Below are 115,343 nucleotides of genomic sequence, written 5' to 3'. Positions count from 1 at the left end.
GTAATCACCACCTTGCTCTACAATGGCTTTGGCTATACTAGTCTGACAAGCCATTGCATCAATGGTGACTAGGGCTCCCCTGATATCAAGCATCTTTATCAGCTCAGGAATGGCCGTTATTTCATTACTCTTTTGCTCAGTTTTTAACTGTCCCAACACAAGTTTGTTTGATGATGCATAAGCACTGATCATATGGATAGTGCTCGACCTATCTTCGCGATTGTATGAGCCTCGAAGTGTTTTGCCGTCGATCGCAACGACTTGACCTTGGGTAAGAGTATGTACTGACGACATCCAGTTGATGAAGCACTCATGAAACGACTCTGGTTCAATCGTCGATATTATGCGAGCAATAGTGTCATCAACAGGAATGCCGTTCACAAAGAGGCCATTACGCTTAAACCAATCATGATGACCGAGAATGTATTCACGAATATCAAACCAGCCTTTCGCGCCTGCAATCACCGCACATAGCGAGCCAAAAAGGACTTCAAACAGGCAATATGTGACCTTTGCACCTTGGCGTTGGTCGATAATCGTTTGAAAATGTTCTTTGAAGTGGTCAATGTGCATGGTGCTCTCCCTAAAAAGGGAGTATATGATCACAGCTAAATGTGATCGTCAAATCGATCATGAATTTGGTTGAAAAGTGTTCGCGATCTCACCCTGGGGTATTTGCCATCAAAAATAGGAGGTGGTGCTACTGGTGCAAATCCAGCCGAATTAGTTGAAGGAGGTGAGATACTACCCAATATGGTCTCTTTGACTCGTTTTTGACCAATAAATGCATCAGCATATTCACCATTTATATCGAATATAACGAGTCTAGAATTTTTGAACTTTTCACGTATTCTCTGTGATATCAAGGCATTGAAATTTGATTTGCCATACCCAGTGCTACCGAGAACAGCCAAATGCCTTGAAAGTAGAGAGTTAAGACCAGCATTGATCCTCGTCGTCTTAGTTCTTGAGTCACGCCCTAGCTCAATCGTAGAGTATTTTTCATCTTCATTTACGCCATAGATTGTTTCTAGATAGTTGCTCGAAAGGGGAATAGCTTTTGCACCTAATGTTGGTAATTTCCAGTTTTCAGAAATAAATTTTCGAGTGTCACCCTCCTGAAATACATAGCCAACAGAATATGCAATGAGTTGCCTTAGTGGGGTATCTGTTATATTCATTGTGCCGACATTAGAAGAATGAGCTTTATCTGGATCAACAAATGCCATGTCCGTGACTCGAGCAATAACAAGATTAGTACCGGCATCTAATCCAATTAAATCGCCAGGTTGGGAGACCGAACTTACCCCTCGACGGTGAGATGCTAATTGTCCTTTGTGGCCTTCAAGTAAGTTAATGCGAATTTTTGTGCCTTCAAGCGCAACAACATACCCAATTGAATCGACGCTTTCTATGCTCATATCTGATTACCACTTTGAACTAAATCATTAATAGCGGAGATAAGCTGTTGTGTGGAAGTATCTCTCGGAAATAACACTGGTTTTGGAATGTATTTAACAAATGAGTCGAAGTAAGCCTTAGAATTCCCGCCAACAATAGTAATTTGATTTAATGATAGCGATTTAAGTTTTTTTATGCATTTTTGTGCTTCGTTCAAATTAGATGCATTTGTCGATATTGTATCAAGTTCAGGGTAAAAAATAACAATATGTAAGGAAGGGTTGAGCAGAGCCCCAAGAATTATCCTATTGATGTGGTAATCGCCGAACCCATATCCGTTTACAAAAATAGCTGTTTGAGGCTTTGATAGGAACTCACTAAAACGACGAAACATCTCACCATATACAAAGCCGATTGTATGGTGATACTTATTAGCACCAGGATAAATTAAGAATTGCTTATCATATACAGGTTCACCATTTAGTAATGGCTCTATATAGCGGCTTTTTGCTAAAGCGGAAGGGATCTCCTTAATATCGCTGTTATGCTCTTGAATCCATGATAGTGAGCCATGTAATTTATGCAAATATGCATGATAGTGCCCAAATCTAGCCTCACCTCGAGCATTAACGTTTCTAAAGCTCAAATCAAAATTTTGGGGCTGAAAAGTTCTTGTATGAAGTCCTGAGAAACCGTTAACAAGTTGAATACCTATTTCTTCAGCAGCCCATTCTAATGAGAGATCATAGTTGGTGGTAAATAGCATCGGAGCGGCTTGACCTGGTTGGCGATTTGAAATTAATTTTTCAAGTAGTTCTCGATGATAATTGAATTTGTCCTGTGATCCTAGTAAGCGTAACGCCAACCACACCTTGCGGTGTGGCTGGTGATCAGTAAGGCAGGAGTTGCTGTAGTTTCTCTTGGGTGTTGGCTTTGGGTAGCTCGGTTAATAAGCGGCATAGGTAATCATACGGCTCCAGTCCGTTGATTTTTGAGGTCTCGACCAGGCTGTACAGTGCCGCACTGGCTTGTGCTCCCGTCTTGGTATTAGCGAACAACCACGCCTTGCGACCAATCACGAACGGTTTGATGGCGCGCTCCGCACGATTGTTGTCGATATTCAGACAGCCATCATCCAGATAGCGGACAAGCTTGGGCCACTGATTCAGGCTATACGTAATAGCCGCTCCCAGTAAACTTTCTTTCGTGACACTCTCGCTTGATTTATCCAACCAGCTTTTGAATTGCGCGAGCAACGGCTTGGCTAGCGTTTGCCTGGCTTCATATTTCTTATCAGGCGGCGCAGTTTTTAATTTACTCTCCAGCGCATAGAGTTTCTGGATATGGTTAAGGGCCACATCGGCCTTACCCGTTTTGCCTTTGCCCTGCGCTTTTTGGGCTTCGACGAACTTGCGTCTGGCATGCGCCCAGCAGCCGACTAAGGTTGCGTGGGTTTTCTCATATCCGGCATAACCGTCGACCTGCAGATAACCGTTAAACCCCGCCAGGAAGTCGGTGGGATGTTTACTGCTGCGACTATCCTGATAATCAAACAGCACGAGCTTGGGGCCGGTACTTTTTTCTAAGCCACAGCCATATACCCACATATAACAGGTGCTTTTCTCAACATCCAGCACATTAACCGTGGTTTCATCTGCCCACAGCACGGGCTGTTTCAGAAGCTCAGCTTTCATTAACGCCAGTAACGGTTTCAGTTTCTCTGCACAGCTTATCAGCCAGCGGCTCATCGTTTGACGGCTAAGCTCAATACCGGCCTGATTAAACAACTGCTCCTGACGATAAAGCGGTAAGCCATAGTGCATTTTGCTGCTGATGATTTGGGCAAGCAGACTCGGTGTGGTCATGCTCTTAGGGATAACCGCCGGTGGCACATCGGCAATTTTAATGTCGACCTTGGTGTCCGTGGTTTCACACTGCCGGCAGCTGTATTTCAGCCGCACGTTTCTGAGCACCCGGATTTGTGCCGGTACGAACTCGATTTGCTCACTGACTTCCTCACCCATTTGATGTAGCGCATGGCCACAGCAAGCACAGGTTTTATCGTCAATGTCATGGATAACATCAACGCGCGGCAGCTCAGGGGCAATCCGTGGGCGGCGTGGCTTAGCAGCTTTCTTAGCGCTCTCGGTCGTCTGAGTATCTGGCTCTGTCGCTACTGACTCGTCTTCAATAAGCTGTTCGGCCTCATTTAACACCTCGCCTTCACCTTCATAGGTTTCACTGCTGGGGCTAAATTTCTGGTACTTCTTCAGGTTGTAACGCTCCAGCAACTGCTGCAACTTGTCCGACAGTTGCTGGTTAACCCGCTCTAATTTGGCGATGCGTTTATCTTTTTGCGCCAGTTTGCGCTCAAGCTTTTGCGTCTGCTCAAGCAGCATTTTCTTGAGCAGTGCAACGTCATCAGGTAAGGATTGAGGTGTCTTTTTCATGGCCGCTATTGTAACGGCCAATTTAGCTAAGTGCTTGGTAAAATTTAGATTGTTTTGGATGCGATCATAAGGATTTATAGCCGATCGTCATATCAGCCCACACTCTGGTAATGCAGTGGCTGATGGGCGGTGATTTTTTGGATATCGACACCTTGCAACAGCCAATGCCATTGCTGCTCGCTAATAGACAGTATTTTGCCAGGCATCTGCCGTGGCCAGCGGAACTTGTCTTTTTCAAGCCGTTTGTACCACAGGCAAAACCCGGTGCTATCCCAGTACAGTACTTTTAACCGGGTACGCTGCTGATTACAAAACACAAACAGTGCGCCGCTAAATGGCGAGAGCTGCATCTCTTGCTCGACCAGCAACGATAAGCCATTAATGGATTTACGAAAGTCGACCGGCTGTTTATGCAAATAGACCTTAGGCACATCGAGGAACATTTTCATGGTCAGAGCGCTCTTAGCAAGGCTGCTAACCACTGTGCATCGGTGCCGGCTGGAAACTGCAATTCGATATCGCGCTTGCGTAGCAAAATGGATTGATTCAGCTGCAAACCCTGTGGCGTCAGCTCAACAAAGCCACCGTCATCATCCTGAAACGCCAACAACTGACGCTTGCGATAACTAAAATATGTAGGAATGATGCCCTGACGTTTTGCAAATTCAGTTTGGGTGAGACCACTTTGGGCTTGCTCGGCAAACAAGGCCAGCCATTGTTCTTTGGTACGGTGCATGATGATTACCCTGGCAGTTGATAATGGCAGACAGGGTAAAGTTGATCAGTTAGGATTGGAATGTGTGGTTGGCGTTACGCTTACTGATCCTAAATTCTCATCACCAAAAGCTTCTTGTTTTACCAGTAGTGCCGCTTTAGTTACTGATTGATATAAGTAAAGGAGGATTTTCTGAAGCCTGCCTACTGGTTGGGACTCAAAATCTGTATCGGTGTTTAATGGTGATGTTTTTTTGTATACCGATAAATATTGGGTTACTTGATCTAAAAGTTGCTCCACATTTACATCTTGATTATTGATATTTTCTTGAGTTATGAGTTTAAAAGCAAGTAATTCAGTGGGGAGACTAGGCGAACAGTCTATTGCATCAAGCCATACACCTTTCATTGTCATACCGCCACACCCTACCGATGCACCAGCACCAAGAAGGACACCAATGTTTTCTAATTGGCATAAAGACCCTATATGACTTTTAAAGTCATCCTCAGAAATCGCAGTACCACCTTGATAGATGAAATCATTCATTTTACATTCTTATGTCAAAATATTCCTACTGAGAGTGTGCAACTTTTTCGATTAAGATTCAATGGTATACAAGCCATATGTAATGCATTGCAACATGAGTATTACCATCGTACAGAGGTACTTTACTGTAGAGCTAATTGGTTAGGGTATTTTATATCCGAGATATTTCCGAGTTAGATTTTTAACTCTAACTCGCCAGTTTCGGGTTAATATTTGTATAGTATGCTCACCGTTAATTTTCACTTAAAACTGATACGCTATGCCAGTATCTAACACGCTGACTAATAGTCATAAATGTTACTACACTATGTTATGCCACTATTCAACAACAAAACCATATTTCGCTTAAGTTGAGCAACAACATCCTCGTCGGTAACTTTCCACAACAAAGACAACTCATTTACTGCAAGTCTGGCTTGTGAGGGTAACAGTGGGGAATTATCCACTTTTGCAAATGGACCATCAGTTTCGAGTAACACACGATCTGGCGGTAACCACGACGCAACTTTCATTCCCCGATTTGAATTCAACATTGCCGGGCCGACAGAGAAAAAACAGCCGTGTTCGGTTGCTTCCTGTACTTGCTTTTTGGTTCCTAAAAACCAATGAAGTATTGGGGTTCCTGATAGAGGGTGTTTTTGCAAACAATCGATGACTTGTTCTGTAGCGTTTAGGCTATGAATAGATAGAATTTTGTCATTGAACTGAGAGCACTTTTCAAGAATATGGTTGAATACGTGGAGTTGATCCTCGATGTAGGGGAGGTAACCCTTTGAACCATCTAGACCAATCTCTCCTATGTATCTAGTTTCACCTATTAACTCATCGAAGATTGCTAGCTCATGCTTTCTCAAGTGGGCAAGCTGTGGGTGTAATCCTAAAGCAGTCTTACAACGGGCAATACCTTCCGTAAGTTTAACTGTGCCTCTCCAAGCGGATGGCACAGTTGTAACAGACAGCACATAGTAATTGCATTCTCTCAAGTCATTAAGTACCTCGCGGTGATCTGGGTACAAATCGACATGGCAATGCAGATCCATCATGCTAGTTTGACCGATTTCAAAAATGCTTCAACTTCTGCCAAACCTCTTTTCACTGTAGACTCCAGTTCTTCGCGTGTCTCTTTATTCTGTGGTAAAGGTCCAGACTGGCGTAACCAAGCCATGTAGTCAGGGCTCTTCTTTAATCGAATTATTGCAGTCTGTACTGCATGAACGTCATCTCTTTTCTCCGATTCGTTCAATATACTTGTAAGTCGTGGAACCGCATAGTCAGCATCTTTTGTAAAGCCTGCATGAAATATGGAAGCTCGCCTGACTAGACATGGAAGGCAATAACCACATTGTATATGTTCTCTATGCCAGTGGCTGCAAGATACACTTAATGGTATCGCTTTTTTAACAGCGTCTTGATCAACGCACTCAGCTAGCATTTCGCCTTTGGTTTTAAACTGGTACGGATTTGTAAATTGAATGTTAAACCCAACATCGTTAAGCAATAACTCTAACTGAGATAGAAAGTTTGGGTGAGTTGTTCGAGTGCTATGGCTCCCAATGCGCCTGCGAGTTAACGGCGGATTAATTGATATATATCCATTTTCAGGCACAATAATCTGAGAGATAGTATCATCGTTATTTGCTTTCCTAAGTGCCGTAATCCCTAATACAGCCATTGCTAAAAAATTAAAGCTTCTCCCCCTCATGCTGGTATCGTTAGCATGCTTAGCCTGACCTGATAATTGAGGGGCTATTGAATATGAAAACTCTCCAAATGGCTTTTTGAGCAGTTTTTTTATATCTTGCTGTTTCGCTCCATCAGCTCGATATGCGTGGCTTACAAGCATCGGACGGATTTCAGAGTCACCATTGAGAATATCAATCGCTCCAATTGCGCTATCCAACCCTCCAGAAAAAAGACAGACCGTATTCAATCCTTTCAATGATTCCGCCACAAGCTTGGACTGCTTGCTATTTATTGGCTTAGGTAGCTCTAACTCAGATTTGATAAAAGATAACTTCCATTGATCGCCAGTTAAAAAACCTATCAGTGATTCAAGTCTCTTTGCTACAGCTTCCCACTTATCTGGAGCAAATACAGGTATGTGGAGATTTAAGATTCGTGACCAAGAATTTGGCGCATTCTCTCTTGGCTCAAATGTCTCTGCCGAAGTTACTGCTGTTGCGATAGTTACCAAATCAAGTGCATCGGGATTAATCGCAACCCCAAGCTTTCTAATCTTGGTGAGTAGCTCTTTCGATGCGTGACTGCATTTATACTTATTTAGCGGATGGCTATCAAAAATTTGTACCGGGTGGCTTTCGCCAGAGTAGTCAGGAAGCTTATCGGGGTCGTGATGGAAGTAAAAATCAGTCATTGAATTTCTCCCAATGGTCTACAGTTTTTGATATTGCCTCGATTTGAATTTTCTTAATGTTGTTCTTGGTGATATTGCTGGGATTGCCGTTTGTCGCTTTGTCCATTTCTTGCTGTGTTATCACTTTAATCAGCTCCCTTAACTCGCTTTCCATTTTGTGATGCTTAGTTGCTACCTCTGCTTTGAACCAAGCTTCTCCCATTCCTGTGACTACATCTTGAAAAATTAAGTCAGTTAAATAACAGGAGATTGCTTCTTGGATTACCTCGTCAGTGAAACTTGCAGGATCGAAGTCTTGAGTATCAGGAAGTGCTTCTTCCAAAGCGTAATTGAGAGCAATGCGCACTGCGTCAGAATCTGAGTTATCTGGCGCTAAATGAGAGGCAATGCGATCAATCGCTTGATCAGTCGTTAGGCCTCGAAGGTCATTAAGAGATAAGGACTGGTCACCAACAGTAACGCTGTCCCCGCGCATCATTCCTACGAATCCAGCGCCTGCTGTTATACCACTGGCAAGTCTTCGACTTGTCCCTTTCCCGCCACCGGATGAGTTTTTAGCGTAATGTTTTAGGGAGCGCCTAAGATCTGAACTTGAGCCACCTGTACCAGCATATTTGCCGAATGCTTGTCTCGCACTTTTGTATCTGCTCGCTGGCGGTTGTGCTTGGCCCGACGAACCAATTTCTTGCTGTACCTTATTGTTATCAACTTCTTGGCTATTGTCAGCACCATCTTTATCTTGGCCGCCACCACCACCGATGCCCACGTTTCCATCAGTGTCAGTAGCTGGACCAATTGTTAATCCATTTCCGCCTTCTGCCCATGGCGGTACGAGTGGGTTTTTATCTTTAGGTCCCCTAGATGAGGCTGATGTACCCATTATTTAGCTCCTTCTAATTCTTCTATTATTGGTTTCATCCAACGCTCCTTCGGTAGGTTTTTCATAAAATCCAAAAAAGTGGCTTTGCACCGAATATCTTTTTCAGCGAGCAATCGCGCACCAAAAATACCGTCAGGACATTTACTCCAATCTGCAATTGACCTCAGCTTTTCTAGCACCGCATCCATTGCTGGCATATAGTCTTCTGGTGGAGTTTCATCTATTGCTTTAGTACTTGCTTGGCTGATTCGCTGGGTCTGTTTCAATAGTGCCACGACAAGTTTTTGAGCTGCTCCCGACATAACTGTTCCAAAAGCTCCCATAGGAATATTTTCTTTACTCAGGTAGAGAGCTGGGGTCAGATCAATATCAGAAAATTTAGGCGGCAGTTTTGCCCATTTAGCCAGAAACTTTTTCTCTGACTGCCACTCTTCAGGCAGTTTTATGCCCTCGATGTTGGCTCCGGCAGCTTCAAGTTCTGCTAAAACCTTTGGTTTGCCGTTTTCGCTATCAATCATTTGGTAAAGCTTGTTACCGGCTCTTGTTCCAAGGCAACGTTCAAAGATAACCAGTTTGGTTATCGTTTTCTCATCTAATTGCATACCACGCCGGAGCGCCGTCTTTCTTCTGATTCTAACTTGATTAAGAAGACGCTTAACTATTCGCGGGTTACCATTTATGTTGGATGATTCCGCTAATAGAGGTGCGAGTTGTTCTGCGACAACAAGCTTATTCCTCAACTCAGTAGTCCCTAAAATATTTTTCCCATCAAGCAAATCATCTATGGTTATTGCTGCCTCTTTCCAAGACATTTTCAGATTTTTTTCAAGGGCATGTCGTAGAGTCTCTAATTCATCGCCTTTGACACCGTGATCAAGTGCAACCAGCATGAACAGATAGGCTCTAATTTCTAAAGCGCCGGGGCGTGGGACATGTATAGGTATTTGAATCAGTTTGTCCAAGTAGTCAGTTTGATGCCGTTGAGATGAACCCTTGTGGTATTCACTGACTGCCAGACGGATCATGTCTTCATCGGCGGCAATTACAAATGCTGTGTTGGGCAGAAACAAGAAAAGGCGAATGGCTTCAAGCGTTGAAATCGCGTTGTAAGGCGAGCAACGGTCCAAGTTATCAACATAGACAATCAATGGCTTACCAAACTCGGCAAGAAGATCTGAGTATGCTTGTCTGAACTCTTTGATTTCTTTTGGTGGAGAGAAATCCTTTTTCTTGCTCAGAAGGTCTTTGTTTCTGTTAGCAATCTCTTTAGCACCTTCGACTCCATCCTTAAAATCACCGAAATCATATTCACCGTCTTCTCCGCCACTGAACATTCCGAACAGCTTTTGGAATCCACCAAACGTGGGGACACCCGCTGCGAGACTGCCTGCATCCATCAGGAGCCCCATAAGTCTGATCTTGTTTACGCGCCCAGCAAAATCTTTGGCCTTTTCGCTCAAGCTTTCATCTGCCTTGGCTTGTTTGACGAGTGTTTCCGCGATTGTCTCTAATAATGCAGCTTTGGCATCGTCGTAACCTTGGAACATCCAAGCATCGAAACTAACTTGGATATAATCGTCCTTGTCGCTTACAAGTGCAGACTTTGTGAGTTCTAAAATTGTGGACTTTCCTGCCCCCCAATCCCCAAACACACCAACACTTATTGGCATAAGATTTTTTTCAGTAATTAGGTCTTTGATGGATTCGGCAGTTTCATTGAAATTCAGAAAGTCAATATTTGATTCTTTATCAGACCACATCTTTATATCCCTATTTAGCACTGAAGAATCCCCTGATGATTTACAAATAAATCATCAAATTAGGGTGGAAGCGCATCTTGTTGCATGATCAAATGGTTTCGCTAAAAACTACACTTGGACAACAAGATGCGCGAAGCCAATATCCTACAACATTCTTTACACCAATACTGCCCAGAACTTCACCTAAAACGATTAAACAGCTTGATGCTGGCCTCTAAGGCACTGATTGAATGTAAGACACTGACCTTGACTGAGTTAGGTCGAAATTTACCAACCACGGCCCGAACCAAGCACAACATCAAGCGCATTGATCGTTTGCTCGGCAACACGCATCTGCATCAAGAACGGTTAGCTGTCTACCAATGGCATGCCAGCCTCATCTGTTCTGGTAACCCTATGCCGATTGTGCTCGTCGATTGGTCAGACATCCGAGAGCATAAACGCATCATGGCTCTGCGCGCCTCAATAGCCTTCAATGGCCGCTCTATTACCCTGTATGAGAAGTCCTATCCCCTATCAGAACAATGCTCTAAGGCCTCCCACAACGGTTTTTTAGCGGACTTAGCCAAGATTTTACCTTTGCATGTTACCCCTCTCATCGTGACTGACGCGGGGTTCAAAGTGCCTTGGTACAAAGAGGTTGAGGCGCATGGTTGGTTTTGGCTAAGCCGTATTCGCGGTACAGTTCAATTTGCAGATATTGGCGCTGAAAATTGGCGTGCAGTTCGCAGTACACATGACTTGGCCAACGGTCAAGCGAAGAGCCTGGGTTGTAAGACTTTGACCAAAACTAACCCTATCAATTGCCATCTCACGCTTTATCGTAGCAAACCTAAGGGGCGTACAAATCAGCGTTCAACGAGGACTAATTGCCACCATCCATCGGCAAAAACGTACTCAACATCGGCGAAAGAGCCTTGGGTGTTAGCCAGCAATTTACCACCAGAATCTCGGAGCCCAAAGCAGCTGGTAAACCTGTACGCCAAACGTATGCAAATAGAGGAAACCTTTCGTGACCTCAAAAGCCCGGCATACGGCTTTGGCTTACGCCAAAGTCGTACCAACAGTCCAGAGCGATTCGACATCATCCTACTGATAGCGTTGATGGTTCAATGCCTGTTGTGGCTAGTTGGTTTACACGCACAGCAACAGGGCTGGGATAAGCATTTTCAGGCCAATACCATTGGGCATCGAACGGTACTCTCAACGATTCGCTTGGGATTGGAGGTACTCAGGCGGCCTGATTATCAAATCACTGAGAAAGAATTGCTGGCGGCCTGGGTATTATTCGCCAATCAGTTGCTCAAATATGGCTATGCTATGGCTGATTTATGAGGGGATCCTTCAGTATTTAGCATCCCTTAGCGGTTCTCAATCACCACTATTTATGTAGTCACTTTGTAGCATTACTAAAATTTGGTCAACTAAGTCGATCACACATTTTGCAAGGAGCTCCGAAATGGAACAATAAATCTGGTCACTCACTTAGAGATGGTAAATACGTTTTGGGGCATAATAAATTGGTGAGTTCGAAGCCCGTGAAAAATGTCTGTAGTTTCGCGTGTGCACCATACTCAGTAAGTCTGACTCATTGTAATGGCTGTAGAAATCCCTTATGGCCTTTAGTATCCATTACTTTATTTATATCAAATGTTCAGACGACAAAGAGCTACTAGCCACTGCAGTTAGCTCAATGTTGAGCATCTCCATGTTAGGGTTTTAACTCCAATTTGATTAAATATTCTATGGATAAGTTTTGGTTAAGAGCAGATTCTAGCCTACCCCGAGCGAGTAATGCGAACTACTTGAACAAAATGTTGCTTTTCAAAGTGACTTATTAGTTATACCAGCCCCAGTAGAAAATACTTGCAGATAAAAATACCATAGATAAATAATATGCAGGAACATGCATAATAACTCTTGATTTACATAAATTCTTTTTTTTGAGATTTACAATATCAAAATTTAGTGCCTTTTTTGACTTTTCATCTAACTCAGAGTTTTCAATTTTGGATATTTGTTCTTTTAAAATAGTTGAAAAGAATTTAAACTCATTAAAACCTTTTATTAGCTTGTGACTAAAGATGATGAAAGTAAATATCACAGCAATTACCTGTAGATACTCTTGCGTTACACCCCAACATCCCAAAGTCGCCAAAAATAACCAAATTCCAGAATCATTCATATTTTTATTATATTTTTGAATATCTATTTCAATTAATTGTAATTTTTCTTCAAAAGATTGATATGTCGACATGGTACCTCGTATGCCTAACAGTGTTTCACTCGAATTTTTAAGCCCAAACTGTATTAAATTAAATGCCTGGAAATAGGAGTAAATAATTGTAAAATGTTTAAAACTTAGCACCTATCATGATGTTTTTGCAACACATCCCATGCAATATTTATGTATTTTGCCGTTATTAGCAGGGTGTGAGTTGCACTTCTTAAAAAGCTGATTAAATCGAAAGCTATACTTAAACAACATTTCATTGCGTTACATGGGCAAGTAGCTCACTTTGGGATAGAAGTGAGTTAAAGCAACTTGCCGTATTTGATTGTTTCGTGATGTGAAGATTGACAGGTTAAGTCCAGACTCGTCCACCTCTTTTAGGAAGTGTTTATCGCGTATTTGGCCACAAATCGCAAAGAACCTAGGCTTTGTTTCCTAAAAGCACAAATAACTACAGAGTGCTTCCTGAGCGGCCTGCATGGCGCTTAAAACCCTTGTTTCATCGTCAGTCGTTTATCTGTAATCAGAATATTATTTTGATTTAAACCCCAAAAACATTGGATTTCACTATTAGGAAACAAAGCCAAGAACCTATCACAATTTTTCTAATATAGAATTTTTGGTGTTTCTAATGCTGGAGTCGTGCTGAAAAGTTACCCAAGTCCGCGATCTGTGTCTTTCTATGATTACGACTTCAGTGCTGGTTATCATGTTTTTGTTTTTTAAGGATTTTCTATTTTATTCTCTTTTTGAGGAATTTGGTAGGAAATTGAATTTACGTACCAAGTATGCTCACCTAATGGTGTACTGACCACAACTTCGTCATCTACTTCTTTTTTCAGCAAAGCACGAGCCATTGGCGCATCGATCGAAATATAGTCATTTCTACCATAGATCTCGTCAGGGCCAACTATACGGAAGTTCTTTGTATCACCCGCATCATTTTCGATTTGTACCCAGGCACCGAAGAATACTTTTCCATCTTGTTGGGGGGAATATTCGACAACCTTCACAGCTTCAATGCGTTTTCTCAGATAACGCACACGCGAATCAATTTGTCTAAGTAATCTCTTGTTTTCCTTGTAATCAGCATTCTCTGAGCGATCACCAAGACTCGCTGCCCAAGTCACTTTCTTCGTTATTTCAGGTCTGTACTCACGCCAAAGATGGTTCAGTTCTGCATTTAGCTTGTCGAAGCCCTCGCGGGTGATCAAGTTAGTTTTCAAGGTTCTTCCTACAGATTTATCTAGAGGTACTGTAAAGCCTTTTTTATAGCATCTATCGTTGCAACGGGTAAAAAGGGCTCGTTATTATTGCCAGATACTATACTGCCATGCTGCCCCACCTCCAATTGATTCCGCCGTCTAAATTCATCAGACAACAGGTACTCAAGAGCTTCTCGCTCAAGGCCTGTTAGCCTTTTTGTGAGAAGATCAGATGATCTTCCATCAAAGATCTCTATTACCTGGTTGATTGGAGCAATCTCATTGACGGCCCGTTCGGCAGCAATTTTTTGTGAGTACAAGATCCTTGCCTGTAGTTTAACAACAGGATCTTTAAGTTCATCTATCCAAGCATAACTTTTGCCATAGCTTAGTTTGTTACTCTTTGGGGTGTTTGAGGATTGCTTGGCAAAGCTTGAAATTAAAGTGCGATAGGTTTCACCTGTTTTGTTTCGAATGCTTTGTGCAGCAGGGACCCCTCGTCCTTTGCCAAGTCGAGCAATGGTCGCATAGCTGAATTCATTCAGGCCCCTTTGTTGCTGCTCTATGCAAATTTGATATATAGCTTGCAGTGAGTGTTGTACTCGCTCTGAAACCTCAGATTTTAGCTGTTTCAAGACGATTTCAGGAGATATTTCAGTCATATTATTCGACCAGTTTAAGAGGGGTTGCCCCCATAAAAAGTTGTTTCAATTCGTTCTTAGAAATTCGTTCTCCATCTTCAAAATCATTTAAAGCCAAATCACCATCGATAAGCCTGTCGATTTTTTCCCAGCTTTTTAGCCTTGAGAGCATCAATTGAGTCATTTGGTTACCCACTACAAGTTGTTCTGGTTCGTTTAAATACAGAAAATGAGGGGTAATACCGTTCTTCACCAACATCTTATCGAGAGCTTGACTTCTTCTTGTCACAGCTTGTTCATCTGTGCAACAGTGGTAAAGCTCTGCGTTTTCACAGACTTCAGATAGTTGTTGAAAACAGCTTACTTCGCTGATTTCAAAACTAAAAGAAAAGTCATTAGGTACAATGAGTTGTAGCTTTGTATCTTCAGATAGTGAGTCTTGATTAATGATAGATTGACAGTTAAATAAGTGTTTATGAAGGGCATTCATATCACTCATGTATAAATCCATTTTTTTGGCTTTGACTTCAATTTCTGAGTTCAGTTTTCGTCGTTCAGATTGAAGTTTAAGCTTTTCACCTTCTAAAATAGACGTTTGAGTACTTTGTGATTTCTGCTGATATATTTGATGTGAGAGTATGTCTATCTTAGTTACAATATCGTCGAGCTCTTTCTCTAAAAGACTGTAACGTTGAGATTGTGTATTAATCGCCAAACACAATTCGTTAAATACAGCAGCCAGTCCCATCATAAATGCAGGGCCAGTGACAAAAAACCTACACTGAATACAGTTTTGCTCCCCGAGATAGCCGGCAGTAACAGGATGATAAATATTGGCTTTCATCGCGACGGCAGCTCCCCCCTCATTACAAAATCCCCCACCAACAGGACATATGCCAAAGTCTCTGAAAAGATAACTCGATGCAGGTCTAGCATTATCGATGGTTGATAGAAACTCAGTATTGTTAGCGATTAGTTGGCTCTTACATTGTTCAATTCGTTGGGATTCAATAAAACTTTTTAGTGTATCTGCTGCTTTATTTAATGCCTGCTTTTCTCCAAGAGTGATTTTCTCTCGAATATTTGCTCCTGTCTTATCGCTCTTCATGTAGTAAATAGACATGATGATTGAAGAATGACCGACCAGTTTCATTATGACTTCAATAGGCATGCCGAATTCATAAGCGTAGGCATTAATCAGGCTAACGCGCATAGAGTGTGGTGTGTAGGTGGATTTAAATGGTGCAAGGGCAATTGATTGCTGTTGTTTTAGTTCAGACGCACACTCGTGAAAGTTTTGCCCTGCGTAGGAAGCAGAAACGAGCTGGTCGTCAGATGAAAAAAATATCGCTGCCGCAAGTCTAGAAGCCAATCTTCCACCAAATGTGCCTGGTTCATTTTCTTGAAAGTCTCGGAATAAGAAGCAGTTGTGCCCCTTTTGTTTCCTTTGGAGTTCGTTCAAATTAGTTCTAGTGCATTCTAGCCACTCAGTCGGCTTCTCAATGGGGTTGTATTTCTCTTGCCATTTTCTTAATTTGATTAGCCAACACGCTAACTCAATGGGCATAAATGGAATGGCATAGCCTTTGCCGTCGAAACTTGTTTTGTTAGAGGTATAGTAAACACCGAAATCGCCATCTCGAGTTTTGTTTATCATGCCTTGTCTGTTGGTTAAACAAGCCAATTTGTTTCTATTTGGCGACCAGGTTATTTTACCAATCTGAAAATCTGGCACTTCGGGGTCTGCTTCCCCAGAGTCGCAATAAACAATTTGCCTTCCTCTTGCAGGTAATTGCATTAATGCATAGGTCTGAAGAATCCCCTGATGATTTACAAATAAATCATCAAATTAGAGTGGAAGCGCATCTTGTTGCATGATCAAATGGTTTCGCTAAAAACTACACTTGGACAACAAGATGCGCGAAGCCAATATCCTACAACATTCTTTACACCAATACTGCCCAGAACTTCACCTAAAACGATTAAACAGCTTGATGCTGGCCTCTAAGGCACTGATTGAATGTAAGACACTGACCTTGACTGAGTTAGGTCGAAATTTACCAACCACGGCCCGAACCAAGCACAACATCAAGCGCATTGATCGTTTGCTCGGCAACACGCATCTGCATCAAGAACGGTTAGCTGTCTACCAATGGCATGCCAGCCTCATCTGTTCTGGTAACCCTATGCCGATTGTGCTCGTCGATTGGTCAGACATCCGAGAGCATAAACGCATCATGGCTCTGCGCGCCTCAATAGCCTTCAATGGCCGCTCTATTACCCTGTATGAGAAGTCCTATCCCCTATCAGAACAATGCTCTAAGGCCTCCCACAACGGTTTTTTAGCGGACTTAGCCAAGATTTTACCTTTGCATGTTACCCCTCTCATCGTGACTGACGCGGGGTTCAAAGTGCCTTGGTACAAAGAGGTTGAGGCGCATGGTTGGTTTTGGCTAAGCCGTATTCGCGGTACAGTTCAATTTGCAGATATTGGCGCTGAAAATTGGCGTGCAGTTCGCAGTACACATGACTTGGCCAACGGTCAAGCGAAGAGCCTGGGTTGTAAGACCTTGACCAAAACTAACCCTATCAATTGCCATCTCACGCTTTATCGTAGCAAACCTAAGGGGCGTACAAATCAGCGTTCAACGAGGACTAATTGCCACCATCCATCGGCAAAAACGTACTCAACATCGGCGAAAGAGCCTTGGGTGTTAGCCAGCAATTTACCACCAGAATCTCGGAGCCCAAAGCAGCTGGTAAACCTGTACGCCAAACGTATGCAAATAGAGGAAACCTTTCGTGACCTCAAAAGCCCGGCATACGGCTTTGGCTTACGCCAAAGTCGTACCAACAGTCCAGAGCGATTCGACATCATCCTACTGATAGCGTTGATGGTTCAATGCCTGTTGTGGCTAGTTGGTTTACACGCACAGCAACAGGGCTGGGATAAGCATTTTCAGGCCAATACCATTGGGCATCGAACGGTACTCTCAACGATTCGCTTGGGATTGGAGGTGCTCAGGCGGCCTGATTATCAAATCACGGAGAAAGAATTGCTGGCGGCCTGGGTATTATTCGCCAATCAGTTGCTCAAATATGGCTATGCTATGGCTGATTTATGAGGGGATCCTTCAGTGCATAGGTATAGGTCCAATAGATAGGGAGCCAAAGATACGTTTTCCCCCCTTCAACTTTGGTAACGCAGTCAGGATCTGATGGGTCAATTTCAATAGATTCATCTATTTGGACCCAATCTGCTGAGAATTTATGTAGATGAAGAAGTTCTGAATAGCTGACTTTTTCAAATTGCGTTTGGGGAAAAATCCACTCGCGTGCGCTTTTTACAAATTGATAAGGCAATGCCAATTTGTTGGTTTCATTAAGTGAAACTGGTATTTGTTCACCATCAAAATTGATGTGAGAAAATGGGTTTTTTGCTCCCTTTATACGAGATACTTCACCAGTATCTTCATCTTCGATGGTCAAGAATTTTACGATGAGCCAATCTAAAAATTCATTGATGGAAAACAGCCATTTTTTCTTTCGAGTAATAGGTACTAATTCAAATACTTCGAGCATGGGTTGAATATTTGTTTTGCCGCGAGTGAGGTAATCAAGTGGAGATATTTCGAAATTGTTGGGTTCAATGTATTCTCGTACAAATTCACATAGGTCTTTGACTTTTGTATCTCCTCCTTTTGCCGTTTTCAAAAACTCGGTTATCAAATCACCCCATTGCTTCCACTCTGGTTCAAAATATCGTACTTGATACGGTCTTTTGACTCCAAAAAAATCAAAAGTATTGGTCCAGCCGTCACCTTCATAATACTCAATCGGAGATGCCGGCATTTTTGGGTCGTTCAGTTTGCTGCGTAATTTTTTATAATTAGCCAGAGATGTACATTTATGAGAACGGACTATTTTTTCTAGCTCATGAAGCTCATATGGCTTGGGAATATCTAGTAAATCATACCAATCAATCCAGTCTTTGAATTTTTTATCAGGTTTCGAGGGGAGTTGCGCATAGTCTTTTTGGATTTGACGGTACTGAAGAGAGTCTCTGATTCCTAGCACTTTGCATGCATTCTTTAACTCCCTAAGTGTATTTATCCTATTTGACAGTAAAAATTCAGTCCAGGATTGCCAGTCGGCGGAATAGGTTACATTAGGGTTGCTGGGTAAGCGTGGGTCTTCACGGTAACGCTGTTGGTATTCTGGGTAAGAGGTGATGCTGAGTGCTTGGGTGGCCTGCTGAGCGGCGGCTAAAGTGGGATAGAACTTATCTGCAGTCCCTAAAAACTGGGGCCAGGATTGCCAGTCGGCGGAATAGGTTACATTAGGGCAGCTGGGTAAGCGTGGGTCTTCACGGTAGCGCTGTTGGTAATTTGCCTGAGAGGTGATGTCGAGGGCTTGGACGGCCTGTTGAGCGGCGGCTAAAGTGGGATAGAACTTATCTGCAGTCCCTAAAAACTGGGGCCAGGATTGCCAGTCGGCAGAATAGACCGCATGCGGGGCGCTGGGTAGGTGCGGGTCTTCACGGTATCGTTGTTGGTAATCTGACTGAGAGGTGATGCCGCGATCTTGGACGGCTTGTTGGGCTTCGGCGAGGGAGGTATAGAATTTATGTTCTGTACCTAAAAATGCAGGCCAGGATTGCCAGTCGGCGGAATAGGTTGCATTGGGGTTGCTGGGTAAGCGAGGGTCTTCACGGTAGCGCTGTTGGTATTCTGGGTAAGAGGTGATGCTGAGTGCTTGGGTGGCCTGCTGAGCGGCAGCTAAAGTGGGATAGAACTTATCTGCCGTCCCTAAAAACTGAGGCCAAGATTGCCAGTCGGCGGAATAGGTTGCATTAGGGCAGCTGGGTAAGCGCGGGTCTTCACGGTAACGTTGTTGGTACACTGGCTGTGAAGTTATACCAAGGGCTTGGATGGCCAGTTGGGCTTCGGCGAGGGAGGTATAGAATATTTTTTCTTCTTTACCTAAAAATGTGGGCCAGGATTGCCAGTCGGCGGAATAGGTTCCATTAGGGTTGCTGGGTAAGCGTGGGTCTTCACGGTAGCGCTGTTGGTAATTTGCCTGAGAGGTGATGTTGAGGGCTTGGACGGCCTGTTGAGCGGCGGCTAAAGTGGGATAGAACTTATCTGCAGTCCCTAAAAACTGGGGCCAGGATTGCCAATCGGCGGCATAGAATTTATCAGGGCTAGCGGGCAAGCGTGGGTCTTCACGACGGCGTTGTAGGTATTCTTCCCGCAATGTGATGCCAAGGGCTTGGATGGCCTGCAGGGCTTCGGCGTAAGTGGGATAAAACTTATCTGCGGTTCCTAAAAATTGGGGCCAGGATTGCCAATAGGCGGAATAGGTTGCATTGGGGTTGCTGGGCAAGCGCGGGTCTTCACGGTAGCGCAGTTTGTATTCTGGCTGAGAGGTGATGCTGAGGGCTTGAGTGGCCAGTTGGGCTTCGGCGAGGGAGGCATAGAATGTTTTTTCTTCTTTACCTAAAAATGTGGACCAGAATTGCCAGTCGGCGGCATAGGTTACATTAGGGTTGCTGGGTAAGCGTGGGTCTTCACGGTAGCGCAGTTTGTATTCTGGCTGAGAGGTGATGCTGAGGGCTTGGGCTGCCAGTTGGGCTTCGGCAAGGGAGGCATAGAATTTATTTTCTGTACCTAAGAATGTCGGCCAAGATTGCCAGTCGGAGGCATAGGTGGCATTAGGGTTGCTGGGCAAGCGTGGGTCTTCACTGTAGCGCTGTTGGTAATCTGGCTGAGAGGTGATGCTGAGGGCTTGGGCAGCCAGTTGGGCTTCGGCAAGGGAGGCATAGAATTTATTTTCTGTACCTAAAAATGTCGGCCAGGATTGCCAGTCGGCGGCATAGGTCACATTCGGGGCGCTGGGCAAGCGTGGGTCTTCACGGTAGCGCTGTCGGTACTCTGGCAGTGAAGTGATGCTGAGGGCTTGGGCTGCCAGTTGGGCTTCGGCGAGGGAGGCATAGAATTTATTTTCTGTACCTAAAAATGTCGGCCAAGATTGCCAGTCGGCGGCATAGGTGGCATTAGGGTTGCTGGGTAAGCGTGGGTCTTCACGGTAGCGCTGTTGGTAATCTGGCTGAGAGGTGATACTGAGGGCTTGGGCTGCCAGTTGGGCTTCGGCGAGGGAGGCATAGAATGTTTTTTCTTCTTTACCTAAAAATGTGGGCCAGGATTGCCAGTCGGCGGCATAGGTCACATACGGGGCGCTGGGCAAGCGTGGGTCTTCACGATATCGCTGTTGATAATCTGACTGAGAGGTGATATTGAGGGTCAGGGCAGCCAGTTGGGCTTCTGTTAACGAAGCATAAAAACATTTCTTCATTGGCCTAACTCCCTAACTTTTTCTCTAATTTCATCGTCTTGAGGTTTGATATACACCAAGCAACTTTCTGGGTTTTTATTGTTCCTAAGTTTATTCGACATTTATTCCTGGGCTTTTGGGTAGACGCAGGTCTTCGTGGTAACGCTTTTGATATTCAGGTACTGCAGTGATGCCTAGGGTTTGGGCGACCAGCTGAGCTTCTGTGAAGGAGGGATAGGCATTTTTCTCGTCTTTGCCTAAAAAATGATCCCAAGATTGCCAGTCTGCGGAATACATCTTATTCGGGGTACTAGGCAGCCTCGGGTTTTCAAGGTGTCGCTGCTGGTATTCTACCTGTGAGGTGATGCCAAGGGCTTTGGCAGCCAGTTGGGCTTCTGTTAACGAAGCATAAAAACATTTTTTCATAGGCCTAACTCCCTAGCTTTTTCTCTAATTTCATCGTCTTGAGGTTTGATATACACCAAGCAACTTTCTGGGTTTTTATGGTGCATGGCTTTTTGGATTTCTAGCTGATTGAAACCCGAGGTTGCGAGTCTATACCCATAGGAATGCCTGTGAGAGTGCGGACTGGTTCCCTGATGCTTATTCGAACTTAGTCCTATACGTTCTATTGCTTTTTGATACTTTTTTATAAAGTTTTTTTTGGATTCGGGTTGCCCTTTGCCGTTAGTAAATAGAAACGGGTGATCACCATCAATTCTTGATGTCAGATAGTCTCTAAGCAGTTCAGTAAATTCGACGGCTTTAATGTGAGGAAAAATCATGACATTGAAAGAAAGGTTGCGGGCAGTAAGCAGTGATCCTTTCCAACCCGAAAAAAGTCTGTGTGAGCGTTGATACTCATTTCGGGGCTTAAGATGAAACTGTAGATTTAGAAAATCGCGCCGATTAGTAAAATTAGGCAATGGACTGGCCCCGTCGCTTGGATGAAACACTGAAATGATCGTAGCGCCAGTTTTATTATCAATCGCAACATCATGAGTATAGATATGGAAACATTCGGATAGTCTTAGGCCACCATAGTGCATAAGCATCACGATGAGTATGCTGCCTAAATCGAATTTTCCAGCTTGATTGGTAAACCCATATTGTAAAAAACGTTCAAAATGTTCATCTGGAAATCGGGATACTGATTCAACCGAAAGTACATGTGCGGTTGGGGCTTGTACCCTACGACTCATTGCAAATTTGTTTGGAGATGGGTGATTTAGGTGGTTTAAAAAGCAGTTCGATTGACGTTTGTAGTAGGCACACCATCTGATTCTTTCTTCTGCCTTAGTTGCTCGTCTTAGGGGATTTAAGTTGGGTAATTCGTGCCCATAAATTCCATCAATGTAATCGCAATACAAGTTGATATGACTTAGCAGAGTATTCACATCTGCAATCCTTCGAGGGAACCAGTAGAGGTTCAATTCATCAATCTGTTGGCTGTCTAAAGTTCCAAAGTTTAGGGCATCAACGAAAGATTGGAGCAACTCAGTTGCAGACATGTCTGAATGTTGATGCGCATCTATGAACTTCAAAAGTAGCTGAATTGCAAACGTATTCCGCTCAATCCAAGATTGGGATTTATTTAGTTTTGAGAAGAGAAATCTTAAATGAGAAATGAGCAATCCATTTTCAGTGAAAAGGGCAGGAAGTTTTATCGCTGTAGTTGCATGAGAGGCGGTAAATGCAACATTGAGCTTTAGAACTGAAGGCATTTTTATACCAACAAATTAATAGTATAAAGTATATAGTTGGGGATTCTTATTTTGTCAAAGTGATAGAGATTAGTAAGAAAAATGATCTCATTGAGAAGATAACGATGTATTTAGTATGATGTTGTTAGGGGAGCTAATACACTTATAATAAAAGGCTTTTGCGTCAAATAGATAGTCGTGTTCGCTATTTGGTTAAGCGCCTCGAAGAACTCAAGATTGTCGACTATTCTCCGCAGCAGGAAGGCAAAATTTACTTTGGCGCTTGGTTTGAGCTTGAAAACGACGCGGGTGAGCGCGTGCGTTATCGGATTGTCGGTAAAGATGAGCTCGATACTAAACTGGGTTATATCACTATTGATTCCCCCATGGCGCGGGCGCTTATTGGCAAACAAGTTGATGATGAAGTGGTGGTGCAAACGCCCTCTGGCCCAAAGACATGGTATATCAACGAAATCCGTTATACGCCGTTCGACACCTTGCTTGACTCGGCGCTCGCGGACGAGGGGGAATAAACCTCGCGAGATCAAACTCTCGGCGATTTTCAGCGGCAAATCGCTCGCATCATATGAAACAACGACTGCGCCTGTGGTATCTTGGGCGTAATTAGGATTAATCAAACCGTTAGGCACGATACTTTATTTATGCAGACTATTGCCCAAATTATTGCTCAGGAACTCAATGTTCGTGAGCATCAAGTCACTGCCACCATAGATTTGCTCGACAATGGTGCCACTGTTCCCTTCGTCGCCCGTTATCGTAAAGAGGCGACTGGTGGTTTAGACGACACCCAGTTACGTACGCTGTTCAGCCGTTTAGGTTATTTGCGTGAGTTAAATGACAGACGGCAGGTGATTTTATCCAGCATTCAAGCACAGGGTAAATTAACGCCTGAGCTGCAACGGGAAATCGAAGGCGCCGATAGTAAAACGCGTCTCGAGGATCTGTATCTTCCCTTCAAACCTAAGCGCCGCACTAAGGGCCAAATTGCCATTGAAGCGGGATTAGAGCCGCTGGTCGAAACCTTGTTAGCGGATCGCAATGCCGATATTGAAGCATTGGCTGCGGGTTATCTGAATCTAGAAGCGGGTTTTGCCGACACCAAAGCGGTATTGGAAGGTGCCCGTTATATCCTAATGGAGCGCTACGCCGAAGATGCGGAATTACTGCGTAAAGTTCGCGAACATTTAAGCCAAAACAGTGTGTTAGAGAGCCGCGTTATCGCTGGCAAAGAGAAGGAAGGTGCGAAGTTTCGCGATTATTTCGAGCACAACGAACCTTTGGCAAAAGTGCCATCTCACCGCGCTTTAGCGATGCTCCGTGGCCGTAATGAGGGCTTTCTGTCGTTATCGATGAATGCCGATCCCGGTGCAGAGGCCGGTCAAGGCAGTTATTGCGAAGTCATCATTAGTGACCATTTAGGTTTAAAGCTGGGCGATAGCAGTGTGGATCAGTGGCTCAAAACGGTCGTTACTGCCACATGGCGAATTAAAATTGCCCTGCAAATGGAAACCGAGTTTATCTCGCAAATGCGTGAGCGCGCCGAAGCGGAAGCCATTAACGTATTTGCCCGTAACTTGGGTGATTTGCTGATGGCCGCGCCAGCGGGCGCCAAGGCAACCATGGGCTTAGACCCAGGTCTACGTACTGGCGTTAAAGTCGCCGTGGTGGATAACACGGGTAAGTTGGTGGCACACACCACGATTTTCCCCCATGCACCACAGAATTTATGGGACAAGTCGATTCGTACCCTGGCCAACTTAGTGCAAATGCATAAGGTAGAGTTAATTGCGATTGGTAACGGCACCGCCTCCCGTGAAACCGATAAATTAGCGGCTGAGTTGATCGCCAGCCTCAAGGATAGCCAACCACAGCTGACCAAAGTGATGGTGAGCGAAGCGGGCGCCTCGGTGTATTCCGCATCAGAGCTGGCGGCGCTGGAATTCCCTGAGCTAGACGTTTCGATTCGCGGTGCGGTCTCAATTGCCCGTCGTTTACAGGACCCATTAGCGGAACTGGTGAAGATTGAGCCTAAGTCTATTGGCGTTGGTCAATATCAACACGATGTGAGTCAAAGCCAGCTTTCTAGCTCGCTCGAGGCCGTGGTCGAGGATTGCGTAAACGGTGTGGGCGTGGACTTAAACATGGCGTCTGTGCCTTTGCTATCGCAAGTTGCAGGTTTAAATAAAACCTTGGCCAAAAACGTGGTGGATTACCGCGATGCCAACGGCGCCTTCAAAAATCGTAAAGAGCTGTTAAAAGTACCGCGTTTAGGCCCTAAAGCCTTTGAGCAAGCTGCAGGCTTTTTACGTATTCGTGACGGCGATAATCCATTAGATATGTCAGCGGTTCACCCCGAAGCCTATTCGCTGGTCGAAACGATTGCCAAGACCAAACAAGTCGATGTGGCCAGCCTTATCGGCAATTCAGAATTATTACGCAACATCAAACCGCAGGAGTTTACGACTCCTGAGTTTGGTCTGCCGACAGTGACCGACATCCTTAGCGAGCTAGATAAACCTGGCCGCGACCCCCGTGGCGAGTTTAAAACCGCTAAGTTTAAAGATGGGGTTGAAGAGCTTAAGGATCTGAAACCTGAGATGATCCTTGAAGGCGTTGTCACCAACGTGACTAACTTTGGTGCCTTTGTGGATATCGGCGTGCACCAAGATGGTTTAGTGCATATCTCGTCATTAACCGACAAATTTATTACCGATCCCCATACCGTGGTCAAAGCGGGTGATGTGGTAAAAGTGAAGGTGATGGAAGTGGATGTGGAGCGCCGCCGAATTGGCCTGAGTATGCGTCTGGATGAGGCGATTGATCAGAGTAAGTCGCAAACTCGCGCGCCAGTGCAGGGTAAGCATCAGGGTAGCAAGCCGAATCAGCACAAGGCGTCACAACATAAATCATCACAACCTCAGTCTGGGCGGTCAGCACCCAAGCCAGCCCCTGTCAATGCGGCGATGGGCAATGCCTTTGCTGATGCTTTCGCTAAGCTGAAAAAGTAAGTCATCTCGATGCGACTCGGGCGTTAGCATGTGCCCGAGTCGACATTTTTTACCCCTCAATCACAAAATTGTTGCATGTTTGCTACGACAGGTAATATAAAGGCGGCAATTTAATGCAACCTTAAGCCAGATCGGTTGTCATATAGCAACTTCTGGTAATTTTTCAAATTGACACTCCAAAGCTGAGTGTGCGTTTAATGTTTTTGGGGTAATACATGCAGTCAGGTTTATCTGCTGGTGGACGCAAGGGCGCCCACGGGCCCTTTCGCGTCATTCTTATTTTCAGTCTGTTAGTTCTAGCTATAGCTACCGCTAGCCGAATCGGTTTAGGCCTGTGGCAGGGCGAACGTGTAGCCGCTGTTGACGGTTGGTCGCATTTGTTGCTGCAAGGTATTCGTGTCGATATTGCAACCCTATGTTGGTTATGGGGTGTGGCTGCTTTAGGTACGGCGATATTTTCGGGCGATCATTTGATTGGCCGAGCATGGCAATGGATTCTGCGTTTATGGCTAACCATAGGCCTCTGGACTATATTATTCCTCGAAGTGTCGACGCCCGCCTTTATTGAGGAATATGGCATTCGCCCTAATCGTTTGTATGTGGAGTATTTGATTTATCCCAAAGAAGTGCTGTCGATGCTGTGGGCGGGACGCAAGCTTGAGCTGATTTTTTCTGTGGTGCTGAGTATCGCAACCCTATGGGGTGGCTGGGTATTGAGCGGTAAGTTGTGTAAAAACCTGCGTTTCCCCCGTTGGTATTGGCGCCCGGTGTTAGTCGTGCTGGTTATCGTTTTGACCCTATTGGGAGCGCGTTCAACCTTAGGTCATAGACCGATTAACCCTGCGATGGTGGCATTTGCCGATGATCCATTAGTAAACTCCTTAGTGATCAACTCCGCTTATTCTTTAGTATTTGCGATCAAACAAATGGGCAGTGAGGAAGATGCTTCTAAGGTGTATGGCTCCTTGGACAAAGATGAGATTATCAAGGTCATTAGGCAGGAAAGCGGTCGCCCTGAGAGTGCGTTTACCTCAAATGAACTTCCCTCTCTGAGTTTTAACCAAGCCAGTTATACCGGAAAGCCTAAAAATTTAGTGATCTTGCTGCAAGAAAGTCTGGGAGCCCGTTTTGTGGGGAGTTTAGGTGGTTTGCCGTTAACGCCAAATATCGATGCCCTCTCACAGGAAGGCTGGTATTTCGATAATCTCTACGCCACTGGCACACGCTCTGTGCGCGGAATTGAAGCTGTTACGACTGGTTTTACCCCTACGCCAGCCCGTGCGGTGGTGAAATTAGGCAAGAGCCAGACGGGTTTCTTCAGTATCGCTGAATTGTTAAAAAATCACGGCTATACCACCCAATTTATCTATGGTGGTGAGAGCCATTTTGACAATATGCGTAGCTTCTTCCTCGGGAATGGTTTTAGCGACATTATTGATCAGAAGGATTATAAATCTCCTGCGTTTGTCGGCTCTTGGGGTGCTTCTGATGAAGATTTAATGCGTAAGGCAAATAGTGAGTTTGAGCGTCTGCATAGCGAAGGTAAACCGTTCTTTAGTTTAGTGTTTAGCTCGAGTAACCACGATCCATTCGAATTCCCCGATGGCCGTATTGAGCTGTATGAGCAACCTAAACAAACCCGTAATAACGCGGCAAAATATGCTGATTATGCGATTGGTGAGTTCTTTAAGCTGGCCAAAAATGCCGACTACTGGAAGGACACCGTCTTTATTGTGGTAGCTGACCATGACAGTCGAGTCGGTGGTGCGGATCTGGTACCAGTATCGCGTTTCCGTATTCCTGGGTTAATCCTTGGGGATAATGTTGCACCAAAACGCGATCACCGTATCGTGAGTCAAATCGACTTACCGCCAACCTTGTTATCTTTGATTGGTATTTCGGACTCTTACCCTATGTTAGGGCGTGACTTAACTCAGGTCAGCGATGATTGGCCTGGGCGTGCACTGATGCAATACGACAAAAATTTTGCGTTGATGGAAGGCAAGGATGTGGTGATCCTGCAGCCAGAGAAAGCGGCGCAAGGTTTCCAATATGATGAAAAAACTGAGCACTTAACGCCTTATGCACCCGCGGCGCAGGCGCTAGAGAAAAAGGCCTTAAGTTGGGCCCTGTGGGGCAGCTTAGCCTACCAGCAAGAGCTGTATCGCTCGGGTAACTTGAGCAAATAACCGCATAAAAAATGCCGCTTAATCAGCGGCATTTTTATTTCTACACGCCATAACCCATCAAATCCATGACGACATGGCGGGCTCGGCCTCTGGTTGAGTCTGTTGCGCATAATATTGGCTAATACGTTGCCCAACTTGTTGATAAAACTGAGGTGACTCCCCTTGTATAGGTTGACGAGCGGCGCTGGTATTGGTTTTTGCATTAGTATTTGTTGGCGGAGTATTGTTTTGGCCAACCTTTAAGCGAATATCCTTGCGTTGCAAGGCCGCAGGACCTCGGACTGGCACCCTAAGCGTTTTAGGAAGTGCGCGATCAGCAGCCACAACTGGAGCTTGTTTTTCTTGCTGTTGTTGACTCTGTTGCTGCGAGGATTGCTGTTGCTGCTGCTTTTGTTGAACTTGTTGCTGATTTTGCTCAAGTAATCGAGCCTGTTGCTGAGCTTGGTCAGCAGTACGTTCATTTTGCGGGTTAAAGGCGCGTTCTTCATGGCCTTTAGTCGCAGCCTGAGGTGGGATTACCACTGGTTTTAGCTGATTGTCGACCCGAGCCGAGTCCGTCGCGACATTCGTGGTCGCTAGCGGAACTTGGGGGTAGTTACTGACAAGCAGCATGAAAAATTCCTTGTAGCCTTAATGGTTAAATACTAGCCACTAATTGCACAAAGATAAAGCATTAGTCCTTGAATTGTGCCAACCAAGGTAAGAGTGCTTGTAAGAATTCTTGCCTATGTGACACGAATGGCGCGTGGGATGCTTTGGCGAGCATCACATCGGTGATGTGGCTTGCTGTTGGCATTTTAGGTTGGACGCGTTTGGGCACGAGTCCATCAAGCCTGCCCCAAATCCGTAGCCAAGGTTGGCTGATGCTCGATAACTGCGGTCTCAGATCAACTTGATTCAGCATATCAAGGCCTTGAGTTAATGCCGCAGCATCGGGAAGTGGGCGAGCTAAGACTAAATCCCGTAGCTGTTTGATATCGTCTTTGGCAGTTTCACTGCCCATGGCCTGAATTGCTAAGAAGCGCTCAATGGTTTTTGGTAAATTTTGCCCAAGCTGTTCGCCAAACATACTGAGTACTTGTGGCGGGATACCGGGCCATGCTTCTTCTTCCCTTGCCATAAAACAGGGAGAAGAGGCGATAGTGACTAACCCTTTAATTTGCAATGGATAGCGAATGGCAGCTTGAGTTGCCACTAAACCGCCCAGCGACCAGCCAGCCCAAATTGCATTGGCGGGTAAGCGATTGATTAACGCATCGACCCAAGCAGATAAATCGCCCGCTATCGGTTGGCTTAAGCCAAAACCCGGCAGATCGACATAGTGCACTCTATACTCAGACAGTTGCTCATGCAGCGGCGTAAACACGGCGCTATTAACCCCCCAACCGTGGATCATCACCAGATCTGGCCCTTGGCCAATGGTTTCGATATGCAGTTGGGGATGATGAGTAGACGTTGTAGCGTTCACTAAAATACCTCAAATAGGATGTTGTATGTCGGGCGATAGCAAATGGATTTGGTCGCAACAGGGGGCGAAGCTATTACGCTTAGTCTCGCATTGGGGGCAGCGTTGCTTGGTGGGCAGTTTACCTAACCGCTGCTTACTGTGCCACCAATCCCTAAATTCAACGGAAGCAGGATTTTGCCAGGTATGCCTGCAAACTGGCTTGTATCACAGCCCCATTTGCTTAGGTTGCGGCAAATCCATGCAACTTGAGCTGGAATATTGTGGTCAATGCCAAAAGCATCAGCCGCGAAAAGTCATCGCTCCTTGTAGTTATCATCAAGGCTTTGGCCCTTGGATAGCCGCTATCAAATATCAGGGACAACTTGCCGCCTTACCCCTATTGTGCCAAGCCTTAGTAGCGCGCGTTGGTCAGCTTGAACAGCAAGGATTAATCACTCTACCGCAGGCCATAGTACCAGTACCTTTACACCCCAACCGATTAAGGCAACGCGGATTTAATCAAGCTTGGCTTATTGCACATGAGTTATCGAAGCAGCTCTCGCTCCCTCTGATCAGTGACGGATTGGTTCGGCTGCAAGATACCCGCCCACAAGCTGGACTCAATGGCGCGCAGCGGCGACGAAATCTACAGGATGCCTTTGAGTTAAATGCCGATTTTGCCTATCAACGGATTGCGTTAGTGGATGATGTGGTGACGACAGGCACGACGGTTGCGGAAATCGCCCGTTTATTTGAAGCGCGATATGTGCATGTTCAAATATGGTGTCTTGCACGAGCCGAAGCGCCAGGCTTGTTGGAGGCAATCGACTTATAGTTAGCAAAGATCGTTGCAGTTTAGCGTTACGAACGTCAAAACTATGTCAAAAAAACGGGATGTAAAAAATAACTTTTAGTTTTGAGATCAAATGTAAGTATATGTATCTATAAGTTTTGTTTGTTGCTTGTATTGAGATACCTTCTAATCATATTTTGTTTGGGGGTATTTATGGACGCTAAACGGGCGCTATCAAATGCCAATACGGCATCGACATTACAAGACGTTATTCAAGCGATAAGTACTGCTTTGAAACCGCACGGTTTTAGTGGATTCTGGTTTCAAGGGGTCGCACATTGTGCGTATGAAAACTATCACTTTCCAAAAGAAACCAACCTGTTCTCGCAAGCCTCGCTGCGTAAACCCACTGCCAGCGTAGCTTCATCCCCAAAAGTTGCCCAATTGCAGCGTTTTTATTTAAGTCAGATTGCCGCTAGTGACTTTAATTTTGGTTTTTCGTTAGATACATCAAAATCTTATATGTATCGTTTGTCGTGTGAGAAAAGTGACAAGGCCTGCCGACTTTTCAATAAACACCATATTCAGACCGTATTAAGTTGGCCCGTTGGATGCCATAGCAATCGACATTGGGTGGGGCGTTTTATCCTGCTGAGTCATCTGGATGATTCGGGTATCCAATTAACGGATTTGAGCGCGACCTTAAAGGATGCCCAAAACAAGCTATTTGAATGTAATAAGTCATTGTTTAATCCGTTTCTTCAAAGTTCTCTACTGAAAGATAATGCGAGAGATATCTTAGTTATGGTCGCAAACGGCCTGCAGAATGATGAAATTTCAATCCAGCTCCCGATAAGCATTAGGGGAGTTGAATATCATATGGAATCAATGCGTAGGAAGTTTGGGGCGACGAATAGAGCAAACTTAATTCATCTGGCCCATCAATATGAGTTGATCTAAATATGTTGGTATTACTGGTTGAAGACAATCGGCTTCTTTCTAACAACATCATCCAATATCTTGAATTGAGTGGCATAGAGTGTGATTACGCGTTCAACCTAGCGCAAGCCGAAATATTGATCAGCCAGCAGCAGTTTGACGCCATTATTCTCGATCTTAATTTACCGGATGGTGATGGCATTGAGGCGTGTGAACGCTGGAAAGCACAGTGCATTCCCTCACCAGTAATCATGTTAACTGCACGTAGTAGTCTGAATGATCGCTTGAGTGGTTTTGCTGTTGGCGCGGACGATTATTTAGTCAAACCCTTTGCGATGGAGGAGCTGGTCGCGCGGCTAAAGGTGGTTGCCCAGCGCCGTCCCGCGCCCCAAAGGTTGGCTATTGGTGACCTAGAAATCGATTTTGCAAACCACATGGTGTATCGGCAAGGGCAACTGCTGGTTTTGTCTAAAACCGGATGGCAGATCCTGGCTTTATTAGCGCGTCGTAGTCCAGAAACCGTGAGTAGAGAAGAGATTGAGCGAATGCTTTGGCCCGACTGTGCACCAGATAGTGACAGCTTGCGCAGCCATATTCATCTTTTGCGCCGAGTGATCGATCGCCCCTTTGAGCGGCAAATATTACATACAATTCGTGGCGTTGGCTTAAGCCTTAGGGATGACATCAATGCAAGCGCCTAAATTTAGCCTTAAGCGTAGCTATCAAGTGTGGGGAGTGATTTTTCTATTAATAACCTTAGGCGTGAATAGTTTTATCCCGCTTTGCATGATGTGTGCAGGTATGATTTCTATGCATGAAGTCACAATGCATAATGCAGGGCAAGCAGCCGAAGCATTACTGAAGGTGGCGCAGCCAACTCAGCAACCATTACAGCATCAGCCGATTCTAAAAACCGATAACTTAACCGTCTATTCTCATTGGCTAGATATTCCGCCACACATTCGTGAGTTAAGTCACAATGAAGTCTTAACAGATGCGAGCAAAATTCGCTATGAGCATGCAGAAGGCCCCATTGTTAACGCGCTGAGTGTGTACTACCCCCAAGCTGGCCAGCCGCTCTACGTTTGGCTGCAGTTTAGTGTTACCCATGACTTGCAATTTGCCCCTAAAAACATGACGGCCATTTTGCTGCTAGTGCTGATAACCTTCTGTGCCAGTGCAAGCTTAGCGTTTTATATGCAAAGCAAAGTGATTACGCCTGTGCATCAAATTAGCCATGCGATTAAGCAGCATGACTGGGAAGCCGGAGGCAAACTGAGTTTGCCGCAACAAGAATATGCTGAATTAAAAGCTATTGTTGATGCTTTAGATAACTCGATTTTACAGCTTCAAGAGGCTCAGCAACGCGAACTTAATTTTTTACGCTTTGCTAGCCATGAGTTAAGAACGCCAGTTGCCATATGCCAATCTTCATTCGAAATCCTCGCATTACAACAAGGTGAGCTTACAGGGCCAACGCTGTATGCTTCCCAAGCGACCAATCAAATGAAGTCACTCATTGAAACCTTACTGTGGTTGACTAATAAAGAGTGTTCCAGCTTAGAAAAGGAAAACGTCGCGTTATCGCCTTTACTTGCCAGTATTATCGAGGAGCAGCAACGGGTTCATGGTCATGAGCAAAAAATTCAATTATTTTCTGACGATACTTGTTTGCCCGTTCAACTTCATCCGCTAAAAATAATATTAAGCAATTTATTAAGGAATAGTATTGAGCATGGTGGGATGGATATTAGCATTACTCAAGATGGTTATTATGTAGAAATAACTAATTCCTATAATAGTAATGGTCACCATGGATTTGGTTTAGGGCTTTTACTGGTGAAGCGCCTCGCAAATCAACTGGGTTGGATTTTTACTAGCTCATCTAAAAATAATTTATTTACCGCTAGGTTAGAAATATCTAACAATTAAATAATTGGAGTTGTAATTTTACTGCATAAAACCACACACTTTTAAAATGCAAAAGCACTGTCGTGCTTAGATCACATAGTCATCATATTATTCGTAGTAACGTTATTATATAAAGTTTACTGGTTGGTAGGTATTTAAAAATACTTCCTAGAATACATGGTTGAGAGGGTTCTATGTGTAAAAAAAGTGTGGCATCTATTTTGGTTAGTACAATAGTATTTAGTGGTTCAGTATGTGCTGATGTGAATAAAACTAGCGTGGATTTAGGTTATAAGTTTTATACCAGTGACGCCAAACATGATAACCCAGGTGTTTTTAATCAGCCTTTTGTAAAATTGAATCATTTGGGAATTGCTGATTGGGGGACTTACTTTGCTAATCTTAAGCTCGAAAATCCTGCTGAAATCGCGGAAAATCAGAAGCACCTTGATGGCAAAACTACCATTAAGTCATTATTGATACTTGAAAATAAGCTCGGAGAATCGCAGTTCAACTTTTGGACTCAGAACTTTATCTCTGCGAGTGAAACGCTAGTGGAAGATAATATTTATTTAGGTGTTACCCATAATGCAAAAATTCAAAATCTATCACTCAACTATGGGGTCGGTTTAAATTATACCATTGGTAGCTTTTCCCCTACCTCTGAGAAGTTTAACGACCTGTCAGGTTATGCAGTAGTTTTAAATGCAAAGTATCCGTTTGAATTACTAGGGTTTAAACATAGCTTAAGTTTGAATTATGAGGCGCAAATTGATAGAGATAAAGCGCATCAAGCATTATTTTCATATGACAGCTATGGCCATCAGATAATCACAACATTACAAACAAGCCTCACTGATTCAATTTTTTCAAAAATATATGTCACTCATTATGATAGCTGGGGTTCACAATATAATGATGGGATTGAATACGGTGTATCTGTTGGTTATCAGTTTTAACGGTTTGTCAAATAGATTGAATTTTTAATAAGTAGAATCTCATTTAATTTGGTGTTGTTCTATTTTTCATCAAAAATAATAAGGGAATTGTAATGCAATATAAAAAATCCATTATTGGTATTGCTGTCACTGCAACAGTAATTATTGCTGGCTGTCAAGTGACCCATCAAATAGTAAAAAGCCAGGGAACCGCTCAAGGTAAGCATGGCGAAGTGCAGGTCGAAACCACATTTAAAGACGGACATATTGTTGCGATTGATGTACTCAAGCAAAAGGAAAATAAAGTCCTTGCTGGCGCCGTATTTAAAGATGTTAAACAGGCAATTATTGATAATAACTCTATCGAGGTTGACGGTATTGCTGGCGCCACCGTAACGTCTAAAGCGCTTAAAGAAGCTGTGGGGAAAAGTATTGAAGCCGCGGGAGTTACTCTTGTTGCAACGGCTTCTGCTAAGAAAAGTGAGGCGTTAACTCCTGCAGAATATACCTATGATGTGGTGATTATTGGCTCGGGTGGAGCAGGTTTTAGCGCGGGTTTAGAGGCGAAAGCTGCGGGTCGCTCCGCTGTTATTATTGAAAAAATGCCAATTATTGGCGGTAACTCATTGATCTCTGGTGCTGAGATGAATGTGGCCGGTAGTTGGGTGCAAAAAAATATGGGGATTACCGATAGCAAAGAGCTGTTTATAAGCGACACGCTAAAAGGTGGCGATTTCAAAGGTGATCCTGAAATGGTTAAAACCATGGTCGATAATGCCGTCGGTGCAGCAGAATGGCTAAGGGATTACGTCAAAGTAGAATTCTACCCAGATCAATTATTTCAGTTTGGTGGACACAGCGTTAAACGGGCATTAATCCCTAAAGGTCATACTGGGGCTGAGGTCATTAGTAAGTTTTCGATTAAAGCTGATGAAGTCGGTTTACCGATCCATACCAACACTAAGGCTGAAAAGTTAATCCAAGATCAAACGGGTCGCATTGTGGGTGTAGAAGCGACACATAATGGCAAAACCATCACTTACCATGCTAAGCGCGGTGTTGTGATTGCGACGGGTGGTTTCTCCTCTAATATGGAGATGCGTAAGAAATACAATCCAGAACTCGACGAGCGTTATGGTAGTACAGGCCATGCGGGCGGCACTGGTGATGGCATTGTAATGGCAGAGAAAATTCACGCAGCGGCTAAAAACATGGGATATATCCAGTCATATCCTATTTGTAGCCCAACCTCGGGCGCGATTGCCTTGATTGCAGACTCTCGTTTTTTTGGTGCGGTGTTAATCAACCAGAAGGGTGAGCGTTTTGTTGAGGAATTGGAGCGCCGAGATGTGATTTCGCATGCCATTCTAGCCCAGCCTGGCCGCTATACTTATGTGCTTTGGAATCAAGATATTGAAAACGTTGCCCATACAGTTGAAATGCATCAAGGTGAACTGAAGGAATTCACAAAAGACGGGTTAATGTATAAGGTCGATACCCTAGAAGAGGCTGCTAAAGTCTTTAATATTCCTGAAGATAAGCTGTTATCAACGATTAAAGACGTTAATCACTATGCCGCGACAGGAAAGGATGAAGCCTTTAATCATCGCTCAGGATTAGTCGATTTAAGTAAAGGACCTTATTGGATTTTAAAAGCGACACCTTCTGTGCACCATACGATGGGCGGCCTTGTAGTTGATACACGTACTCGTGTACTTGATGAACAAGGAAAGGTGATTCCGGGCTTGTTTGCTGCGGGTGAAGTGACGGGTTTAACCCACGGAACCAATCGTCTCGGTGGTAATGCTTATACAGATATCATTGTTTTTGGCCGTATCGCGGGACAAGAAGCTGCAAAATAATTTGTCTTTTATAGGATCTTTTTAGCGACTCAATTGAGTCGCTTTTCTTTTTATTAATGCTTGTTTACTCATGCATAATGCTGATGTTTAAGTGTTATTTATAAATTGCTAAATAAGGCTTGAATCGTGATCACTATGGCAAAAATCCATAAACTTGCGTCCAAGGGGACTACAAAGCGCGAGTGACTAGGAGTATCATACGGCTAATTCTTACTAAAACACTCAGGTATCCCCTGACGGAGCTGGTTTCCATGATTACGATTTCCGATGCGGCTCAAGCCCATTTTGTAAAGTTGTTAGCAGATCAACCTGAAGGCACTCATATTCGTGTATTTGTGATAAGCCCAGGTACCGCACAAGCTGAGTGTGGCGTGTCTTACTGTCCACCTGATGCCGTTGAAAGTGATGATATTGAATTAGCATTCAATGGCTTTAGCGCCATGGTAGACGAAAAGAGTGCACCTTTCTTAGAAGAAGCCTCAATTGACTTTGTGACCGATCAATTAGGTTCGCAATTAACCCTTAAAGCGCCAAACGCGAAAATGCGTAAAGTTGCGGGTGATGCGCCTTTAGTGGAGCGTATCGAATACGTGATCCAATCAGAAATCAACCCACAACTAGCAAGCCATGGCGGCAACATTATGTTGGTGGAGATCACCAAAGAAGGCGTTGCGGTATTGCAGTTTGGTGGCGGTTGTAACGGTTGTTCGCAAGTGGATATCACCTTAAAGGATGGTATCGAAAAACAACTGTTAGATATGTTCCCTGGTGAATTAACGGGTGTGCGTGACGTAACCGATCACCAACACGGTGAGCACTCTTACGCTTAATCTTTTGAGTTGAGCTAAATAAAAAAACGCGACCTTGAGTCGCGTTTTTTATATTTGGCTTTGATGCTACAACTGAGTTTTTAGGTTATCTGCTAAAAACTTATCCAGCGCCTTAAAGGTGGTTAATCTGTGGTCATTGTTACTCAAATAATGGTCACCATTTTCAAGCTCAATATATTCGACGTTTTTCTTACGAGATTTTAGCTCGTCAAACATTTCGCGGCTGTGTTGTACCTTGACCACTCGGTCCTTATCGCCATGCAGTAGTAATACTGGGATGGTGATCTTATCGGCTTTGCTGATGGGCGAGCGTTCATAGAGGACGTTAAAGTCATCGCCAATTTGTTCTTTGACGACTTCATAATTGGTAAAACGGCGACTGGATTTTACCAGGTAAGCCACGTCTGTCACCCCAGCAACACTGACTGCGCAGCGATACAGTTCGGGTGTCATTGCGGCGCCCATGAGTGCTGCATAACCACCATAACTCGCGCCGACAATACAGATACGTTGCGGATCGCTAATCCCTTGATTGATTAGGTAACGCGTGCCATCTTCCACATCGTTTTGCATTTCGAGCCCCCAGCTTTTTAGGCCGGCTTTCATAAACTCATAGCCATAGCCTGCTGAACCCCGAAAGTTCATTCTGAATACTGCGTAGCCACGGTTGGCAAAAAACTGTGCCCAATAATCGAAGTCATTACTGTCGTAACTAATGGGGCCGCCGTGGGGGAAGATAATGGTTGGCAGTTGCTTGGCTTCGAGGCCCTTTGGCACTGTCAGGTAAGCATCGATTTTGAGTTTATCCCGCGCTTCGTAGCTTAAGTATTGCGTGTCGGCGAGTTGCTCGCTGCTGAGCTTGCTATATCTCTCAGCAATCGGAAACAGCGCCTTCTCATCCCTATCGCCAAAGTAATAGGTGCCGGGCTGAGTTGAGCTGGTGGAGTAGACGATATAGCGGCGTTCATTGGCGCTAAATTGGGTGATGTAGTTGTGGGCATTGGGTAATACCGCTTTCAGCCCATTTTGTAGGCCCGCATATTCAGGATCCCAAAAGGTATACTCTTCGCCATCGCCTTCACTGATCCCAATAACTTTTTTCTTTAATTCTGAATAGATGAGATCGCCTTCGACATCGGTATTTTCGTTGGCGTACACCAGCTCCTTGGTGAGCTTAGGATCAGTTAAATTCACCTTAAAGATAGCTTCAAATCCTTGGTGATAGGCGCGTACGTACAGAATATTCGGGTCGGCATCAAACCCCAGTGGCCAGACACTCTCTTCAGAGAAAGCTTTAAAGCTCCAAAGCAAGCGAGACTCTGCTTTTTGTTCGGGCTGTTCGTAGATGCGGTATTCAGTATCATCGTTATAGATGGAAATTCGGACCTTGTGCTGCCTGTCGGTAACCCAGCCGATGATATTACGCTTAGCATTTTGAATGTAGGAAGACTTTCCCTGTGACAGATTGACTTTGAGTACGCTGTCTTCCCCTACATTTTGGCCCATGCCATCAAGGGATAGCAGAATATGTTCCGAGTCATCTGGCATCAGATCGATAATTTGCCCTTGATGTTGGGGTATCCAACTGAGTCGATCGATAACACTAGGAGCAAGTACACTCGAAGTCTTTCGTGTGGTTAAATCGTACTTAACTAGGCGGGTTTCGGTTGTTGGTGTTCCATAACGATTTGCTGGAAACTGAGCTTTTATTAACAATGTAGTATTGTTTGCCCACCTTAACGACAGCATTACAAATTTTTGGTTATCAGTATGAACTGCAACGTCTTTTTCACCCGTTTCTAAATCGAGAATGCTGACAACGGTTCCCTTGAGTTTAGGTTGTTCGACACGAACAATGGAGGCAATTTTTTTACCATCGGGTGACAATTGCACAGAGCTGACATCGGGAATACTAGCAAAAGCCTCGACGGGAAGTTGTGGTACCGTTTGGGCAAGCAGTGGCAGGCTTAGCCACAGGAGCAGTAGAGGTAAAATCCTTTTCATTTTATATCACATTTATATTACAAAAGTTGTGCGTATATTAATCGGTCAAACCTAAGTAAGCTACTGTCTTTACTGAGTTAACTAACAATAAATGTCTTACTAAAGCGATAATGTGCTGCAAGGGTCAGGCTACGCGTTAACATAAAGGCTGTCATGGCCGCCCACAGAGCATGGTTAGCCTGCTCAGAAGGCAATAGCGATTGTAGTAAATACCATGTCGGAAAGAAGGCGCCAAATGTCGCAATAATCATGCTATTACGCATCACTTTACCCTGCGCCGCACCGATATAAACACCATCAAATAGGTAAGAGCTAAAAGACCAAAGCGGTAGCAATACCAACCAAATCAGATAAGTCTGTGCTGTGGTTCTGACCTTATCAATACTGGTCAACAGTTCGATAATATGGCTTCCCCAAAGGCTAAAGATCAGTGTAAACCCAACTGCTGTGATGGCAGACCAACACCAGGCTAGCACCACGGCTTCATGCAATTGCTGCGCGCGCTTTTGACCATAGGCTTTGCCCACTTCCGCCTCGGCATAATAGGCGATGCCATCGAGGGCGTAGGAGATTAATAGCAGTAAATTTAATAACACTGCATTGGCTGCGACGGTATTGTCCCCAAGGCCTGCACCGTGAAAGGTCATAAAGGCGAAGGCAGCTTGCAGGCATAGGCTGCGGATAAAAATATCGCTATTGAGTTTGAGCAGTTTGCCGTAACCGGCAAACGTCAGATGGACATGCAATTGGTCAAATTTAAATTGAGACGACAGCTTAAGCTGTTGTAATACCATGTAGAGCGCAACGCTAAAGGCGGTGATATCGGCACATACTGAAGCGAGTGCTGCGCCTTTTACGCCCCAGCCGAATCCCATTACAAACAGTACATCGAGGATAATATTGGCTAAGTTGGCGAGGATAAGCTGCCACATCGCCGCCTTGGGTTGTTGCCGGCCAAGGAGCCAGCCGAGCATAACTAAATTGAGTAGGGCGAATGGCGTCGACCAAACGCGGACTTGAAAATATTCTCGGCAATAACGCTCCACTTCCGCACTCGCCTCGGAGAGGCCGAGCGCTAAATTCAATATCGGGAGCTGCAATAGGATCACCGCGATACCCAGTCCAGTCGCCAGCATCGCGCCTTGAACCAGCAATTTTAATTGGCTCGCGGTATCGTTTGCGCCATAGGCCTGTGCGACTAAGCCTGTGGTCGCCATTCGTAAAAAGCCTAATAACCAAATGATTAATGTGATAATCGTTGACCCGAGTGCAACGCCCCCTAAATAATAGGCGTCACTCAAATGCCCGATGACGGCCGTATCGACCAATCCCAACAGCGGAACCGTGATATTGGAGAGGATCATCGGCAGGGCAAGCGCGAGCAGCTGGCGATTCTTGGTGCCATTCAACAGGAGCGCGAGTGCGGTGGATTTTGTGGTAGTCATTGATTTCAGAGGTATTCACATTATGGTTAAACGTGCGTTATTGGCACTCTTCGGGTTGATGACTTTTTCGGCCCATGCTGTGGTCATTTTACAGTATCACCATGTGTCAGAAACCACGCCGGCGGCGACGAGCGTCACGCCTGCACAATTTCGTGAGCAAATGCAGTTTCTGGCGGACGATGGTTTTAAGGTTATTCCCTTATCCCAAGTGGTTGAGGCGATCAAAAACAAGCAAGATTTACCCGCCAAAACGGTGGCGATCACCTTCGATGATGGTTATCGCAGCATTGCGACCACAGCGCACCCTATCCTAAAGGAATTTGGTTTTCCCTACACCCTATTTGTGGCGATTGAGCCGATTAAACAAAAGTTTACCGAGATGATGACCTGGGATGAGCTGATTAAGCTTTCCAAGGAAGGGGCCGACATTGCTAACCACAGCTGGGCCCATGAGCATCTGATCCGCAGGCTAGACAATGAATCCCAAAGCCAATGGCTGGCACGAATTAAAGCCAATATTCAGGACACCGAAAATGCGATTCGCGAGGCAACGGGGCAGAATTTTAAAATGCTGGCCTATCCCTATGGCGAATACAATCAAGCGATTCAAGACATGTTGACCGAAAACGGCTTCGTTGCCTTTGGCCAGCAGTCAGGGGCGGCGGGGCCTTATTCGCCACTCACGGCGCTGCCGCGCTTCCCTGTGGCGGGGCAATATGCGGATTTAAAGAGCCTAAAAGCCAAGTTATACAGTCTCAATATGCCGGTGCTTGAGCAAACACCTAGCGATCCTGAGCTTAAGGGCGGAAATTGGCGCCCCGAGCTTAAGGTGAAGCTCGATATGAGCGATATTTCGGCCAAGCAAGTGATGTGTTATATCCAAGGGCAAGGCGCTAAAACACCTACTTGGTTAAGTGAAAACGAGTTTAGCATTCAAGCCGATTTAGCCTTGCCAGCTGGCCGCTCGCGCTACAACTGTACGGCACCAAGTAAGACGCGCAATGGTTTTTACTGGTTTTCTCAGCCTTGGGTGAGACCCAAAGACGACGGTTCTTGGGTCAAAGAATAGTCTCATCTGCGATGGCTATTTAGGTTTATAGCTGTTGACGATTTTATCGAAGTCGCTGATTAAGGCCTCGTTTAGAATCTGAGGCGCTTTACCTAAGGTGACTGCGGGTTTAAACACCGCTACCCGCGTGCCTTGAGGGGAAACCAGCACATAGCCCGCACTATGATCGACCTGATAATTTTCTCCTTCACCTACCATAGCGTAGGTGAGCCCTAGGCTGCGGGTGAGGGGGAAGATTTGGGTTTGCTCACCCGTCACCGCCTTAAACTCAGGATTAAAGAAATTTACATAGGTGAGGAGTTTATCTGGGGTATCCCGCTTCGGATCCACGGATAAAAACACGATTTGAATGGGCGCAATTTTTTTCAGCTCAGGATAGGCGGCGACGAGTTTGTTTAAGGTGGTCGGGCAGATATCGGGGCAGTAAGTAAAACCAATAAAAAATAGGCTCCATTGGTCTTTCAAATTCGCATTGGTAAAGGGTTGTTGCTGTTGATCGATAAGCTCAAAGGGCGCTAGCTCGAAGGCCTCTGGAAACAAAAAACCACTCTCTAACTCAACGGGCTTAGGTGGATTGAACTTCACTGCAAATAGCCCTCCCAATCCTATTAATAGAATCGCTATCACTAAGATCTTGTTGGAGATTCTTTGTTGCATATTTTGTCCTTTGACCACGCTCGTTGCACATTAAGCCCAAAGATAGTGGTCGAGCAGTAATGCCATAAATAACAACATTAAATGATAAATCGAAAAACGAAACACCTGCATCGCCAGCCCTTCGCTATCCTGATACTTTAACTGCCACGCTTTATAAATAAACCCGGTGCTGAGCAAGCTTGAGCACACAAAGTAGAGCGGTCCACTCATCCCGACTAACACAGGCAATAGACAAGCTATCGCCAGCAAAATCGTATAGAGCAAGATACAGGTCTTAGTAAATTCTACCCCATGGGTCACGGGCAGCATGGGAATATCCACTTTGGCATATTCTGCGCGTCTGTGAATTGCCAGTGCCCAAAAATGCGGCGGCGTCCACAGGAATATGATGATAACGAGCAATAGCGCATGACCATGGAATTGATTCGTCACCGCCGTCCAGCCCAAGAGTGGCGGCATTGCGCCCGCTAAACCGCCAATGACAATGTTTTGTGGTGTGGCCCGTTTTAAATAGGCGGTATAAATCAAGGCGTAACCAATCAAGCTGGCAAAGGTCAGCCAAGCGGTGAGCGGATTAGTAAAAACATAGAGGATCACAAAACCTAGGCTGCCTAAGAGTGCCGCGAACAACAACGCCCTCGTCGCCGAGACTCGGCCCTTGGGCAGCGGACGGTTATAAGTGCGTGCCATCATGCCGTCGATTCGCCTATCAATCAGATGGTTTAAAGCGGCGGCCGATCCCGCCATCATGGCGATACCTAAAAGTCCTGCGACCAAAGGTTGTACGGGTAATATCGTTGGCATGGCCAAGCACATGCCGACTAAGACGGTGAGCAGCATTAAAGCCACTACCTTAGGTTTGGTCATCTCGAAATAGGCACGCCAAGCCACATTAACACTAGGGTGACTACTGATTGAGAGCGGTTTTGCCATGGTTAAACCCTCGATGTTGAAGATGGCTTATGCCAAAGAAAATAGTTAATTGCGACTAGGGCGAGTAGCAATAATGCCGCGCCGCCATTGTGGGAAACGGCAATCCCTAGTGGTAAATGCATCACCACGTTTGAAATCCCTAAACTGACTTGCAGTATCACTAAGGCGACCAACAACAGGCTTAGGGCCTTGAGCTGAGTGCTGAAAAATAATTGATAGGCGAGCAACAACAATAGGCTGGCGGTAATGATGGCGCCAATGCGGTGGGCGATATGAATGGTCATGCGGGCATGGTAATCCAATACGCCAAATTCAAAGCTTGGGTGTTGCCCTTGGAAAGGGGAAAACGCATCGGCAATAGCGAGGTTGTCCATCCAATTACCTTCACAAATCGGTAAAGCTGTGCAGGCGAGGGCCGCATAGTTGGAGGAGGTCCAGGCGCCGAGCATGATTTGGCCGATAAGCACCAGCAGACTCAACAACGCCAGTTTCGGCAAGTGTTTACTCTGGCCAATGAATTTAAGGCTCGTGCCAATCCGAGAACCATGGGCGCCCTTAAATCCTGCATCCACAACATGCTGACTGTGAATATCAGCGGTTTCGAAAATTCGCTTGGGTCGTGTTCGCAGATACAGCAATAGCAAGAGTGAGAGCAAGCTAAAGCCGCCAATTAAATGGGACATCACGACAATCGGCATGAGTTTCATCGTCACAGTCCACATCCCCAACGCTGCCTGAAATATGATGAGTAACACTATGGCCAAAGGCAGTTTTTTGGGAGCTTCGGATGTTTTTAGGCAGAGAATAAAAACCAGTAAGACGAGGATGCCCAAGGCGCCCGCAATATACCTGTGGATCATCTCGAGCCAAGCTTTTTCGGGATGGATATCGTGGTCGGGAAATAGGGTTTGGGCATGGGAGATCTCATGGTCGTGGGTGGGCACTTTGATATGGCCGTAGCAACCGGGCCAATCTGGGCAGCCAAGTCCTGCGTCCGAGAGCCGAGTGTAAGCCCCCATTAAAATTACTAACAGGGTAAAGACTATGGTGACGCGGAGGAGCCAAGTCAGTTGCATTAGTCTACCCTCGATAGTTTCAATAACTTACGGAGATCCGCGACCAAGGCCTTACCCTGAGCTAAATGTGCCGCCTTGCCTTGCACTTGGGGGTAACGCAGCACGAGTGCGCCGAGTGGATCGACAATAATCAGCTGTTGTTGGTCAAGCCATTGACTGAGGCTTTGGCTGGCGGGCTGAGTGTTGAAGTTAAAGCTGGTTAATGCGTTTAAGTCACTGTCTGGATTCACCAGAATAAGCGGTTCGACACGAGCCTGATCTGGCCCTAAGGCGGTATGACTCTGATGCAGGATATACAAGCGCTCGCGGCAAGCTTCATCGCACTTTGCGGGCAATAAATACAGTAGTTGCCATTCCTTAGGCTGAGGATTGTTAAGGCCAAGACTGGTATAACTGGTTTCTGGGCTGATGAGCTCACCGTGGTTGGTGGAGCCGCCTTGATACCAATGCATGCTCAGCACTAACTTAGCGATGACCACAGGCGCGATAAAGGCCAGTAGCAATAACCCCAATGCGCGGTATTTGGCTGTTTGTTGGGAGTCCATATTTGCTCCTCTTATTGTCCCTAATGCTTTGTTTTATTGTTTTTTATTAACATCTTGCTGATATCTGTCACTCGGTCTTAGTCGCCTCCTTATCGGCTTGATGCCGTTGTCGTGATTTTTTGAGGTATTTCAATGCTTGCCAGCCCATCAACCCCGCAAACACTGTTGCCATGGCAAACCATTGCAACGCATAACCCCAATGTTTTTCGGCAGAGAGGGGAAAAGGCTGCCAAGGGTGGGGTAAGGCCTGCGCGGGTTGTAATTGGGGTAAGGCATCGGGTTGTAACACCGCGGGCAGGATAGGATGTCCTAACATTTGTGCCATTTCGGGTAGATTAAGATTTTGAAACCGAATCCGTTCGCCTTGTTCCGTGGTGAAGGGGTCTGCCAATAAGTGATGGCTTAAGGGATTAATCTGTTTTTGATAGAGGCGGCCTGTAAGAACCAGTTCACCGACTATGGGGCTGACTTCGGGCAGGGCATCTCGGTGGGATTTAGCGGCGATAAAGCCGAGTTCGAGTAACAGCCAAGGTTGCTCGCGATGATTTGTCTGATTTTCTGACGTTATTTGCAGTAATTGAAAGGCGAGATAGCCCACTTGCCCTTGATAGACCTGATTGTCGAGTAACCAGATTTGTGGATTAACGGGGCTGGCTTGAACCTCAAGGCGATAGCCAGTAACGCCACCTTTGGTCAATTCAGCTATGAGCTGTTCAGGATTGAGTGTGGCAGCGGATTGTCTTGCCTCCATTTGTGCGAGTAGTTCGGTTTTTTTAACTGCCCTATCCATTTGCCACAAACCTAGCTTGACCAAAACCACGAATACCACCACAGTCAATATCAGTAGTAACGACACTCCCCTATGCAACCAAATATATCTTGGTAACCAAATCAATTTGGTCAGCAAAACATAAGGATAGCGTATGAACATCCCGCTCATTTTTAAGTGTGTTTTAGTACTGCTGTTGCTGTTTATCATTTTTAACCTAGGCAGAGCCTTAATTATTATGGTTAAAGGTGACGACCAAACCGCTGAACACCCAGTGCCAATGAGCCGCTATTTGGGCCGTAGGGTGATATTTTCTGTACTGGTTATCCTGCTCTTGCTGGTGGCTTTAGAGACTGGACTGCTTGGTCTTAATCCCACGCCTTAAGTTTTCAACTTATTGTTTCAACGAATATTTAAAGCACATAAACAAAGATAAACAGGCAGAGCCAAACTACGTCGACAAAGTGCCAGTACCAACTGCCTGCTTGGAAGGCAAAATGCTTATCCGCACTAAAGTGGCCTTTTAACACTCTGAAAAACAAGACTAATAGAAAGATAGTGCCCAAGGTTACATGCATGCCGTGGAAACCCGTCAGCAGGAAAAAGGTGTTGCCATACACGCCCGAGGTGAGCGTTAGCCCCATCTCATGGTAGGCATGGCTATATTCCTCCGCCTGCAAAGCAAGGAAACTAATTCCCAGTAAAATCGTGAGCCCTAGCCAGAGGGTGATGGCCGAACGCTTACCCTTTTCTAAGCTGATATGGGCAAAATGCAGCGTGACTGAGGAAGTCAGCAGCACAATGGTGTTGATTAGCGGTAGCCCATTCCATGGCATGGCTTCGGTTTTGGTGCCATCTGGTGTGGTGACGAGTGGCCAAACGGCCTCGAAGTGTGGCCACAGGACTTCGTGGGTCATGGCATTGTTGGACGCGCCGCCGAGCCAGGGCACTGCGATCATGCGGGCGTAAAATAAGGCGCCGAAGAAGGCGGCAAAGAACATCACCTCGGAGAAAATAAACCAGCTCATGCCTTGGCGAAACGATCTATCCATCTGATGGGAATAGAGGCCCGTCATCGATTCTTTGATCACGGTTTTAAACCAGCCTACCAGCATAAACAGGATAACGGCGATGCCTGCCAGTAAAATATAGCCGCCACCCGAAGCGCCAGATTTGAGTTGATGTACAAAATGTCCCGCCCCAAAGGCGATTAAAAACAAGCCGATAGCACCAACAATCGGCCAAGCACTCTGGGCGGGGACGTAGTAAGTCTCATGTTTAGTGGTCATTTTGCAGCTCCTTGCTCTATGGCAGACGCTAACTGCTTGTCGGTAATGTCGTAGAGGGTGTAAGAGAGGGTTAAGGTGTGGATAGACTCGGGTAATTGAGGATCCACGAAGAAGATCAACGGCAGCTCGGCGCGACTCGCGGCGGCTAAGTGTTGTTGGTTAAAGCAAAAACATTCGGTTTTATTGAAATAAGCTGCGCCTTGGCCGGGCGAAATTGAAGGAATCGCCTGGCCCACAATTGCTCTATTCGAGACATTTTGCGCCAGAAATGCCGTGTGGATGAGTTCTCCCGGATGCACTTCGAGCCGTTTCGTTTGTGGCTCAAATTTCCACGGCATGCCCGTCTGCACCTGCGAGATAAACTCCACCGTTACCACCCGGTTCTTATCCACAGTGATCGCCTGATAACTGCTGGCAGTATTAGAGGTTTTTCCATTAATACCCAGTTTTTCGCACAGCACATCGTAGAGCGGCACTAAGGCGAACCCAAAGCCAAACATCGCAAGGCAGCCCAGCACCAACAGGCTAATGAGCTTACGGTTGGACTTGATGTTTTGCTGATGGGGTTGGCCTTGCATGTTATTTCACCTCGGGTGGCGTGGTGAAAGAGTGATAGGGCGCTGGGCTTGGTAGGGTCCACTCTAAGCCTTCGCTGCCTTCCCAAGGTTTGGCGGGCGCCTTTTCGCCGCCCCGAATGCACTTAATTACCAGCACGAGGAAAATCAGCTGAGATAGCCCAAACGCAAACCCCCCAATCGACACGATTTGATTTACATCGGCAAATTGAATCGAGTAATCGGGAATACGCCTTGGCATACCCGCAAGACCTAAGAAATGCATCGGGAAAAACAACACGTTGACCGAAATCACCGAACACCAAAAATGCCACTGGCCGAGCTTTTCGCTGTACATATGGCCGGTCCATTTTGGCAGCCAGTAATAGGCCGCTGCCATTATGGAGAAAATCGCACCAGTGACCAACACGTAGTGGAAGTGAGCCACCACAAAGTAAGTATCGTGGTATTGGAAGTCGGCTGGCGTGATGGCGAGCATCAGGCCAGAGAAGCCGCCAATAGTGAACAGAATAATAAAGGCCACCGCGAACAACATTGGGGTTTCAAAACTCAGTGAGCCGCGCCACATAGTGGCTACCCAGTTAAACACTTTTACCCCAGTCGGCACGGCAATCAGCATAGTGCAGTACATAAAAAATAACTCTGCAAACACAGGCATACCGGTGGTGAACATATGGTGCGCCCACACGAGGAAGGACAAAATCGCAATACTCGCCGTGGCATACACCATGGATGCATAGCCGAATAATGGTTTACGGCTGAAAGCCGGGACTATGGCGGAGATAATGCCGAAGGAAGGCAAAATCATGATGTAGACTTCGGGGTGACCGAAGAACCAGAAGATATGCTGGAACATCACAGGATCGCCGCCGCCTGCCGCCTCGAAGAAGCTAGTACCGAAAAACTTATCGGTTAACACCATAGTGACGGCCCCAGCGAGTACGGGCATAACGGCGATCAGCAAGAAGGCGGTAATCAGCCAAGTCCAGACGAACAGCGGTAACTTCATCCACGTCATCCCTGGCGCGCGCAGGTTGACTATGGTTACGATCACGTTGATGGCACCCATGATCGAACTTATCCCCATGATATGGATCGAGAATACAAATAATGCTGTGCTGTCGGGGCTATAAGTGGTCGAGAGTGGTGCGTAGAAGGTCCAACCAAAGTTAGGGCCGCCGCCTTCCATAAACAATGAACTCAACAATATTGCAAAGGCGAAGGGCAGGATCCAAAAACTCCAGTTGTTCATACGTGGAAGCGCCATATCTGGCGCACCAATCATCATCGGGATTAACCAGTTAGCTAGTCCGGTAAAGGCTGGCATCACTGCGCCGAATACCATGATTAGCCCATGCACTGTGGTCATTTGGTTGAAGAAGTTAGGTTCAACGAGTTGTAATCCGGGCTGAAAGAGTTCGGCGCGGATCACCATGGCCATCGCACCACCAGTTAAAAACATAATGAAACTAAACCATAGGTACAGGGTGCCAATGTCCTTGTGGTTGGTGGTGAGTAACCAGCGCATGATGCCTTTAGGTGCACCGTGATGGTGTTCATCATGGGCGGCAATTTGATCTTGAGTCAGTGTGCTCATCTTAATCCCCTACTGTCCATGGCGAGCAATATCAGCGGGTTGCACTGTATCGCCGGTATTGTTGCCCCACGCATTGCGCTCATAGGTAATGATGGCGGCAAGTTGTTGTGGCGTGAGTTGGTTGCCAAATGCCTGCATCGCCGTGCCCGGTTTACCGTGCATCACTATATCGATGTGATTGGCGACTGGGCCTGTTGCAATAACGCTACCAGCAAGGGCGGGGAAGGCGGGAGGCATACCTGCACCCGTTAGCTGGTGGCAGGCGGCGCAAACTGTGGCATAGGTCTTTTCTCCTTCGGCCATCAGTTCATCATGGCTAAGCGTGGGAAGACTCGCGGGGTCGACACTGGAGGCGGGTTCTTTCGCTGGCTTAGGCGCATCGGTGGTTGCTGGGGGCGGAGTCGTTGTTACTGGTTCGCTATTGGTGCCACCGGATTTATGGGCATCAACGTCTTTGGCTTGCACCGCATCCCCAGTGTTATTGCCCCACGCATTACGCTCATAGGTAATCACTGCGGCAATTTCTTGGGGCGTTAATTGTTTACTGAAGGCTTGCATGGCCGTACCCGTTTTACCATTGAGCACGATTTCAAGATGACCGCTCAGTGGCCCAGTAGCGATGGGGCTGCCTTTGAGATGTGGGAATACGCCTTTGAGACCTTCGCCATTAGGTTGATGGCAGGCTGCGCAGTGACCAAGGTAAACTTGCTCACCTTGAGTCATCAGCTCTTCTTTACTCAGTGTTTGTGATAAGGCGGCTTGTGCGGCTTGCGCTGCGGCATTGGCAGCTTGTTTTTGTTCTGCAACCCAAGCATCGAACTCGGCTTCGGGCAGTGCCTGAACCACTATCGGCATAAATCCATGATCTTTGCCGCAAAGTTCGGCACATTGACCACGGTAAATGCCGGGTTTATCGATACGGGTCCACGCCTCGTTGATAAACCCTGGGTTAGCATCTTTTTTCACTGCAAAATCTGGTACCCACCATGAATGGATAACATCTTCAGAAGTCATCAGAAAGCGGATTTTTCTATTTACAGGCAGGACAAGGGGCTTATCGACCTCGAGTAAGTAGTGCTCTCCCTTGGCCTCACTACCTTCGATTTGAGGTCTTGGTGTGGCGAGAATACTGTAAAACTCAATATCTTGATCGAAATAGCTGTAATGCCACTTCCATTGCGATCCTGTGACTTTTACCGTGAGATCGGCATTGCTGGGGTCTTCCATGGCAATCAGAGTTTTAGTTGCCGGAATCGCCATTAAGATCAGAATGATAAAGGGAATTATCGTCCAAGCGATCTCAACTTTTGTACTCTCATGGAAGTGTGACGCGACCGCGCCCTTGGATTTTCTGTGGTTGATCATGGCATAAATCATAACGCCAAAAACCACTAAGCCTATCGCGCAGCAGATATACAGAATCGTCATGTGCAGGTGGTATACCTTGCCACTGATTTCTGTTACGCCAGGCGTCATATTGAACCGCATGTCTGCTGCGGCCAACGGTGGGGCGAATAGCACCACGAGTAAACAATACAACCATTGCTTCACAAGACTTCTCCTCTGCTAATTGCAAATAGCAACTACAAAGAAGAGCAACACAGTAAGTCTCAACTCTATGCAAACTCTTCAGTTCCCAAAAAAGTGTTTCTGACTTCAACGTGCGTTGGCGGCTTACTTATGATCAAGTATTGTTACTGCTGGTATTAGCCACACTGGCACATACTGCTGAATAAACCCATTATTCTCAATTTTTGTGGGCGAGCGATATTCGAAAATAACGCGATATTTCTGCCTAAACAGGCGATATATCATGTGCGCCTAAATCAAACATACTTGCTGTTTAAAAATTGATCAAGATCACTTCTTTTTCTAATTGTCTGAAAAATTGCCAAAAAAAAGCCTCACATTCACAGGTGAGGCGGCTTTCAAGGCTAAATACGGTGTGAAAAATTTTTAATGAACAGAGCTGAAAAATGCGGGTTGAGTAAATTTAGCCGATTGTGTGAGATTGGTGCTAGAAGGTTGGTCATTCGTTGAACCTTCAAGCACGATACCCATTGCACGTGCGCTCTTTGCTACAATTTGTAGGCGACGATTATCGCGAGTATCTAGGGCGTTAATCCAAGTAATCACTGCGCTAGATGTGCCACTGGTTAAGGCTTTTTCCATCGCCCAAAGGGTTTCGACCTCATCTTTTGCGTGAACCAATAGTACGCGATCCATACGCACACCTGCGTTTGCTAATAGCTGCTTGTAGCCAATACTAGGTGGGTTGATGAGCACTATCCATCTTCCCTGTTGGCTCAGTTGGGCAAGTTGTTTGCTCAGCTGTGTCAGCTCTTGGCGCCCTTGGCTCTGAGTTGGCATAGTGACTATTGATGTATGCTGCCAGTCGGTCTCTGTATCTCGAACCGTATCGAGCCATAAACCGGGGTGACGCGGGGCATTACCTAATAGTTTGTTCATAGCCAATCTCCATTGCGGATCACCCCTACGGCGAGCCCTTCAATTGTTAGACTTTGGAAACTCAAATCGACTTTAATCGGTGAATAGTCTTCATTCTCGGCATGTAGGTAGACTAAATTACCTTTTTTTTCAAAGCGTTTTACGGTTACATCATCATCAACGCGAGCAACAACAACTTGTCCATTGCGCGCTTGTTGTACTTTATGAACGGCAAGCAGGTCACCCTCAAGGATGCCGATATTCTTCATACTGTCGCCTTTTACGCGCAGCAGGAAATCGGCAGCAGGGTGGAACATGCTGGGGTCGACTTGGTAATACTGTTCGACATGCTCTTGGGCGAGAATAGGTTCACCCGCTGCCACTTGGCCAATCAGTGGCAAGCCTGTTTCGCGGTTATCTTCTTCCTCTACAGGGAGACGGATCCCGCGGGAAGTACCAGGCATGATCTCGATGCAGCCTTTTTTCGCCAATGCCTTAAGGTGTTCTTCTGCGGCATTTGCACTTTTAAAACCCAAACGGGTGGCAATTTCGGCCCGAGTGGGTGGCATGCCAGTCTCGGCAATATTACGTTTAATCAGCTCTAAAATTTCGGCTTGGCGTGGCGTCAACGGTCTCATGGTCTTTCCTGTTTTTCTATACAGTTACTGTTAGTATATACAGTATTATTGGTAGTGCAAGTATTAACCACTTTTAACTTGGTCAGCTAGATCTGCAAATAACCGTAATCGTCATCTATGGGGTGAATGCCATTTGCACGGTATCAATAAATGGTGTCGCCTAAAGTGCGTTACTAAGTCATTAAAATCAGCAGCTGAATCCTGCATCTTTAGGTTGTTTGGGTATATTCTCTAGAATCTGGTATTCTATGGGGCTAATGAACGTACTTACATTGCATAAGAATAATGCCTAAACAAGACTCTCTTTGGTTGAAATCATTACGTTGGATCCAAAAGCACTTAGTGCACACTATTGTTGTGCCACAGGATCCCTTTGCCGATCTGAATCTGGATGCCTCCAGACCGCTTGCTTATGTAATGAAAACAGAATCCCTGAGTGATATTGCTGCGTTAAGCGAGATCACCACGAAACTTGGTTTGCCAAGCCCTTACGAGCCGCTGGTGGTGAATGGCGTTGTGGCGCCACGGGTGGTATGCCTTGAAGGTCGTAAGCCTTTATTTGGTGAACGCGCCAGTAATGAGCCATTCCTCGAATGTTTTATGCGTTTGTTGGCCGTCCATAAGGAAAAGCCAGAGTTAGATATACAGCTGGTGCCTGTGAGTCTGTATTGGGGTCGTACTCCGGGTAAAGAAGACGACACCATGAAGGCGGCAGTGCTTGAGCGCGAGAATCCTACTTGGTTACGTAAGTGCTTGATGATCCTATTTTTGGGCCGTCATAACTTTGTGCAATTTTCTAATGCGGTATCGCTGCGTTACATGGCCGACGAACATGGTACCGATATGGGCATTGCCCATAAATTGGCTCGAGTAGCGAGAGTGCATTTCCGCCGCCAACGTAAGGTGATGACGGGGCCTGTGTTGCCTAATCGTCAGGCGTTATTCCATTCCTTGCTGAAATCTGAATCCTTACGCAAGGCAATTCAGGAAGAAGCCGCGAGCAAGAAGATTTCTGAAACCCAAGCGCGTGAAACGGCAATTGAATATCTTGATGAAATTGCGGCGAATTATTCCGATAGTCTCGTACGTATTGCCGAGCGCTTTTTAACGTGGTTATGGAACAAGCTCTACAGCGGTATTAACATCAAAGGTGCCGAGCATATTCGGCAGTTACACCACGATGGTCATGAGATTGTGTATGTGCCCTGCCATCGCAGCCATATGGATTACCTGCTGTTATCTTACATTCTGTATTACCAAGGTATGGTGCCACCGCATATTGCTGCGGGTATCAACCTAAACTTCTGGCCTGCGGGGCCGCTGTTCCGCCGTGGCGGGGCTTTCTTTATTCGCCGTAGTTTTAACGGCAACAAACTCTATACGGCAGTGTTCCGTGAGTACCTCGATCAGCTGTTTGCTAAGGGATATTCGGTTGAGTATTTCTCTGAAGGTGGCCGTTCTCGTACCGGCCGTCTATTGGCGCCTAAAACGGGTATGATCGCTATGACGATCAACAGTGTGCTGCGAGGCATCGAACGCCCTGTCACCTTAGTGCCCGTGTATTTAGGCTACGATCACGTGATGGAAGTGGCGACCTATCACAAAGAGCTAAGCGGTAAGAAAAAACAGAAAGAATCTGTATGGCAAGTCTTTGGTGCTATTCGTAAATTAGGTAATTTTGGCCAAGGTTATGTCAACTTTGGTGAGCCGATTACATTGCAGAACTTCTTGAATGAAACGGCACCAAACTGGCGCAGTGAAGTGGCTGATGATCCTGAGCAAAAACCGACTTGGTTAACTCCTGCGGTGAACGTGTTAGCAAATCGGGTGATGACGCGGATTAACGACGCCGCTGCCGCCAGCTCTATTACCTTGACCAGTTTAGTGTTGTTGGCGTCGGAGCAAAATGCCTTAGAGCGTTGTTTGCTCGAACGTCAGTTAGATTTATACCTGACCCTGCTTAAGCGTGTGCCTTACACGTCGTTTACGTCGGTTGCCGAAGGTGATGGCAAGCACTTAGTACAACAAGGATTAGAGCTGAACAAGTTCTCCATCAATGCCGATCCTTTGGGTGAGATAGTGTCAATTGATGAAAAACAAGCGACGTCAATGACATACTATCGCAATAATATCATTCACTTGTTTATTATTCCGTCATTAATTGCCAGCTGTTTAATCAATAATAAACAGATTTCAAGAGCGCAAATCCTTGGGATAGTGAACGACTTTTATCCGTTATTGAAGGCGGAATTGTTTATGGGGATCAAAGATCTCCCAAGCTATGTGAATCAAGTGCTTGAGCTGTTTATTGAGCAAGGTCTAGTGCAGGAAAGCGATATGTTGTCGGTTGTGACCGAGCACACCAGCCAAATGTTATTGTTGGCTGGCAGCGTTAGTGAGACCTTGCAACGCTATGCCATTATCTTCAATCTGCTGGCCCATAGACCTAAGATGGAGCGTTCGGATCTCGAGTCTGAAAGCCATCTGCTTGCCCAACGTTTAGGGGCGCTGCATGGCATTACCGCACCAGAATTTTACGATAAGAAACTCTATAACACCTTGAGTGTTAAGCTAAAAGAGTTAGGTTATTTTTCTGGTAAGGAAGATAAATCTGATGTTGAGCGCATTCGCGATCAAGCTAATAGCTTACTCAGAGCCTCTGTAAGGCAGACGATTGTCGCCAGCGTGACCGCGGAGCATATCGCTTAATGGCTAACCATATGAATGCGGCGAAGAATAAGCCGGTGGGCAAGTCTTTGCTCGGTGGTGCCATGATTATTGCCGGTACCACAGTAGGGGCGGGGATGTTTTCTTTGCCTGTCGTGGGCGCTGGCATGTGGTTTGGTTACTCGGTACTGATGTTACTCGGTATTTGGTTTTGCATGTTGATGTCGGGACTGTTACTGCTCGAAACCAACCTGCATTTCGAGCCGGGAGCGAGTTTCGATACCCTGACCAAGGAAACCCTGGGCCAGTTTTGGCGCATCGTGAATGGGGTGTCCATTGCCTTCGTGCTCTACATCTTAACCTACGCCTACATCAGTGGCGGTGGCTCGATTGTTAACCATAGCCTCCAAGGTATGGGGATTGAGCTGCCTCAAAGTGTCGCCGGATTAGTATTTGCTGTCGTGCTCGCCTGTATCGTGTTGATCAGTACCAAGGCGGTGGATCGTATTACGACGATTATGCTCGGCGGGATGATTATTACTTTCTTCCTCGCGATTGGTAATTTGCTGATCGAAATCGATGTGACTAAGTTGCTCGAACCGGATGGAAAGCAAAGCTTTATGCCTTATCTGTGGGCGGCTTTGCCATTTGGTCTAGCCAGTTTTGGTTACCATGGAAATGTGCCGAGTCTGGTGAAGTATTATGGCAAAGATTCATCGACCATTTTCAAAGCCATTTTTGTCGGGACTTTTATCGCGCTGATCATTTATGCCTGCTGGTTGGTCGCCACTATGGGCAATATTCCCCGCAGCCGGTTTAGTGAGATTATTGCCCAGGGTGGCAATATGGGTGTGTTAGTCGGCGCCTTGTCGAAAGTAATGGAAAGCAGCTGGTTAAACAGCATGTTAACCCTATTTGCTAATTTAGCTGTGGCGTCTTCTTTCCTCGGTGTGACCTTAGGTTTATTCGATTATTTGGCCGATTTATTCGGATTCGACGATACGCGCTCTGGCCGGATGAAAACGGCGATTGTCACCTTTGTGCCGCCCACCATATTTGGTTTGCTGTTTCCCGATGGCTTTTTAATTGCCATTGGATTTGCAGCCTTAGCGGCAACCGTATGGGCTGTTATCGTGCCAGCGCTGATGGCCTACAAGTCGAGACAACTCTTCCCTAATCATCAAGGTTTTAGGGTCTTTGGTGGCACGCCGTTAATTATCCTTGTGGTGTTGTTTGGTGTCGTGACGGGTGCTTGTCATCTACTCGCGATGGCGAATTTATTACCACAGTTCTCCTAAGTATTTCGCTCGCAAATCAAGCCCTCAAATAGAGGGCTTTTTCTTTGTATTCATCTTTTTACCGCCAAAACTGGACAGTTGCATAAACTCCAGCTTAACTCGAACACATTATCTGTTTGATTGGAGTCTGCAATGAGGATTACTCAGTACGCACAGGGACAGGCCTGTTGGGTCGAATTGGCGAGCCATGACTGGCAGGGTGCACAGGGGTTTTACCATGCGCTGTTTGGTTGGAATGCGGTGGAAATGGCAATTCCTAATGGTCATTTCTCGCTGTTCAATCTGGAGGGGGACGATTTAGGGGCCATGTATCAAATCCCTGAGTCGGAACCACAGATCCCTAGCCATTGGCGGATCTATTTTGCGGTTAAGGATATCGAAGCGACGGTTGCCGCCATCCTGGCTGCGGGTGGGCAATTGCACATGGGACCGCATGTGGTGGGGGATGCGGGCGTGATGGCGCAGGTGAGCGATCCCGAAGGGGCACGCTTTGCCCTATGGCAAGCGAAAAACCACTCGGGCTCACGTCGCCAAGGCGAAGAAAATACCCTGTGTTGGGTGGAGCTGGCTTGCCGTGAACCTAGCGCCGAAGCCAGTTTTTACACTCAAGTGTTTCCTTGGACCGCGCTCCCCAGTCATGTGCCCGGCATCGATTACACCGAGTGGCAAATTGACGGCCAGTCTATGGGGGGCATGATGAAAATGATGCCGGAATGGGGCGAGATCCCCGCCCATTGGATGCCTTATTTTGTGGTGGCGGATTGTGATGCTTTTGCCGCTAAGGCGCAGGGGCTGGGCGCACAGCTATGCGTGCCGCCAAGCGATATCCCTGATGTGGGACGTTTTGCGGTGATTGCTGACGCCCAAGGTGCTACTTTCGCAGTAATACACCTATCCCAAAATGAAAACCAATAAGTTAACCTGAGCTAGGGATAAGTAGCGCCGCTGAATAGGCCTCTTTTCGGGCCTCTCTGCGTTGCTCTGTCTAACCATAGCTCGCTATGGTTAGACAGAGCGCCTTGATATGCACAAAAATCTGCGCATTCAGTCAGGAGGAATTGTATTTTAAAAACAATCGTTTATGACATTTGTTTGGTTTGTTAGATTTAGGTTTTTTCGACACACGTTACCCCAAGTTCAGGTTAAGTTAGTTTGGTTTGTCGATAGAGAGTGGGTCCGGACAGTTAGTCTTTTTCGCCTTGGGTGCTTTAGCAAGTAGGCTCGGAATTGAGTCTGATAGCTTGATCTCTTGTGGAAGATTAATCCGGATTTCGCTTAAGAGTCCCTTGGCGCAATCAAGCGTGATCTTAGTGTGTGCACCTTTACCGAAGCTAGTATCAAAGCTTTGATTCAACTCTTGTTGTGTGACTTTTTTACCAATTCTTTCATGGATAAATTGTTGTACCCATGTCGAGGCATTGACTTCCTGCGTCAGCTGAGTCGCCAGTAAAAAATAGTCATTGGGGTCTTGATTACGACAGGTACCGTGCTTCCACCATTCATGGCGTTCTAAACAGGTGCCGTAGCGAGCACTAGGCATCACTTCTTCCAGATTCTTTTGCACAGAGGCATTGAGTGGTACTTCAGGATAATCGCAAAAGTCACTCGGTTGTTGTTTTACGCTGCTGCAAAAGCCGTAACGAGTGCCACATTGCTGGCGATTAGGCCAGAGGCCATGCAGGCTAAAGTGTTGCCATTGAGGCGCATCACTGGTTTGGCTTAAGGCGCGGCATTCTGCTTTACGACTGCCATAGAGTTCACAAAAGGTGCTTTGCCAACTTAAGGCGAGCACATGGGAGTCATAATTATCTTCGATTTGACACACATGGCCTTGGCGTTTCTCCGGCGTACCTCGTTCTTTTAGGCTTTCACGATTGATGGCTTTGATATCAGAGGCTGTAGTGGTTTGCGTAGGCTCTTTGGTTGAGTTTGGCTGATAAGTCTCTGCCGCCGCTACATTGGTATTGTATTGTCCACAATCACCTTTAATCCAGCGTAACGGTGAACTGATGGCATTGGTGCGGACGCGAATCCAGTCAGGATTGACGCTGTTTCCTAAAATCTCCGTAACGGGATAACGTTCACCGATATTGCTCTGCCAATCATCGGGATTGGTTTGTTTATTTTTAGACTGAAACAATTCACAGCGTTTATTGGCAATAAACTCCCCTGTGGCGGGGATGGCATATGCGGGTGCTGCTGACATGATTAGTGCAGAGCATAAACTGAACGAAGCGAGTAAAACATGTAATCGTTTTTTAAGGAAAAGTCTTTGTGGCCATATTTGGCTGATGATTAAACAAGATGGCTTAGTCATGTGATGGCATCCTTTCTACAGCAGTGAGTCGAGTCAATTCTGTGGTGCGCTGCGTTAATGGTACATATAAGCGTTGTAAACTGAGAGGCTTATTTTATGGATCGTAAACATCAGTGTCATTAGGGCCCCCTGTGTCAGGATTGTTGTCACCCCTAAATAATCATTATTTTTAAAGACAGGGTGCGGCAAAAGAGAACAAAATGGCTCGGTATTCACCAGAACGTAAAGAGGCGATCCTTAAAAAATTATTACCGCCTCACAATTTAACGGTCGCAGAGGTTGCTCGGGAAGAAGGCATTGCGGTGCAAACCTTGTATCATTGGCGGGATATTGCCAGAAAAGAAGGTCGCCCCGTGCCAGGTAAAACATTAACAGCCGATGATTGGTCAGCTGAAGCCAAACTTGCCGTGATTATTGAAACTGCTCCGCTATCAGAAGCAGAAATAAGCCAGTATTGTCGTGAAAAAGGCTTGTACCGCGAACAAGTACAACAGTGGAAGTTGGAGTGCTTGTCTGGTTTTCAAACCTCAGAAGTACAAACTAAAACCATTAAACAGCAGGCCAAGGCTGACAAAGCCGAAATCAAATCGCTGCAACGGGAATTGCGCTACAAAGAGAAAGCGTTGGCAGAAGCTGCCGCATTACTGGTGCTCAGAAAAAAGCTCAATGCGCTCTGGGGGGACGACAGCGAGGAGAGCTAACCCCCTTGCCTGAGCGCATAGCATTGATTGCCTTAATTCAAGAGGCCTATACCAATGGTGCTCGCCTTTATAAGGCTTGTGCTGAAACGGGCCTCAGTAAGCGTACCTATCGACGTTGGTATCGAGAAGGTCAAGTACAAGCTGATTTAAGGCCGACAGCGGCTCGTCCAGAGCCCGCCAATAAACTCGAAGAACATGAGCGACAACAGATATTAAGTGTGTGTAATCAAGCGGAGTACGCCAGCTTACCCCCGTCGCAAATTGTGCCAACATTATTAGATAACGGGATTTATATCGCTTCGGAATCCAGCTTCTACAGAGTGTTAAATGCTCATGGTCAACTTAACCATCGTGGTCGCACTCAGGCTGCTGTTAATCGAAGCAAACCGTTAAGTTATCGGGCAGATGGGCCGAATCAAGTGTGGTCGTGGGACATCACTTATTTGGCTTCAACCGTCAAAGGCCAGTTTTATTATCTGTACATGTTTGAAGATATTTACAGTAGAAAAATAGTGGGTTACGAAGTTCACGAACAAGAATGCGGTGAGTACGCCGCCGCGCTAATCCAACGCTGCATGTTACGCGAACAATGTTTTAATACGCCATTAGTGCTGCACTCTGATAATGGGGCGCCGATGAAGTCATTGACCATGAAAGCCAAGCTAGAAGAACTCGGTATTACGGCATCATTAAGTCGGCCGCGGGTGAGTAACGACAACCCCTTTTCAGAGTCGTTATTTAAAACCTTAAAATACCGACCACAGTGGCCTGCATCAGGTTTTAGCAGCTTAGCAACAGCAAGAGAATGGGTGGAAAAGTTTGTAACCTGGTACAACGATGAACATAAACACAGCCAGCTCAATTTTGTCTCACCAGGACAACGTCATGCTCAGCTAGATAACGCTATTTTAGCCAAGCGTAAGGAAGTGCTTGAAGCGGCAAAGGCAAGAAGACCGACGCGCTGGTCTAAAGACGTGAGAAATTGTGAGGCAGTTGGGCCCGTGACCCTAAACCCAGATAAAGCACCAATAGAAGGGGTAATAAATGCAGCTTAATATTTAAGCAAAGAGTGACAACTACCTTGAAAAACACCGAGGGTGTCATGCATTCGACTTATATTCGGGTTTTATTGCTAAAACTTTTGAATATAAAGAGGTTATTCATGCATAAGGTCATAAATCTCAATGTTGTTTTATTATCGTCTCTAGTAGTGCTATCTGGTTGTAATTCTGACTCTGATAAGACTGATCCTACACCCATTGAGCCCAGTGGGCGTTGGCTAAAAGGTGACTTACACGTTCACACTGCGGTTTCGCAGGATGCTCGTGAAACCCAGTCTGATATTCTGAAATGGGCCTTTGGTGACTTCGGTTTAGACTATGTTTCATTATCAAATCATATGCGTAACAACAGTCAAGATAATGATGATAACGACGTCGGTGGGTTACTGTTTTACGATGCGTTAACTCAGTATGAAATTCCCGGTTTAAAGAAGAACATGCCTAACTATGAGGGCAAGATTGCTTATTCAAGTTTTGAGTGGGATATGCCAACCCATGAGCACTTTAACATTGGTATTTTAGGTGATGAAGCCAAAGTTCTTTCTGCGGTTAAGACCTTTGAGTACAGATTTAGTAGTAAAAATGATATTACGAACTTTGATCCAAAAGATGTTGCTGCATGGACTGCTGCGGGAGATACCCGTCAAAATAAGACTCACGAGGATGCTATTGCTGCTTTGAAGTGGTTAGAGACTCATTATCCAGATAGCAGCTACGGGATGCTAAATCATCCTCGTCGTTATTTATCCAGTTATACGATTCAAGATGTTAGAGAGCTGAACGATGTTGCTCCGAATGTTTTCTTTATGGTTGAAGGTCTTGTCGGTGGCCAGTTCAGTGGTAACCGTGGTGACTATGGTGAGCGTAGTAGTGGTGTGTACGGCGGCGTCGATCCGGTTGTTGCTGAGGTCGGTGGCTGGTGGGATGCATTATTGGGTGAAGGTCGTCGAATTTGGAACATGGGTAACTCGGATATCCACTTCAAAACACGTACTCCCTACGCTAGTAGTTATTATCCCGGTGAATATGCGAAAAGTTACACTTGGGTCGATGGCAAAGATACTACAGCGCTTTTGAAGGGATTACGCTCGGGCAATAGCTTTTCTGTGTTTGGTGATTTGATCGATGCTTTGGATTTTAAGCTTGAAAATGGCAATAAGAATAGTGTCACCATGGGACAAACTTTAGTGGCTAAACCTGGCGATAAGTTAACACTCACTATTCGCTTTAAAAGTCCGGCGTTGAATAATAAAGAGTCCGATATAGGTAATGAAATTTATGCTGGAATTAACCCTGGTGTAAACCACATAGACTTGATTGCGGGTAACGTGGGTCAGCGTGCTGAGCCTGGGACCGCGGCTTACAGAAAAGAAACAAACGATTCAACCTTAGTCGTTAAAACCTTTACTCGTGCCGACTGGCATAAAGATGCCGATGGCTACTACAGTATGAGTTACAGTTTTATCGCGGATCGGTATCAATATTTCCGTCTGCGTGGGACTAATTTAGATTATAACCAAGCTAATCTGACGGAAAGAGGTAATCCTTTGAAGTCAGCTGTGATTAATCAAGCTGAAGGTGAATCGGTACAGTCTTGGTATAACAAGATTAATGATCGTAACTATAACGACCTGTGGTTCTATTCTAACCCTGTGTTTGTTAACACGGTTCAATAACCCCTTTTAAATGCGGTTGAATAAAAATCCCCCAGACTATTATGGTTTGGGGGATTTTTTATGCCTGTACTATCAGTGAACTGCGTCTTGCTTTAATTTACGCGAGTAAATGAGAAGATACAGTGCCGGCAGTACAAACAACGACAGTATTGGTGCTGTCACCATTCCACCGACCATAGGGGCGGCGATTTTTTGCATCACATCGTTACCCGAACCTGCGCCCCACATAATGGGGAGTAGGCCGAAGAAGATGGTGGCAACTGTCATCGCTTTAGGACGTATCCGCATGACCGCACCTTCTATCAAGGCTTCTTTTAAGTCTTCAACGCTGTGGTAAAGGTTTTTCTCCAGTCGATGTTTGATGGCGTTATTTAAATAGACCAACATAATCACCCCAAATTCTGCTGCTACCCCAGCAAGGGCAATCATACCAACAGCGACGGCAACAGAGATGTTGTAATCCAGTAGATACAATAGCCAAGTGCTGCCGACTAAGGCAAAGGGTAGACTCAGCATGATCATGCTCGCTTGCATGGTAGAGCCAAAGGTCATCATCAGTAGGATAAAGATGACCCCTAATGCCATTGGGATGACTTGCTTTAGTTTGGCGTCGACCCGCTGCATATACTCGTACTGGCCCGCAAAGCTGTAGCTATAACGGGGCGGCATTTTGAGTTCGGCATTTAAAGCTTGCTTCGCGGTGTTAATGTATTCCCCAATAGAAGTGCCCTCAATATCGATAAATACCCAAGAGATTAAGCGCCCGTTTTCGCTGGTGAGCATTGGTGCACCATCGGTGATTTCGATATCGGCTAAATTGCGAAGTGGTAAGTAATTTCCCGATTTAGTGATCACAGGTAATTCACGCAGTTTCTCGATATTGTCACGCAGCTCTCTTGGATAGCGCAGGTTAATAGGGTAACGCTCAGCACCTTGTACGGACTCGCCAATATCCATACCACCGATGGCGTAACGCACTACATCCTGAATATCTTGTAATGACATACCATAACGAGCGGCAACATCCAGTTTTGGCGTAATGTCGATGTAGCGTCCACCACCACTCCGTTCTGCATAGGCCGATTTAGTGTGTGGGACCTTGCTTAAGATAGCCTCAATTTTGGTGCCTAGGGCTTGCAGCTCATTGACATCTGCACCGGTAATTTTAATGCCCACGGGGGTTTTAATGCCCGTTGATAGCATATCGATACGTGTCTTAATCGGTTGTACCCAAGCGTTTGTGAGGCCAGGCACTTTTACCGTCTGCTGTAACTGATTAATGATGCCATCTAAGGTCATGCCTTCACGCCATTCGTTGTGGGGTTTTAGCATGATTGTGGTTTCGAGCATGGTGAGTGGCGCAGGATCTGTCGCCGTTTCGGCCCGCCCCACCTTACCAAATACGCGAGCGACTTCAGGGACGGTTTTAATCAAACGATCCGTCTGTTGTAGCACTTCGGCGGCTTTGCTGGCGCTAATGCCTGGCAATGCCGTTGGCATATAGAGTAAATCGCCTTCTTCGAGCGCAGGCATAAACTCGCTGCCCATACGTGTCATGGGATACCAAGCACTGGCCAGTGCCATTAAAGCAATTAGTAGGGTTACTTTTGGAAACTTCAGCACCAGTTTCAACGACGGTTGATACAGAGCAATTAGCACTCGGCTGATGGGATTACTGCGCTCGCTAGGAATTTTTCCACGAATAAAGTAACCCATCAGAATTGGCACTAGCGTAATGGATAATAATGCCGCTGCCGCCATGGCAAAGGTTTTAGTGTAAGCCAGTGGCGCAAATAAGCGTCCTTCCTGCGCTTCTAGCGCAAATACGGGTACAAAACTTAAGGTGATAATAATCAGTGAGAAAAACAGTGCAGGACCCACTTCGATAGAAGCTGCGCTAACAATTTCCCAGTGTTCTTTAACCGACGGTTCGCGTTGATGTTCGGTTTTAAAGTGCTCTAAATGTTTGTGCAGGTTTTCGATCATGACGATCGCACCATCTACTACGGCACCGATGGCAATAGCGATGCCACCAAGACTCATAATATTGGCATTCACCCCCATTTTATTCATCACAATAAAGGCAATAAGAATCGACAGCGGTAAAGTAATCACCGCGACCAATGTTGAGCGTGCATGCAGTAAAAATAATAGGCAAACCAAGCCCACTACCAACATTTCTTCAATGACTTTGCTGAATAGGTTGTCGACAGACTTTTGAATTAATTGAGAGCGGTCATAGGTTGGAATGATTTCCACCCCTTCAGGCAGACCTGTTTTTAACTCTTCCAGTTTAGCTTTAACCGCATCGATAGTGGAAAGTGCGTTTTCACCGTACCGCATCACCACAATGCCGCCCACGACTTCGCCTTCGCCATCAAGCTCGGCAATACCGCGGCGAGCAGCGGGGCCTTTGCGCACGGTAGCGACATCTTTGAGTAGTAAAGCTGTTCCGGAAGGGCTAGTAATCCCTAATGGGATTTCACGAAAATCAGCTAATGTTTGACGATAACCCTTGGCGCGCACCATATATTCGGCTTCGGCCATTTCGACCACTGAACCACCAGCTTCGCTATTGGCTCTTTCTATCGCCTCTTTGACGGTAGCTATATCGAGTTTATAGATCGCCATATTGTCTGGCTCGAGCACGATCTGATAGGTCTGCTCCATACCGCCGACGGTTGCGACTTCGGAGACACCGGCAACACTTTGCAACTCGAGTTTGAGATACCAATCCTGTAGGCTTTTAAGTTGCGAGAGGTCTAAGTTGCCGGAGCGATCGACCAGCGCGTACTCAAACACCCAGCCCACACCTGAGGCATCAGGGCCGAGTGAGGGTTGTACCCCTTGAGGTAAGCGACTGCTGATCTGGCTTAAATACTCCAACACCCGCGAACGTGCCCAATAGATATCGGTGCCATCTTCGAAGATCACATACACATAAGAGTCACCAAACATCGAGAAACCCCGCACGGTTTTTGCACCGGGTACGGCTAACATGGCAGTCGATAATGGGTAAGTCACTTGTTCTTCAACCAGTTTTGGTGCTTGCCCTGGATAAGGGGTCTTAATGATCACCTGCACGTCGGATAAATCCGGCAGGGCATCGAGCGGCGTTTTACGCAACTCCTGCACGCCCCAGACAGTAACCATGATGGCGATAATTAACACCATAAGTCTTTGTCTGATCGAGGACTCGATAATATATTTCAACATAATGCGCTCCTAGTGCTGATGACCGCTGCTTAAACGCATTAGGCTGCCCTTGAGGCTGGCCTCGGAGTCGAGCAGGAATTGCCCTGAGGTGACGACACGTTCACCTTCGCTTAGGCCCGAGACTATCTCTGCCTTGCCTTGGCTCATCATGCCTACTCTCACGGCTTTTGCGATAAAGCTGTCATCGGCTTGTTTGACTATTACGCGGTTTTCTTTACCCGTTTGGATGAGCGCTTCCTGTGGGATCACGAGTACATCCTTATTTGGGCCGCCAAAGAGCGAAACCTTAGCGAGTGTCTTGGGTCTTAAAGAGACATCGGTATTATTCAGTACCACGCGCACTCTCAAACTACGGGTAACAGGGTCTAGCTCGGGATAGATATAGTCAACCGTGCCTTCTATACCGTTGATATTCATCGCGGGCACAGAGACTTCGGCTTTTTGCCCAACCTTAATCCAGCTTTGTTCATTTTCAAACACATCGGCGATGACCCATACCTTAGAAAGATCGACCAATGACATGACTTCAGTAGAAGGCTCAATATACATACCGTCACGGATGGAGAGTGTTTCGACAACACCTTCCTGTTGTGCGTAAAACGGTACTCGATATTGGGTTTGGCGTGAGCTGGCTAATTGTTTGATTTGTTGTTCGTTAAACCCTAAGAACGACAGCCTTAAGCCTGCCCTGCGAACCAGATCTTGGTATCTTTGGCTACCGGAGGTTTTCGCTGTATCTAAGGCGAGCAGATAATCATCCTGAGCATTGACTAAATCGGGTGAGTAGATCTCATAAAGTAGCTGCCCCTTTTTGACGGTATCCCCCATGGATTTAACCATTAGCTTTTCAACCCAGCCAGTAACGCGGGCATGAATATGGCTGATCTGGCTCTCGTCATAGTCTATTTGACCCACGGTTTCGACAAACTTCCATAGGGTATCGCGCTCAACGTTGGCGACTTTAAGGGCAAGTGCTTGTTGCATACCGCCAGAGACATTAATGTTAATTTCCTGCGTATTACCGCCTGTTTCGACCTTCTCTAAATTCATCCCACAAATAGGGCAAGTACCTGGAAAATCACTAATGATGTGGGCATGCATTGGGCACACATACTTAATCGTTGCGCCAGAATTTTGATTTTTGACTAAGTTATTGGCTTTAGGCGTTGGAGTATCAAACACTTGAGCCGCGTTGGCGTTTTGTGTATGTGCTTGATGTTCGTCATGTTGTGCAGTATTGCTTGTTTCTTCCTTCTCAACGAGGAACATATTGCACTTAGGGCAGCGGCCGGGTTCATGGCTTTCTACTTCAGGGTGCATAGGGCAAGTATATGTTTTGACTTGATTGGCGCTATTGCTGTTATGCTGATGCCCCGCCTCTGATTGAGCCGCAGGATCAACAAGCTGAGCCTGGGTTAACCAAGGAGTGCCCAGCAGAAGGCTACTGAGTATCAACACAGCCTTAGTACACGGTTTTTTTACTTTGTAAAATTGGTTCATATGCCTCATCTCCAGCCTAGCTTAGTGGTGCGCGTGATCTTTGTGCATTGCACCGTCAGCCATTTTTTCTGTCGTCGCTTTAGGCTCTAAATTCATGCCACATTTAGGGCAAGTATCGCCTTTGTTGCCTGTAACTTCGGGATGCATTGGGCAAACATAGGCTACAGCTTGTTCCTGTGGCGCGGCATTGTTGTGGTGATGCTCATGGGGTGTTGCTGTAGCAAACACACTGGTGCTGGTCATTAAAAATGCAACTAAGGCAAGATTAGTTAAGGTTTTCATATTATTCACTCCATCGGGTTTTAGGGCCGAATATGAGTGCATAAAACGTGATTGAGCTTATTTCTTGAGTGCATACTCAAAACTAATGCCATGGGTAGCATCGTGCACAGTCAACGTTTTAGCTTTACTCTGGGTGCTTGAGAAGAGGGCACCACAATAAACGGCAAAATAAATAGTTAGCTTGGTTTGCCCTGAAAAAAGGGCACAATGAGGCTAGGACTAGGCTATCGGTGGCTTGAAGGCCGACGATAAAGAGATAGAGTGGAAATGAGGCATAGGAGTGGCCATAGGGGTATCACTCAGACTCACACTTGGCCAAAGATGTGGACTGAAAAGCGTACCAGCAACTGAGATCGTCAAGCAATGTCCACAATCGTTAAGACAGGACGTGGTGCCATTACAACAATGCTGTTTTGCGCCGGGAAGCATTTGATCGTTACAGCAATTTGTATTGGCCATTGCACTGGCGTCAGCGTGGTGCTCGGTGTTCATTTGCATCATTGCCGCGTGATCCATTCCTTGGTTGGAAAGGCTATGAACCATAGCGCCCATTTCCATTGAGCGCATCACCATAGCGTGTCCATTAGACACAACACCTTGCCCGACCAATGCGAGTAAAGTGAATATGACTAATAAATAACGACTAAGTGTTTGATGCATAATAATTCCAGATAATGAACGCTTGGATTCTAGCACAGAGGCATTATGCTGCAATGCGTTAACTCACATTTTAGTTAATGCCTCAGCTCATCGCTCCTAAGGTTGGATTATCTAGCGACCTGATTTTGTAAGATCTCTGCCATTAACTGACTGTGATTTTGCAAGACGAGTGGCAGTGGTGTGGCACCATCTACACTGAGCTGTATATGAGGGTTATTGATAAAACGTTTGGCATCAGCCTCGCTAGTTAATGTTGGAGTGCTGATCTGGTAATTCGACTGTGGTGCAACATCTAGGGTAAAGAATAGAGGCTCAGACTTCACCCAAGTGCCACTGTCATCGGCGCGATAACTGAATAGATCTTGATATTTTACTTCAATTAGCACTTTACCTTCAGGTAGTTGTACTGGTTTAAAGGATTTAGTTGCTTGGCCATTAATGCTGACCACATTGAGTGTATCAGTGCCTTTCAAGGTCGCAGCACTCGCCGTCATGCTGATAGCAATAGTACTGATGATGAATGTAACGCCAACGAAAATTTTACTAAATAAGGTCGTTTTCATAATAAACTCCAAAATTTGCGTGATCGCGTGAGCGCCAAATCGTGGTGGCAGCTTCGCGAGCGATTGAATCGATTTAATGATTAAGATCGGTTACAGCAAATCGGAGTTGGGTGGTGGTGTGGTCAACCCAAGGTCGGCGGTTTGAATCGCCCAGCTTTTGTTCGTAATACGATTACTAGCATGACTCATCAACGCGAGTTGTGGTTGTGATGTTGAGAGGTAAAGCTGTGCAACGCAATGAGTTTTGCAATGGTTGGTAAGAGAGTCTTGGCAATGCAACATGCATTCGTCTGGGGGGCAATCGGGCATAGTGCAATTTATTTTGCCATCAACCATTTGCATGCTGGATATATCGTGAAAGTCATTCATCGCTGAAGTTGGCATAGCATTCACCATCGCCGACTGAGCGATAAGTGAAAATAACAGTGCTATGGTAATCCAAAACTTAGCCATAAAAAAACCGTTGCCAATGTACCTACTCTTAAAGACCAACAAATTGCATAAAAAGTTTCATTTTGAGTTTAGTTTTAGGCGTCAGGCTTTTATAGCAAAGGTTAAATGTCGTCTTGATCACATTTTTGTATTCTAAAAATGATTTCATTGCCTTAGCTTCTTAAGGTAGTACTTAATCATTTGTCGCTTAGCATAATGATGAATGTATTAGTGAGAGTTGAAGTACCCTAATGCTCTGCTAAGCTGGTTTTAGCGAGTCGTATTATTCAGAGTTAGAGCTAAGTCTCATTTTGCGCTTTTAAGTTTACATTAATCGGCATTTTAGGCTTGAAATCAAATTTCTAATAAATGAAAAAATATAAAATAGTCTTATAAAAACTAATTTTGACCATATTTTCGGAGATAGAGTGATGAACTGGCGTGCACTATTTAAACCCAGCGCGAAATATTCCATCCTAGCGCTACTGGTTGTTGGTATCGTTATTGGTGTTGTGGGCTACTTTGCAACCCAACAAACCTTACATGCGACGAGTGAAGACGCATTCTGTATGAGCTGCCATAGCAACCACTCATTGAAAAATGAAGTGTTAGCTTCTGCCCATGGCGGTGGCCGTGCTGGTGTGACCGTACAATGTCAAGACTGCCACTTACCACATGCTCCAGTGGATTACTTGATCAAGAAAATCATCGTATCTAAGGACTTATACGGTTTCTTAACTATCGATGGCTTTAACACTCAAGCTTGGTTAGACGAAAACCGCAAAGAGCAAGCTGACAAAGCTTTAGCTTACTTCCGTGGTAATGACTCTGCTAACTGTCAACATTGCCATACTCGCATTTATGAAAATCAACCTGAAACAATGAAGCCAATGGCTGTGAGAATGCACACCAACAACTTCAAGAAAGATCCTGAAGCAAGAAAGACCTGCGTGGACTGCCACAAAGGTGTTGCTCACCCCTATCCAAAAGGATAAGGTTTAGCGCTTCAATAGCTTGATATTAAAATAAAAAGCCCTCTTTCGAGGGCTTTTTGCTTTCTCGTCTTATAAGTCTTGGCTATTGATTAATGCCACTCTGCGGGACAAGGCGCTTAGCGAAATTTGATGCACCATTTGCGTGGGAGCTGTGCAGGCATCGGCAATCACTTGCACTGAATAGGCTTGTGCCGCGGGTGATAGCGCTGTATGGGTCACGCAGTTTTGAGTCATGATACCGCATAAGAGTAAATGCTTGATTTGCATATCTTGGAGTAAGTTGGCTAGCTCTGTGCCATCGAAACTGTCGGCAAATTGTTTTACCACAATTGGGGCATTGGGTAGCTCAGCTAAAAGCGCTGGATGGATTTCAACTCCTTGAGTGTGTGGGTTAAAAAAGGGGGCGTCACCCTGAGCAGTATCGGCGATATGCTGCACGAGAATAATCGGTATCGCCTGTTGCTGAGCACGCTGCACTGAGTGCAAGGTGCGCGCTAATGCTTCATCGACTTGCCATTGTGGGTAAGCCCCATGGGGAAAGTAGTCATTCTGCACATCAATAATCACTAAGGCGCTGTTCACTGGGATCTGGTTTAAGCTCGACATATTATTCTCCTGTTCGTTTCTCTTGCAAAAGATGTCTTCGAAGGAGAGTTTGCGGTAGATTCATTGCCATTAAGAGTGGCAGAAATGACATCTTTGGTGCTTAAATTGACAAAATTTGCCGAGCCATCCCCATTAAAAGTGGCGATATTAGCCATACCCGGTTGTTTAACTTCGGCCGTATTTGGCTTAGAAGAGATGTTGCTGGTGGCTAACAAGCTGATGTTAGCTGACGAAAATAAATCACTAGGCTCAAGCAGTTTTGCAGTGACTCGGTTATCCCTAGAAGAGATGAGTCTCGAAGAGTGCTATCAGTTAGTGATTATCCCGCCGAGCATAGAAACTGAGTCTTACTTCAATGCGGCGCCTTCATTGCGATTATGGTTACAGCAGCAACATGCCCAAGGCGCTATCCTCTGCTCCGCCTGTGCGGGAGCATTTGTGCTGGCCGCCGCGGGGTTACTCGATGGCCGCAAAGCGACAACCCATTGGGGATTAGTGGAAGCGTTTGAGACCCAATATCCACAGGTGAAACTCGAGATCGAAAAAATCATGGTTAACGAGGGCGATATCATCACGGCTGCTGGCATGATGTCCTGGCTCGACTTGGGGCTAGAGTTAGTCGCGCAGTTTTGCCATGTGAAAGTCATGCGCCAACTGGGTAAGTACCTTGTTATCGATACTGGTGGGCGTGAACAGCGTTATTACCAACAGTTTTTACCTAAACGAGATCATGGGGATGCTGTGATCTTGGGTCTGCAAAATCGCCTACAAACCGACTATGGTGAGCCGATGAGTGTTGCGGTTTTGGCGCAGCAGTGCTGTATGGGCGAGCGAACTTTTTTGCGACGTTTTGTGAAAGCGACAGGGCATAAGCCTAATGAATACCTACAAAAACTCAGGATCCAAAAGGCCTGTGACTTACTCGAAAATAGTTCTCTGAGTTTCGAGACCATAGCGCACCAAGTTGGCTATGAGGATGTGAGCGCCTGTCGCAAAGTGTTTACCCGTATTACCGGTTTAACACCGAGTGCCTTTCGACAAAGGTTTAGTGCGCTTACGCCTGCGCCAACACCTGTCGACGATAGCTCAATAAACTAAATACGCCGAAGATAAACACTTGCAAATAATCTTGTTTGCGCAGTGTCAGCAGATTTTTAAACAGCATATGGAAGATGGCGACTTGGAAGCAATGCATCAAGCAAGTAATGCCGAGCAAGATATTGAGAATAATGCCGATATTGTCTGCAAAAGGCATAACAAGGTTATAAGCCATCATCAGCCACGCGATTAGGGTAATGGCTTTGCCCATATTGATCAGAAACGACATGCTATTCCTCGGTGTTAGTCGGAGAGTCTTCGGCTTGGTATTGATATAAGCGATAGCTAACTTGTCCTGCGGTTTTGTCTTTGAGCGGTTGCCAAGTCGCAGGGACTGCCATTTGAGTTAATTCCGACTCAACCTCCACATAAATGAGCGCACCATCATTAAGCCAACCTTGGCTGTCCAACAGTTGAATGGTTTTTTCTGCTAAGCCTTTGCGGAAAGGCGGATCGATAAACACCACATCAAACCCTTGCTCGCAGCCATTTTGCAGCACGACTAAGGTATCGGCGTTGAGTACCTCGGCATTGTCGCACTTGAGGGTATTGAGATTCGCTTTAAGTTGCATGGCAGCAGGACGTTGCAACTCGATAATCTTGGCGTAACTGGCATAGCGTGAGAGGGACTCAAGCGCCAAGGCGCCGCTGCCTCCGAAGCAGTCGAGCACCCTTGCGTGGGCAATATCATTGGCAAGCCAGTTAAACAGGGTTTCACGGACTCTATCTGTGGTCGGCCGCAGGCCGTCTAAATCATGGATGGGCAGTTTGCGCGAACGCCATTGCCCGGCAATGATCCGGACTTGGCCACTACCGGCTTTCTTGTTGGCCGTTTGACTCTTGGTCACTTGCTTGTTGTTTGCACGATTATTAGCCAAAGTGCCCCCGTGATTTTGCCTGAAGAAAGAAAGTGGTAGACTATGCCACCTTAATAAAGGCCACTATTTTATATCAAACTCCTAGTAAAAGGTGAGAAGGCTGATAGAGCAGAACTAATTGCCGACTTTTTGGGCGTAATTGCCGCGGTAATCTGGTATAACGGCAGGGTCTTATTTTAAATTCAACACTGAAGTAGAGCGCTGGAATTACACATGGCAAAGAAAGGTTTTTTCTCCTGGTTTCGTAAAGATAAATCACAAGATGAGGTTGTCGAGCAAACCCCAGTCTCTACTCCATCGCAAACCGAGCAAGCCGAAGCATTAGCAAAGCAGCAAGCTGAAGAAGCCCGTCTCGCGGCTGAAAAGGCGGCCGCCGAACAGGCTCTAGCCGACAAATTAGCAGCCGAAAAAGCAGAAGCGGAAAGAGTCGCCGCAGAACAAGCCGCAAAAGCCCAAGCAGAGGCACAGCGTGTTGCCGAAGAACAAGCTGCACATTTAGCCGAACAACAGGCGGCCGAAACCGCGCGTTTAGCAGCGAAGCAAGCTCAGGCTGAGCAGTTAGCCGCTGAAAATGCCCAAGCGGAAAGAGTCGCCGCAGAACAAGCCGCAAAAGCCCAAGCAGAGGCACAGCGTGTTGCCGAAGAACAAGCTGCACATTTAGCCGAACAACAGGCGGCCGAAACCGCGCGCTTAGCAGCGGAGCAAGCGCAGGCAGAGCAGTTAGCCGCTGAACAAGCACAAGCCGAAAGAGTTGCCGAAGAACAGGCCGCTGAAGCCCAAGCAGAAGCAGAGCGACTTGCCGCTGCACAGGTCCAAGCTGAACAACCCCTTGAGCAACAACCCGAACCTCAGGCAAAACCCGCCAAAGAAAGCTTCTTCGCGCGTCTAAAACGCGGCTTAATGCGTACTAGCGAAAATATTGGTAGCGGTTTCATCGGTTTATTCCGTGGTAAAAAAATCGACGATGAACTGTTTGAAGAGTTGGAAGAACAGCTTTTAATCGCCGACGTGGGTGTCGAAACCACTTCACGCCTTATCCAGAGCCTGACTGAACACGCGTCGCGCAAGCAATTAAAGGATGCCGAAGCACTCTACGATCTGCTGCGTGATGAAATGCAAAAGACACTCGATCCTGTGGCAATCCCATTAGTGCCTGAAAATACCAATGGTCCTTTTGTGATTCTTATGGTCGGTGTTAACGGTGTGGGTAAAACCACCACGATTGGCAAACTGGCAAAGCAATACCAGCGCCAAGGTAAGTCTGTGATGTTAGCGGCGGGCGATACCTTCCGCGCAGCAGCGGTGGAGCAATTACAAGTTTGGGGCCAACGCAATAATATCCCTGTGATAGCCCAACATACCGGCGCCGACAGTGCCTCGGTACTTTTTGATGCGCTGCAAGCTGCTAAAGCCCGAAAAATTGATGTATTAATTGCTGATACAGCGGGTCGCTTACAAAACAAGTCGCACCTGATGGAAGAGTTAAAGAAAGTGGTGCGAGTGATGAAGAAACTCGACCCAGAAGCGCCGCACGAAGTGATGCTGACCTTAGATGCGAGTACTGGCCAAAATGCTATTAGCCAGGCGCAGCTATTCCAAGAAGCTGTTGGCGTTACCGGCATGACCATCAGCAAGCTCGACGGTACCGCCAAGGGCGGCGTGGTGTTTGCGATTGCCGACAAGTTTAAAATCCCGCTACGTTATATTGGCGTGGGTGAGCAAATTGATGATTTGCGTACCTTTAATTCTAAAGAATTTATTGATGCCTTGTTCACTCAAGAGAAAGCGGATAGCTAATTTATGATTGATTTTCAGCAGGTCAGTAAGATTTATCCTGGTGGCCAAATGGCGCTGGAGGAAGTGAATTTTCACCTACAAAAAGGTGAAATGGCATTCTTAACCGGCCATTCGGGCGCGGGTAAGAGTACCCTGTTGAAATTAATCACAGTGATCGAGCGCGCCACCACTGGCCGGGTAGCGATTAATGGTCACGATATTGCCAAAATCAGCCCAAAACACGTGCCCTATTTGCGTCGCAATATTGGGATGATTTTCCAAAACCATCATCTATTGATGGACAGAAGCGTATTCGACAACGTTGCCTTGCCATTAGTGATTGAAGGTTTCTCCCACGGTGAGATCCGCAAGCGTGTCGCTGGTGCGCTGGACATGGTGGGCTTATATGGCAAAGAGCGTCATAACCCCATCATGTTATCCGGTGGTGAGCAACAGCGTGTCGGTATCGCCCGCGCCATTGTGAATAAGCCGCCACTATTGCTGGCCGACGAGCCAACGGGCAACTTGGATCCTAAGTTGTCGATGGATATCTTGCGCTTATTCGAAACCTTTAACGATGCGGGTACTAGTGTGCTTATCGCTACCCACGATTTAGGACTGATCGCGCGGATGAAGTATCGCACTTTTACCCTGAAACAGGGGCGTATGCTCGGTGCACAGGAATTACACCATGGACACGCGACCGCTCGAGGTGATGGGCTATGAGTGATAACGCCAAACTAACGCGCAGCAAGTTGCCCATCTCGGGGCGTATCGTGATGTTTTTTATTCGTCATGTGCAGCAAGCCATGGCGAGTATGGGGGAGCTGTGGCGCAGCCCGGTTTCTTCGCTGATGACCATGGCGGTTCTCGGGGTGAGTTTAAGCTTACCTGCGGCGCTGCAAGTATTAGTTAAAAATGCCGAGACCATTACTAGCTCTTGGAACAGCGCGGCGGAGATTTCACTGTTTATCGATGAAAATCGCAGCGAGCAGACGATCCAAAGCTTGCTGACCCGCATCCGAGCCTATGCCGAAGTGGAAAAGGTGCAGTATATCGACCGCAATCAAGCGCTTGAGGAGTTTCAGCGTCTATCTGGATTTGGTGAAGCGTTAGCCTATCTTGATAAAAATCCGCTTCCCGCGGTAATTACCGTGACACCAACCCAGCGCTATTCCACGCCAGTGGGAGCTCGCGAATTATTGACTAAGCTTGAGCGCGAGCCTGAAATCAGTTTTGGTCGCTTAGATATTGAATGGTTAGAGCGGCTACAGGCTGTGGTGCGTTTACTCGAACGCACGGTAATGGCGATTGCGGCGTTACTCGTCTTGGCGGTGGTATTAGTGATAGGTAACACGATTCGCTTAGCCATTATGAATCGCCGTAGTGAGATAGAAGTGATGAAGTTAGTCGGGGCAACCGAGGCATTTATTCAACGTCCCTTCCTTTATACCGGTATTTGGTACGGAGTGATTGGCGGTGTATTAGCTTGGCTTATCATTAACTTGTTGGTTTGGTATCTGGATTCTGCCCTAGCCGAATTGCTCGGTTTGTATGGTAGTCAGCTAGAGATGAAGTCTCTGACCTTTACCGAACTGCTACAATTAGTGGGCTTGGCTTCTTTCTTAGGTTGGCTAGGTTCTTACCTTTCGGTAAGGCAACATTTAAGATCGATTGAACCTTCTTAATGATCAATCGTTTATAGTTTAAAGATCTTGATAAATATGGCTGGCGATGAACTTTTGTTCACTTGCAATGTCTATTCAACGGGGTTAAAAGTAACACCCCAGACGAGTGAAGGTTGACATACTCTGTCAATTAGCCGATAGTTCGTCAGCTCATCCTTAGGGTGTTTTGAGTGAAACCATAGGATGAAATCGACTTATATTTGATAAGTAGCAAGAAAGTAGGAGCGCGAATGACCTTTCAAACGCAATCAATGGCACTAACAGTCCCTCAGGGCAGCAGTAGTTTAGAAGCTTATATCCATTCAGTGACTAGCATGACAATGTTAGACGCTGAGACTGAGTATGAGTTAGCCAAGCGTTTGCAGGAAACGGGTGATCTGCAAGCAGCGAAGCAACTGATTATGTCGCACTTACGTTTTGTGGTGCATGTTGCTAAGGGCTACTCAGGTTACGGTCTGCCGCAGGCGGATTTGATCCAAGAAGGCAACATCGGTCTGATGAAAGCGGTTAAGCGTTTCGATCCCGATGTAGGCGTCCGTCTAGTGTCTTTTGCTGTGCACTGGATTAAAGCTGAAATTCACGAATATGTGCTGAAAAACTGGCGCATTGTTAAAGTCGCTACCACCAAAGCGCAACGTAAGCTGTTCTTTAATATCCGTAAAGCGAAAACTCGCCTCGGTTGGTTTAGCGATGATGAAGTCGCAATGGTCGCAGAAAACTTAGGTGTCTCTAAGGCCGATGTGACTGAGATGGAATCACGTATGGCGGCGCAGGATCCTGCGTTTGATCTGAGCAGTGACAACGATGATGAGCAGGATTTTGCCCCAGTGCAATATCTTGAAGATCATTCATCGGATTTAGCCGAAAACATCGAAAACGATAACTGGGAATCCAATGCTCAAGGTCGTTTATTGTCGGCCATCAAAACCTTAGATGAGCGTAGCCAGCATATTCTGCGTGCCCGTTGGTTAGACGATGATAAAACTACCCTGCAGGAATTGGCAGAAACCTATCAAGTGTCAGCTGAGCGTATTCGCCAGTTAGAGAAAAACGCCATGAACAAGCTTAAGGCTTGTATGGAAGCCTAATTCGGCTGCAATTTATTTCGATGTTAGAAACGAAAAAACCTGCCTTGGCAGGTTTTTTGTTGTCTAGATTCCAGTAATTATGACAAAAATTAGTTTGTGAATAGCATATTTGACTTTTTCTAAGGTTTTTTCGTCGTTATTAACGGAATTGTCCTACAGCATTCTCTATTGAATTCTTCTTAAAATATGCTGACTTTTGAGCCTCATTCAGAAGTAATTATCGAAGCTTGATATCGATAGTGTTGCTCTCCGCATTATGGGTTTAGTTTTGTCATTTGGTAAGGATGCCTTAGGGAGTTAGATTGAGTCGTTATGGATAAAAATTAACAGGGAATTCAAATCTAACATGGCAAAGTTTAATACCCATTTTGCGGTTTTTTCATCAATATGTAGGTCAGATAATTATGGTCACTATGGTTTCCAAATTAGCCCTATCTTCAGAGCCTGGTTGGGGAGTTGCTTTCAGAAATGGGGCCTCGATTGAGGTGTATCAGCAGAGCCTATTTTGGCTATTAAGCAAAGGTATGCCCTGCGATATGAGAGATATAACCCTAAGCGACTTTTTAGGGTCGGTCGTTGTTGTTTGCCAATTTTCATTACAAAAGTTAGTTGAATTTCTTGATTTTAATGAAATTCCATACTTCTTGGAGGATGATAGAGTTCGTTGGTTATTGCCGAGTAATATATCAAATATCTACTATATTCAGTGGAAAAAACACACGATAGAATTAAATAATTCAGAACTTTATGGAGGGAGTGTACTAAATTAAAGGTTAAAATTTCATATTTACATTAAATTTTAGTGTGTAATCTCAATATTTAATCAGTTATTTATAATAAATAATTTGTTGTTAATCTTGAAAAATTAGCTTCAGACATCTCTATTCTGGTCGATACTTATGATGTGTCCTTAACGCCGGAAGAGGTGATTTATGAAAAAACTAACATTTTGGGGCAAGCTCTGTAGTGCTGCACTACTCATTGTGGGGTTGAATTCGGTAGTAGCTGCAAAAGAGTCTAGTACTCTTACATTTCGAGGTGAGGTGGCAGAGCCTAGTTGCTACTCTGATTTATCTTCCATCAGTTGTTATAATCAATCTACACATCAATTCGACACTCAAGCAATATCCTTTAATTTTTCCGAAATCATTTCTCTAGATGGCATTGCCAAAAATATTCCAACTAATTTTAGCCAAATAAACTCACTGGCATTCAATCGATTGGATAGAAATGAAGTAATGATTTCATTTAATTATAACTAATCGAAATTATTTTTAATTATAGGCAGTCATAATATTTAAAGCTGCCTATATTATATTGATAATTAGTTGATCAGACATTTCCTACAGCAGTACAAGGTTAGTCCTATGGGGACTGCTAGATATTATTGCTATTGTGTACGTAGGTTTAATAAGTAAACCCATTGTATCATTAACAATTTTATGGGATAGCATTTCTGATGAAAAAATTAACTCTTTCTGCACTATTTTTAACTGCTTTATTTGGTGCTAATGCTCACGCAAACAATACTATTACTTTCTTAGGTGAAGTTTCTGATCAAACTTGCGAAGTTGCTATCAATGGTGCAACCGCTAACCCAACGGTATTATTACCAACAGTTTCTACTGCTGATTTAGCTGTCGCTGGCTCTGTTGCTGGTGAAACTCCATTCACTCTGTCAGTAAGTGGTTGTACTATCAATGCTACTCAAGCTCTTCCAATTAAAACTGTTTTTGTTGGTAACAGCGTAACTGTAGCTGGTAACTTAGGTAACACTGGGACTGCAACAAACGTATCACTACAAATTTTAGATGCTGTTGGTGGTAATGCTGTTGATTTGACTGGTGTTGCAACTGTTGATGGTTTAAACGTAGCCGCTGGTGATAGCACTGCATCACATGACTTTGCTGTTCAATATTATGCTGAAGGTGCGGCAACTGCAGGTACTGTAGTTAGCTCTGTTCAATACGCGATTTCTTACCTGTAATTAAAGCTAAATTCTGATCTTGCTCACTCAGCTCTCTGAGTGAGCACTCCGGCTTTGTGGAAATAATATGTCAATTCTTCCTTTATCTGTGCGCTTATCAGTTCTAATTTCATTACTAATTATCGTTTTCCCATCGAGTGCAAGTGTTGTGATGACCAATACTCGAGTGATTTATCCTAGTGATGCTAAAGAGCGTAGTGTTCAGTTAAGAAATAATGATAGTTTTCCAAACGTAGTTCAGGTTTGGACAGATATTAATAATTCTGAGTCTACTCCTGAAAATGCAGATGGTCCATTTTTAGCGTTACCAGCGATCTTTAGAATAGAGCCTAATCGAGGACAATTATTCCGCTTAATATACAGTGGTGATAATCTTCCTAAAGATCGGGAAAGCTTATTTTATCTTAACTTTTTACAAATTCCCCCAATATCTAAAGATAATGCGGGTGAAAACCAGATGTTAGTTATGCTTAAAAATAGAGTCAAGATTTTTTATAGACCAGTTGAGATTAAGTCGAATCCTGAAAATATTGGAAAAGAAATTAGCTTTAACGTGAAAAATATAAATGGTGGTGTAGAGATTGATGTTAACAATAAATCGCCTTTTTATGCTTCATTTGTGGACGTGAAACTTATCTCGGGCAATCAAGAGCTTAAAATTCCAGTTGATATGGTTGAGCCAAAAGGGAATAAGCTTGTTAAGGTTCATAATCAACAGTTCGTTTCTATTCATCCAATGAAGGTTAAATTCACTATCGTTAATGATTTTGGTGGATTTATAAAGTATGAATATGAAATAAAATAATAAAATTAAGTGAAATGTCTATTATGAGAAAGTGCATTATATTGGCTACAAAATTATCCTTATTAGGCTTGTTTTATTGCAATTTTAGTGTTGCGCCTTTATTGATTGCCGACGAGCTTAAAGAGGATGATTTTCAGGAGTTTACTTTCGATGATCGCTTGCTTTTTGGTGGTGGCTACGGAGATAGCTACCTCGCCCGTTTTAATACGGTAGGACAGGCTGCACCTGGGAAATATCAGGTTGATATCTATATTAATGACATACGTATAAGTAGGCAAGTTGTTGATTTTATAATGGAAGATGAAAATGAAATCTATCCATGTCTTGATGCTGATTTTTGGAAAATATCACAAGTCATTTCTACCTATATTAATCAAGAATTATTAGAGCAACAATGTCAAGCACCTGAGCTTACTGTGAATGGTGCAACAGCTAAATTTGATGTTGAAAGATTAAAATTAGACATAACAATTCCCCAAGCTTATATGCATAAGTCCCCTAGAGGATATGTGCATCCTGAATTATGGGATATGGGAGAGACTGCAGGATATATTAGCTATAATAGCAATCTTTATCAGACTAATGGCTCGGATAATGGCGGCGATATGCGCGCATTTTATACTGGGTTTAATTCTGGGTTAAATATTGGTTTATGGCGCCTTAAAAATCAATCTAGCTATAATTACAATGATTATGATGGCAGTTCTAAAGATAATTTTAATTCCATAAGAACTTATGCTATGCGCGCATTGCCTCATATAGGAAGTGAATTATTACTTGGTGATTCATATACCCGAGGCAATATCTTTGGGAGTTTACCTTTTACTGGATTTCAGTTGCAGACGGATAATCGAATGCTACCTGACTCGCGGAGAGGTTATGCACCTGTTGTACGAGGATTAGCTAATTCTACTGCAAAAGTTGTTATTAAACAGAATGACATAGCAATATACCAAACAACTGTTGCAGCGGGGCCATTTTTGATCAATGACTTATATCCAACGAGTTATGAAGGTGATTTGATAGTAGAAGTGACAGAGGCCGATGGCAAAATCTCTGAATTTACTATTCCGTTTAGTGCAGTTCCTGGTTCTATTCGGGAAGGTCATTCACAATATACATTATCTATTGGTGATGTAGATTATTTAGGATCTGGTAATTACTTTATCGATTTGAATTATGAGTACGGCATTAACAATATGCTTACCCTAAATTCGGGTGGACGTGTTGGTGAAGATTATTATGCACTCAGTCTTGGAACGGTTTTAGGGACTGAGTGGGGAGCTGTTGGTATTACAGCTGTTCACTCTTCTTCTCGGCTCTCGAAGGAAGCGGGCCTTGATGATTGGGAGAATGGTTGGCGTTTAGGTGTTAACTATAGTCGTTCTTTTGAGACGGGGACCTCTGTAGCGCTTGCTGGATATCATTATTCAACTGAGTCGTTCCGCGAATTGAATGATGTTTTAGGCGTACGAAAAGCGCTTGAAAGATCAGATATTTTTACATCTGAGACCTATAAGCAACGAAGCGAGATGAGTTTGAGTATTAACCAAAGTCTTGATGAATATGGCTTTCTGTATATCAGCGGCTCTAAACGACAATATAGAGATGGCCGAGATGATGATGACCAGCTGCAACTTGGGTACTCAGTCAATCTTGGTCAATGGAGTTTGGGGCTAACATTCTCTCGTCAATATTCGAGTCAAGTCCCAGTGCAATATGCTTATAACGATGACTATCTTAATCAGTTAACAGATTTTAACGCTTCACGAACCAAGGAAGATCTGCTGAGTTTGACTCTTTCTATCCCCTTGGGGAGTCGGCAATCAAACATGGTCAACATGGGAGCCAGCCATTCATCGCGCGGAATGAATAGTTACAACATGGGCGTATCTGGAACTGTATTGGAAGACCAATCTTGGACGTATGGTGTAAATGCTTCATTACAGAGTGATGATGGTACAAGTAAGAGCCTTGGAGTGAATACACAGAAGCGATTTAGCCAAGCAACGCTTTCGGGCAGTTACTCAATAGCAGATTCCTATCAACAAATGAGTGCTGGAATAAGTGGTGCTGTTGTTGCTCATGCCGGCGGTCTGACATTAAGCCAAAATTTAAGTGATACCTTCGCTATTGTTGAAGCCAAAGGTGCAAATGGGGTAAAAGTGATTAATAGCTGGGGGACTGAAGTTAATTCCGCTGGTTATGCCGTTATACCAACATTGACCCCCTATAGAATGAACCGCGTGACGTTGGACTCCGGAAACATGCTTGGTACATCCGAATTACTCGAGACCCAGCAGCAGATTGCGCCTTATGCTGGGGCAATTGTGAAGTTGAAGTTTGAGACTCGCGAAGGCTATGCCGTGTTATTTATGACTCAAAAGACCAGTGGTGGTGTTATTCCTATTGGTGCGGAAGTGGTCGATGAAAATGGCCAAATATTAGGTATGGTTGGCCAAGCAGGAATGGCTTATATCCGGACTACTACTGCTAACGGGCATCTAAAAGTGACCTGGGGTGAGTTGAGTGAACAAACTTGCAGTTTTGATTATGCCTTATCAGAAGCTGAGTTATTGTCCGAACTGGTGCGTATGCCTGTTAATTGTCAGTCAAGCATCTAGGAGTGAATAGGATATGTTTAAGAGTGTAACTAACGAAAATCGTTATAAGTTTGCTGTCACTTTTTTGTTGGCTTCGGGACTATTAATCACAAGTGGTGCGCATGCGAACTGTCAACGTATCTCTACCACTACCACTAGTCCAACCAATGGAGCCTATGTAGATCCACTGTATGGTAAAACCGCAATTTGGGATGGTGCACATGACCCTAATCGTGGTGACCTCAATTTACCCATAGTGCATGTTTCGGATACCGTATTCCAACCTAATGGAACCATGTTAGCGTCATCAATAGTACCGTTTATTACTTACGGGCAAAGAGGAGGTTATGATCCTGAACAGGTACTGTTTCGTTGCGATGCAGCGGATGAGAATGAAATCTTTGAATACTATTCGGTAAATGCGGACAATGCATATAGTGGTATGTATGAAGATGGTGTTGCTGATGGTGTGGATAAAGGATATTCAACATACATAAAAAATGTTGTTGCGAGGCTTAAAAATAATCAGAGTGGTGAATATTTTTCGCGTATATGGCAAAAGCGGGCAATGACAGGACTAGACCGAGATGCACAAGGGCGTATTTTAGTGAAAGCGAAAAACTTCACTGATATTACGGTAGAGTTATTTAGGATCCGGGATGTTAGAGGTGTTAGTGGCAGCAGCGCTATTAATAGGCCATACGAGAGTGCTTATACCTATAATCAACCTGCGGGTTATATCGCGTTTGGTGGCCCTGGAATAACTCATCCCACGGAGGGAATCGACCATATATCGCATTATCCTGGTTGGTACGCGCAATGGCCAGGCAATATTAGTTTTTATCAACAAATGCTAGTAAGACGTACTCCTGGAACTTGCTCAGTAAGTAGTGTTGCTCCCTATGTCCTTTTTCCAGCAGCAACAATTAATGAACTAGCACAAGGTCACTCTGTAAACGTCAATATGTCATTGAGCTACAGGTGTCAGGGAGATTTTGTTTCGGGCACCCAAGCTGGAAATTTTGCTGTTGGCTTTAAGATTGATGCAAATAGTTTTAATAGGGCTAAAGCTATGGGACTAACGGATCAAGCCGCGGTGAGTCATCTGTTGAGCCAGAATTATGGGAGTCCTGGTTATGCACAAGGGGTTGGGGTGATATTGGAACGTGAAGACGGTCTTACGCAACCATTTGTGATTAAGACCTACCCAGATCTTGGAACGGGAATATATGACTCCAGTAAGGATGGTTGGCGCAAATTCATTGGTACAAATATTGACTATGATCCGGTTAATAAGGTCACTATTTTGCACGAAACCTATACGGCCAAATTAACCAAAATACCAGGTGAGACTGTTACAGCAGGTAAATATTATGCACAGGCTCAAGTACTTATTCGTGTTCAGTAAAATAGCTATTATTGGCTTCATCTTGGTCAGCACAAACTGTATCGCTGGCGTAGTCATCAATAAAACCAGAGTCGTTATGTATGACAATGAGCAGGCACAACAGTTAACATTGGCAAATACGAACGACTTTCCTGTGATCACTCAATTATGGGTTGATGATGGTGATATCAATGCTACGCCAGAAAATACTAGGGCACCGATAATGGCAGTACCAGCGATGTTAAAGTTCTCTCAAGAAGAACATAAGAGCATTCGATTAATCAATTTGAATCATAGTGAAAAGCGTGATCAGGAGGAAATGTATTGGCTCAACATTTATGAAATACCGCCTCAGCCAGGTAACGATGTATCTAGTTCTGATAATCAATTGATGATTTTAACCATAAGAACACAAATAAAAGTATTTTTAAGGCCAATTAAATTAAAAATGCAGCAGGATACAAGATTTGATAAACAATATTTTTCTATTGATAATAATAAATTAACAATAAAAAATGATTCACCATTTTTTATTGTTTATAGTAAGGTTTCGATTTCAGATGGTTTTAATGAAGTTGAAATTTATCCAGAAACCTTGTCGCCATTCTCTAGCAAATCTATTAACATAGTTAGTCAAGACAAAGTGTTAAATTCTAAAGATGTTAAAATTAAGTTTGACTACATTGATGATGATGGTGTTATAAACTCGAGACATACTAAGTTAATAAATTAGCCAAAAGGGCTATCAGTGCTCTTTTGGCTTAAATTTTTTAGTAAAATTATTCAATAGAATTGTTTTTCTCTATGTAATCTGAAATTTCATTGTCTAATTTTTCTAGCGTATCAATGAGTAATAAGAAATCATTTTCAAGTGAGTTATGGTTTGATTGCTCAAGGATTTCACAACATGCAACAAGTCTTTTCGCATCAATTATTCTTGCAGCGCCTTTAATTTTATGGGCAATATCTTTAATTCTTTGGTAGTCCATACCTTTTTTAGCTTGGATTAAAGTCTCTTTGTCTGATTTATTACTCTTAGTAAGTTCAGTAAGTAGTTTTATAATCAGCTCTTTATTGTTACCAGTTAGGTTATTAACAACATCAGGTGAAAAACTGATCTCGGAAATATTACTATTATAAACTTGGTTGTGAATTAATAGTGCATCACTTAATTCTTGTAAGCTAATAGGTTTAAATAAACAATTATTCATTCCTGCCTTTAAACATGCTTCCTTAACCTCTTTTTGAGCATTAGCAGTATAGCCAATTATAATAGGAGCAATCTTACTACCGACATTCCGCAGCTAATTTAGGAATAAACTACCTCATAGAATCTACCGAGTAATTTGAGTAGTTGTGTTTGGTGATCTTGAAGTCCAGTGATGAACCTTTGGCCGTTAATCTCTAGCGTATCTATGCCTTCGAATTGCAAGAAGACCCAACGTGCCGTCGGTCTGGAGGTCGTCTTGTTCTTTACCATACTTGGGAAGAACGCTTCGGTTTGTGCGAGTTGTTCTCTGATTTTGTGTTCTAAACTAGCGTAAACAAGCAAGCTCAACGTCATTATCATTAGCAACGCTTCAATGCGCTCAGGCTTTTTCAAGAAGATGGAAGAGGTTAAAAACTCAGGGCTTTTTAGAAAACGGAAGCCGCGCTCGACTTTTTGTTGCGATTTGTAATGTGCTAGAAGAGCCGCCATGGTGAGTGCTTCATTGTCGGTGTCATTCGTCGCGAGGATAAACATGCCTACTTTGAGCTTAGCCAGTTTTACTTTTTCTAGGTCGGTGAAGGGGGCGGCTTCGATAAAGTATTGGTATCCTGTCGGTGCTTCATCTGTCTTTGGGCGGCCCGAATGAGAGTAAGTCGGCTGTTTGATGAGAGTGCCTTGTTCAAACCCAAGTAAGTCACATTGTTTCTTGAAATCGTTAAACGCTAATTCTGCGTCAACTTCACAAGCGAATGGTTTTTTACTTAGCTTTTCCAACGCTTTGATTTCTTTTGCTATGTTTTTCTCTAAGTTCTTGAAGAAAGTGATTTCTTCCCGCTTGGTGGCCTGTTCACTGTGAACGAGCAACCAACGTTGATTGACCTTTCCGTAATCCGAGTCTATCCAACATCCTGAGTAGCCATGACCGATAGTGCTTAATTGCTCTGGCTCTAGCGCAAGTAGTGCTTGTTTTGCGAGCTTGATGGTCATGGGGACACGGGTAATGAATTTTTGATTTTGCTCATCTAGCGAGGAGATGCTTTCTTCGGTGTACAAAGCGGCATCAGCGATAAAGTAACGACTATTTTGCGCGGCTTTTAGGCAATGTATGTGTCTTTTAGTGACTTCAGCGAATGCCTTGGCATCATTGGTGTTACCACTCAGTGCTTGCATGTAAACAGGAATACCTGCTTGGTTTTCACAGATGAGTTCAAGCACGACTTGGTTAAGCTCTGGCCTATGATCCCGACTATAACCTCTTACAAGCTTAATCACGTTGGTGTTTTCATCTTGTGCATACTCACCATCAACGTGGAAGCTAGTGATATCAAGATGAACAGAATCGGTCGTCAAGCCCAGTTTATCAACAACACGCTCAGCAATAACCTGATAGAGCGCTGAGACATCGGCTTCGTATAGAGCATCTAATGTGCGGCCTAGTACATCATCAGTCAGGTGGTGTGCTTCAATGTCTTTGGCGAGTAGCTTAGATACAGGCTTGGTCTTAAAAAAGTCCGAGAACATGTGCAGTGTTCTGCTATGAAAGCCAAGTCCATTTAGGAGCATGGCCAATACCGCGTCACCATGAGAAACATTGTGGTCAGAATATTTTGGGATAACGGCATCTATCATCCGTGGCAGGCCAATTTCGTGACAAAAGGCGGCAATGAGACCAAGGTGATCTAAGCGTTTAATAACAGGATGGGTAGACATATTTTGAGACCGTCAAATAGCAGTAATAGAGCAAAACTGTCGATCGCGGTCAAGATGGTGTCGTAGTTTTTATGAAAAGCTGATCGCCAGATCACACTATTTAAATTCTGGAATTAGCTGCGGAATGACGGTTACTATAGTGTTTTTCAATATTTCTTATATTCTTGCAAAATTCATATCCGTCCATCTCAGGCATATTGCAATCAGTAATAATGTACTGAATTTCGTTTTCTTTAAAAAGATCAATAGCAGATTTTCCATTGTCAGATTCAATAACATTATGACCTAAAAATTTTAATTGCTGAGCAAGTAATAACCGATTTGCAGGGTGATCGTCCACAATGAGTATATTATAGGATTGTTCTTCCTTATGATGATCTATTATCTGTGTTTCTACTATTTTTGGTAGTTCTTCGAGTAAATTTAATCTCAGCTCCATTCTAATCTCCGTTCCTGAATTTAGCTGGCTTTTTAATTCTAATGTTCCACCCATCATTTCACACAATGAACGACAAATCATTAATCCTAATCCAGTTCCTCCATATTTATTATGGGATTCATGACCTTGTGAAAATGGCATAAAGAGTTTTAGCTGATCTTCCGGTGAAATTCCTATGCCTGTATCTATAACCGTGAAAATAAAGCAACATTGGCTGTTACTTAGATTTGCACAACTGACAGATATTTTTACGCTGCCAACTTCGGTAAATTTAATTGAATTGCCGATTAAATTCGATAGTATTTGCTTTATCCTCATTGGGTCTACTAGCACATCATTTTTAATATGAGTATCAAAGTTAAGCTCTAGTGATAAGCCTTTTTGATGTGCTAATCCCTCAAACACCCGAACCACGGAAGTAACAATTGATTTTAAATTGGTTCTTACTGGAGATAATGTTAATTGCCCTGCTTCAATGCGTGCTATATCAAGAATGTCGCCAATAAGTTCAAGTAAGCCGTTTGCAGAGTCGTATGCTACTTTAATCGTGTTTAGTTCCGAAACTGGTAAATTTGGACTCTTAAGCGCTAACTCTAACATGCCAATTATAGCATTCATTGGGGTCCTGATTTCATGGCTCATAGTCGCTAAGAAAGTGCTTTTGGCTTGGCTTGCCGTATCTGCAACTTCTTTTGCATTTTCTAACTCTTTAATTAATTTGACTCGGTCACTAACATCTATCCATCCGCCAATAATACCTTCAATATTTCCAGCATCGTCACCATAGGATTTGAACCAGTGGTAAATATTATATTTTACTCCGTCAATATGTAACTCTCTATCTTTAAATATGGGAATGCCATCCTCTAAAGCTTGTATATATTCCTTATCAACCAGAGGTGCCTCAATAGCACGAATAGTTCCTTCTATAGTTGTTTTTTGCAATAACTCTTCACGTGAAGAATTGAATGTTCTAAGGTAACTTTCGTTACACATAGTAAGTTCACGTCGTTTATTTCTTACATAGATGGGGTGTGGTATAGCACTGAAGGATCCCCTCATAAATCAGCCATAGCATAGCCATATTTGAGCAACTGATTGGCGAATAATACCCAGGCCGCCAGCAATTCTTTCTCCGTGATTTGATAATCAGGCCGCCTGAGTACCTCCAATCCCAAGCGAATCGTTGAGAGTACCGTTCGATGCCCAATGGTATTGGCCTGAAAATGCTTATCCCAGCCCTGTTGCTGTGCGTGTAAACCAACTAGCCACAACAGGCATTGAACCATCAACGCTATCAGTAGGATGATGTCGAATCGCTCTGGACTGTTGGTACGACTTTGGCGTAAGCCAAAGCCGTATGCCGGGCTTTTGAGGTCACGAAAGGTTTCCTCTATTTGCATACGTTTGGCGTACAGGTTTACCAGCTGCTTTGGGCTCCGAGATTCTGGTGGTAAATTGCTGGCTAACACCCAAGGCTCTTTCGCCGATGTTGAGTACGTTTTTGCCGATGGATGGTGGCAATTAGTCCTCGTTGAACGCTGATTTGTACGCCCCTTAGGTTTGCTACGATAAAGCGTGAGATGGCAATTGATAGGGTTAGTTTTGGTCAAAGTCTTACAACCCAGGCTCTTCGCTTGACCGTTGGCCAAGTCATGTGTACTGCGAACTGCACGCCAATTTTCAGCGCCAATATCTGCAAATTGAACTGTACCGCGAATACGGCTTAGCCAAAACCAACCATGCGCCTCAACCTCTTTGTACCAAGGCACTTTGAACCCCGCGTCAGTCACGATGAGAGGGGTAACATGCAAAGGTAAAATCTTGGCTAAGTCCGCTAAAAAACCGTTGTGGGAGGCCTTAGAGCATTGTTCTGATAGGGGATAGGACTTCTCATACAGGGTAATAGAGCGGCCATTGAAGGCTATTGAGGCGCGCAGAGCCATGATGCGTTTATGCTCTCGGATGTCTGACCAATCGACGAGCACAATCGGCATAGGGTTACCAGAACAGATGAGGCTGGCATGCCATTGGTAGACAGCTAACCGTTCTTGATGCAGATGCGTGTTGCCGAGCAAACGATCAATGCGCTTGATGTTGTGCTTGGTTCGGGCCGTGGTTGGTAAATTTCGACCTAACTCAGTCAAGGTCAGTGTCTTACATTCAATCAGTGCCTTAGAGGCCAGCATCAAGCTGTTTAATCGTTTTAGGTGAAGTTCTGGGCAGTATTGGTGTAAAGAATGTTGTAGGATATTGGCTTCGCGCATCTTGTTGTCCAAGTGTAGTTTTTAGCGAAACCATTTGATCATGCAACAAGATGCGCTTCCACCCTAATTTGATGATTTATTTGTAAATCATCAGGGGATTCTTCAGGGTATAGCATCAACGATCTGTTGCATAAATAATAATTGCCCATCAAGAGCTTTTGTTGCTTTTAGCCGCTGTCTATAGTGTTGTCTAGTGTATAGTGTCCAACCTATCGATACTAAAATTAAAATTAGTGATGAAATTAAAATGGTATAAATTGTGTAACGATAATCTTTCCAGGTCTGTTTTGCTGGTAGAGAATTACTTCTCCAGTAATTTTCTAAAGTTTGTAGTTCGTTTGGTGGTATCGAAAGTAATGTTTTGTTAATAATGTCAACCAGTATGTGCTCTTCCTTTTTCACGGCAAAGTTAGCCGCGGCAGTCGGAATTTTCTCCACCAACTCTTTAACTTCAAGTATGTCATCAAAATAGCCATGGTTATAATAGTCTGCAATATTTAATGGTATAATGGTGTAATCAGCTTCACTGTTCTTTACTGTATCTAGAGCCTCGATAAAGTTAGATGTTAGCTTTATCTCTTTAAATTTAATATATTGTCTAGTATATTCTTCAATAGCATGATCACGGGGTATTGCTATTATCGGATCATTAATTTCAACGTTGTTTTTCCTTTGGACAATAATGTAAGGTGAGCTGGAAAATTCTGATGAGAAGTCAAAAAAAATTGCTCTGTTTTTATTTGGTGTTAATATGGTGATATATGGTGTTTTGCTTTTTAAAACTAGTTCCTGCTGCTCATTAAAGTCTTTTGAAGATGTATAATCAATATCTAATCCAGAGTATAATCTTAATAACTCCAAGATCTCAATTGCGTATCCTGCAGGACGTCCTGAACTATTAAGATAGGATAGAGGAGCCATATACTCGTTAAAGACAACATTTATTTTTCCATTCCTTTTGATCCAGTTTTTTTCTTCTTCATTAAATATAGGCAATTCGCTTTTTTCTGGAATAATATATCCACCTCCACTCCATCGTTTACCCGTCATTCCGCACCTAATTTTCGATTTAAAAAACTTGACGGCGATCGGTCATTCTGATCTATTACTCTCTTTTGCAGGTAATTCATCATGGCCGCTCCCGCTATCTCTATCCGTAACCTCGACCACCTTGGTTTGGTCGCTGCACTTTGCCAAGAACTCGGCATTGCTCGCATGATTGATGCGGTGCTACCCAAAACGCCGCCCTACAAAGTCTCACATGGTGAAGCGTTGGTGGCGATGATACTGAACGGTCTTGGCTTTCATAGTTCGACCTTGCACATGTTCCCGCAATTCTTTGCCAACAAGCCTGTAGAACGCCTGATTGGCCCGGGGATCTGTGCCGATGACCTCAATGATGATGTGCTCGGCCGCTGCCTTGATGCCCTCTTTGAGGCCGATGTCAGCACGCTTTATCAGGTGATGGCGGAGCAGGTCGTTGAACGATTGGGGCTCAAAAGTACTGCAGTACACCTCGATATCACCAGCTTCCACGTCGATGGCGCCTATGACCAAGCCGATGGCGAGCAGCTCGGTAAGTTGCAATTGGTACGGGGCTATAGCCGCGACCATCGGCCAGAGCTAAACCAGGTTATCCTGGAGCTTATCTGTGAAAATCAGGCCGGCCTGCCCATCTACATGCAAGCCTTGAGTGGTAATATTAATGATACCAAGGCCTTTGCCCAGACGGTACGGCGCCACTTGAGCAGTCTCAAGGCCGCGCAGGAGAGTCGTTATCTGGTCGGCGATGCGGCGCTGTATTGCGCCGACACCTTGCAACTACTGGCACAACAGCAACAGTTGTTCGTGACTCGTGTGCCTGTCACCCTCAATGAAGCCAAGCGAGCCGTGGCAACCATTGGCACCCAGTCGCTGGTTGCGCTGGGCAATGGCTATCATGGCTGTTGGCAAAGCGCCAATTATGCCGACGTCGCGCAGCGTTGGTTGCTGGTGCGCAGCGAACAGGCCAGCCACCGTGAGCAGCAAACATTAGCCAAAAACCTACTGAAAGACAGCACGCGTGAACTGAAAGCCTTCAACAAATTATGTGCCCAGCGTTTTGCCTGCGAGACCGATGCGCAGGCTGAATTAGCCCGTTTTGCTGTCAGCTTAAATCTGCTGCAACTAGAAGCAGAAGTCGTGAGTGAACCTATCTATGCAGGGCGCGGAAGGCCCCAAAAGGGTGAAATGCCGGTGAACTACCAATTTCACATCAAGGGGTTAGCCGCAAGTAGCTTGGCGCGGGTGGCTGAGGCGCGCAACCAGACAGGGGTGTTCATCCTCGCGACCAATGATCACAGTGAAACGCTCACCATGGCTGAGCTGTTGGCTACCTATAAAGCCCAGCAGAATGTCGAGCGTGGTTTTAGGTTTCTGAAAAGTCCCGAATTTTTAACCTCCTCGTTATATCTTAAAAAACCGGAACGTATCGAAGCGTTGCTGATGGTGATGACCTGTAGCCTGATGATTTATGCGGCGCTGGAGCACCGGATCCGGCAGGGCTTAGTAGAGCAGAACCGGAGTGTGGCGGACATGAAAAAGAAACCCACGCAAAAACCGACTGCGCGGTGGATTTTTTTACGCTTTGGCGGGGTGCACGAGTACCAGTTGGGAGAGGCGCCACCTCAAGTCACAGGACTCACAGTGGACCAGCAGATCATTCTCGACGTGTTAGGCGAACGGTATCGGCAAATTTATTCCTAAATCAGGTGCGGAAAGTCGGGTTTACGAATTAGTCGGCTTTCATCTTTAGATATTGTTTTTATCGCTTTATTAAAAATTTCTAGAAGCATATCATTGGTATCACTAGCTGCAAATGCAATGCCTTTTGAGTCGATATGTAAGTAATCGTCTAGCTGAAGCCTCTTGTAAAATGTGTTATTTATCATGTAATTTGCTGAAGATAAATCCATGATAACAGCATCAGTTTTCCCAAAAGCCGCAGCAGCAACTGCTGCTTGTTTTGTTGGATAGTTGATGATAGTTTTATTCGGGAAGTATTCTTTAACAACTTTATCTGCTAAGTAATCATATGCCATTGAGATCGTTTTGACCTCAGCATTTAATGACGTATTTTTAAATAATGCTGGACGATCTGAGATATAGGGTATGGATAGCTTTAACCCCTTATATTCTTCGTAACTATTTGCTGTGGTTAGTAAGTCCACATCTCCATTTTTGACTGCATTAATTGCGTCTTCTCTGACTTTAAAACGGATAATTTCAACCTGTGTATGGAGAGAGTCTTTTATTAGCTGTAAGAAATCTGCACTAATCCCTTGATAGTATTGACTTTCATCGTCAGCAACATCATAGGGATGGAAATTAGGCTCAGTTATTGCAATTCTTATGATTTTAAATTTTCTCAGGTATTCTTCTTCGGATTTAGTTAATGCTGTACTCTCAGCTTCTAGATTCGGATGTCCCTTCAGTAAAAAAGTATCACTATCGAGTGTGTGTGCAGTTGATTTGTGAAAAGATAATATAGTGATGGCTATTATAATAATTGGATTTATTATAGTCGCAATTTTCATGATAAATTATGTCTCTTCGCAATTTCTATTATGTCTACTAGTGTTTTAGCGTTTAGTTTTTCTAAAAGTCTAGTCTTATAAGTGCTGATGGTTTTATTACTAAGCAACATCCTATCAGCAATTTCTTTATTAGATAACCCTGTTGCGAGTTGTTGCAATACAACCATTTCTCTAGTTGAGAGTTTTTTAATTAGTTCGGCTTCATCCTGACTAGACTTTGATATCACATTGCTATTTGCCAATATTGGAAAGTAGGAGTGCCCTGAAAGAATTGCTTTTAATGCACCTGTTACTTCTGTTAAATCTTTTTGTTTTGAAACAAAACCAGATGCTCCCGCTTGAATACAGCGAGAAACAAAGTGCTCTGATGGTTGTGCGGTTAATACTAATATAGGTGGATTATTATTTAATCTTCGTGATCTATCAATTACTTCCAGTCCATCAAGTTGTGGAATTCCTATATCTAAAATAACAGCATCTGGTGATAGTTCTTTAATTAACCTGAGAGCATCGACGCCATTATTAGTCTCACCAATAATATTAAAGTTATTTTGCTCAAGAATAATTTTCAATGCCAAGATTACAACCGGATGATCATCAACAATTAATATTTTTTTCTTCATAAATAAAACTCCATAACCATTATGTACAGATTTTATCCTTTGTAAGCTCTTGTAGGAAATACTAGATAGCTATTCGGATATTTCCTACGAAGTGTTCGGGCATTTCTTTTTTAAAATTATCGTAGGATAGACGAAATGAGAACTATTTTTTACTACTCATAACATTTAGGTGGCGCCCTTTACGTATGTTGCAGCTTGTAACGACTTGTGGCGCAACCTATCTAAGTATAGCTATTTATCTGCAACTGGAAGCTGTAGTTCATTCTGAAAGGATACTATGAGATTTTAGATGGTTAGATTTGAAGGACATTTGATGAGTAAGATTCGGGTATTAGTCTTAGAAGATCATCCCTTTCAGCGTGCGGTACTTGAATATAACTTAGCTTCGTTTGCTGATGTTGAGGTATTTGCATTTGGCTGTGTTCAGGATGCTTTTACTTGGCTCGATGTTCACAATAGTGCTGATATTGTTATTTGTGATTTGATGATGGCAGGAATAGATGGCTTATCGTTTTTGCGCAAGGCGAAGGCTAAATACAGCATCCACGCAGTAGCTTTGTTTAGCTGTATCGATATGGAATTAAGGCGAGCTGTATCGCAGATGATAAAAATGCTTAATTTTGAGTATCTTGGCGATTTGAGTAAAAGTCCTTCTATTGGAAACTTGCAAAGTATGTTGGATAAGTTTGTCTATTCTCGTACTCAAAAACGTAAAGTGATGTCCTCTTCTCGAATTGAAATTAGACCGAAAGATTTTTCATTAGCTGATTTTCAGTTGGCACTTGAGCAACATCAATTTGTGGGTTTTTATCAGCCTAAATTCGATGTCACAGACTTTAGTCTGGCGGGTGTCGAAGTGTTAGCTAGATGGATTCATCCTGAAGTTGGCACGCTTAGCCCAGCCGTGTTTATTGAGCCACTGATTGGCTATGAGCTACTCGACGAATTGTTTTTACAATTATTTGAGCAAGGCTGTCGGTTACAACAAGAGCTGCATCAAAAAAATCATCATATTTCAATGGCCTATAATCTCGATATCTCCCAGCTCAATTCGACAAAGTTGGTTTATCGTATTGTGGATATCGCCAAGAGATTTAACCTCCATTCAAGGTTCATCACGCTTGAAATTACTGAGACAGGATTGCTTTCTGCTCCAGCGGTGAATATGGAAAACCTGATTAGGTTACGCATGCAGGGCTTCGAGCTAGCAATAGATGATTTTGGCGCGGCTCATTCTTCTCTCGCGAGATTATGTGAATTGCCATTCTCGCAAATTAAGTTAGATAGCTGTTTTGTTAGGGAGTTAGGTGTTGAACCTCGATGTCAGGCTGCGATATCAAGTGTGATTGCGTTATCTCAGGCACTTAATATGGAGTTAGTCATCGAGGGAATCGAAACAAACTCTCAGTTGGCCATATTGCAACAACTGGGTTGTACTGTTGGACAGGGCTTTTGTTTCTCCCGGCCCATTGATGAGCATACGTTTGTTCAGCGATTTTTTCCTATTGATATTGAAAGTGACGATTTTAACAGGTTGTATACCGAGGGCTAATACAAGCAAGATATGCAATGTTAATGAGATGACTTTTGCTCACTTTAATGTTGCGCAGTGCTCCCGACAAAATAGCTGAGTTTAGTTATGCAGTCAGCTTGATGATAAGTTGTCGATTCACTTTTAGGCCTATTTGCTCGGCATTTTCTGGCCAAGGGTAATAGCGGCGCGGTCGTTTAAAGCGGGCGATTTTGTCAGCGAGAAAGACTTCGAGCTCGGCCTCTATCGCGCTTATCTCTTGGCTTGTACTGCTGTGGATTGTCTCACCGAGAATAATGTCGCCACGAATAATGGCGGCGGGGAGCTGGCCGAAGAGGGGATCGGGCTGAGGGAAGACGATTGCCTCATCTATTAGCGGATGAAGTTTGAGTGCCGCTTCAATCTCTTCTGGTTGAATGTTTTCGCCGCCGCTAATAAACATATTATCGACGCGGCCAAGGATCTTAAGATTGCCGTTAGCATCCCATTCGCCTCTGTCCTTGGTATAAAACCAACCGTCGGCATCAAGGGACTTTTCAATTCCCTTATCAGCGAGATAACCCATAAATAAGCAATCTCCCCTTACCCAAATCACCCCATCAACAATCTTAAGCTCGCGCCTTGGGAGTAATTTACCGCTGCTACCATCACTTAGCGCGGGGCCTGTGGTGATTTGCGAGCCCATTTCTGTCATGCCGTAGCTGGTAAAGCTGGCAATATGCCGCTGTTCGAGTTGTTTCAGTAAATCGATAGAAACGGCACCGCCACCGAGTAGCAGGGCTTTAATACTGCTGAGCGAGGCCTGTTTGTCAGTGAGCAAATTGACTAACTGGGTTGGCACGAGGGACATATGGGTTAACGCATCGCGCTCGATTTGTGCCTGTAGCGGGAGAGCGAGATCTGGCAGAACCACAGTCGCCGCGACTAGGGCGCAGCGGTTGAGTATTGCAAGGCCGCCAATATGAAACAGCGGTAATGATAATAACCAAGCATCACCTTTGATGAGTGGGATCAGGCTGCGGGCGCCCTCGGCATTAACAATGTGATTCGCAAGATTGTGTACGGCCGCCTTGGGAAAGCCGCTAGAGCCAGAGGTTAAAATCACATTACTAGGACGATAAATATCAAAAGCTGTCGCGGTTAGGCCAGCGTTTGGAGCCACGCCTAGACTAAAATCTAGCGTGAGTTGATGACAGCCTGATAAAGCCAGCTCATCTTCGCTCCAATAGAAAGGGATTTGGTGGCTATCGATAAGCCCTTGAACTTGCGCCAGCGGAAAGCGCGGTGAGATAGGAAAAAAGATGGCGCCAATATCCACGCAGGCCCAATACAGGCAAATCATCTCTAGATTATTACGGCTGATACACGCCAGTGGTTGCCCTTGACCAACGCCGATGCGCGTGAGCTGCTCACCTAATCCCAGCACCATTTGGCTTAAGCTCGCGTAGCTGATGTCTTGCCCATTGCACTTAACCGCGGTTTGTTCAGGGAGCGTGAGCGCGGCGCTATGTAATGGCGAAATACCTTGCTGTGAAATAGATTGGGATGAGGCCAATGCTTTAGATTCGGACATTGTCGATTAATCCTGCTGCGTACTGGCTACAAGTTTAAGGCATTTAAGCGTAAGAGTTTGGGGCTTGCCGCTTGGTACGATTAAGTCTTGGCTAAAGGCGGCTAACGTATCGAGCCCAGGAATTTCAACGGGCGTCAGTATGGCGGCTAAATGGGCCAAATCATTGATACCTAAGCTGGCCTCAAGGCTGGAACTTAAGATACAGCGCACGCCATGGCTGTTCGCCTCGTCGATAAGGCGCTGAAGTTTTTCAATACTGCCCAGTAGCATGGGTTTGATGACTAATGCCGTTAATCCCTCATGCATCACAAATTGATAATCTGGGTCATTGAGGGATTCATCTAGGGCATAGGGCAGGGGAATGGTGCGATGCAGAGTGCGATTATCCTGCGGCTGTTTGCAAGGTTCTTCAATATATTCAATGCTATCTAGTGGCAAGCAAGCGGCAAAGTCGAGGGCCTGTTCCAAACTAAATCCACGGTTGGCATCTAAGCGCAGCTTGAGTTCCGGTCTTTGGCTTAAGATGCCATAAATCAAACTTAACTCATCTTCCATGGAGGTTTGTGCAACCTTCACTTTAACTGAGCGCACACTGCTATCGAGCTTGGCGATTTTAGCTATCAACTCGGCTTTGGGCGCATCTGTTGGCTGGTAAATCAACGGTACTGTGGTGGTAACTGGGCGCACTGTATCGAGTTTTCCGCTGAGTTTGGCATGTAGCAGGCTTAAGCCAAAGGCAATGGACGGATAGGAACTCGCTTCGGCCTGCTCGAGCAAGCAATCAATTGATTGGTTTTGCAGCTTGGGTAATAGCGCCACTAAGGCCTGTTGAACCTCATCGAGGCTTTCACGGCTAAAGCCTAATAATGGCTGTTGGTCGATATCGAACCCTGAGAGTGGCGCGATTTCAACATACTGCTCACGCACTTCACCTTCGGTTTGCGCTTTTGCCTGTAGTACTAAGCCTGCTCTGTAGTCAATGCGTTGTTTACCCACAGGCAAAAAGCGGTTTAAGGGCAGGCGATATAAATACAAGCTAAGTGAAGTTAAGATCATATTTTCCTTAACGCTTTATCGATTTAAAGGCGGTCTGTTTGCGTGGTTCTTTAAGGCAAGCGCTTGCCGATTAAGCTTTTTATACAGGCGAGTAATCCCGCAGGATTGGCTTGATGTATGTTATGCCCCGCCTGTTCAATCTGATGCAAGATGATGGGCTGTTGTGCTTGCCAGTCCTTTGCGATCGCCGTGAATTTAGCATCCTGGCTGCCGGCAAAAAAATGGCATTCGCAAGCAAGGCTTGCAGGTAGATCCCAAAGTGAAGTTTGGCGGGCAAGTGAGGTCGCCAAAAAGATTTGCTTGAGTGTGTGTTTGGGATGTTGGTCGAGCTGCGCCACGCGCTTTGCTATCAAGGCATTGCGCGCCTTGTCGGGCATATTGGCAAACACGGCCTGTTGATACCAAAGCTGTAAAAAATCCACGCTACTCAAGCTTTGCAGCCGTTTGGCCCACAGCTTGTCGCTCTTGCTGCGCGCGGCTTGTTCTTCGGTATTTGTCAGCCCGGGATGACAGGATTCTAGCCACAAACTCAACACTCGCTGCGGATAAGCTTGGGCAAGATGTAAGGCAATCCGCCCACCGAGGGAATACCCATAGAGGTAAAACGCTTCAATGCCGAGGCGATCGAGGCGGCTGATAATGTCTTGGACACAAAAGTCGAAGCCATCAGTGAGCGTCGATGCGATTTCTGGTTGATTGTCGCCGTGGCCGGGTAAATCGAGGCAGATGCAGTGAAAATGTTGGCTGAGTTTAGGGATCAGCGGTAGCCAATCGGCCTTCGATCCTAAAAAACCATGGATCAGGACCAAGTTTGGCTGTGCTGTCTCTCCATAACGGGCCACGGTCGGCATTAGCTTTGTTTCACCCATAAATTCAGCGCGGCGATCTGCTCGCTGGCTTGGTGTTGGCTAACGGTGACTTCGATGACAGAAGCACCCTGATAATCCAGCGCTTCATTATAGCTATTTTGGAAGTCGGCTAAGTTATCCACTTGGTTATAAGGAAGATTAAACATAGCGGCGGCATAACCAAATTCCAGACCATGGCTTAACCGATAGTAATCACTGCGCAGTTCCTCATTGGGGACGGGCAAGAGATTAAAGATATTACCGCCATCGTTGTTGAGGATAATGATCACCAGCGGACTGGTTAAATTGCGGGCGATGGCAAAGGAGTTGAGATCATGCAACTGGGATAAATCCCCAATAATCAAGCTGGTCGGTTTACCTTGGTGCGCTGCAATACCGCAGGCGGTGGCCAGTAAGCCATCGATCCCCGAGGCGCCGCGATTAGTGTAAGTGGTGGCAGTGCAGCAGCTCACTGGCGCGTACATATCGTACAAACGTACCGGCAGGCTATTGCCGATAAACAATTGCTGCTCCAGTGGTCGTGTATTGGCAATCGCGCGGATAACCTGAGCTTCACCAAACTCACCTTGATCAATATTGCGCACGAATAAACTATGCAATTCATCGTTGTAGCTAACTAAGGTATTAGCCCAATTCGCCGATGAAGAGCGATACCAGTTAAGCGATGCAAATTGGGCGGCGTTGGCGTGCCAAATGTGTTTAGCGTTATGGCTTGGGTCGAGCCTATCTTGCTGCGGCAGCACTTGCCAGTAACTGTGCCAGTTTTGTTCGGCAAGGTAAGCAATCAAACGCTTAGACAATAAGCGTCCACCAAACACCAGCACGCGGTCTGCCTCTTGTAACAGATTGCGCGCCTTAGGATGTTGCAGTAGTTGGTCAATATTACCAATCGCCGCCGGATGTTGTCGCAGTTGCGACTGAGCATCGGTCAGTAACGGCCAGCCAATTTTTTGAGATAGCGCAATGAGTTGCTGTGGATCTTGCTCTGGCGTGAGCGTACCCGCGATGATTACGCCCTTACCATGGACGAAACGCATAATGGCATCTTCGCTCGGGCTGCTTAATTGTTCACGCTTACCATAAAGAGTGTAAGGACGTGCTTGTTGCAGCCAGGTTTGCAGCGGCTTGAGGTATGGCGATTCGCTATCGAGAATTGTGGCAGTTAATTCACTCGGATATAGCGGTTCACGGTACATACAGTTGATATGCACAGGGCGTGTTTGATTGGCCACGGCCTCATCAAGCGTGGTGAGCAACATCTGCGGTGCAATGTGTACATCCGGCGTGGGGAGATTCACCTGCTGGGCATAATGGGCAAAAATGGCTGGTTGCACTATGGCTTGGTTGGCGCCACAACCGAGTAATTCTGGCGGTCTGTCACCACTAAGGACAATTAAAGGCACATGGGTGAGCCACGCTTCGACTATTGCAGGATAAAGATTAGCGACGGCCGTGCCAGAGGTGGTAATAATAGCTACGGGCGCAGAGCTGGCTTTGGCTAATCCAAGTGCCATAAACCCTAAGCCGCGCTCATCGAAATGCAAATGACGTTTCAGCTTGGTTTGCTGGGCTGCTGCAAGAGTTAACGGGGTTGAGCGTGAGCCTGGTGCCATGCAGACATGCTGCACACCAAGACGTGCTAATTCTTCCAGAATCAGTGCGCCCCACATGAGATTAAGTGTGGCTGTGTTTTCGGTTCGCATAGCAAGATCGATCAGGATAAAGATGGGCCTAGTGTAACGTGTTTGACGATTAAGATGTATGCCCGTCTTAACAAAACTTGGGACGACACGGAGGAGCGGTGAGGTGGAGCCTAAGCTAAGGCACAATATGCCTATCACCTCGAATAATAAGATGAAAACGTGTTAAGTCTTTATCGCTAAATAATGCTATCAACAATTTTCTTTATTTGTTCACTGAGCCACACCAGCTCTTCGCTAGCGCGATTGGGCTGATTCTTTTGCACCAAGAAGATCGTCGGAGCTTCGGTGTCGGCGTATAAACGTTCTGCCTCAAGTTGTGATAATTGACAGGTATGCAGTTCGGGTATTTCTGCCACCATTTCATAAACCACTCGGTAGGGTAATAAAGAAATAGTTTGGCTCTCTCCTAAATATTCAAACAAACTAGAAATACTGGTAATGGTAATTTCAGTATTGAGTTTTATACCATTTTTTATACAGAATTCTTGATATGGGCTAAGGCGAGTACTGGGATTACCGAGATCAGTATTGACATAGGGATACTCTGCAATCGTCTCTAAGGTAATTTCTCGCTTAAAAATGGGATGATTTCGGCTAGCAATAAGATACACCTTACCCATACGTTGCAGTGTTGTGGTTTGTAACTTGTCTCCATAGGCTGCGACATCTGCGGTACTCTTATTGCAACAAATACCGAGGGTGGTATCACCATTGATGATGTCCTGCGTGGTATGCAGTGACCAAGGGGTAATATTGATATGGATAGATTTTTGCTCTTCTTTGATAGCTTGCATTAAGGCTTTAGGGAAGGCATAGGCAATAAGGCCTGGGGCGGCAATCTCAACATGTGTTTTAACATGATTGACATTGGCTGCTCGTACCTTTTGAAACTTCTCTGTACATTCAATGGTTTGTTTCGCTATCGGGTATAAGTGCGTGACAAATTCATTGGGGAATAAGCCATATTTCTTTCGGATAAAAAGCTCATCACCAAATACTTCTCGCAGGTTTTTAAGGCTACGACTTATTTTGGGGGCTGGGATATCTAATGCCTTTGATACATAGGTTGCAGACTTGTTCTCATATAATGAAACAAGTATTTTTAAACTCAGAATATCGAGGCCATCCATGTTACTAATATGCATTTTTTATATTCCTTAATATTGAGTAAATACTTTAAAGAACACCTAATTATGGTGTTATTAATTTAACCTCAGATCTGGTTAAGCCAGCACTAAATTAGAGCTATCTAACAGTTCAAGCTCCTGAGCTGTTAGATTTAACGATGGCTTTTCTTCTTTTAAACAATATGCAATCAATCCACCAAGTAGATTGAGCATGAACCCATGCTCGCTGCGGTGTCTTGAGTGTTCAATATAGGAAATGTTCTTCAATTGGTCATTCACTGTTTCAATGATGAATCGCTTTTTTAAGATTGCTCTATCCCATAGAGAAATAAACTTTTTCTTCATGTTCTTACGAACTGTGGTGATTAACTCAACGCCCTTTTCCAAAAGCTCACCTGTTAGGGCTTGGCTAATATAGCCTTTATCACCATAAAGCTTACCAAAAAGAGACTCAGCCATTTCACTGACAGGTTGCCTGTCATCGACATTACCTTTCGTCAGTTTTAACGCTACAATTTCACCCAAGTGATTGATAATAAGATGCAGTTTAAATCCAAACGACCAGCCCATAGTTCCCTTTCCATGTTCGGCAATGCCTTCAAAAACCTTATTTCGCTTCGCTCGAATAATATGACAGACTTCAATTTTAGTGGAGTCGACAAACTGAATTCCCGTTGGCTTTCCAAGCTTTGAAGTCAGATAGCTACACATAGGGACAACGACGCTAGGCATTAATGCAAGGAAACGAGTGTAGCTCAACAACTCTGGAAAATAGGGTTTTAGCTGGCGACAAACATAGTGCAGATAATAATTTTTGAAATCTCGGTAATGTGATTGATGGAAATGAATGATAATGGTCATCACTTCTGCGGGAGAAAGGCGACAAGGTCTATTACGCTTCATTTCACCATTATCAAGCAATAAGCGTTGCCAATGTGGGATAAATAACTGACAGAAATCATCGACATCACAGTAAGTTTCAACTAGTTTGTTCATGCTCGTTCCTTTTTCTAATCACTCTTGGTCGAATGATCGGATCAGGGAACGAGCATTTAGTTCCTTTTGGGAGCTAAATTCTTATCCGAAGCTCAGGTTAATTTAATTTAATGTGAAATCCATCCCAAGTTTTGCACCTTAAATTTATCTATCCGACTTTCCGCACCTGATTTAGGAATAAATTTGCCGATACCGTTCGCCTAACACGTCGAGAATGATCTGCTGGTCCACTGTGAGTCCTGTGACTTGAGGTGGCGCCTCTCCCAACTGGTACTCGTGCACCCCGCCAAAGCGTAAAAAAATCCACCGCGCAGTCGGTTTTTGCGTGGGTTTCTTTTTCATGTCCGCCACACTCCGGTTCTGCTCTACTAAGCCCTGCCGGATCCGGTGCTCCAGCGCCGCATAAATCATCAGGCTACAGGTCATCACCATCAGCAACGCTTCGATACGTTCCGGTTTTTTAAGATATAACGAGGAGGTTAAAAATTCGGGACTTTTCAGAAACCTAAAACCACGCTCGACATTCTGCTGGGCTTTATAGGTAGCCAACAGCTCAGCCATGGTGAGCGTTTCACTGTGATCATTGGTCGCGAGGATGAACACCCCTGTCTGGTTGCGCGCCTCAGCCACCCGCGCCAAGCTACTTGCGGCTAACCCCTTGATGTGAAATTGGTAGTTCACCGGCATTTCACCCTTTTGGGGCCTTCCGCGCCCTGCATAGATAGGTTCACTCACGACTTCTGCTTCTAGTTGCAGCAGATTTAAGCTGACAGCAAAACGGGCTAATTCAGCCTGCGCATCGGTCTCGCAGGCAAAACGCTGGGCACATAATTTGTTGAAGGCTTTCAGTTCACGCGTGCTGTCTTTCAGTAGGTTTTTGGCTAATGTTTGCTGCTCACGGTGGCTGGCCTGTTCGCTGCGCACCAGCAACCAACGCTGCGCGACGTCGGCATAATTGGCGCTTTGCCAACAGCCATGATAGCCATTGCCCAGCGCAACCAGCGACTGGGTGCCAATGGTTGCCACGGCTCGCTTGGCTTCATTGAGGGTGACAGGCACACGAGTCACGAACAACTGTTGCTGTTGTGCCAGTAGTTGCAAGGTGTCGGCGCAATACAGCGCCGCATCGCCGACCAGATAACGACTCTCCTGCGCGGCCTTGAGACTGCTCAAGTGGCGCCGTACCGTCTGGGCAAAGGCCTTGGTATCATTAATATTACCACTCAAGGCTTGCATGTAGATGGGCAGGCCGGCCTGATTTTCACAGATAAGCTCCAGGATAACCTGGTTTAGCTCTGGCCGATGGTCGCGGCTATAGCCCCGTACCAATTGCAACTTACCGAGCTGCTCGCCATCGGCTTGGTCATAGGCGCCATCGACGTGGAAGCTGGTGATATCGAGGTGTACTGCAGTACTTTTGAGCCCCAATCGTTCAACGACCTGCTCCGCCATCACCTGATAAAGCGTGCTGACATCGGCCTCAAAGAGGGCATCAAGGCAGCGGCCGAGCACATCATCATTGAGGTCATCGGCACAGATCCCCGGGCCAATCAGGCGTTCTACAGGCTTGTTGGCAAAGAATTGCGGGAACATGTGCAAGGTCGAACTATGAAAGCCAAGACCGTTCAGTATCATCGCCACCAACGCTTCACCATGTGAGACTTTGTAGGGCGGCGTTTTGGGTAGCACCGCATCAATCATGCGAGCAATGCCGAGTTCTTGGCAAAGTGCAGCGACCAAACCAAGGTGGTCGAGGTTACGGATAGAGATAGCGGGAGCGGCCATGATGAATTACCTGCAAAAGAGAGTAATAGATCAGAATGACCGATCGCCGTCAAGTTTTTTAAATCGAAAATTAGGTGCGGAATGACGGTTATCTATATGTAACAATAGGTTTAGAATTTGATTTTTTATATTTCAAAAAATATTATTAAACTAATTTGAAATTTTAATTTTTGATATTCAGTTACGCCAATTTCATTTTTTTAATTAACTATTATCAATATGTGCATTTTAGATTTACGCTATACAGTAATGTGTCCTGTATCCTAACTTGTTGTTTATGTTTAATTTTGAATTTAAACATGTGATCAAGATCAAAAAAATAAATCCCGTCTGCAATAATACTGAAGGTGCTTTAAAGGAGAAAACAAAAATATAATTGTGTTATTGGAGGCGTATATGAATACTTCAGTCATTCTCAGCTATGCGTTTATGTACTTCGTACTATTCGTAGCGGTGCCATTTGTGTTTGTAATGTTTGTCATGACTTGCATTAAGTTTTTTAGGGCGGATCCCGAAGAGGCTGCACATCATGAAATGAAACTCAAACCAGTGTTATTTGATGAAGATAGTTTCAACTTTTTTAAATCACTAAAAACTGTCGTTGAAGGCAAATACGATGTCTGCTGCAATGTTCCACTCGACACTGTATTTGACATGGACCAGCACGATGCTGATTTAAACCATGAATGCCGTCTCGACTATGTGTTGATTGACCATGATTCTTCAGAAGTCAAAATGGTGATCAGCGACGCCGGTAAGCAAATCAATTCACCCATGAAAAAGCTATTCAGCAAATTCAATATTGGTTTTATTGAAATGAATCAGCATAAACAGTGGGATGCAACAAGTCTCAAGCAAGCGCTAGCCGTTTGACCACGCTCGTCGGGTTCGGAGTTCTCCGAACCCTGACTTCCTCTTTGTTTCCCAATGAATTGATATGAGGACTCGCTATGTCTACACGACAATGGCTGTGGTCATTACGCTTGGGTGCAATGGCATTGCTGCTCAGTTTTTCCGCAACAAGTGCTGAACCCGCGAAGCAAATTAATAGTGATGCTTGCATGAAGTGTCATAAGCGTAATGGTCAAATGTTAGGGCATCACGGCCAGGATGCCATGAAAATGACCTGTTCAAGCTGTCATGGTGAAAAAGGTGATCATCCCAAAAAACCAAATGATTTAGTGGTTTTTGGATTAAATGAGGCATCCGAAGCTGCTGTGCAATTAAAGGTGTGCCAAAAATGCCATATGCCAGCCAAACTCAGCTCCCAAGAGTGGACGCATAATGTGCATGCCCAAAAAGTGGCCTGTGCCGCTTGCCATAAATTACATAGCCCAACCGATCCTATGGCAGAGATGACGCCTAAGGTTCGCAGTGAGCTGTGCCGTACTTGCCATACAGGCCAGCAGGAGTAAGGTTATGGAAAATTCAAAAAGAAGATTTCTCAAAGGAGCATGCGCCTTATTGGCAGGGGCATCGGGTAGCACATTACTGGCTACTGTGAATGCCTCAAATGAGGCTAAAGCCGAACCTAGTGTGAAATACGCACTGATCCACGATGAAACTAAGTGTATTGGCTGTCGAGCTTGCGAAGTTGCCTGCCGTGAAACCAACCAAGTGCCCGAGGGTGTTGCCCGATTAAAAATAGAGCAAACTGGACCCTATGGGGAATATCCGAACCAGTTTTATCACTTCAGTCGTAAGTCTTGCCAGCATTGTGAAGACGCGCCCTGCGTCAATGTTTGCCCGACGGGTGCCGCCTTTATCGATAAAGAGACTGGCATTGTGGCGGTAGATGCTTGGAAGTGTGTGGGTTGCCAATATTGCATTGCAGCCTGCCCATACAAAATTCGTTTTATTAATCCTGTTACCCACGCTGCGGACAAATGCGATTTTTGCCGTGAGACAAACCTCGCCCAAGGTAAACAACCTGCCTGCGTCGCGGCCTGCCCGACTAAGGCATTGGTCTTTGGCAACTTAAAAGATCCCACTTCTCAGGTGGTACAAGTGCTAAAGGCTAACCCAACCCAAAGGGCTAAGGTCGACCTCGGCACTCGGCCAAAACTGTTCCGCATTGTGGCTAAATCAGGGGAGGTGGCAATATGAGCGCCCTACATTTTGATACGCTAGTGTGGCATTGGCCAATTGCAATTTACCTGTTTTTAGCGGGGGCATCTGCTGGCGCCATGTTCTTTGCGGTGTTACTCAAGCATTTTGTGTTGAAACATAATGCCTACCAGTCTGGCTTTGTGCAGGCGGCCTGTATTGTGGCGCCCGTGGCGGTGATGGCGGGTTTGGGCATCTTGGTATTGGACTTAACTAAGCCCTTCGATTTTTGGAAGATATTAGTCTTCTACAATCCTAAGTCTGTGATGTCGATGGGTGTGTTGATCCTGCTCATCTACCAAGTCTTTATGTTTATGTGGATTGGTTTGTTATTCCGTAAACCTATTGATGCATGGTGTGAGAGTCGCTTTCCCATAGTGCTGAAGTTGACAGCTTGGCTTAGCCGCTTCGAGGCCACGATTACCGGTTTATTGGTGATCTTTTCCCTCGCGCTGGGGGCTTATACTGGCTTTTTACTCTCGGCTTTACCCGGCTATCCGATGTTGAAAAACCCCGTATTGCCACTGCTGTTTTTGGCTTCGGGACTCTCATCCGGTGCGGCATTTTCTCTGCTGGGTGGGGTGTTGCTTAATGCTAATCCTAACGCCAAGGAAGTTCACTTTATCCATAAGGTTGAAATCCCATTGATTTTGGTGGAGATAGTGCTGATTTTTACCTTCTTTATGGGCTTAGTGTTGTCAGGCGGTCAAAGCAAATTTGCGGCTTTCAATGCGATAGGTTATGGCTTCTGGGGATGGGTTTTCTGGATTGGCATTGTTGGGATCGGATTATCGGGCCCCTTGGCAATGAACCTGTTTATGACGGCCACGTCAAAGCGTAAGTGGGCCTATGTAGCAGGCACCGCATGCTTAAGTCTGATTGGTGTGCTACTGCTGCGTAACTTTATTCTCTACACGGGGCAAATGACGGTCGTTTGATTGAGCATGGTTGGCTCAATGTTATAGATAAGAAGGAATTACGGTGAATGGCGAAGCGGTGTCTAAGGAAGCACCGTGAGCTAACTCCCTTTAATAACGCTGGCTGAAGTGATTAAAGGTGCGTTGTCTTGTCGCGATTTGCTGTCACAGGGAGGTTATTGGGAAGGGAAGCCATATTTGATATTTAGGTATTGTTTGCCCTGCCTCCACAAGGGCCTCGCCACCTTTATTCCTTAGGGGTGGCGTTTCTTGTTTGGGGCACGCAAGATTACTCGCCAGTATTATTAATCCACTCGCTCATCACCACATGGGTTTTAATCTTGATGATATCTGTGTGAGTATCGATATATTCGCGGATTTCATGAAGACGGCGCATTGATGGGGCATGGACATACACCAGTAAATCCATATCACCGGAAATACCACGGCAGGTAATTACTTCGGGGATTGCATGGAACACGTGTACCACATCGGCGCAGCGGGGACATTTATGTTGGATTTCGAAGTAGGCCGACACTCCCTCTTTTTGCGATTCGCTCAGCAATACCTGATAGCCACGGATCACGCCAGTTAGCTCTAGTTTTTTTATCCGCTCGGCAACCGCGCTACGGGAAAGATTGACCTGCTCTGCAATACTGGAAACACTTTGGCGAGCATCTTGGCGCAAACAATCGATGATGGCGGTATCAAACTTATCCAACGTGGACTCCGATAAAAATGGGTATAACAAGTGAGGCGGCCTAAAAGTACAACTCAGTATAAGGCCTTGAGTTACACCGTCATTTTGCCTGAAATAGTGCTTTTTACCGTCATTGTGCTGGCGTTTACCACTAAGAACACCGAAATTGACGGCAGATTGCGGCGTAAAATCTCACTATACTGACGGCTTCAAAACCATTGAATGTTAACAGATGAACTCACATAGCGGAACTATAGGACGTTGGCAAGGTGCAGGCTTGATGGCCACCACTTTGCTGGGCACTGGGGTGTTTATTCTCCCGCAAATGACAATCGACAAGGCCCATGCTGGTGCGCTTATCGCTTGGTCACTCCTCACCTTAGCCATTATTCCAGTGGCGCTGATTTTTGGGCGGCTGGCGAGTGTCTTTCCCCATGCTGCGGGTCCCGCTTATTTTGTGGAAAAGGCTTTTGGGCGTACCGCAGGCCGTACTATCGGACTCATTTTTTTGTTGGTCGTGCCGATGGGCGCGCCTGCTGCGATTTTGATGACTTTCCAGTTTGTTAATGCACTCATTCCCCTCGATGGCTGGCCCAAGGTGGGCGCTGAGGTGTTCGTTATTTTTGGCTTGTTCCTGCTCAATCTTCGTGGCATTCAAGTGTCGGCCAAATTGCAATTCGGCTTAACCCTTTGTATTGTCGCCATTGTGGTGGTGCTCTTTGGCGCAAGCAGTCTTCAGCCTGGGCATTTAACCTCACTTGCCAGCTATGGCTCACCAGAAATCTCTACCATGATGATTGCCGCAGGTATCGCTTTTTGGAGCTTTTTAGGGATAGAAGCCATGACTCATCTTGCCGATGATTTTCGTCGCCCACAGCAGGATATGATCCCTGCAATGATGATGGGCACTGTGCTGGTAGGCATTATTTATGTGGCCTGCACACTGATTTTACTGTTAGTGCCAACTGACAAAAGCGTGGCGATGATTGGTGTATTCGATGCGCTTTTAGGGGGATACGGTGCGCAAGTAATTGGTGTGTTGGGAATTGCCAGTGGCCTTGCCACAGTAAACGTCTATGCCGCCAGCGCCGCGCGTCTTGTATGGAGTTTTAGTTGCGAAGGTATTTTACCGCGCTGCTTTGCGGTTAAGAATCGTCATGGTGTGCCGATCCGTGCCTTGGCGGCCTTACTCGGCGTGATGGCGAGTGTGATAGTGCTGACTCACATCACGGGTCAGGAACTCGAACATCTTATTGCCTGGAGTAACGGGGTGTTCGTCGTGATCTACTTAATGGCGATGTTAGCTGCTGCTAAATTATTGCCCCGTCGCAACTTACCTTTAGTGGTATTAGGTTGTGGCTTCTGCTTAGCGTTAGGTATCGCGCTTGGGGCAAGCATGGCCTATGTATTTGCGTTAATCCTATTTGTTGCCCCATTCTTGTGGTGGCAAAAGAGCCATATTAGTCGTAAGCGGGCCTTGGCGGTTAACAAGGTTGCTTAATCCCGATGTCATTCAAATAATTACAGATCAGCACACAAGGTTTTAAGCGTGCTGATCTGCGAGTCTTAAATCTGTTGATCCAGTTTAAAATCGAGTTGTACTTGTTGATTTAATTGGGGTACGGCCTTGCCCGCATCAAACTTAGGTTTGTATTTCCAGTTTTGCACTGCTGAAAGCGCCGCCTTATCAAACACTCGCTTCGGGTTAGCATCGAGCACGCGCACATTGCTGACCGTACCATCCGCAGTAATATCAAAGCCTACGACCACATAACCTTCCTTGCCATTTTGTGCAGCTTCAATCGGATAGCGAGGTGACACTTGCACCACAGGTAAGGCTTCGGCCGTCATTGCCGATTGGGTAAAGAGTGTGGTTTGGGTTGGCATTTCGGGGGTAAAAGTCTGGGGGCTAAATTCGACCACTTCAGCACTTTCGCCCGGCGTTGTGACCCGCTCCCTTGTTGGGATGGGTTTTGGCGGTTCGGGTTGGCGACTTTCCTTCGGAGGAATAGGTGTTCGTTCGCTCATCAAAATATTGATTTGCGGCGCATCTGACGTTTGTCCTCTCAATGGCTGTGGATTATGGATAAGTTGCGCCATAAACACGAACAAACCTAAGGTGATCAGTGCGCTAACGATAATAATCCCGGTTCGATTAACCTGTGCATTTTGGCCCATAGTGCTTCCTTACAATTGATGAACAATATTTAATCTATAACATCCATTGCTTATTATTTGAAATATTTATTTACAAATAAGGTTAACTATTGAGCAAGTCTAATCTCTTTACCTATAACGCAAAGCGCGAATTGCTGTGATTTTTGCTATGTTGCAGAGGCATTCTTATGATTGGCGGGCTGAATTTTCACTAAGATTGCGATTGCTAAATACTGACTGAAAAGCTGCACATTCAACTCATAAGTGTTCATAAGCTTAAGAGCGAGGCGAGATTTTGTGTTCTATATTTTGATCATTCATCTAGAAGGAGAATAAATATGGATTCTGCTGCGCTACTGAGTCGAGTTGATGAGTTGCCTCGTTTACCTAAAGCAATCAGTGAACTGCTTGATGTCGTTAACGACGACAACGCTACAGTAAAAAATATTGCGACTAAGGTGTCTCATGATCCCCTGATCAGTGCCAAGGTACTCAGATTAGCTAACTGCGCCTATTACGGCCACAGTCGCGAGGTGGGCAGTATTGATGAAGCCGTAGTACGCCTTGGAATGCAAACCTTGCGTACCTTAGTATTAGCATCTGCCGTGATGGGGGCGGTGCCTAAATGCAATGGTGTTGATTTAGCGCAGTTTTGGGGACAAACCTTCGAAATTGCACTCTACAACCAAGAGATGGCTAAACGGTGCGGTGTTCAGCCCGACGAGGCTTTTACCTGCGGCATCCTTCACCGTATTGGTGATTTATTGATTGCGGCAATTTCCCCTGAAGATGCTGAAAAAATTAACGAAGCTGTCGCACAGGGTAAAGATAAGCATGCTTTTGAGCGAGAACTCCTCGGTTATGATTCCCCCGATATTGGTGCTTTGTTGGCTCAAAATTGGAAATTTACCCCTGCATTGGTGCAAGGCATTCTTTACCAAGATCATCCTAAGGATTCGAATCCATTTTCTAAATTGGCAGCTTTGTTGTGTTTATCCCACAAAGTATTAGCGGACTGGGACACTATTGAGGATGACGATAAAACCAGTTGGCTATCACAGCTTGCGACTAAAAAAGGCTTAAAAATGGAAATGGGTGGGCTTCGGTCTAAGTTAACGGAGCTAAGAGGCGTCGGTTTTGAAATTGGTAAGGCGCTTGCCTAAGCCAGCTGGAACAGGAAACGGCAATCTACAACCTTGATTCAAAAGCATGAATGGCAGTACTGCCATTCATGCTTTTTTATGGCTTGCTTTTAGCGTGCCACTTGGGCTTCGATGGCCTGATTACGCATCTGAATAAGCTCGCTGTGTTTGAGATACAGCAAATCAGCAGTACGGCGAATGATTTGATCTTCGTACTGGGAGAGTTGTCCATCGGCATAGGCTAATTGCCACATGGCTAGTAATAATTGCTGTTTTTGCTCCAAGCTAAATTCGGTATTAATGGTATTGGTAAACTCAAATAATGAGGTGGCATTACCTTGGGCTTTTTTGGCTTCTTCAATTAAATCATTAGCATCCTGCGCCGACATCGATAGGGTCTCTGTCAGCAGCTTAGGCAATAGTGCTCTTTCTTCTGCGGCGAGGGTTTCATCGGCATATACCACTTCGAGCAACATGCTCGCCGCCGCTAATTTTAGCTGGTGGGCTTTCTCCTCTGGGGAGATGGCGTGGGTGTGGGATTGAAGGAATCGTTTCAGCTTCGCAATCATAAAGTGGCACTGCTCTGGCAAGAAGGAATAACTAGATAGAGTGATTTTTCACGTTAAAGTTCACCCTAAGCATAGGCTTAGGGTGGGGCGACATTTACAGCAGAGTATTTAAACCCTTCATCAGCAGATCTGAGCTGCCTTCGGCACCATTTGTCTCAAGATAAGACTTGGCAATATTGATCATTGGCATGGCTAATTCTTTAGAAATACCCAGTTTTTCAAAGGCATCTAACACCATTGCACTACCTTGCAGAGAAGAGCCAATATTGCCAGCCTTAGACAACAGGCCAGAAACGCCTGAGTTCGCATCAAGTTTAGGTGCTGCGGCTAATAGGCTGTCGGCATTAGGGATACTGGCAGCTAGTTTGGTGTAATCATTCGAACCTAGACTCGATTGTGCTAGGCCTAACAGACTACCTAAACCGCCTTCGGCTTGGGTTTGGTTCAGTCCGAGTTGCGACATCACGCTGCCAACTAATGCGTTGGATTGGGTGACGCTACCTGTTGCCACTTTCTCTGTTTTTGCTGGTGTTCCTGCAAGGTTATCTAACCAGCTTGCACTGGTGGGAGTGGCTAAAAGTGTGGCGCTAATCAGAATAGAGAGTGTGAAAGTGTGTTTCATAGAGTGGCATCCTTTGACGGTTTGCGCGCAATAAAGTGGACAGTGTAACGGCTTTGAGACTTTTGTTGCAGCCCTTTTCTGTGATTTACGGTTCACTCAGGTGATTTGTGTTGTGCATTGGGGCGGGATTTTGGGTATCCTTAGCGACAATTCACGGTGTTAATTTACTTCAATTATTTTGGAAAGGCGCATGTCACTATCCGCAATTTTGACCGAAGCTTATAACTTTTTCCGTAATCATCTCACTCAGCTTGCCATGCTGACGGTGCCACTGTTATTAGTGCAGGTTGGTATTCAGCTATGGCTTGGCACAGAGATGAGCAAAGTTGATCTGGAAAACCCGCAGTTTGGCGCATCACACATGATTGCTATGATGCTCCTTCTGCTGCTCTTCTCGGTATTGATTGCGGCGTTAACGCTGTTTTTAGAACTGAGATCCCAAGGGCATAATCCATCAGCTGGTATGGTACTGAAAGCCAGTTTACCCTTTGTGCCACCTTTACTCTTAGCTGGCGTATTCTCTGGACTGGCCATTTTAGCGCCAGTGATGCTATTTGCAGCGTTTGGCCCTATGTGGTTAGTGGGACTCGTTATTAGCTTTTATCTGTTTGCTCGCCTAGCCTATGTGAACTTTATGGTGGTGGTTGAGCGTTTAACTCCGCTGGAAGCGATTAAGGCAAGCTTTAGCTTTAGTGGCCCGATTGTGTTAAAAACCATTGCGTTATTGATGCTTTACTTACCGCTTTCTGTGGTTGGTAGCCAGCTTTCAGCAGCGGCATCTTTTGGTGGCTTGCCTGTGCAATTGCTCGCGGATACCTTTATGGCGTTTATTGGGTTATTCGTAAACTTGGCATTGTTCCGTTTGTATATGGTGTCTAAAAAGCCAACTGCGGAATAATATCAACTGAGCAAATTCAATTTGAGGTAAGGATTTATGGGGACTGAGGCTGAGTTACTGGATAGTGAATTTATCCAAGGGTTTTCGGCCTCGCTTCTTGATGATTACCTCAATGCTAAAAACTATGTGCAGGATGTGCCTACTCAGTCATTACTGCATATTCGCAGTTTTACCCATAGGCTGACTGACTTGCTAGGGCAGAGTAAAGCGGTGTCCTTTGCTAGCCCCAATCTCTATGATCGTATTGAGCTGTTAAATCAAAAACGGCTGATCGATGTGAAGACCACCAGAGCGTTGCATCGCCTGCGCGCTGATGGTAACCGTGGCGCTCACCCTGAAAAATATCATCTTACCCAAGAGCAGTTACTCGCCTTAGCCCAAAAAGCCATTAAAGATGTACTCGCTTTAGTCGAGCATCTGTATCCGAAGGTGGTTGGCTGCGAGGCGCCTGCATACCGCTTTCAAGCCAGCGATGCGATAACAGTTAAAGATCTCTGTTACCGCGCGGTAATGGAGGATGATTCCAATGCGCAGTATCTTGTGGGGATCTCTTTTAAAACCAAAGCATTAATGCTTAAGGAGCAGGAGCTTGCCCTCGTCGATCAGTACTATGGCACTGAAGACGATAGCCCAGTAGTAAAAGCTGTCGCACAAAAAGCCAGTGATACTTTTGCTAAGGCCGCCTACTGGTTTGCCCTTGCAGCCCCAACCCATATGCAAGCCCTCTATGAGCATGGAGTGAGTTTAATCCATGGCTATCAGGGAGAGGCCGATGCCATTAAAGGCGAGGCTGCGATAGCTATTGCGGCTGAGGCGGGCGTGGTCAATGCGATGGCGCTGCTTGGCTATTTCTACCTAGTGGGCAGTGAGTCATTTAAGCCGGATTTAGCCCAAGCGAAACACTTTTTACAGCTGGCGGCCGAAGGTGAGCAAACCGAAGCCATGGCGAATTTAGGTGTGCTTTACTATCAAACCAAGGATTTACCGCAAGCCTATCATTTTATAAGTAAAGCGGCGCAGGCGGGTTATCCCCATGCCCAATATCATTTGGCCTTAATGCTCGCCAATGGTGATGGTTGTCAGCGAGATCCTATCGCGAGTGAGTATTGGATGGCCGAAGCGGCAGAGCAAGGTCAGCTCGATGCCATGCTTACCCGTGCGCAACATATGCTAAATGATGAAAGTGGCTTGGGTGGCGATGTGAGTCAGGCTGAGCGCTATCTGCGTGAGGTCATTAAATATGGTCACAGTGTGCCTGCCATGATTGAGCTGAGTATGGCATTGGCCGACGGCATTTTGGGGCGCATTGATGTGGTGGGTTCTGCGGCGCTGCTAAATCTAGCGCGCCGTCATGCTAATAGCAAAGAGGCTGAGATCATCGAGCCTCTTTGGCAATCGCTTGTTTTACAAATCGATACTGTAATGAAGATCACTCAAGATCCCGGTGAAATTCATACCCTTAATCGTGCAAAAGACCTACTAAGCGCTGAGGGCTACTCTTCCTCTTTTTGATGTTCAAAGATACGACCTCGGTACTCAGTTGCATGGGGTTCACGCACAACATTCGCGGTTTGATTAAACGCTGACGTTTGGCTAGTCGCCTCGCTCGCTTGTGCCTGCGCTCGGCGCGCTTGCTCACGATTAAACTTACTCAATTGGCGCGCTACATAAATACGACTAAATAGCACTAAGCAGCCTAGAGCAATTGCGCCAAATAAAAGCACAAAAGGTAATAAAAACAGAGATAAACAGATTAGACTGACACTGATTGCCATCGCTAACCAAGCCCGTGCTCCTGAAATGCGTGGCTGAAATGGGCTCTGTTGAAATTGTTGATAAATCATAAGAACTCCTAATCAAAATGGGTGAGGCTTAAGGTGAGTCGCCCAGTATTTGATAACGGGCTTGGTCAAATTGCTATGTTATAGAAGCCTCTTTCCCCAATGTTATGGACGTTCAGTGTGCAATAAATAAACGGATTGGGTCACGTTAATTTGGGTTAATTTACGTTCTTTTACGTCCATGACTTTAGTTTGTTGGTGGCTTGTGGTTGATGTGAACTTTGGGTTGTTATTTGGTATTGCTCAGGTTTTAATTGGTTATCTTTATGTTTTTGCTTAATTATTTATTAATTTGGTGACGAGTGATTCTTTGTTTGCGCTGTAACATGTGCGAAAATTTAGCCGAATTTTTGATTGGTTTTTGCTAACACTGTAAATTTATTACAGTAAGTGCCAGCCAGTCTTACCACTTCTTCCTTCAAAGCTGTAAAACCGTAGATACCAACATGAACTCATACTCGCTTAAACAAAAGATCCTGATTTCGGTCGTGATTGCGCTTTCCCTCGTGATTGGCTTGCTGTCGTGGCAAAGTTATTCCAGTCAAAAGTCATTGTTGTTGCAAAATAGTTTGGAGCAGGTGCAGCGACTGGGTGATCAACAGGCTGAGCGCATTCAAGAGTGGTTAGCTGGGCGTCAGGATATCGTAGGGGCGTTAGCCGTTAAAGTTGAAGGTGACAGTTTAAACGCATTACAGCAGGCGCAAGCTTCGGGGCGATTCCAACTCACTTACTACGGTACACAAGCGGGGCAGATGCTGGACTCCGATCCAAGCATAGACCGTACGGGTTACGATCCGAGAGCGCGCCCTTGGTATAAACAAGCGATAAATGAGCGCGGTCTTATTCTCACCAAACCTTATGTTGACGTAGCTTACAATGTGTTAGTGGTCACTATGGCGCAGGCGGTTTCACAAGGTGTGGTTGGGGGCGACCTGTCGATTGCGAGTTTGGTTGAAAGTGTCAATCGCATGACCTTACCAGCCAATGGTCATGCAATCATGCTGCACAAAGATGGCACTGTCATCGCTTACAAAGATGCCTCTAAGGCGATGAAACCCGTTAGCGATATTGACAACGACCTTAATCATAATTTACCCCAGCAGAGCCGTCAGGCCAGCACATGGCTGCCAATGTATTTCGAAAACGAAGGCCGCGATAAGTTAGTTTGGGGTGTCGATATTCCCAATACCGATTGGGAATTAGTGATAGTACTGGACAAAGAGACGCTTGAGGCGCCATTAACTAATTTACTGCTGACCCAATTGGGGCTGTCGGCCTTGATGCTATTACTGAGCGTATTGGCCATTTCTTGGTTGGTGAATCTATTGCTAGGTCCGCTTGGATGTGTATCGCAGGCGCTAGCGCGTATTGCCGATGGTAATGGCGATTTAACCCAACGTATTGAGGTTGATACGCAAG

Annotated in this window: 104 protein-coding genes and 1 pseudogene (2 of these 105 running past the window's edge); 43 read left to right on the top strand and 62 right to left on the bottom strand. The window is 45.2% G+C overall.

The window, feature by feature from the left end:
- The 11 genes from CEQ32_RS15470 to CEQ32_RS15420 form a co-directional block, all read right to left on the bottom strand.
- Window positions 1-573 carry the 5' portion of an ISAs1 family transposase gene (locus CEQ32_RS15470; RefSeq protein WP_088585462.1) on the bottom strand. Its footprint begins 549 nt before the window's first position, so the window shows 573 of its 1,122 coding nt (coding positions 1-573); the start codon lies at window positions 571-573; the stop codon falls past the left edge of the window.
- A 35-nt stretch (window positions 574-608) separates the two neighbouring features.
- Window positions 609-1,421 carry a helicase HerA domain-containing protein gene (locus tag CEQ32_RS15465; RefSeq protein ID WP_226871835.1) on the bottom strand — a complete coding sequence of 271 codons (813 nt, stop codon included), beginning with the start codon at window positions 1,419-1,421 and terminating at the stop codon, window positions 609-611.
- Entirely contained in the window at window positions 1,418-2,266 is an 849-nt protein-coding gene (locus CEQ32_RS15460) for an SIR2 family protein (protein WP_226871834.1), read from the bottom strand. Before CEQ32_RS15460 ends, CEQ32_RS15465 begins: the two co-directional genes overlap by 4 nt.
- Before the next feature lie 25 nt (window positions 2,267-2,291).
- Entirely contained in the window at window positions 2,292-3,851 is a 1,560-nt protein-coding gene (gene tnpC / locus CEQ32_RS15455; protein WP_088585667.1) for an IS66 family transposase, read from the bottom strand.
- Between the two features lie 92 nt (window positions 3,852-3,943).
- Window positions 3,944-4,300 carry an IS66 family insertion sequence element accessory protein TnpB gene (gene tnpB, locus CEQ32_RS15450; RefSeq protein WP_057786146.1) on the bottom strand — a complete coding sequence of 119 codons (357 nt, stop codon included), beginning with the start codon at window positions 4,298-4,300 and terminating at the stop codon, window positions 3,944-3,946.
- Between the two features lie 2 nt (window positions 4,301-4,302).
- On the bottom strand, window positions 4,303-4,587 hold the full coding sequence (gene tnpA / locus CEQ32_RS15445; RefSeq protein WP_088585668.1) for an IS66 family insertion sequence element accessory protein TnpA: 285 nt from the start codon (window positions 4,585-4,587) through the stop codon (window positions 4,303-4,305).
- Between the two features lie 45 nt (window positions 4,588-4,632).
- On the bottom strand, window positions 4,633-5,112 hold the full coding sequence (locus CEQ32_RS15440) for a hypothetical protein (protein WP_088586374.1): 480 nt from the start codon (window positions 5,110-5,112) through the stop codon (window positions 4,633-4,635).
- Between the two features lie 305 nt (window positions 5,113-5,417).
- Window positions 5,418-6,155 carry a Qat anti-phage system TatD family nuclease QatD gene (qatD, locus tag CEQ32_RS15435; RefSeq protein ID WP_088586373.1) on the bottom strand — a complete coding sequence of 246 codons (738 nt, stop codon included), beginning with the start codon at window positions 6,153-6,155 and terminating at the stop codon, window positions 5,418-5,420.
- Window positions 6,152-7,486, bottom strand: coding sequence for a Qat anti-phage system QueC-like protein QatC (qatC, locus tag CEQ32_RS15430; protein ID WP_088586372.1), 1,335 nt, complete (start codon window positions 7,484-7,486; stop codon window positions 6,152-6,154). Before qatC ends, qatD begins: the two co-directional genes overlap by 4 nt.
- A complete protein-coding gene (locus tag CEQ32_RS15425) occupies window positions 7,479-8,366 on the bottom strand; it encodes a hypothetical protein (protein ID WP_088586371.1) in 888 nt (295 codons plus the stop codon). The genes qatC and CEQ32_RS15425 overlap by 8 nt, the downstream gene beginning before the upstream one ends.
- Window positions 8,366-10,126 carry a P-loop NTPase fold protein gene (locus CEQ32_RS15420; protein WP_088586370.1) on the bottom strand — a complete coding sequence of 587 codons (1,761 nt, stop codon included), beginning with the start codon at window positions 10,124-10,126 and terminating at the stop codon, window positions 8,366-8,368. The genes CEQ32_RS15425 and CEQ32_RS15420 overlap by 1 nt, the downstream gene beginning before the upstream one ends.
- A 126-nt stretch (window positions 10,127-10,252) precedes the next feature.
- On the opposite strand from CEQ32_RS15420, the gene CEQ32_RS15415 reads away from it, so the two are divergent.
- Window positions 10,253-11,461 carry an IS4-like element IS10A family transposase gene (locus CEQ32_RS15415; protein ID WP_001206290.1) on the top strand — a complete coding sequence of 403 codons (1,209 nt, stop codon included), beginning with the start codon at window positions 10,253-10,255 and terminating at the stop codon, window positions 11,459-11,461.
- Window positions 11,462-11,963: 502 nt separating this feature from the next.
- Here CEQ32_RS15415 and CEQ32_RS15410 read toward each other — a convergent pair.
- The 4 genes from CEQ32_RS15410 to CEQ32_RS15395 form a co-directional block, all read right to left on the bottom strand.
- Window positions 11,964-12,383 (bottom strand): hypothetical protein, encoded by a 420-nt coding sequence (locus CEQ32_RS15410; RefSeq protein ID WP_088586369.1) that lies wholly within the window; start codon window positions 12,381-12,383, stop codon window positions 11,964-11,966.
- Window positions 12,384-13,081: 698 nt separating this feature from the next.
- Window positions 13,082-13,585: a transcription elongation factor GreB gene (greB, locus tag CEQ32_RS15405; RefSeq protein WP_088586368.1), complete on the bottom strand. Its 504-nt coding sequence runs from the start codon at window positions 13,583-13,585 to the stop codon at window positions 13,082-13,084.
- 20 nt (window positions 13,586-13,605) lie between these two features.
- Window positions 13,606-14,226 carry a gamma-mobile-trio protein GmtX gene (gene gmtX, locus CEQ32_RS15400; protein ID WP_088586367.1) on the bottom strand — a complete coding sequence of 207 codons (621 nt, stop codon included), beginning with the start codon at window positions 14,224-14,226 and terminating at the stop codon, window positions 13,606-13,608.
- Between the two features lies 1 nt (window position 14,227).
- On the bottom strand, window positions 14,228-16,003 hold the full coding sequence (locus CEQ32_RS15395) for a VPA1269 family protein (RefSeq protein ID WP_264291142.1): 1,776 nt from the start codon (window positions 16,001-16,003) through the stop codon (window positions 14,228-14,230).
- A gap of 118 nt (window positions 16,004-16,121) precedes the next feature.
- Between CEQ32_RS15395 and CEQ32_RS15390 the strand changes: the two genes are divergently transcribed.
- On the top strand, window positions 16,122-17,330 hold the full coding sequence (locus CEQ32_RS15390; RefSeq protein WP_001206290.1) for an IS4-like element IS10A family transposase: 1,209 nt from the start codon (window positions 16,122-16,124) through the stop codon (window positions 17,328-17,330).
- Here the strand turns inward: CEQ32_RS15390 and CEQ32_RS23155 are convergent.
- From CEQ32_RS23155 to gmtY, 3 genes are all read right to left on the bottom strand, one after another.
- Window positions 17,314-20,559 carry a VPA1269 family protein gene (locus CEQ32_RS23155; RefSeq protein ID WP_088586366.1) on the bottom strand — a complete coding sequence of 1,082 codons (3,246 nt, stop codon included), beginning with the start codon at window positions 20,557-20,559 and terminating at the stop codon, window positions 17,314-17,316. The two genes, CEQ32_RS15390 and CEQ32_RS23155, sit on opposite strands and share 17 nt — an antisense overlap.
- 90 nt (window positions 20,560-20,649) lie before the next feature.
- A complete protein-coding gene (locus CEQ32_RS15380; RefSeq protein WP_088586365.1) occupies window positions 20,650-20,964 on the bottom strand; it encodes an integrase repeat-containing protein in 315 nt (104 codons plus the stop codon).
- The gene (gene gmtY, locus CEQ32_RS15375) at window positions 20,961-22,262 is read right to left on the bottom strand and encodes a gamma-mobile-trio recombinase GmtY (RefSeq protein WP_088586364.1); all 1,302 of its coding nucleotides are present in this window, start codon (window positions 22,260-22,262) and stop codon (window positions 20,961-20,963) included. Before gmtY ends, CEQ32_RS15380 begins: the two co-directional genes overlap by 4 nt.
- A 137-nt stretch (window positions 22,263-22,399) precedes the next feature.
- On the opposite strand from gmtY, the pseudogene CEQ32_RS15370 reads away from it, so the two are divergent.
- From CEQ32_RS15370 to CEQ32_RS15360, 3 genes and pseudogenes are all read left to right on the top strand, one after another.
- Window positions 22,400-22,774, top strand: a pseudogene (locus tag CEQ32_RS15370) (GreA/GreB family elongation factor); the annotation flags it as partial.
- A 129-nt stretch (window positions 22,775-22,903) separates the two neighbouring features.
- Entirely contained in the window at window positions 22,904-25,270 is a 2,367-nt protein-coding gene (locus CEQ32_RS15365; RefSeq protein ID WP_088586362.1) for a Tex family protein, read from the top strand.
- Window positions 25,271-25,485: 215 nt separating this feature from the next.
- Window positions 25,486-27,459: an LTA synthase family protein gene (locus tag CEQ32_RS15360; protein WP_088586361.1), complete on the top strand. Its 1,974-nt coding sequence runs from the start codon at window positions 25,486-25,488 to the stop codon at window positions 27,457-27,459.
- A 57-nt stretch (window positions 27,460-27,516) separates the two neighbouring features.
- Here CEQ32_RS15360 and CEQ32_RS15355 read toward each other — a convergent pair whose 3' ends face one another.
- Both CEQ32_RS15355 and bioH read right to left on the bottom strand, forming a co-directional pair.
- Window positions 27,517-28,071, bottom strand: a complete 555-nt coding sequence (locus CEQ32_RS15355; RefSeq protein WP_047537845.1) for a hypothetical protein — start codon at window positions 28,069-28,071, stop codon at window positions 27,517-27,519.
- Window positions 28,072-28,132: 61 nt separating this feature from the next.
- On the bottom strand, window positions 28,133-28,927 hold the full coding sequence (bioH, locus tag CEQ32_RS15350; RefSeq protein ID WP_088586360.1) for a pimeloyl-ACP methyl ester esterase BioH: 795 nt from the start codon (window positions 28,925-28,927) through the stop codon (window positions 28,133-28,135).
- Between the two features lie 25 nt (window positions 28,928-28,952).
- Here bioH and CEQ32_RS15345 point away from each other — a divergent pair, with 25 nt between their 5' ends.
- The 7 genes from CEQ32_RS15345 to nfuA all read left to right on the top strand — a co-directional run bounded on the left by CEQ32_RS15345 (window position 28,953) and on the right by nfuA (window position 36,179).
- A complete protein-coding gene (locus tag CEQ32_RS15345; protein ID WP_192959129.1) occupies window positions 28,953-29,741 on the top strand; it encodes a ComF family protein in 789 nt (262 codons plus the stop codon).
- A 171-nt stretch (window positions 29,742-29,912) separates the two neighbouring features.
- Window positions 29,913-30,659, top strand: coding sequence for a helix-turn-helix transcriptional regulator (locus CEQ32_RS15340; protein WP_088586359.1), 747 nt, complete (start codon window positions 29,913-29,915; stop codon window positions 30,657-30,659).
- Window positions 30,660-30,661: 2 nt separating this feature from the next.
- Window positions 30,662-31,339, top strand: a complete 678-nt coding sequence (locus tag CEQ32_RS15335) for a response regulator transcription factor (protein ID WP_088586358.1) — start codon at window positions 30,662-30,664, stop codon at window positions 31,337-31,339.
- Complete coding sequence (locus tag CEQ32_RS15330; RefSeq protein WP_088586357.1) at window positions 31,326-32,570, top strand: sensor histidine kinase; 1,245 nt, start codon at window positions 31,326-31,328, stop codon at window positions 32,568-32,570. Before CEQ32_RS15335 ends, CEQ32_RS15330 begins: the two co-directional genes overlap by 14 nt.
- 173 nt (window positions 32,571-32,743) lie before the next feature.
- On the top strand, window positions 32,744-33,508 hold the full coding sequence (locus CEQ32_RS15325) for an outer membrane protein OmpK (protein ID WP_088586356.1): 765 nt from the start codon (window positions 32,744-32,746) through the stop codon (window positions 33,506-33,508).
- A 92-nt stretch (window positions 33,509-33,600) separates the two neighbouring features.
- Complete coding sequence (gene urdA / locus CEQ32_RS15320) at window positions 33,601-35,349, top strand: urocanate reductase (RefSeq protein ID WP_088586355.1); 1,749 nt, start codon at window positions 33,601-33,603, stop codon at window positions 35,347-35,349.
- Between the two features lie 251 nt (window positions 35,350-35,600).
- Complete coding sequence (gene nfuA, locus CEQ32_RS15315; RefSeq protein ID WP_037423725.1) at window positions 35,601-36,179, top strand: Fe-S biogenesis protein NfuA; 579 nt, start codon at window positions 35,601-35,603, stop codon at window positions 36,177-36,179.
- Between the two features lie 66 nt (window positions 36,180-36,245).
- On the opposite strand, the gene CEQ32_RS15310 is transcribed toward nfuA, so the two are convergent.
- Both CEQ32_RS15310 and CEQ32_RS15305 read right to left on the bottom strand, forming a co-directional pair.
- Window positions 36,246-38,183, bottom strand: a complete 1,938-nt coding sequence (locus CEQ32_RS15310) for an alpha/beta hydrolase family protein (RefSeq protein WP_088586354.1) — start codon at window positions 38,181-38,183, stop codon at window positions 36,246-36,248.
- A 77-nt stretch (window positions 38,184-38,260) separates the two neighbouring features.
- Window positions 38,261-39,628: an MATE family efflux transporter gene (locus tag CEQ32_RS15305; protein WP_088586353.1), complete on the bottom strand. Its 1,368-nt coding sequence runs from the start codon at window positions 39,626-39,628 to the stop codon at window positions 38,261-38,263.
- 22 nt (window positions 39,629-39,650) lie between these two features.
- On the opposite strand from CEQ32_RS15305, the gene CEQ32_RS15300 reads away from it, so the two are divergent.
- The gene (locus tag CEQ32_RS15300; protein ID WP_088586352.1) at window positions 39,651-40,697 is read left to right on the top strand and encodes a polysaccharide deacetylase family protein; all 1,047 of its coding nucleotides are present in this window, start codon (window positions 39,651-39,653) and stop codon (window positions 40,695-40,697) included.
- 15 nt (window positions 40,698-40,712) lie between these two features.
- Here the strand turns inward: CEQ32_RS15300 and CEQ32_RS15295 are convergent, their stop codons facing one another.
- The 5 genes from CEQ32_RS15295 to CEQ32_RS15275 form a co-directional block, all read right to left on the bottom strand.
- Window positions 40,713-41,342, bottom strand: coding sequence for an SCO family protein (locus CEQ32_RS15295; protein ID WP_192959171.1), 630 nt, complete (start codon window positions 41,340-41,342; stop codon window positions 40,713-40,715).
- Window positions 41,343-41,384: 42 nt separating this feature from the next.
- Window positions 41,385-42,287 carry a heme o synthase gene (gene cyoE / locus CEQ32_RS15290; RefSeq protein WP_088586350.1) on the bottom strand — a complete coding sequence of 301 codons (903 nt, stop codon included), beginning with the start codon at window positions 42,285-42,287 and terminating at the stop codon, window positions 41,385-41,387.
- Between the two features lie 2 nt (window positions 42,288-42,289).
- Window positions 42,290-43,363, bottom strand: a complete 1,074-nt coding sequence (locus CEQ32_RS15285) for a COX15/CtaA family protein (protein WP_088586349.1) — start codon at window positions 43,361-43,363, stop codon at window positions 42,290-42,292.
- Window positions 43,363-43,908: a hypothetical protein gene (locus CEQ32_RS15280; protein WP_055647003.1), complete on the bottom strand. Its 546-nt coding sequence runs from the start codon at window positions 43,906-43,908 to the stop codon at window positions 43,363-43,365. The genes CEQ32_RS15285 and CEQ32_RS15280 overlap by 1 nt, the downstream gene beginning before the upstream one ends.
- 67 nt (window positions 43,909-43,975) lie before the next feature.
- Window positions 43,976-44,887 carry an SURF1 family protein gene (locus CEQ32_RS15275; RefSeq protein ID WP_192959128.1) on the bottom strand — a complete coding sequence of 304 codons (912 nt, stop codon included), beginning with the start codon at window positions 44,885-44,887 and terminating at the stop codon, window positions 43,976-43,978.
- On the opposite strand from CEQ32_RS15275, the gene CEQ32_RS15270 reads away from it, so the two are divergent.
- Window positions 44,832-45,062: a DUF2909 family protein gene (locus tag CEQ32_RS15270; protein WP_055647005.1), complete on the top strand. Its 231-nt coding sequence runs from the start codon at window positions 44,832-44,834 to the stop codon at window positions 45,060-45,062. The two genes, CEQ32_RS15275 and CEQ32_RS15270, sit on opposite strands and share 56 nt — an antisense overlap.
- 28 nt (window positions 45,063-45,090) lie before the next feature.
- On the opposite strand, the gene CEQ32_RS15265 is transcribed toward CEQ32_RS15270, so the two are convergent.
- The 6 genes from CEQ32_RS15265 to lexA form a co-directional block, all read right to left on the bottom strand.
- Window positions 45,091-45,966, bottom strand: coding sequence for a cytochrome c oxidase subunit 3 (locus tag CEQ32_RS15265; RefSeq protein ID WP_088586348.1), 876 nt, complete (start codon window positions 45,964-45,966; stop codon window positions 45,091-45,093).
- On the bottom strand, window positions 45,963-46,544 hold the full coding sequence (locus CEQ32_RS15260) for a cytochrome c oxidase assembly protein (RefSeq protein WP_037426601.1): 582 nt from the start codon (window positions 46,542-46,544) through the stop codon (window positions 45,963-45,965). Before CEQ32_RS15260 ends, CEQ32_RS15265 begins: the two co-directional genes overlap by 4 nt.
- A 1-nt stretch (window position 46,545) precedes the next feature.
- Complete coding sequence (gene ctaD / locus CEQ32_RS15255) at window positions 46,546-48,138, bottom strand: cytochrome c oxidase subunit I (protein ID WP_037426604.1); 1,593 nt, start codon at window positions 48,136-48,138, stop codon at window positions 46,546-46,548.
- Window positions 48,139-48,147: 9 nt separating this feature from the next.
- Window positions 48,148-49,689 carry a cytochrome c oxidase subunit II gene (coxB, locus tag CEQ32_RS15250; RefSeq protein ID WP_088586347.1) on the bottom strand — a complete coding sequence of 514 codons (1,542 nt, stop codon included), beginning with the start codon at window positions 49,687-49,689 and terminating at the stop codon, window positions 48,148-48,150.
- A 405-nt stretch (window positions 49,690-50,094) separates the two neighbouring features.
- The gene (locus CEQ32_RS15245; protein ID WP_037426610.1) at window positions 50,095-50,607 is read right to left on the bottom strand and encodes a cell division inhibitor SulA; all 513 of its coding nucleotides are present in this window, start codon (window positions 50,605-50,607) and stop codon (window positions 50,095-50,097) included.
- On the bottom strand, window positions 50,604-51,224 hold the full coding sequence (gene lexA / locus CEQ32_RS15240; protein WP_037423686.1) for a transcriptional repressor LexA: 621 nt from the start codon (window positions 51,222-51,224) through the stop codon (window positions 50,604-50,606). Before lexA ends, CEQ32_RS15245 begins: the two co-directional genes overlap by 4 nt.
- 285 nt (window positions 51,225-51,509) lie before the next feature.
- On the opposite strand from lexA, the gene plsB reads away from it, so the two are divergent.
- The 3 genes from plsB (at window position 51,510) to CEQ32_RS15225 (ending at window position 56,104) form a co-directional block, all read left to right on the top strand.
- Window positions 51,510-53,933 carry a glycerol-3-phosphate 1-O-acyltransferase PlsB gene (gene plsB / locus CEQ32_RS15235; protein ID WP_037423683.1) on the top strand — a complete coding sequence of 808 codons (2,424 nt, stop codon included), beginning with the start codon at window positions 51,510-51,512 and terminating at the stop codon, window positions 53,931-53,933.
- Window positions 53,933-55,189: a tryptophan permease gene (gene mtr, locus CEQ32_RS15230; RefSeq protein ID WP_088586346.1), complete on the top strand. Its 1,257-nt coding sequence runs from the start codon at window positions 53,933-53,935 to the stop codon at window positions 55,187-55,189. The genes plsB and mtr overlap by 1 nt, the downstream gene beginning before the upstream one ends.
- A 132-nt stretch (window positions 55,190-55,321) precedes the next feature.
- Window positions 55,322-56,104 (top strand): VOC family protein, encoded by a 783-nt coding sequence (locus CEQ32_RS15225; RefSeq protein ID WP_037423677.1) that lies wholly within the window; start codon window positions 55,322-55,324, stop codon window positions 56,102-56,104.
- 232 nt (window positions 56,105-56,336) lie between these two features.
- Here CEQ32_RS15225 and CEQ32_RS15220 read toward each other — a convergent pair whose 3' ends face one another.
- Entirely contained in the window at window positions 56,337-57,506 is a 1,170-nt protein-coding gene (locus CEQ32_RS15220; protein ID WP_088586345.1) for a ribonuclease T2, read from the bottom strand.
- Between the two features lie 200 nt (window positions 57,507-57,706).
- On the opposite strand from CEQ32_RS15220, the gene CEQ32_RS15215 reads away from it, so the two are divergent.
- Window positions 57,707-59,262 (top strand): IS3 family transposase gene (locus CEQ32_RS15215; protein ID WP_088213182.1). Its coding sequence is split into 2 segments (ribosomal slippage): window positions 57,707-58,169 and window positions 58,169-59,262, totalling 1,557 coding nucleotides; the frame shifts between segments, so codons are not numbered across the junction.
- A gap of 107 nt (window positions 59,263-59,369) precedes the next feature.
- On the top strand, window positions 59,370-60,944 hold the full coding sequence (locus CEQ32_RS15210) for a hypothetical protein (protein WP_088586344.1): 1,575 nt from the start codon (window positions 59,370-59,372) through the stop codon (window positions 60,942-60,944).
- 72 nt (window positions 60,945-61,016) lie between these two features.
- Here CEQ32_RS15210 and CEQ32_RS15205 read toward each other — a convergent pair whose 3' ends face one another.
- The 6 genes from CEQ32_RS15205 to CEQ32_RS15180 all read right to left on the bottom strand — a co-directional run bounded on the left by CEQ32_RS15205 (window position 61,017) and on the right by CEQ32_RS15180 (window position 67,618).
- Window positions 61,017-64,160: an efflux RND transporter permease subunit gene (locus CEQ32_RS15205; RefSeq protein ID WP_088586343.1), complete on the bottom strand. Its 3,144-nt coding sequence runs from the start codon at window positions 64,158-64,160 to the stop codon at window positions 61,017-61,019.
- Window positions 64,161-64,169: 9 nt separating this feature from the next.
- Window positions 64,170-65,660, bottom strand: coding sequence for an efflux RND transporter periplasmic adaptor subunit (locus CEQ32_RS15200; RefSeq protein ID WP_088586342.1), 1,491 nt, complete (start codon window positions 65,658-65,660; stop codon window positions 64,170-64,172).
- Window positions 65,661-65,681: 21 nt separating this feature from the next.
- Window positions 65,682-65,942: a heavy metal-binding domain-containing protein gene (locus CEQ32_RS15195; RefSeq protein ID WP_047537912.1), complete on the bottom strand. Its 261-nt coding sequence runs from the start codon at window positions 65,940-65,942 to the stop codon at window positions 65,682-65,684.
- Window positions 65,943-66,161: 219 nt separating this feature from the next.
- Window positions 66,162-66,602, bottom strand: coding sequence for a hypothetical protein (locus CEQ32_RS15190; protein WP_047537915.1), 441 nt, complete (start codon window positions 66,600-66,602; stop codon window positions 66,162-66,164).
- 107 nt (window positions 66,603-66,709) lie between these two features.
- Window positions 66,710-67,165: a DUF2057 family protein gene (locus tag CEQ32_RS15185; RefSeq protein ID WP_088586341.1), complete on the bottom strand. Its 456-nt coding sequence runs from the start codon at window positions 67,163-67,165 to the stop codon at window positions 66,710-66,712.
- A 90-nt stretch (window positions 67,166-67,255) separates the two neighbouring features.
- Entirely contained in the window at window positions 67,256-67,618 is a 363-nt protein-coding gene (locus tag CEQ32_RS15180) for a hypothetical protein (protein WP_047537921.1), read from the bottom strand.
- Window positions 67,619-68,028: 410 nt separating this feature from the next.
- Between CEQ32_RS15180 and cymA the strand changes: the two genes are divergently transcribed.
- Entirely contained in the window at window positions 68,029-68,592 is a 564-nt protein-coding gene (cymA, locus tag CEQ32_RS15175; protein WP_037423641.1) for a NapC/NirT family cytochrome c CymA, read from the top strand.
- 69 nt (window positions 68,593-68,661) lie between these two features.
- On the opposite strand, the gene CEQ32_RS15170 is transcribed toward cymA, so the two are convergent.
- Window positions 68,662-69,198 carry a cysteine hydrolase family protein gene (locus CEQ32_RS15170; RefSeq protein WP_088586340.1) on the bottom strand — a complete coding sequence of 179 codons (537 nt, stop codon included), beginning with the start codon at window positions 69,196-69,198 and terminating at the stop codon, window positions 68,662-68,664.
- 96 nt (window positions 69,199-69,294) lie between these two features.
- Between CEQ32_RS15170 and CEQ32_RS15165 the strand changes: the two genes are divergently transcribed.
- Window positions 69,295-70,296, top strand: a complete 1,002-nt coding sequence (locus CEQ32_RS15165; RefSeq protein ID WP_226871925.1) for a GlxA family transcriptional regulator — start codon at window positions 69,295-69,297, stop codon at window positions 70,294-70,296.
- On the opposite strand, the gene CEQ32_RS15160 is transcribed toward CEQ32_RS15165, so the two are convergent.
- Window positions 70,253-70,525 (bottom strand): DUF1145 domain-containing protein, encoded by a 273-nt coding sequence (locus CEQ32_RS15160; protein ID WP_088586339.1) that lies wholly within the window; start codon window positions 70,523-70,525, stop codon window positions 70,253-70,255. The genes CEQ32_RS15165 and CEQ32_RS15160 overlap by 44 nt on opposite strands.
- A 1-nt stretch (window position 70,526) precedes the next feature.
- The gene (rsmD, locus tag CEQ32_RS15155) at window positions 70,527-71,174 is read right to left on the bottom strand and encodes a 16S rRNA (guanine(966)-N(2))-methyltransferase RsmD (RefSeq protein ID WP_088586338.1); all 648 of its coding nucleotides are present in this window, start codon (window positions 71,172-71,174) and stop codon (window positions 70,527-70,529) included.
- Window positions 71,175-71,387: 213 nt separating this feature from the next.
- On the opposite strand from rsmD, the gene ftsY reads away from it, so the two are divergent.
- The 11 genes from ftsY (at window position 71,388) to CEQ32_RS15105 (ending at window position 83,241) form a co-directional block, all read left to right on the top strand.
- Window positions 71,388-72,971: a signal recognition particle-docking protein FtsY gene (ftsY, locus tag CEQ32_RS15150; RefSeq protein WP_088586337.1), complete on the top strand. Its 1,584-nt coding sequence runs from the start codon at window positions 71,388-71,390 to the stop codon at window positions 72,969-72,971.
- Between the two features lie 3 nt (window positions 72,972-72,974).
- Window positions 72,975-73,676, top strand: coding sequence for a cell division ATP-binding protein FtsE (gene ftsE, locus CEQ32_RS15145; RefSeq protein ID WP_011718689.1), 702 nt, complete (start codon window positions 72,975-72,977; stop codon window positions 73,674-73,676).
- On the top strand, window positions 73,673-74,638 hold the full coding sequence (gene ftsX / locus CEQ32_RS15140) for a permease-like cell division protein FtsX (RefSeq protein ID WP_088586336.1): 966 nt from the start codon (window positions 73,673-73,675) through the stop codon (window positions 74,636-74,638). The genes ftsE and ftsX overlap by 4 nt, the downstream gene beginning before the upstream one ends.
- A 230-nt stretch (window positions 74,639-74,868) precedes the next feature.
- The gene (rpoH, locus tag CEQ32_RS15135) at window positions 74,869-75,726 is read left to right on the top strand and encodes an RNA polymerase sigma factor RpoH (protein ID WP_047537943.1); all 858 of its coding nucleotides are present in this window, start codon (window positions 74,869-74,871) and stop codon (window positions 75,724-75,726) included.
- A gap of 413 nt (window positions 75,727-76,139) precedes the next feature.
- Window positions 76,140-76,496, top strand: a complete 357-nt coding sequence (locus tag CEQ32_RS15130) for a hypothetical protein (RefSeq protein WP_226871833.1) — start codon at window positions 76,140-76,142, stop codon at window positions 76,494-76,496.
- A gap of 162 nt (window positions 76,497-76,658) precedes the next feature.
- Window positions 76,659-76,988, top strand: coding sequence for a hypothetical protein (locus CEQ32_RS22875; RefSeq protein ID WP_146128723.1), 330 nt, complete (start codon window positions 76,659-76,661; stop codon window positions 76,986-76,988).
- 197 nt (window positions 76,989-77,185) lie between these two features.
- A complete protein-coding gene (locus CEQ32_RS15125; RefSeq protein ID WP_088586334.1) occupies window positions 77,186-77,713 on the top strand; it encodes a fimbrial protein in 528 nt (175 codons plus the stop codon).
- A gap of 67 nt (window positions 77,714-77,780) precedes the next feature.
- On the top strand, window positions 77,781-78,518 hold the full coding sequence (locus CEQ32_RS15120) for a molecular chaperone (RefSeq protein WP_088586333.1): 738 nt from the start codon (window positions 77,781-77,783) through the stop codon (window positions 78,516-78,518).
- 41 nt (window positions 78,519-78,559) lie between these two features.
- Window positions 78,560-81,142, top strand: a complete 2,583-nt coding sequence (locus CEQ32_RS15115; protein ID WP_226871832.1) for a fimbria/pilus outer membrane usher protein — start codon at window positions 78,560-78,562, stop codon at window positions 81,140-81,142.
- Window positions 81,143-81,155: 13 nt separating this feature from the next.
- On the top strand, window positions 81,156-82,529 hold the full coding sequence (locus CEQ32_RS15110; protein ID WP_088586332.1) for a fimbrial protein: 1,374 nt from the start codon (window positions 81,156-81,158) through the stop codon (window positions 82,527-82,529).
- Complete coding sequence (locus CEQ32_RS15105) at window positions 82,519-83,241, top strand: molecular chaperone (RefSeq protein WP_192959127.1); 723 nt, start codon at window positions 82,519-82,521, stop codon at window positions 83,239-83,241. Before CEQ32_RS15110 ends, CEQ32_RS15105 begins: the two co-directional genes overlap by 11 nt.
- Before the next feature lie 46 nt (window positions 83,242-83,287).
- Here the strand turns inward: CEQ32_RS15105 and CEQ32_RS15100 are convergent, their stop codons facing one another.
- The 5 genes from CEQ32_RS15100 to CEQ32_RS15080 form a co-directional block, all read right to left on the bottom strand.
- A complete protein-coding gene (locus CEQ32_RS15100) occupies window positions 83,288-83,719 on the bottom strand; it encodes an Hpt domain-containing protein (RefSeq protein ID WP_088586330.1) in 432 nt (143 codons plus the stop codon).
- Between the two features lie 98 nt (window positions 83,720-83,817).
- Entirely contained in the window at window positions 83,818-85,428 is a 1,611-nt protein-coding gene (locus tag CEQ32_RS15095; protein WP_011787758.1) for an IS1634-like element ISSpu7 family transposase, read from the bottom strand.
- Window positions 85,429-85,528: 100 nt separating this feature from the next.
- Window positions 85,529-86,812 carry an ATP-binding protein gene (locus CEQ32_RS15090; protein WP_226871831.1) on the bottom strand — a complete coding sequence of 428 codons (1,284 nt, stop codon included), beginning with the start codon at window positions 86,810-86,812 and terminating at the stop codon, window positions 85,529-85,531.
- A gap of 113 nt (window positions 86,813-86,925) precedes the next feature.
- Entirely contained in the window at window positions 86,926-88,134 is a 1,209-nt protein-coding gene (locus CEQ32_RS15085; protein ID WP_001206290.1) for an IS4-like element IS10A family transposase, read from the bottom strand.
- 102 nt (window positions 88,135-88,236) lie between these two features.
- On the bottom strand, window positions 88,237-89,184 hold the full coding sequence (locus tag CEQ32_RS15080) for a transporter substrate-binding domain-containing protein (RefSeq protein ID WP_088586328.1): 948 nt from the start codon (window positions 89,182-89,184) through the stop codon (window positions 88,237-88,239).
- 81 nt (window positions 89,185-89,265) lie between these two features.
- Here CEQ32_RS15080 and CEQ32_RS15075 point away from each other — a divergent pair, with 81 nt between their 5' ends.
- Window positions 89,266-90,879: an IS1634-like element ISShes12 family transposase gene (locus CEQ32_RS15075; RefSeq protein WP_011715680.1), complete on the top strand. Its 1,614-nt coding sequence runs from the start codon at window positions 89,266-89,268 to the stop codon at window positions 90,877-90,879.
- Here the strand turns inward: CEQ32_RS15075 and CEQ32_RS15070 are convergent.
- Together CEQ32_RS15070 and CEQ32_RS15065 are read right to left on the bottom strand one after the other, a co-directional pair.
- Complete coding sequence (locus tag CEQ32_RS15070) at window positions 90,876-91,709, bottom strand: transporter substrate-binding domain-containing protein (protein WP_088586327.1); 834 nt, start codon at window positions 91,707-91,709, stop codon at window positions 90,876-90,878. The genes CEQ32_RS15075 and CEQ32_RS15070 overlap by 4 nt on opposite strands.
- Window positions 91,706-92,332, bottom strand: a complete 627-nt coding sequence (locus tag CEQ32_RS15065) for a response regulator transcription factor (protein WP_088586326.1) — start codon at window positions 92,330-92,332, stop codon at window positions 91,706-91,708. Before CEQ32_RS15065 ends, CEQ32_RS15070 begins: the two co-directional genes overlap by 4 nt.
- A 313-nt stretch (window positions 92,333-92,645) precedes the next feature.
- On the opposite strand from CEQ32_RS15065, the gene CEQ32_RS15060 reads away from it, so the two are divergent.
- On the top strand, window positions 92,646-93,884 hold the full coding sequence (locus tag CEQ32_RS15060) for an EAL domain-containing protein (RefSeq protein ID WP_037426652.1): 1,239 nt from the start codon (window positions 92,646-92,648) through the stop codon (window positions 93,882-93,884).
- A gap of 85 nt (window positions 93,885-93,969) precedes the next feature.
- Here CEQ32_RS15060 and menE read toward each other — a convergent pair whose 3' ends face one another.
- The 7 genes from menE to CEQ32_RS15025 all read right to left on the bottom strand — a co-directional run bounded on the left by menE (window position 93,970) and on the right by CEQ32_RS15025 (window position 102,972).
- The gene (menE, locus tag CEQ32_RS15055; protein WP_088586325.1) at window positions 93,970-95,436 is read right to left on the bottom strand and encodes an o-succinylbenzoate--CoA ligase; all 1,467 of its coding nucleotides are present in this window, start codon (window positions 95,434-95,436) and stop codon (window positions 93,970-93,972) included.
- A gap of 6 nt (window positions 95,437-95,442) precedes the next feature.
- Window positions 95,443-96,492, bottom strand: a complete 1,050-nt coding sequence (menC, locus tag CEQ32_RS15050) for an o-succinylbenzoate synthase (RefSeq protein ID WP_088586324.1) — start codon at window positions 96,490-96,492, stop codon at window positions 95,443-95,445.
- 50 nt (window positions 96,493-96,542) lie between these two features.
- A complete protein-coding gene (gene menH, locus CEQ32_RS15045; protein ID WP_088586323.1) occupies window positions 96,543-97,343 on the bottom strand; it encodes a 2-succinyl-6-hydroxy-2,4-cyclohexadiene-1-carboxylate synthase in 801 nt (266 codons plus the stop codon).
- A complete protein-coding gene (gene menD / locus CEQ32_RS15040; protein ID WP_037423610.1) occupies window positions 97,343-99,064 on the bottom strand; it encodes a 2-succinyl-5-enolpyruvyl-6-hydroxy-3-cyclohexene-1-carboxylic-acid synthase in 1,722 nt (573 codons plus the stop codon). Before menD ends, menH begins: the two co-directional genes overlap by 1 nt.
- 176 nt (window positions 99,065-99,240) lie before the next feature.
- Window positions 99,241-100,209 carry a LysR family transcriptional regulator gene (locus CEQ32_RS15035; protein WP_088586322.1) on the bottom strand — a complete coding sequence of 323 codons (969 nt, stop codon included), beginning with the start codon at window positions 100,207-100,209 and terminating at the stop codon, window positions 99,241-99,243.
- Between the two features lie 78 nt (window positions 100,210-100,287).
- Complete coding sequence (locus CEQ32_RS15030; RefSeq protein ID WP_088585327.1) at window positions 100,288-101,187, bottom strand: IS982 family transposase; 900 nt, start codon at window positions 101,185-101,187, stop codon at window positions 100,288-100,290.
- A 171-nt stretch (window positions 101,188-101,358) separates the two neighbouring features.
- Entirely contained in the window at window positions 101,359-102,972 is a 1,614-nt protein-coding gene (locus tag CEQ32_RS15025) for an IS1634-like element ISShes12 family transposase (RefSeq protein ID WP_011715680.1), read from the bottom strand.
- Window positions 102,973-103,368: 396 nt separating this feature from the next.
- On the opposite strand from CEQ32_RS15025, the gene CEQ32_RS15020 reads away from it, so the two are divergent.
- The 4 genes from CEQ32_RS15020 to nrfD all read left to right on the top strand — a co-directional run bounded on the left by CEQ32_RS15020 (window position 103,369) and on the right by nrfD (window position 106,016).
- The gene (locus CEQ32_RS15020) at window positions 103,369-103,845 is read left to right on the top strand and encodes a DUF2726 domain-containing protein (RefSeq protein WP_037423607.1); all 477 of its coding nucleotides are present in this window, start codon (window positions 103,369-103,371) and stop codon (window positions 103,843-103,845) included.
- 77 nt (window positions 103,846-103,922) lie between these two features.
- The gene (locus CEQ32_RS15015) at window positions 103,923-104,387 is read left to right on the top strand and encodes a nitrite reductase (RefSeq protein ID WP_037423605.1); all 465 of its coding nucleotides are present in this window, start codon (window positions 103,923-103,925) and stop codon (window positions 104,385-104,387) included.
- 4 nt (window positions 104,388-104,391) lie between these two features.
- Window positions 104,392-105,078, top strand: coding sequence for a 4Fe-4S dicluster domain-containing protein (locus CEQ32_RS15010; protein ID WP_047537960.1), 687 nt, complete (start codon window positions 104,392-104,394; stop codon window positions 105,076-105,078).
- Entirely contained in the window at window positions 105,075-106,016 is a 942-nt protein-coding gene (nrfD, locus tag CEQ32_RS15005) for a cytochrome c nitrite reductase subunit NrfD (protein ID WP_047537963.1), read from the top strand. Before CEQ32_RS15010 ends, nrfD begins: the two co-directional genes overlap by 4 nt.
- 268 nt (window positions 106,017-106,284) lie before the next feature.
- Here the strand turns inward: nrfD and CEQ32_RS15000 are convergent, their stop codons facing one another.
- Window positions 106,285-106,716, bottom strand: a complete 432-nt coding sequence (locus CEQ32_RS15000; protein WP_088586321.1) for an Lrp/AsnC family transcriptional regulator — start codon at window positions 106,714-106,716, stop codon at window positions 106,285-106,287.
- Window positions 106,717-106,927: 211 nt separating this feature from the next.
- Between CEQ32_RS15000 and yjeH the strand changes: the two genes are divergently transcribed.
- Window positions 106,928-108,196 carry an L-methionine/branched-chain amino acid transporter gene (gene yjeH, locus CEQ32_RS14995; RefSeq protein WP_088586320.1) on the top strand — a complete coding sequence of 423 codons (1,269 nt, stop codon included), beginning with the start codon at window positions 106,928-106,930 and terminating at the stop codon, window positions 108,194-108,196.
- A 65-nt stretch (window positions 108,197-108,261) separates the two neighbouring features.
- On the opposite strand, the gene CEQ32_RS14990 is transcribed toward yjeH, so the two are convergent.
- Complete coding sequence (locus CEQ32_RS14990) at window positions 108,262-108,873, bottom strand: energy transducer TonB (protein WP_088586319.1); 612 nt, start codon at window positions 108,871-108,873, stop codon at window positions 108,262-108,264.
- A gap of 317 nt (window positions 108,874-109,190) precedes the next feature.
- On the opposite strand from CEQ32_RS14990, the gene CEQ32_RS14985 reads away from it, so the two are divergent.
- On the top strand, window positions 109,191-110,015 hold the full coding sequence (locus CEQ32_RS14985) for an HDOD domain-containing protein (protein ID WP_037423586.1): 825 nt from the start codon (window positions 109,191-109,193) through the stop codon (window positions 110,013-110,015).
- An 89-nt stretch (window positions 110,016-110,104) separates the two neighbouring features.
- Here the strand turns inward: CEQ32_RS14985 and CEQ32_RS14980 are convergent, their stop codons facing one another.
- Together CEQ32_RS14980 and CEQ32_RS14975 are read right to left on the bottom strand one after the other, a co-directional pair.
- Window positions 110,105-110,563 carry a TerB family tellurite resistance protein gene (locus CEQ32_RS14980; protein ID WP_055647301.1) on the bottom strand — a complete coding sequence of 153 codons (459 nt, stop codon included), beginning with the start codon at window positions 110,561-110,563 and terminating at the stop codon, window positions 110,105-110,107.
- Between the two features lie 94 nt (window positions 110,564-110,657).
- Window positions 110,658-111,185, bottom strand: coding sequence for a DUF2780 domain-containing protein (locus CEQ32_RS14975; RefSeq protein WP_037423580.1), 528 nt, complete (start codon window positions 111,183-111,185; stop codon window positions 110,658-110,660).
- Window positions 111,186-111,375: 190 nt separating this feature from the next.
- On the opposite strand from CEQ32_RS14975, the gene CEQ32_RS14970 reads away from it, so the two are divergent.
- The gene (locus tag CEQ32_RS14970; protein ID WP_037423577.1) at window positions 111,376-112,083 is read left to right on the top strand and encodes a hypothetical protein; all 708 of its coding nucleotides are present in this window, start codon (window positions 111,376-111,378) and stop codon (window positions 112,081-112,083) included.
- A gap of 36 nt (window positions 112,084-112,119) precedes the next feature.
- Window positions 112,120-113,595, top strand: a complete 1,476-nt coding sequence (locus CEQ32_RS14965) for a DUF4145 domain-containing protein (protein ID WP_088586318.1) — start codon at window positions 112,120-112,122, stop codon at window positions 113,593-113,595.
- On the opposite strand, the gene CEQ32_RS14960 is transcribed toward CEQ32_RS14965, so the two are convergent.
- Window positions 113,577-113,927 (bottom strand): hypothetical protein, encoded by a 351-nt coding sequence (locus CEQ32_RS14960; RefSeq protein WP_055647303.1) that lies wholly within the window; start codon window positions 113,925-113,927, stop codon window positions 113,577-113,579. The genes CEQ32_RS14965 and CEQ32_RS14960 overlap by 19 nt on opposite strands.
- A 443-nt stretch (window positions 113,928-114,370) precedes the next feature.
- On the opposite strand from CEQ32_RS14960, the gene CEQ32_RS14955 reads away from it, so the two are divergent.
- Window positions 114,371-115,343 carry the 5' portion of a methyl-accepting chemotaxis protein gene (locus tag CEQ32_RS14955; RefSeq protein WP_088586317.1) on the top strand. The gene runs 899 nt beyond the window's last position, so 973 of the gene's 1,872 nt are visible here — the first part of the coding sequence; its start codon is at window positions 114,371-114,373; its stop codon lies beyond the right edge, outside the window.

The sequence above is a fragment of the Shewanella sp. FDAARGOS_354 genome (assembly GCF_002209245.2).
In the GTDB taxonomy this organism is placed as follows: domain Bacteria; phylum Pseudomonadota; class Gammaproteobacteria; order Enterobacterales; family Shewanellaceae; genus Shewanella; species Shewanella xiamenensis.
The sequence above is the reverse complement of the archived record's forward strand: the minus strand, read 5'-3'. Positions and strand labels throughout refer to the sequence as shown.

Bases quoted from the DNA above. Each gene is read 5' to 3' on its own strand.
- CEQ32_RS15010 (WP_047537960.1), top strand. From the start codon at position 104,392: ATGGAAAATTCAAAAAGAAGATTTCTCAAAGGAGCATGCGCCTTATTG.
- CEQ32_RS15415 (WP_001206290.1), top strand. From the start codon at position 10,253: ATGCGCGAAGCCAATATCCTACAACATTCTTTACACCAATACTGCCCA.
- CEQ32_RS15345 (WP_192959129.1), top strand. From the start codon at position 28,953: ATGTCGGGCGATAGCAAATGGATTTGGTCGCAACAGGGGGCGAAGCTA.
- CEQ32_RS14960 (WP_055647303.1), bottom strand. From the start codon at position 113,927: ATGATTTATCAACAATTTCAACAGAGCCCATTTCAGCCACGCATTTCA.
- CEQ32_RS15270 (WP_055647005.1), top strand. From the start codon at position 44,832: ATGAACATCCCGCTCATTTTTAAGTGTGTTTTAGTACTGCTGTTGCTG.
- CEQ32_RS15285 (WP_088586349.1), bottom strand. From the start codon at position 43,363: ATGCAACTGACTTGGCTCCTCCGCGTCACCATAGTCTTTACCCTGTTA.
- CEQ32_RS15355 (WP_047537845.1), bottom strand. From the start codon at position 28,071: ATGCTGCTTGTCAGTAACTACCCCCAAGTTCCGCTAGCGACCACGAAT.
- CEQ32_RS15025 (WP_011715680.1), bottom strand. From the start codon at position 102,972: ATGGCCGCTCCCGCTATCTCTATCCGTAACCTCGACCACCTTGGTTTG.
- CEQ32_RS15280 (WP_055647003.1), bottom strand. From the start codon at position 43,908: ATGGACTCCCAACAAACAGCCAAATACCGCGCATTGGGGTTATTGCTA.
- CEQ32_RS15275 (WP_192959128.1), bottom strand. From the start codon at position 44,887: ATGATAAACAGCAACAGCAGTACTAAAACACACTTAAAAATGAGCGGG.
- CEQ32_RS15205 (WP_088586343.1), bottom strand. From the start codon at position 64,160: ATGTTGAAATATATTATCGAGTCCTCGATCAGACAAAGACTTATGGTG.
- CEQ32_RS15265 (WP_088586348.1), bottom strand. From the start codon at position 45,966: ATGACCACTAAACATGAGACTTACTACGTCCCCGCCCAGAGTGCTTGG.
- ftsX (WP_088586336.1), top strand. From the start codon at position 73,673: ATGAGTGATAACGCCAAACTAACGCGCAGCAAGTTGCCCATCTCGGGG.
- menC (WP_088586324.1), bottom strand. From the start codon at position 96,492: ATGATCTTAACTTCACTTAGCTTGTATTTATATCGCCTGCCCTTAAAC.
- ctaD (WP_037426604.1), bottom strand. From the start codon at position 48,138: ATGAGCACACTGACTCAAGATCAAATTGCCGCCCATGATGAACACCAT.
- CEQ32_RS15330 (WP_088586357.1), top strand. From the start codon at position 31,326: ATGCAAGCGCCTAAATTTAGCCTTAAGCGTAGCTATCAAGTGTGGGGA.
- ftsY (WP_088586337.1), top strand. From the start codon at position 71,388: ATGGCAAAGAAAGGTTTTTTCTCCTGGTTTCGTAAAGATAAATCACAA.
- CEQ32_RS15195 (WP_047537912.1), bottom strand. From the start codon at position 65,942: ATGAAAACCTTAACTAATCTTGCCTTAGTTGCATTTTTAATGACCAGC.
- CEQ32_RS15180 (WP_047537921.1), bottom strand. From the start codon at position 67,618: ATGGCTAAGTTTTGGATTACCATAGCACTGTTATTTTCACTTATCGCT.
- CEQ32_RS15360 (WP_088586361.1), top strand. From the start codon at position 25,486: ATGCAGTCAGGTTTATCTGCTGGTGGACGCAAGGGCGCCCACGGGCCC.
- CEQ32_RS14970 (WP_037423577.1), top strand. From the start codon at position 111,376: ATGTCACTATCCGCAATTTTGACCGAAGCTTATAACTTTTTCCGTAAT.
- ftsE (WP_011718689.1), top strand. From the start codon at position 72,975: ATGATTGATTTTCAGCAGGTCAGTAAGATTTATCCTGGTGGCCAAATG.
- nrfD (WP_047537963.1), top strand. From the start codon at position 105,075: ATGAGCGCCCTACATTTTGATACGCTAGTGTGGCATTGGCCAATTGCA.
- tnpA (WP_088585668.1), bottom strand. From the start codon at position 4,587: ATGCACCGTACCAAAGAACAATGGCTGGCCTTGTTTGCCGAGCAAGCC.
- gmtY (WP_088586364.1), bottom strand. From the start codon at position 22,262: ATGCCTTCAGTTCTAAAGCTCAATGTTGCATTTACCGCCTCTCATGCA.
- CEQ32_RS15075 (WP_011715680.1), top strand. From the start codon at position 89,266: ATGGCCGCTCCCGCTATCTCTATCCGTAACCTCGACCACCTTGGTTTG.
- CEQ32_RS15310 (WP_088586354.1), bottom strand. From the start codon at position 38,183: ATGAAAAGGATTTTACCTCTACTGCTCCTGTGGCTAAGCCTGCCACTG.
- CEQ32_RS15300 (WP_088586352.1), top strand. From the start codon at position 39,651: ATGGTTAAACGTGCGTTATTGGCACTCTTCGGGTTGATGACTTTTTCG.
- CEQ32_RS15015 (WP_037423605.1), top strand. From the start codon at position 103,923: ATGTCTACACGACAATGGCTGTGGTCATTACGCTTGGGTGCAATGGCA.
- CEQ32_RS15210 (WP_088586344.1), top strand. From the start codon at position 59,370: ATGCATAAGGTCATAAATCTCAATGTTGTTTTATTATCGTCTCTAGTA.
- CEQ32_RS15245 (WP_037426610.1), bottom strand. From the start codon at position 50,607: ATGAACAAACTATTAGGTAATGCCCCGCGTCACCCCGGTTTATGGCTC.
- CEQ32_RS15465 (WP_226871835.1), bottom strand. From the start codon at position 1,421: ATGAGCATAGAAAGCGTCGATTCAATTGGGTATGTTGTTGCGCTTGAA.
- cymA (WP_037423641.1), top strand. From the start codon at position 68,029: ATGAACTGGCGTGCACTATTTAAACCCAGCGCGAAATATTCCATCCTA.
- CEQ32_RS22875 (WP_146128723.1), top strand. From the start codon at position 76,659: ATGAAAAAACTAACATTTTGGGGCAAGCTCTGTAGTGCTGCACTACTC.
- CEQ32_RS15420 (WP_088586370.1), bottom strand. From the start codon at position 10,126: ATGTGGTCTGATAAAGAATCAAATATTGACTTTCTGAATTTCAATGAA.
- gmtX (WP_088586367.1), bottom strand. From the start codon at position 14,226: ATGACTGAAATATCTCCTGAAATCGTCTTGAAACAGCTAAAATCTGAG.
- CEQ32_RS15225 (WP_037423677.1), top strand. From the start codon at position 55,322: ATGAGGATTACTCAGTACGCACAGGGACAGGCCTGTTGGGTCGAATTG.
- mtr (WP_088586346.1), top strand. From the start codon at position 53,933: ATGGCTAACCATATGAATGCGGCGAAGAATAAGCCGGTGGGCAAGTCT.
- CEQ32_RS14990 (WP_088586319.1), bottom strand. From the start codon at position 108,873: ATGGGCCAAAATGCACAGGTTAATCGAACCGGGATTATTATCGTTAGC.
- CEQ32_RS15130 (WP_226871833.1), top strand. From the start codon at position 76,140: ATGGTTTCCAAATTAGCCCTATCTTCAGAGCCTGGTTGGGGAGTTGCT.
- CEQ32_RS15305 (WP_088586353.1), bottom strand. From the start codon at position 39,628: ATGACTACCACAAAATCCACCGCACTCGCGCTCCTGTTGAATGGCACC.
- CEQ32_RS15440 (WP_088586374.1), bottom strand. From the start codon at position 5,112: ATGAATGATTTCATCTATCAAGGTGGTACTGCGATTTCTGAGGATGAC.
- CEQ32_RS15035 (WP_088586322.1), bottom strand. From the start codon at position 100,209: ATGCATATTAGTAACATGGATGGCCTCGATATTCTGAGTTTAAAAATA.
- CEQ32_RS15060 (WP_037426652.1), top strand. From the start codon at position 92,646: ATGAGTAAGATTCGGGTATTAGTCTTAGAAGATCATCCCTTTCAGCGT.
- CEQ32_RS14975 (WP_037423580.1), bottom strand. From the start codon at position 111,185: ATGAAACACACTTTCACACTCTCTATTCTGATTAGCGCCACACTTTTA.
- CEQ32_RS15160 (WP_088586339.1), bottom strand. From the start codon at position 70,525: ATGTCGTTTCTGATCAATATGGGCAAAGCCATTACCCTAATCGCGTGG.
- tnpC (WP_088585667.1), bottom strand. From the start codon at position 3,851: ATGAAAAAGACACCTCAATCCTTACCTGATGACGTTGCACTGCTCAAG.
- CEQ32_RS15365 (WP_088586362.1), top strand. From the start codon at position 22,904: ATGCAGACTATTGCCCAAATTATTGCTCAGGAACTCAATGTTCGTGAG.
- plsB (WP_037423683.1), top strand. From the start codon at position 51,510: ATGCCTAAACAAGACTCTCTTTGGTTGAAATCATTACGTTGGATCCAA.
- CEQ32_RS15190 (WP_047537915.1), bottom strand. From the start codon at position 66,602: ATGCATCAAACACTTAGTCGTTATTTATTAGTCATATTCACTTTACTC.
- CEQ32_RS15170 (WP_088586340.1), bottom strand. From the start codon at position 69,198: ATGTCGAGCTTAAACCAGATCCCAGTGAACAGCGCCTTAGTGATTATT.
- qatD (WP_088586373.1), bottom strand. From the start codon at position 6,155: ATGATGGATCTGCATTGCCATGTCGATTTGTACCCAGATCACCGCGAG.
- menE (WP_088586325.1), bottom strand. From the start codon at position 95,436: ATGTCCGAATCTAAAGCATTGGCCTCATCCCAATCTATTTCACAGCAA.
- CEQ32_RS15080 (WP_088586328.1), bottom strand. From the start codon at position 89,184: ATGACGGGTAAACGATGGAGTGGAGGTGGATATATTATTCCAGAAAAA.
- CEQ32_RS15395 (WP_264291142.1), bottom strand. From the start codon at position 16,003: ATGCAATTACCTGCAAGAGGAAGGCAAATTGTTTATTGCGACTCTGGG.
- CEQ32_RS15200 (WP_088586342.1), bottom strand. From the start codon at position 65,660: ATGAACCAATTTTACAAAGTAAAAAAACCGTGTACTAAGGCTGTGTTG.
- CEQ32_RS14965 (WP_088586318.1), top strand. From the start codon at position 112,120: ATGGGGACTGAGGCTGAGTTACTGGATAGTGAATTTATCCAAGGGTTT.
- menD (WP_037423610.1), bottom strand. From the start codon at position 99,064: ATGCGAACCGAAAACACAGCCACACTTAATCTCATGTGGGGCGCACTG.
- CEQ32_RS15070 (WP_088586327.1), bottom strand. From the start codon at position 91,709: ATGAAAATTGCGACTATAATAAATCCAATTATTATAATAGCCATCACT.
- CEQ32_RS15125 (WP_088586334.1), top strand. From the start codon at position 77,186: ATGAAAAAATTAACTCTTTCTGCACTATTTTTAACTGCTTTATTTGGT.
- nfuA (WP_037423725.1), top strand. From the start codon at position 35,601: ATGATTACGATTTCCGATGCGGCTCAAGCCCATTTTGTAAAGTTGTTA.
- CEQ32_RS15340 (WP_088586359.1), top strand. From the start codon at position 29,913: ATGGACGCTAAACGGGCGCTATCAAATGCCAATACGGCATCGACATTA.
- CEQ32_RS15065 (WP_088586326.1), bottom strand. From the start codon at position 92,332: ATGAAGAAAAAAATATTAATTGTTGATGATCATCCGGTTGTAATCTTG.
- tnpB (WP_057786146.1), bottom strand. From the start codon at position 4,300: ATGAAAATGTTCCTCGATGTGCCTAAGGTCTATTTGCATAAACAGCCG.
- CEQ32_RS14980 (WP_055647301.1), bottom strand. From the start codon at position 110,563: ATGATTGCGAAGCTGAAACGATTCCTTCAATCCCACACCCACGCCATC.
- CEQ32_RS15380 (WP_088586365.1), bottom strand. From the start codon at position 20,964: ATGAAAAAATGTTTTTATGCTTCGTTAACAGAAGCCCAACTGGCTGCC.
- lexA (WP_037423686.1), bottom strand. From the start codon at position 51,224: ATGAGACCGTTGACGCCACGCCAAGCCGAAATTTTAGAGCTGATTAAA.
- CEQ32_RS15410 (WP_088586369.1), bottom strand. From the start codon at position 12,383: ATGTCGACATATCAATCTTTTGAAGAAAAATTACAATTAATTGAAATA.
- CEQ32_RS15260 (WP_037426601.1), bottom strand. From the start codon at position 46,544: ATGCAAGGCCAACCCCATCAGCAAAACATCAAGTCCAACCGTAAGCTC.
- CEQ32_RS15085 (WP_001206290.1), bottom strand. From the start codon at position 88,134: ATGCGCGAAGCCAATATCCTACAACATTCTTTACACCAATACTGCCCA.
- qatC (WP_088586372.1), bottom strand. From the start codon at position 7,486: ATGACTGATTTTTACTTCCATCACGACCCCGATAAGCTTCCTGACTAC.
- CEQ32_RS15335 (WP_088586358.1), top strand. From the start codon at position 30,662: ATGTTGGTATTACTGGTTGAAGACAATCGGCTTCTTTCTAACAACATC.
- CEQ32_RS15095 (WP_011787758.1), bottom strand. From the start codon at position 85,428: ATGTCTACCCATCCTGTTATTAAACGCTTAGATCACCTTGGTCTCATT.
- CEQ32_RS15100 (WP_088586330.1), bottom strand. From the start codon at position 83,719: ATGAATAATTGTTTATTTAAACCTATTAGCTTACAAGAATTAAGTGAT.
- rpoH (WP_047537943.1), top strand. From the start codon at position 74,869: ATGACCTTTCAAACGCAATCAATGGCACTAACAGTCCCTCAGGGCAGC.
- CEQ32_RS15220 (WP_088586345.1), bottom strand. From the start codon at position 57,506: ATGACTAAGCCATCTTGTTTAATCATCAGCCAAATATGGCCACAAAGA.
- yjeH (WP_088586320.1), top strand. From the start codon at position 106,928: ATGAACTCACATAGCGGAACTATAGGACGTTGGCAAGGTGCAGGCTTG.
- CEQ32_RS15325 (WP_088586356.1), top strand. From the start codon at position 32,744: ATGTGTAAAAAAAGTGTGGCATCTATTTTGGTTAGTACAATAGTATTT.
- CEQ32_RS23155 (WP_088586366.1), bottom strand. From the start codon at position 20,559: ATGAAGAAATGTTTTTATGCTTCGTTAACAGAAGCCCAACTGGCTGCC.
- urdA (WP_088586355.1), top strand. From the start codon at position 33,601: ATGCAATATAAAAAATCCATTATTGGTATTGCTGTCACTGCAACAGTA.
- CEQ32_RS15110 (WP_088586332.1), top strand. From the start codon at position 81,156: ATGTTTAAGAGTGTAACTAACGAAAATCGTTATAAGTTTGCTGTCACT.
- cyoE (WP_088586350.1), bottom strand. From the start codon at position 42,287: ATGGCAAAACCGCTCTCAATCAGTAGTCACCCTAGTGTTAATGTGGCT.
- CEQ32_RS15390 (WP_001206290.1), top strand. From the start codon at position 16,122: ATGCGCGAAGCCAATATCCTACAACATTCTTTACACCAATACTGCCCA.
- CEQ32_RS14985 (WP_037423586.1), top strand. From the start codon at position 109,191: ATGGATTCTGCTGCGCTACTGAGTCGAGTTGATGAGTTGCCTCGTTTA.
- menH (WP_088586323.1), bottom strand. From the start codon at position 97,343: ATGCCGACCGTGGCCCGTTATGGAGAGACAGCACAGCCAAACTTGGTC.
- CEQ32_RS15020 (WP_037423607.1), top strand. From the start codon at position 103,369: ATGAATACTTCAGTCATTCTCAGCTATGCGTTTATGTACTTCGTACTA.
- CEQ32_RS15185 (WP_088586341.1), bottom strand. From the start codon at position 67,165: ATGAAAACGACCTTATTTAGTAAAATTTTCGTTGGCGTTACATTCATC.
- CEQ32_RS15030 (WP_088585327.1), bottom strand. From the start codon at position 101,187: ATGAACAAACTAGTTGAAACTTACTGTGATGTCGATGATTTCTGTCAG.
- CEQ32_RS15425 (WP_088586371.1), bottom strand. From the start codon at position 8,366: ATGGGTACATCAGCCTCATCTAGGGGACCTAAAGATAAAAACCCACTC.
- CEQ32_RS15120 (WP_088586333.1), top strand. From the start codon at position 77,781: ATGTCAATTCTTCCTTTATCTGTGCGCTTATCAGTTCTAATTTCATTA.